Source organism: Rhizobium leguminosarum (assembly GCF_002953715.1).
In the GTDB taxonomy this organism is placed as follows: Bacteria; Pseudomonadota; Alphaproteobacteria; order Rhizobiales; family Rhizobiaceae; genus Rhizobium; species Rhizobium leguminosarum_V.
Map to the genome: position 1 here is coordinate 2,126,350 of NZ_CP025012.1, position 113,941 is coordinate 2,240,290.

The window sequence follows — 113,941 nt, forward strand, 5'->3', positions numbered from 1 at the left end:
CTCGCACACGGCCTGCCAGCGGCTGACGAAAGCATTGTCGATGACCCCCCCTGCGCGGTCGCCATCCTGCATGCATGATGGAGGGAGGAGCACGTCGAGCGCCATCTTGTAGGCGCCCTGGGCGGGAACCTTCCACGTCAATGCGTAGCGATGCGTTGCAACCTCGTCGATCTCGAGGTAGGCCGGTCTCAGCTCATGCGCACGGGCTGCGGAACAGGCGAGAAGAACGAAGCCAATGATGAGGTAGAGGGATCGGGTCATCTGACCCCCGATGTCTTGATTGCCGATGCGGACGTGCCGGTCGGCCAGACCACGCGCACCTCGTAGTGCTTCTTCATGTCATCGTAACGCCGGGCTGCGATCTGCGCACGTCTTCCACTCTCCCAGTCAAGCCGGACAGCCTCTCGCACATCCGCAAGCGGCGGCGTGCCTCCGTCCTTCTTCTCATCGACATAGACGAGATGGCCGCCGAAAGGAGAGTTCAAGGGTCCGACCCACTCGCCTTCGGGGACGAGTTTCAGGGCCGCGACGAAGTCCTTGCCGAAGATGCTGGCGACGACGTCGGCATCCGACAGTTCCATTCGTTCGGGAAGAAGGGTCGGATCGCCAGCGGTTTCCTCTGAAGCCGCTGCTGTTTCGAGGTGCGCCAGGACGATTTTCGCTCTTTCTACGGTGCTCTCGGATGATCCCTTGCCGTCGAAGAAGATCTGGCGGAACGCCAGCCTGTCCTGAGTGCGGAACTTTCCCGCATTTGCAGCGAGATACGCCTCCAGTTCTCCCTCCTTCGGTGTCAGTTCTTCACCGCTCGGCTCGAGCAGGAACTCCATCTTCTGCTGCATGCGGCGCCGCACGAGGGTGTCGTCCTTATCGAGGCCCATCTTCAGTCCCTCACGATAGAAGACCTCCTCCTTGACGCGGCTGTCGACGAGCGTGACGAACTCGGATTCGGTCGGGGGACGCTGCCATGTCCGCGAGAAGCTCTCGAACAACTGGCCGAGCTCGCCCTGTCCCAGCTCGATCACCTGGCCATCCGCTGCCACAGGCGATCGGTTCACGGCCGAATACAGACCGAAGACCGTGACGCCCAGCAGTAGGAAATGCACCAACGGTTCCCTAATGATCGTTTTGAGGATCTTCATTCCAGCCCCCTGGCTGTCCGTAAACTCGGCATGCACACGGCGGTCCTCATGCCGGATTGTACCAGATCGGCGAGGTGTACGCCCGCTCCTGGGTCTTCATCCGCACCTCGGGTCCCATCTCGCTGCCGAAGTACTTGGCGTCGTAGGCGGTCCACCGCGGCGTCGGAATTTCGAGAACGCGACCGTAGTAGAACGCCCTTTGGCTAGGGTCGAACTCGGGGTCCTTCCAGAACGCGATCAGTTCGGAAGAGCCGATGGTGTTCGTGAAGGTGGCGTTGGCGACGTCGACGGTATCGCCGACGGGAGGCAGCTTTCCATCCGCCCCTGGTTTGCGCGCGTCGGACCAGGCGACGTCGTAGACCTTCTCGTGGACTTCGCCCGCCGCATCGAGCCAGCCCTTCACCACCTCGTAGCGGTCGAGGTTGGCACCGATCGGATCCTTCAAAGCGGCGACCAGGAAGGTGGGAACCTTTTCGTTCGGAGCGGGGCCGATGTCGCCGCCCATTGGGACACCCTTCGTATATCCGGCGATTGCCGGGCTACGGCTGGTGGCGTCGGCCTCATCGAAATCGAACCCGCCGAAGAAACGCACCAACATCCGTGGTCCCGTGGTCGCATAGGTCTCCCGCCGTTTCATCGCGTCGAAGATGGATGCGCGGGTGTTGTCTTGCGCCCAGACAGCCGCGTAGCCAGATGCCGTCTGCTCCCAGCCCGTAATGGTTATGCCAAGGCTGGGATTCTTCATGAACGGATGTTTCCAGCGCTCGGCATTCGGCTCATTGCTCGAGATCTTTCCCCAGAAGTTGTCGTCGTCCGCGGTGGAAAGGCCGGTATGAGAATCCGTGCTGCCCACCAAACCGAACTTGTAGGGATTGACCCCGAGTTCCTTTTCGAGCTTCAAGCCGGTCTGAAACGCGGAGCGGGTATACTCGTACTGCAGCATGTCAGGCGTCTTCTTCTGGCTGACATCCAGATTACCCTTGTCCCAGCGCTCAAAATTGGCGAATTCGTCGTTGGGAGAAAGCAACGGATGCGTCTCGCCGTCCCCTTTCATCTGGGTGGTCTCGTAGAGAACTTCCCAGCGTGCGCGCTGCTCCGCATATTCCCGGTCGATGGGTTTGCCCGTGAACGACTCGATGATCGGGAACATGGTCCCGTTGCTGAGATTGCCGTTGTGGGCGATCGCCAGCGCCTGGCCGCCTGTCTTGTCCTCATAGGCTGCAAGCCACTTCCACAGATCGCGGGGATTGTTGCTGCCGAGCGGCGGCTGGGTAGTATAAGGCTCGATCATCGCCGCCTTGTCGCCGTTGTCACGGAAGATGACGTTGCGGTGGAGGTTGTTGCCCGTCGCCAGCGACGTCCATTCGTAGCCAATCAGCGCGGTGAAGCGGCCCGGCTCGTTCGCCTCCTCGGCGGCGTCGATGATGCTCTGCCAGGTAGACCTGTATGCGGCTGTTCCGGGTCGATAAAGGAGATCAGGAGGGAATTTCCCTTGGGAGAACGTGGTGACGATGTCGTAGGCGGCGGCGGCCCCCTGGCCGTTCTGGATCATGTCGAACCAGCTTCGGGCCTGGGCATTTTTCAGGATCTCGGGCTTTCCTGCCATGAAGTCGGCAATGAAGCCGAGATTATCGGAGTGATCGGCGACGACGAGGAAGTCGAGCGGCCTTGAGAGCTTGACGGGCTGGCCGCTCGAGGCGGTGATTTCCTCTCCCCTTGCGAACCTGTAGGCCTCGCGGGGCCCTATCCTGGCTCCTGCCGCGCCCGCGTCGAACGACAGGTTGGTATGCAGGTGGGTGTCGCCGAAGAGCGGCCGCATCGGAAAGTTACGTCCGGCCCATGGGGAGTACGGCCGCTTCTTGGGAAAGATGTCCGCCCCGGTGGTCTTGTCGATGTCACCGATGTCGGTATGGACTGCATCCTGGGACCAGACCGTGTGAGGCATTCCGGCGGACAGAAATCCGGCCAAGGCGATGCCCGTCCACAAGTCGCGTCTGTTACGACTGCTGTTCAAGTACATTCTCGTTCTCCTCTACCGAACACAGTTTCGGCTTCCAGGTCGGAATCTCGAAATCGCAAGTTCCAGGGTTTGATCAGTCCACGTTGACGACGACGTAGCGGCCCCCGGCGGACTGATAGTATGCTCCTCCACATCGCCAGACGACCGCTCCGCCGACGCTCGTCTTCGCACAGCCGGCAGGCAGGGCTGCGACATACATCGAAGTACGACGGATGGTTCTGCGCGTCGTGCGGCGAGCCACGCCTGCCACGCTGCCTGGAGTCACCGGTCTGCCGACGCGTGCTTGTGCTTGCGTGGCGATGAAACCGGGCTGGCCCGACAGGACTGATAGCCAGCCGTCGGTCACGACGAGGGCCGCCACCATGACTGCGGCCGAGATGAATTTGGAAAACGTGCGCTTCGTGCTCATTCCTGTGCCTCCAGTACGAGATCGCCGACGGCGTCCGAATAGACCGCGTCGAGCTTCTTCGCGTCCGCCGGGGGGGTGAAGAAAAACTGCTTGTCGTCGACCTTGTCGGTGTTCCAGTTTCGTAGACGCAGCGTGTACTGCGGCGCGCCCGTCACCCACTTGGTGGTGATCACATATTTCAAGGGCAGCTTGCGGTCGTCGGCGCTGATCCAGATCTGCCAGTCGACGCGATCGTTTCGAAACGCCAGGTGGTCGCACTCGATGCCGCCGACAAAGGAGGTGCCGACCAATGATCCGGAGACCACGCCGTCCATCAGAAGCGGATAGGGATCGGCGGCGAGCAGGTCGGCGCCGACCGCGTCGAGACCGGTCGACATGCGGAATTCGTCCACCGCTTCGTCGATCGACGGGCCGGGGCTGTCGATCTGGGCGTAGACGTTCAAGGCCTTGCCATAGAGCGAGACGACCTTGCCGTCGAAGACGACTTCGGTGTCCGCGTATGGACCGCTGCGCGTGACGCGCAAGCCGCTGGGACGCGATATTGCGATCGTCCCCGAGGCGCTGTACTGGAGCTTCTGGCCCTGCCGGTCGACGATCTCATGATCGGTGTCGTACTCGGCGCTGAAGGAAGCCATGCCCTTTAGCTTGTCAGCCATGGCGTGCAGGATGGCGTCCGCGTCGGGGTCGATGGCACTCTGGCTCAAGGCTGGCGCAGCCGACAGCGCGACGGTGATCGCGGCGGCCGCCAGACCTATGGCTCGGCGCCGCGATCCGGACCGGGCGGCGTCATGGATGTTCTCTCGCTTCATGTCGTTCAATCTCCGTCCTTTGGGGAGTGTCCTAAGACACCCCGGCATCGTTGGGCGGCGGCCTGTCGGTCCTTCGCCTGTTCGGCAGAGATGGCATTAGCTATTTGAACCGGGCGACCATCCCTCGCTCTCCCTCAGTACCTCGCCGATCTCGCAGACGAGGGTTTCGATCATCTCCCGCCATTCCAGCTTTCGCTCCTCGCACAACGCCGGTGGCGCTGTCGGAACGCTTGCCAACGCCCGTTCGGCGTCGGCGAGGTCCGCGCACAGATTGCAGAAGTCTTCGTTCCTATTCATCAGTCTGCGGATCGCGAGTTCGGCCCGCGGGAACCGTAGCGCCGCAGCCGAAAAGGCCAGCTCCTTGCGAGTCAATTCGCCATTCGTCGCCATCCGCCCGCTGCCATAACCTCACCAGGTGCTGGAGCCTAAGATTTGATTTCCGGTTGGGCTAGAGAACTACTGTAGGTTACGTGGTATAACGGGCAGCGATACGCCTGGGCTGGCTGATGAATCGGTGCGGCACTTCTCGGCAGACGGGAGACGCGGGTCAACGACTATCGCGGGCACGCGCGATAGTATATTGATGTCCATATAATATTTAGACTTGAGGTTGAACGAGGACTCTATTCGGTTTTCACGCACGGGGGGGTGTCGTGATGCACAGTGCCGACGTCAAGGAGAAGTCGTTCCGGCATTCGCAGGCCATGTGCCGCGAGCAGCTCGGACGAATTCTGAGCAGCGGCGACTTCGACGCGACCGACCGCGAACGTCGGTTTCTCCATTATGTCGTGGAAGAATGCCTGTCCGGTCGAGACGCGAGGATAAAGGCCTACACTATCGCGGTCGACGTGTTCGGGCGCGTAGACACGTTCGATCCACAGGTCGATCCAATCGTTCGCATCGCCGCGAGCCACCTGCGCAGATCGCTCGAACGATACTATTTGAAAGCCGGTAAATCCGATCCTATCGTCGTCGGCATTCCCACGGGCTCCTACGTTCCGACATTCCTCGGGCGGTCGCCGGCCGACGAAGGCGCCGCGCCGCGCGCCAGTGACCTATCCGCAACGCTGGATCGCCCGCCTCCGGGGCGCGACGACATCCGCGCCCAACTCGAGCGCATGGCACTGAGCGCGGATTTTCCTAATGCCGGGAGGACTAGGGCTTTCCTCAACTATGTCGTCGAGGAAGTGCTTGCGGGGCGGGGCGACCGGATCAAGGGATACTCGATCGCGCTCGAGATATTCAAGCGCAACGAAGGCTTCACCCAGGATGATCCCGTCGTCCGCATCGAGGCGGCCCGGCTCCGACGGGTACTCGAGCGGTACTACCTGGTGGCGGGGCAAAACGATCCGGTCCGCATAGACCTACCCAAAGGTGGCTACATCCCGGTATTCAACTGGAACGCCGTCCCCTCCTCGGAGGGAGACAAGGTTGCCGGGCCCGGCTCGGTCGCGGCGCCCTCCGCTCCCGAGCAACGCTTCCCGCCAAGGCTACGCTTCATTGGAGCGGCGGTCGTGTTCGCTGTGGCGATCGTTGTCGCGTACTGGACGGTCGGACGCTACGCGTCCACTCTACCGGCCGGCCTGTCCTTGAAACCCGACGGCCCGACACTGGTGATCGCACCGTTCGCCAATCTTGGATCCGAGCCGAATTCAGAACTGTATACGAAGGGTCTGACCGAAGAACTGCTGACGGCCCTTCCTCGTTTCAAGGAGATCAAGGTCTTCGGTCGTGAGACATCCACGGCGCTGCAGCCGGATGTGGCTGTCGCCCAGGTACGGGATGAACTCGGCGCGCAATACCTGCTCGCCGGCGGTGTCCGCGCCTCGGGAACGCGCATCCGGGTCACCGCTCGCCTTGTCGACACCTCGGACGGTTCTATCCTTTGGTCGCGGGACTATGACAACGATCTGCAGTCGCGCGATCTGTTCACGATCCAGTCGGATGTCGCGAGCAAGGTGGCGACGGCGATCGCACAGCCATACGGCGTCATCGCCCATGTCGACGTCGTCAACGCCCCTCCCGACGATCTCGGCGCCTATGAGTGCACGCTCGGCTTCTACGCATACCGTGCCGACCTCACCGTCGAACGGCATGCCAAGGTGCGGGAATGCCTTGAGAGAGCGGTGGCGCGATATCCGGGTTATGCGACCGCCTGGGGGATGCTGTCGATCATCTATCTCGACGAGGGCAGATTTCAATTCAACCCGAAGGTAGGCTCGCCCGCACCCTTGCAGAGGTCGCTGCAAGCGGCACGCCGGGCGACCCAGCTCGAACCGGACAACAGCCGCGCACTCCAGGCGCTCATGACGGCCCTGTTCTTCAATCGACAACCAGACGAGGCACTGCGAGTCGGCGAACAGGCGCTCGCCGCCAACCCAAACGACACGGAACTCAAGGGCGAATTCGGTACGCGCCTGGCCATGGGCGGGCAGTGGGAGCGCGGCGCAACGCTTTTGGACGAGGCTCTCTCGCTCAATCCCAGAAATGGCGGATACTATCATGGAACCCGCGCGCTCGCGGCGTATATGCTTCGAGACAATCGAAAGGCGGTAGCAGAGATTAAGCAGGCGGACCTGCAGAAGTTTCCCCTTTTCCACGTGGTGGCGGCGGTGATCTTCGCGGAAGCCGACATGATTGCCGACGCTCAGCTCGAAGGGGAGACGTTCATGCGAATGCGCCCTGATTTCATTGCGAACCTCGAGGAGGAACTCAACGTCAGGAACTTCCGGGTGAGTGATCAGTTGCGGCTGGTCGCTAGCCTCCGCAAGGCAGGACTGCCGGTCGCGGATGGCATGGAGGCTTCCATCTCCCACTCCCTGGTGAAGCCCTAGATGGAGCCGATAATCCCCCAAGCGACCGGCGGGCCGCCACGTAAACTACGGTATGTTACGAGCATTCCGGGCCGTCCTTCCATAGTGTCGACCCGGCTAGAGAATTTGCGCACGTGGTCTGCAGTTCGGCTGACGCGGTGCGCCATCGCTGTGCCGCAGGATGGGTTTCGGGGACACGATCCTCGCCGCGACGACGGATACAGCGGCGGGCAGCGCAGCCGGCCTGATTCTTGTCGAGCCGGTCGCCGTCGTCGATGCGGATACCAGGGACGAGGTCGGAAGCTTTGCAGGAAGCGCCGGGCCAGACAAGGCACCAAAAGCTGCGCCACGTCGACAACCGACAGCGACAGCCGTTGACCATGCAGTTGCCACGAGGGAAAAAAGCTATGAAGACATATCTATCTGCGGCGGTCCTGATGGTCGGTCTGGCATTGCCGACGTTCGGCAAGACCGCCGACCTTGGTCCGCTGGCGCCAGCGCCGCAGGCGTCAGAAAATCTGGACGAATGGACCTTCACGATTGCCCCATATTTCTGGGGCGCCGGCATCTCCGGGGATACGGCCCAGTTCGGAGTGCCCGAAGTTCACATCGACGCCGATCTCGGCGACCTTCTCCAGAATCTGGACTTTGCGTTCATGGCGGCCGGCGAGGCGCGGCATGGCCGTTTCAGCATCTTCGGCGACATCATCTACACCAAGTTCGGAGCGGACGGGGATACCCCGAGCGGAATTTTGGCCGACAGCGTCGACGTGACCTCGACGATGTTCGCCGGCCTCCTTGGCGTCGGTTATTCCGTACTCGAAGATCAGACGGGAAATCTGGACGTAGTCGCCGGGGTGAAGGTCTGGTCGCTCGACACTGAACTCTCCTTTAACGGAGGCATCCTCGACGGGCGGGACGTTGACGACAGCGCGACATGGGTGGACGGCGTCGTCGGCGTCCGAGGCAACTACTTCTTCACCCCGGAAATCTACCTGACCGGATGGGGTCTGGTCGGCGCAGGCGGGGCGGACGTCGACTGGGACGTTGCGCTGGGCCTCGGCTACAAGTTCAACGACACCATATCGGCAATCGCGGGATACCGCGCCCTGGGGGTCGACTATGACAATGACGGGTTCGTCTTCGATGTCGTACAGCAAGGTCCGATCCTCGGAGTGGCCATCCGCTTCTAGCGGCTTTGCCGACAGCGAAGAACAGGAGTCTGTTCTGAAATGGTCGTTAGGCCACGAGATGGAACGGTCTATGCGATCCTATTGGCAGCTCAAACGCTGGCAGTGGGATTTCTGCTGTGGACAGTATTTCCGATCTTTTACTCGGTCGTGACGCATCTCGGCGAACGGCAGGACGTCTCCTGGTCGAGCCTGCTTGGCCTCGCGGCGGGCACGGTGCTGCTCCAGGCTTGCTACTGGGCAAGAATTCGCTGGGTAACTGTCCGAGCGCCCTGCCACTCCCTCTTCGTCGCACACCTGGTCTTCTTTTCCGCTCGCCTGAGCTTCCTGTTCGGAGGCGCATTCTTTTCCGCCATCTTCTTCAGGCATCTGCCCGCACTCGGGTCGGTACCCCCGTTCTGGGAGATCTTCATCAGGGCAATTTCGATCGGGGCGATGCTGTTCGGGCTGTTCTGCTACTCGCTCGAGCTGGAGCGGCTTGGAAGGGCGATCGAGGAACCGACCTTACCAGTGTGAATTCGGGTCGAGCTGGCGGTGATAGAAATCGACCCGACTCTACGCACCGGAAGCAGTCGTCGTTGGGTGCCTGGCATGCGGCGAGGTGGCACGACCTTTCATACTCCTTCGGGGGCCGAGGCTGCTCGCGTGAGCTGGCCGGCTTCATCCATCTTTGCCAGCTCGAAACCATGCGCGAACGAGCAGGACGCCCAAGACGCCATGCAGCAGGGTCGCCGGCAACAGCAGGTTGCCGACAAACGCTCCTTCGACGACGAGTGCGGAGAGATAGATGGCCGCCAGGAGATTGTAGGTCAACACGGCCGCAAGCGCCGGGCTTCTGCCTGATATCTGTCGGCCCACCCAAGCCATGACCGCCAATGACAACAACGCAATACCCGTCAGACGGGCAACCGCCAAACCCGCACCCGGTAGCGCCGCCCCTAACAGCAGTCGCGCGACGGTATCGGGGACGAGAAATAGCGCGATACCGGTCAGACTCTCTATACAAGCGGTTATCCTAAACAATGCTGCCGTCATATCCAATCCTCTCAGGTCTGGAGCCGCCCATTTCACATCCATAGCACAAGCACGCCGTGCGGCATCAGGTTGCAGAAGCGCACGACGGCTCGATGGCATTTCGCATGCCGAGAAGCCGTCGAAGACAGTTCATTGAGAAAGTGTCGGCAGCCACTGCACCGCCTTCGTCGGAAGTTGACGGCGATGCGCTGCAGTGGCGGGCTATTTGGCAGCCTTCCGAAGCTCTTCTATCCACCCCTTCGCAGACCAGTTCCGGGGGTCATATGGACGGGGGCGCCGTCCAAGACAGCGCTCCCGCACCCTCCTTCGAATTAGGCGGCGGCCTGCTTTTCGCCCTCGATCTGCAGAGCGCCCTGTGTTCCGGCGCTGCTGCCGATCGCGATCTTACGGGGCTTCATCGCTTCCGGAATCTCCCGCTTAAGCTCGATGCTGAGAAGGCCGTTCGTAAAAGAGGCGTTCTCCACCTTGACGTGGTCGGCGAGCTCGAAGCGACGCTCGAAGGCGCGGCCGGCGATACCGCGATGTAAATACTCGCCATCCTTCTCGTCGGGCTTCTCACCCTTCACCACCAGCACGTTGCGCTCTTGCGTGATCTCGAGATCGGCGTCGGCGAAGCCGGCGAGCGCCATCTGAATGCGATAGTTGTCCTCGCCAGTCTTGACGATGTCGTAGGGCGGCCAGGTGTCGATGGCCTGCAGGCGCTGCTGCGCGTTGTTCAAGAGGTTAAAGACACGGTCGAAGCCGATGCTGGACCGATAAAGCGGCGCGAAGTCGAAGTCGTTTCTCATACCAAATCCTCCGTAAAGCGAGATGGAATGGAGACGCGGAATCTGGCGTCTCCTGGTTGCTGTCGGCCCCATCGGGCGACCGACGGAAAATCATCTGGTCTCGAGCGTTTTTTGATTCAAGAGGCGCATCAAAAAAATTTTGAGCGTCGCGCTTCGAACCTCTTGAATGCTGTTTTCGTTGAAACAATCTCTTTTTCACCTGGAGATTTTCGCTCCATTAGCTGGAAGTTTTTAGGAGACGCAAGATGAAAACGAAAGGCTCTGACCACACTGATCCCCACAACGCCGTCGACGCGATATCCGCGTCGCACATTCTTCACCCGCACCGACACTTCGACCACCCCGAGGGGGTCGTCTCCGCGCGGCTTTCGAAAGACGAGAAACGAGCAATTCTCGCTTCGTGGGCTTCTGACCTTCACGCGGTCGAATCTTTGCCGGAACTGCGCCATCCGCCGGGTGTCCCCCATCCAGTTCGATACAGGGACATTGTCGACGCACTGAAGAAGCTCGACGAGTGGCGAGACGAGGGCTCGCAGACGCAGCCCGCGCGCCGTCCTGTTTTACCTTGGATAAGCGGAGGCCGAACATGAAAGTCCGACAAACCCAACCTCGGAGTGTCACCACTACCCATGATCCCGTGCCACAGCGGCTCTTGGTGATTTCGCGCTATGTGGAGAACATCCGCCGCCTTGCACGGCTGGCAGACCGCATCGGCCGCAGAGAACTCGGCACGGCAATGATGGAGGTGGCAGGCTGTATGGAAAGGATGTCCAACGACATCGCGGTGAGCGCAACCGGCGCGGTCATCTTGCGGCGGGCCGCGAGGCTTGTTGGTACCGTCGAGGGACTTCTGGAGAGGCAGGCGAAGCTTGCAGTGCTGCATTAGAGCTGTTCCAGTCCAGATAGACTTTTCCGCGAGCCGAGCCTGGGTGCCGAATACCGTGCTCGGGGCCACGCGAACGTCGCACGATGACTTGATCTGGCAAACGCGTTTCGCACGGCCGCCGAACTCCGCCTCGCCGAACATCATCTCATCCTGTGCCATTATGCATTTCGGACCTGGAACCAGATGGGCAGGAAGTCCAATAACCAGCACGGCCACTCCCATGGGCGGCTGAAGCCCCTTCCCCGGCAATACGACGTCGGTGTCGATGGGCAGGGACTTCGTCCCGTCGCTCTCGAACTTCTGTTGAAAAGAGGATCGCGTGCTCGCTACGCCGGACGGCCGGTACATCGTCGTGAGGGGCCGGCTTTGGAGAAGGTCGAACCCTCATTTGCGGGAGGACGAGCGGAAACGCCGGGTGTCTGAGCTGATGTCGGCGCGCCGGGCGGTGAAAGACGCTGCCGGGGACGAGGAGCGGCTGCGCCAGGCGAGGATGCGGTCGACCGCCGCGAAGGTCGGGCTAGGAGAACGAGGGCCGGTCTGGTGGTCTGACGGCGAGCCGGATCTCAATCGCCATATGGCCAAGACGACGACCTATGCAAGATGGCACGGGAAAGCGACCTCTGATGTCCCCAGTCAATCAAGATAATAGAACGTCGAGTCGCCACCGTGGACAAGCGGTTCCTCCCAGGATCCGACCAGCCATCCGGGGCGCTTGCGTTTCGAGACTGCCTTGAACCCCAACTGCTTGTCCGACTGATAGGCGGCAAGCTTCAGGAGCGCCGTGTGGGGAACCTTTGTCGCCGTCCGGGTGGGCCTTGAGAATGACGAGAAGGCCGGATTACCCAGGACGTGCTGCGCTTCCCGCATCAGCCACAAGCCGAGGCCCCGACCTCGCACCGGGTCGCCCCACATGAGGGACTACGTGTTCTCCGACCCCAGGGGATGTGGGTGACGTTCGACTTCCACGTGCCCGCCATGCCGTGGCTAGTTTGGTCCAGTCTGAATCCGGCCAAAGACTGTTCATCGAAACCAGCAACCGAGCTGGGCTTCTGCCGATATCATCTCGACGAACTCGGCGCTGGTCATGATCCTGGTTTCGTGGAAATCAAGTTCCCTGACGAAGGTGACCGCCCAGAGCGCACTGTCGACCTGAACTGCGAAATGAAACGATCTCATAGTTGCCTCCTTCTTTCGAAGAAGACAGCACGGCAATCAGGACGCGTCGACTCGCAAATCTGCGAGCGACCCATCGGCGACCGTCGAGCGATGTTGCTAGGTGTTCTCGTCTAACCCGAAGTCAATAACTCGTATTGGGCAATTGCTTTTTAAGACATTGCTGATGGTATGGCGGCATGACGAAGCCGTCGAAACCAAAGCCGCTTCTGCAGGATGCCGAGAAGCCTGTTCGATCCCGGCCTCGCAAAGCGCGAGATCCAGCGCAGCCGAATCTTCCCTTGGACCCTATGCCAGATCGCATTGAGCCGTGTCTTGCGCTTCTGAAAGCAAGACCGCCGAAGGGCGACGGTTGGGTTTATGAGATCAAATGGGATGGCTATCGCCTGTCGGTTCATGTCGAGCCGACGCGCATTCGCATCCTGACGCGCGGCGGCCATGACTGGACGGATCGTTTCCCGGCAATCAAGCAGGCGGCATTGTGGCTTCCTGTTGGCACGGCAATCCTCGACGGCGAAGCGGTGGTTCTCGACGAGCAGGGAAGGTCGGATTTCGGCCTGCTGCAACAATCGCTGGGTGGGCGGGGCGGCAAGAAGAGCTCAAGCGACGCCGTCTTCATGGCTTTTGATCTGATTTATTTCGACGGCCACGATCTCAGAAACTCCGAACTCGACATGCGCCGGCATCTGCTTGAGGATCTGGTGCCTGCCGGCGAGCAGGGCGATATCCGGCTCTCGGAGGAGATTGAGGCCGATGGCGATCGGTTGCTGGCAAGCGCTTGCGAACACGGGTTGGAAGGCATCATCGCCAAGCGCCGGGACGCGCCCTATCGCAGCGGCCGCCTGGGCGACTGGCTGAAGATAAAGTGCACCCAGAGCGACGGCTTCGCGATCGTCGGATATGAGAAATCATCAGCGTCGTTCGGTGGCATCGGCCGACTGCTCCTCGCGGCGCGCAAAGGAGATGAGTTCGTCTACGTCGGTGGAGTAGGGACCGGCTTTAATCAGCGATCCGCCGCCGAGCTCCGGGAGCAGATGGACAAGCTGGTCATCAGCAAGCCCGCCGTTGATACGGGGAGGAAGCGAAACGCGCTCTTCATCGCTCCCAAACTTGTTGCCGAGATCGAGTATCGGGCATGGACGCATGACGGCAAACTGAGGCATGCGTCTTACAAAGGGCTGCGCGACGCGGCTGACGGGGCGACTGTTTATGAGCTGGCGTAATCGCTCGGGCTGGCTTCGAACCCCCTACAACTTGCCCGAAGTCGGCAAGGAATTGTTCAAGCTCTAGGAGAATTTAGTTGAGCCCGCAGGTTGTCATCCTTCTGCGTCCCACCTACCGTATTGTTCCGTAAACGATTCCGGGGACTATCATGGGCAATGCATTGCGAGCGAGCAACCGGGTGCGCAGACTATCCCGCAACCTGCGCGGGCTGCTGGCGGGCGTCTCGGGCGTGGCGCTGATCGTGATGTCCTCAGGAGCGGCCCACGCCGTTGATTGGCACGGTTTGACGAGCAGTGACTGGACCGACGGGAGCAATTGGGCAGGCGGCGTCGCGCCCGGTGCCGGTACAGCCGTCAACATCAGTACGGCAGGTGCACCGGGGAATACGCCGGTCGCTCTCGGCGTCACAGCGCCGGCCAGCGTTTCGGTAGGGATCGTAACTGTCGGACAGGGGGGAGCCGTTCCCGGTATCCTGACGATCCAGAATGGCAGCACCTTGACCAGCTTCCCCAACTCCCGGCTGGGCGGAGCAGCCAATACCATCGGTATCGCCACCGTTACCGGACCAGGATCGCAGTGGACCACATCCGGAAATTTTCATATCGGCTTTCTCGGTACGGGCATCCTCAACATTGAGAATGGCGGACAATTCAACGCGGGCACCGCTATCCTTGGTAACTTCGCCAGCGCTTCCGGCACGCTCAACATAAGCAGCGGCGGCACGCTACGGGCTCTGGCCTTACGGGGCGGTGTGGGCGCAAGCCAGGCCAATTTTGACGATGGCATTCTGCGCGCGACGGCTGCTAATGCGACCTTCATCAACGGATTTTCCGGCACTGAACTCAACCTGCTCGCCGGCGGGCTGACGATCGATACCGCCGGCTTTGCCGTCGGAACCGACGCAACGTCGGGGTTTTCAGGCGTCGGTGGCCTGACCGTCACCGGTGGCGGTGTCTTCAGCCTTTTGGCAAGCAGCGTCTATACCGGCGAGACGCAGATCGACTTCGGCAGCAGCCTCGCCCTTACCGGCGCTGGCGCCATTGCCAATTCCAGCCGGGTTGTCGCGGATGGTATCTTCAACGTTTCGGCCGCCACGACGCCGACCATCCAGAGCCTGGCCGGCAGCGGCAGCGTGCTGCTCGGCGCCCAAACTCTGACGATCACCAATGCCAACGACATCTTCGGCGGCGTCATCGGCGGCACAGGCGGACTGAACGTCATCGGCGGCAATCAAACGCTCTCCGGCGTCAACACCTATAGCGGCGCGACGACCGTGAGCGGTGGCCGGCTTTCCGTCAATGGTTTGATCACAAGCCCGGTCACGACATCGGGCACCGGCATTCTCGGCGGCACCGGCACGATCTTCGGCGATGTGACCAATGCCGGCGTGGTAGCACCCGGCAATTCGATCGGCACGTTGACCGTTGCGGGCAACTATACCGGCAGTGGTGGGACACTCGAGATCGAAACGGTCCTCGGCGGCGATGCGTCGCCATCCGACCGTCTGGTGGTGACTGGCAATACCGCAGGTACGGACCAATGTCACGGTCACCAACCTCGGTGGTGGCGGCGCGCAGACGGTCGAGGGCATCAAGATCATCGATGTCGGCGGCATATCCGCCGGCAACTTTTCGCTGCTCGGCGACTATGTGTTCGAGGGTGATCAGGCCGTGGTTGGCGGCGCATATGCCTATCGCCTCTACCAGGGCGGCGTCAGCACGCCGGCCGATGGGGACTGGTATCTGCGTTCGGCCTTGCTCGATGCCGCAGGCGCCGCGATCGGGCCGATCTATGCGCCCGGCGTGCCGGTCTACGAGGCCTATGCCGGCGTGCTGCAAAGCCTCAACCAGTTCGGCACGCTGCGCCAGCGCACCGGTGGGTGGATGCTCGACGGTGATCGATCCGCAGACCAGGACGGCAACACCGCCGCCACCGGGATCCAGACCCGCATCGGCGGTAACCGTTCGCACTTCGAGCCGGAAAGCTCGACCACCGGCACCGACTATGAGGTCAGCAGTTGGACGCTGCAGGCGGGTGTCGACGGAATGCTGCGTGAAAGCGAGGCCGGTGCTCTGATCGGCGGGATCAACTTTCATATGAACACCGCTTCGGCCGACATCTCCTCGCGCTTCGGCAAGGGCGACATCGACACCACGGGCTATGGCTTCGACGGCACCTTGACCTGGTACGGCAAGAGCGGCTTCTACGTCGACACGCAGGCTGCCGTCACCTGGTATGACAGCGACCTCAGATCCTCGACACTTCAAACTTCGCTTGCCGACGGCAATGACGGCTTCGGTTATGGCCTCAGCATCGAAGCCGGACAGAAGATCGCTCTGACGAGCCAATGGTCGCTGACGCCGCAGGCGCAGCTCGCCTATTCCTCCGTGCGCTTCGACAGCTTCACCGATGCCTATGGCGCCGATGTATCACTCGATGACGGCGACAGCCTGACCGGCCGCCTCGGCGTTTCGGCCGATTTTGACCGCGAGTGGAAGAACGCCTCCGGACATTCCAGCCGCTCGACGCTCTATGGCATCGCTAATCTCTATTACGACTTCCTCGACGGCTCGAATGTCGACGTCTCGGGGGCCAGCGTCATCAGCGAGAACCAGGCCCTCTGGGGCGGTCTTGGCCTGGGTGGCTCGCTCAGTTGGTCCGACGAGCGTTATGCAGCCCACGGCGAAGCCTTTGCCAGCACCAGCCTCAAGGACTTCGGCGACAGCAACACCATCGGCGCAAAGATCGGTTTCACAGTGAAGTGGTAGGTCCGGGCGGAGCGCCGCGGAGAGCGGCATCAGACCGAACTATGACTACTCCTCGTATTCCAGCTCGGCTATTTCATCGGCCAAGGTGACCACGTGCTCGCTTAGAATCTCAGCGACATTGTCGAGAAGCTGGGCCAATTCGGGGTCGCTCGCGAAAAGCTGCTCCTGCTTCGCTTTCAACTTCCCGATATAGAAATTGTGAATATGCAGAGAGCCGTTCATTTGCGCGAGGCTTGGCATGCTGATGCTCCATCTGAAGATTAGGTGGTTCGCCAACCGCGGGTCGTGCATTACCGATAGGCTTCAGCCGCTGCTCAACCTCATCCTCTGTATACTCAAGGTAACGGGAAAGCGGAAATGTAGTTTCGTGCTCGGACCCCTCATCCACGTTTCAGTCGTCGTCGCGGGAATCGATAATTGGCGCGCCGGATACGTCGACGACGAGTTCCGATCCGGCCTTCGACCGAAGCGCGTACTGGTTGCCTATTGCAAGATCGGTCTCACGACCGAGGATTTCGGATACTGGGTCGACGACGAGTTGGTGAGACTCGTCGATCAGCCTGAAGATGTCTGCAACGGGCCGACCGACGGCCTCCTGTTGAGTCCAGCCCGTGAGCTTTTCGGCGACCAAGTTTTTGAAAGCCCCCGAGCAAAAAAAAGCTCAACGATTTCAATGAAACGGATTCTACGTTTATGTGACGGGTACGTCCCGCATCTCGAACATCACGCGATCAAACCCGTCTGCGCTCTCTGCGGTTCGTCGAAGCCATTCCTGCAGCCACGAAAAATCTTTCGCTAGCTGGGCGTCTCGTTCGGCTTGATCATCACGCTCTGCGGCATTTCCAGGACGGGTTGTTCGGAGGAGACTTCGGTTATGGCATCCTAGACCGTGATGGCATCACGAAGGCCATCGACGGGTCCTTCGTCTTCGAGAGAACAGACGGAAGGCCTCGATCAGCTCTGTCCGGTGCTTCCGCTCGCGAACCTTGCCGATCTGGGCAGGTACCTTTCCGGTGAAAGGCTGCAGGGCGTCAGGGATTATCCGAGAGACGGATCGGTGTTGGGGCTTCGGATCTTCACGCCCACGCCAGAATATTGCTGGCAATGAAGGTGCCGGCCAACAGAGCACCCGATGACGACAAAAACCTTACCGATGCGACTGATGCTGTAGCGCTTATGAAGCTCACGGGAATCAATACCTATGAGAAGATTGTTGAACTCATGGAGCAGCGTTATCCTAATATTCCGGAATCGTGGTTCCAACCGTGTCCCCGCGAATGAGCGCGAAGATCAAGGGTCTGGTAGATGAATATGATGGCGCCAATGCAGCAAGTCCGACCTGGATCGCTGGCCGCGGCCGTCCACTCGCACCTTGCGAGTTTCGCTACCACCTTGCCAGTTTCCTCGACGGTTTTTATCTTGATCCGTCCGGCCGCCGGAGACGAGATAGGCTCGTTGATGCACCCGATTTGACGGGTGATGAGCGCTTCGATGCACTCGTGGGCGCTATTGGCGAGCATCTTTGCCGAAGGTGGAGGTTAGGCCCCGCCCCGCTCTGGACCGACGAACCCGGACGCTTCCTGAGAATGCCATGGTTCCTCGGTCCGGAGCGTATGAAGCCATTCTTTCTCGCCGAAAGCCCCAGCGCTTACAGGCGCCGGTTCATTTTCACCGAAATGGAGCCTCTTCGTCGGGCCCGCACGCCCCGTGACGCGATGTGGTGGCATGCGGAAGAAATCCGCACGGGCATGACCCCACTTCCGGAGGAAGTTGTGTCGACTGAATCCGTCGATGAGACAGAGCAGCCATACGCGATGGCGATGTGAAATCGCAAGTTAGCCTATCTTTCAAGAGCGCTGCTGGTGAACGGGACGATTGTCTAGGCCTGCGCAGCGCCGTATTAGTTGCTCGCACTGACCCCGACGAAGATCTCGAGAAAATTCCTCGATCAATGATCGCAAGCTCGCTGGCCCAGCGTTCCGCAGCCTCTGCTGCGCAATCGGCACCATGAGTCAGCCGAGTCGAAAGAACGCCGCCGCGCATGCGCGAGCCATCAGGTGAGCGAATTCATCTCATGAGCGAGCCGTTCACTTCTCACGCACGGCCCGCGATACACGATCACGGATCGGCTGCCACAAGTACTGGGCAAATGTTCTGCTCGACGTGGTTATGAATATCTCTGCCGGCATCCCAGGGACAAGATGAACGTCGTCGAGCTTATCGATAGCGCCAGGCTCCAGGCGCAGCTCGATTGGGTAGTAGGTCACGTGCGTCGTCGAGTCCTGAGCAAGGTCAGCGCCAACCATTGCGACTTCTGCCTGTAGGTCCGGGTTCGTCGAATGGTTCAACCCGACGATGCGGATGAACGCCTTGTCGGCTGAACGGATCGAATCGATGTCCTGCGGACTTACTCGCCCTTCGACCCTCAGGGGCACGTGCTCGGGCACGATCATCATCAGCACTTCACCGGCACCGATCACTCCGCCGACGGTATGTACCGAGAGCTCGTGAACGAACCCATCTCTCGGAGCCTTGATGTCTGTCCGGGCAAGTGCGTCGACCGCCTGGATTCGCCTTCCTTCAAGTTGACTGATCTTGGGTTCGACATCCGCAAGCAGCCTGCTTGCCTCGGCGACGGCCACCTGATCGATATTGAGAATTTGGAGCTTCGTTTCAGCGATCCTTGCCCGAACCTCGGCGACCGTCGCCTGAATCTCTCCGATTTCCCCGTCGAGCTGCGTGGCGCTACGCTCCAGCGTGTTGACCTGCGAGACGAGAACAAGCTTCTGGTCGAGCAGCCCGTGTAGGCTTAGAAGCTCGCGGCTAGCGATCTCCTTCTGGATGATTTTTGCTTTGGACTGGACCGCCAGTCCATCAATCTGCTTCTCGAGCTGGTTGATACGTTCTGCTAGTCCCTCTTCCTGCCCACGGCGTGCATCCTGGCTGGCCTTCATCATCCTCTTCTCGCGGAGATATAGCTGGTCTTCGAACGCGGACTCATCCGACGGAAGAATGTGTGGTGGGGACGGGAAATCGTCATTGCCGCCTCGTTCTGCATTCAGCCTCGCTGCTGTCATCCTTAAGTCGGCGAGCTGATGCACCACGATTTGGAGATCCGAACGAACCGTCGTTGGATCAAGGCGCATGACGGTCTGGTTCTGGCTTACCCGTTGGCCGTCCTGCACGAGAATTTCGGAAACGACGCCGCCGGCGTTGTGCTGCACCTTCTTTATGCTGCCGTCGACTTCAAAGCGCCCCGATGCCACGACCGCGCCGGAAAGCGGAACGAACGCCGACCACGCTCCGAAAGAGCAGGCGAAAAGCCCAATCAGCGCGAGGCCTCCCAGCCCATAGCGACGCAAGGACGCCCGATGATCTAGATGCTGCCACGTGTCGCTACGCATTGTCGCTGGAGCCTCCCACCGCCCTCAGAGGCGTCGGTTCCGCAGGCCTTGACAAGGCCGCCATGACCTCGTCCCTCGGTCCGAGGAGCTTCAGCGCCCCGTCTTGAAGAAATGCCACCTTGTTGACCGCGGCCAGACCGGAGGGTCGGTGCGTCACGACGACCGCGATCCCGCCCCGCGCCCGCACGCTCGCGATCGCTTCCGTAAGAGCTAAGTCGCCCGTGGCGTCCAAGTTTGAATTGGGTTCGTCCAAAACCACGAGGAACGGATTGTCATATAGAGCCCGCGCCAGGCCGATCCGCTGTCGTTGACCGCCCGACAACAGGATCCCGCCTTCGCCAATCCGAGTCTCATATCCGCGTGGAAGAGCGAGGATCAGATCATGAGCGCCTGCGGCCACTGCGGCGTCGATGACCCGGTCCGAGTTTCCTTCTGCCTGAAACCGCGAAATCACCTCCGCCACGGATCCGTCGATGAATCCGAGATCCTGCGGGAGATAGCCGATATGTCGCCCCAGCCGATCTCGATCCCACTGGTCCAACGCCGCCCGGTCCAGCCGGACGACACCTTTCATGGGCGACAGGACTCCGACGATAGACCTGGCAAGGGAGGACTTGCCGCATCCGCTCGGTCCGATGACGCCTAGCGCGTCGCCTGCCTGCAGCTCGATGTTGACGTCGAGAAGTATAGGACCGCCATCGCTCCGTATGATCGTCAGACCTTCGACGGTCAGGCTTGATCTGGGCGCCCTCAATTCCATCATCTCATTCCCGACGGCGAGCACGAGCGAGGTCTGTAGGCGCCGGTAGGCAGCGCGTGCGGCCACCAGGCCTTTCCAGTTGGCTATCGCCGTCTCGATGGGCGCCAGCGCCCGAGCCGTCATAATGGACGCGGCAATCATGGCGCCGCCTGAAATCTCCTGATCGATGACGAGATATGCACCGGTTCCGAGAATCGCAGATTGCAGAACTGCGCGGAAGACTTTGGCGAGCGCGCCGACGCCGGCGCTCACGTCGCTCGAACGGAGCGTGATGCAAATGTGCTCTCGGTTCAGGATGCGCCAACGGGTTTCAAGGGCTCCGTTCGCGCCCATGGCCTCCACCGTCTCGCAATTTCGTCTGGCGCTTTCCGCGAAGGTCTGTCTTGCAGATGCGGTGCCCCCCAGGAGCCGGACAGGATCCCGCAGTTTCGCGTCGGTGGTGACAGCAAGCAGAACGATGATAAGACCACCGCCAACCGCCAGGAAACCTAACCATTGATGGAGGATGAAGCAGCCGACGACGAAGAGCGGCATGAATGGAAGGTCGAATATCGCCGCGGGGCCGGCTCCGACGAGGAAGCTGCGCACTTGGTCCAGATCGCGGATCGGCTGTGTCGCGCGCTCCGCGGGCCCGCCGCGGAGCGGGATCAGGTTCGATGCGCGAAAGCAGAGGCTGGAGACATCTTCGTCGAACTGGGCGCCAATCCGGCTAAGCATCTTCAGACGGATCGCGTCGAGCGAACCTTGTAGAGCGAAGGCCACGAAGGCGACCAGCGTCAGGGCCACAAGCGTCTCGACGCTCCGGCTTGCCAGCACCCGATCATAGACCTGAAGCATGTAGAAGGAACCGGTGAGCGTCAGCAGGCTTATCATGGCGGAGAAGAGACCGACCAGCTTGAAATCCCGCATGCGAGCGTGCAGCGCCTCGCGCGCCGGATTGCCGCCAGTCGAGACGCCACGTTTGGCATTGGCGCCCTTCGGCATGTGATTCATCTGAAGTTCCCCACTGTCCGCGCGCATGTCGGCGCGCAATCACCCCGCCTCCAAAATTGGTCACACCACGAGGAAGTCAGAAGCGTGCAACGTCAGGCCCGGCTGCAGCGTCGCGAAGTGAACTGGACTCCCGCCTGCAGCACTTCCGTTTTCGTCGTAGGTCAGCCATCCGGTGGTCGGATCGTAGACGATCCTGTCGCTGGCATCCTGCGCCTGTCCGCCATTGGCGACGGCGAATGCCGCGTTCGACAGAGTGCCGTCCTGAAGCTGGGTGAACATTCCTGTCGAATTGCTCAGGACGATCCTATCGTGAACACCGGGATTGGCGGACCTGCTGACGAAGTCGGCGATCGTGTCAACGCCTGCCGTACTCAGAGCAGCATTGAAATGGAACTGGTCGGCTCCCGCCCCTCCGGTGAGGAAGTCGCTTCCCGCACCGCCCATAATAACGTCGTTGCCGCCGCCTCCATTGATATGGTCGCTTCCGCCGCCGCCGCTGATCGTGTTGTTCAGAGCGTTGCCCGTTCCCGTGAAATTGCCGCCGCCGGTGTAGACAAGGTTCTCCACGTTGTCGGAAAGGACGAAGGTCGCAAGCGAAGTTTCGACCGTGTCCCTGCCCTCGTTGGCGTTTTCTTTGACGTTGTCTCCGACGTTGTCGACGATGTAGACGTCGGCGCCTCTGCCGCCGGTCATGACGTCGGCCCCGGTTCCTCCGTCGAGATGGTCGTCACCCGTGCCTCCGGCGAGAACGTCGTTACCTGCCCCGCCGCTGAGAACGTTGTCGCCGCCGTTCCCGTTGATGGTGTTGTCAAGGTCGTTGCCGGTGCCGTTCACGTCGCCTGCTCCCGTCAAGATCAGGTTTTCGACCTGGCCTAGAACGTGCGCCGACGTCAGCAGGCTGAAACTCAGAGAGGTCCTCACTGTGTCCACGCCACCTGCGCCTGCGGTGCTTTCGTCGACCGTGTCGTTGACGCCGTCCACGACATAGACGTCGTTTCCGCCGCCGCCTTGCATCGTGTCCCGGCCTGCACCGCCGTCGAGGACGTTGTCTCCGCCGTTGCCGACGAGCAGGTTGTTCAAGGCGTTTCCTGTCACATCGAGGTCCGCCAGCCCGGTGAGGACGAGGTTCTCAACGGAACCCGTGACGCGTCCGGAGGACAGGTTGAAATCGATCGCCGCCATCACGGTGTCCGTACCGCCGCTGCCGTTCTCGTCCACCTTGTCACCGGCGCTGTCGACGACATAGATGTCGTTGCCAGTACCGCCGCGCATTGTGTCGTTGCCCGATCCGCCGTCGAGGAAGTCGTCTCCGCCATTGCCGACGAGGGTGTCGTTGCCTCCACCGCCGACGAGGTGGTTTGCCCCGCCATTGCCGGTGAGGACGTTGACGAGCCCATTGCCCCTGCCGTCGATGTCGGCCGACCCCGTGAGCGTCAGATTCTCCAGATCGCCTAGGAGCGTCGCCGATGCGGCGAGACTGAAGGTGATCGAGGACTGCACCGTATCGACACCGGTCGAACCCGCGACGGATTCGTCAACGACGTCGCCAACATTGTCTACGATGTAGGTGTCCCCTCCCGCGCCGCCCCGCATTACGTCGGCGCCGGCTCCGCCGTTCAGGACGTCGGCGCCCGTTCCCCCGGTCAGCCGGTCGTTGCCTGCCAGTCCGTTCAGCGTGTCATTTCCGGCCAGACCGTTGATGAGGTCGTCTGCCGCCGTGCCGTTCAGAATGTCGTTGCCCGTCGTGCCTGGGACGGTGGCCCCGCCTTCGGCGACGTCCGTGACCGTGATCGCAACAGCCTCCGACGCGGAGAGCGTGCTGTCGGACGCGGTGACGACGATGTCGTAGACGTTGTTTGCACCCGCATCTCCCGGCGCTTCGAAGTCCGGCGCGGCCTTGAACGTCACGACCCCGGTCGCGCTATCGATGTTGAAACGCACCGCGTCGGCCCCGCCCAGCGAATAGGTTATCGCTGAGAGATTATCGGCGTCCGTTGCGTTGGCATCGTAGGCGGCGCCGCCACCGTTCTCCGGAAAGCTGGCGGTCGTCCCCGAGTTGAACACGGGAGAGTTGTCATTGACGTTGGTCACGGTGACCGCGATGAGCTGGGTGTCGGTCAGGTTACCGTCGGAGACGGAGACAACGACGTCGTAGACATTGTTGCCGTCGGCATCTGTTGGAACCTCGTAATTCGGCGCGGCAACGAAAGAGAGGGAGCCAGTCGTCGGACCGATCGTAAACTTGGTCGCGTCGTCGCCCCCGGCGATCGCAAAGAGTAGGGTCTGCCCACTATCCGGGTCGGTGGCAGTGATCGTCGCTGTCTCGACGGTGTTCTCGGCGAGATTGACCGAAGCGCTGTCGCCGCCCCCGTTGGAGTTGATGACTGGCGCGTGGTTCGTTGCAACAGGCAATATTTCAATCGAGACACTGTCAGATAGGTTCCCTCCAGCGCCGGTGTTCCCGCCGTCGCTGAAGCTAATGGTGGCGGACCGCGGCGCGGCCGTGATCGACTGAAAGAAGTTGTCCAGGATCAACGATTTGAGAAGTGCGTCAACCAGGGACGCCGTCGCATTCGCGTTAAGCGAAAACGACATGTTTGTGGTGCCGAGCCCTGACACGGTGCCGGCATCGACGCCGTCGACCGTGAAATGGAGGATGCCATTGACGTAGCCGACTTGCACGTTGCCGGTCGGCAGGTTGTTCATGATGCTGAAGCGGTCGCCTAGATCTCCTCCCGACAGTGCGATCGTGATCTGCCCCCCGCCGAAGTTGGCTGGATTGTCGGGGTCGACGACGTGGGCGGTTGAAAGCAAGCCCACCGCCGCTCCGGTGTAGGTGAGAGGCGCCGGCGTGTCCGGGGTAAGGTTCGGAGCGTCGTTGCGGGCCGCGATATCGACGGTGACGGCCGCGGAACCGGTATCGTTTCCGCCATTGTTCGCGAACCCGCCATCCTTCAGTGTGAAGGTGAGAGAGCGCGGACCTGCTGCAGGGTTTTCGGAGGTGCTGGAGAACTGGACGTCGCGCAGAAGGGTTTGCACCGCGTCAAAGGTCGGCACCGTAGTGGTCGCAAGGCTGACATGGAGGGAGCTTCCGTCATGTCCGCCACTTAACGTGCCCAATACCGCTCCTTGGTAGGTGACGGTGTTGCCTGAAATGCCGATCTGTCCTGCGCCAGTTCCGATGTTGGCGAGAGTGAGTTGGTCGCCTGAAGACCCGCCTGAGGAAAAGGCGACGTCGAGAGCACCGCCGCTAAACCAGACCGCATCGAGGTCGCTTACCGTTGCGCCGGGAGCCACAAACACCGGCGCCTGGTTTTCTGTATATGCAAGGTTCGAAGGCAGCGTCAGAACCGGGGGATCGTTCACCCCGACCATGTCGACGGTAACGGCGACCGAACTCTGGTCTCCGAACCCATCGGTGAGAACGTATGTAAACGTCCGGTCGATAGTCGAGAAATTGTCCAGCGGGTTCGAAAAATAGATGTCCTTTAATAACGCCTGGACCGCATCGAGGTTCGCGTTCGCATTGGAGAAACTGATGACGAGATCGGCCCCGCCCGTGCCTCCTGCAAACGAGCCGATGATCACGCCTTGGTAGAGTACCGAAGAGCCGCTGAGGCTGATCTGGCCAATGCCCGTCCCTATATTGGCAATCGAAAGCCGGTCGGTTCCAGCCGATGCCGTGTTGGCGATCCGAAGCGAGCCGCCGGCGAAGTTTTCCGCCAGAGTGTCGTAGATCGAGGCGTCCGGGGTCAGGGCGATGGGCGCAGAATTTTCAACAAAGACCGCGGCCCCCGCGGTTCCTCCAGCCGACCCATTTAGGTCGAGCTTGGGGTAATTGAGCTGGAGCACCTGATAGCGGTCGCCGCCCAAGATTTCCTGGCCGAGATACAAATGCCCTGTGACGGGCCCCGAAAGGTTGACCGAGAGGTCCGACGTGCCGTCGCCGTTCAAGTCCATTGCGAGGTGAGAATTAGTACCATCGAAGCTCAGCAGGTAGTTGGAGAGCGTCGCAGGACCGCCAAAGACGTATATCTTCTCGCCATTCTCGTAGTCGGTTATCGTGTCGCCGTTGATGTCTGTCGTTGCAAAGGAAAACGCGTCCCGGCCGGATCCTCCACTCAGGACGTCGACGCCATACTGACCCGCCAGAGCGTCGTCGCCAGACCCGCCAAGAATGGTGTCGTTGCCAGAATTTCCTAGCAGATTGTCGTTTCCCTCGTCGCCGAATATCGTATCGGACCCGGTTCCCCCGTTTATGAGGTCGTTTCCGCCAAGACCGTGAATCACGTCGCCCAGACCCGTGGGGAGTGGTTGTCCGGGTACGGTCTGAGCTGGAGTTATCGTGTCCGCTCCTTCAGTCCCGAAGATCGCGACTCCAACCGGCGCTACGTCGACGATCGTACCCGTCGCCGTCGATCCAGTAGGGTTGATGCTGCCGCCGTTGCTCGTCGACGCCAGGGAAACGACAACGGACTCAGATCCCTCGACAAAAGAGTCGCTGGCTGTCGATATCGTCAGGGTCTTCGAGCTCTCCCCGACGGCAAAACTGATGCTGCCGGAAACCGCGCCGAAGTCTGCGCCGGGCGTCGACGACCCACCCAGGCTGTAGTCCACGGTCTCGTTGGTGGTGGAAGCGGTCCGCAATATCGTGAAGACAAGGTCTCCGCCCTCCGCGATCGACGGCGTTCCGGAGATCGAATACACCGGCGCGATGATCGTGACTGCAAACGGACCGGTCTGTGTCAGCGCATTACCGGCGACGTCGGTCGCCGTCACCTTGAACGAATAGGTCCCATCGGGCAGGACCGGCGTGGGTATGCTGAAGGACCCCCCGGCGTCGGCCAAGACATTTCCAAGGGCGATCACGGCGCCGGCGGAGGGAACGGCAAAAGCTTCCACCCGGACTCCCGCTTGCGTGATGCCGGCAACGCGAAGCGTATTGTCGTTGATCGTTACGCCGCCGCCGGTGTTTCCGCCCACGTCCTTGAGGATCAAGTACGTCGCCGTGGGCGCGGTGGTGTCGACGCTGACTTCTAGTGCGTCGGAACTGTCGCTGACCTGGCCCTGCCCGTCGATCTGGACCGCCCTTAGGTGGTGAGCCCCCTCGGACAAACTGATGTCGAGCGAAAATGCTGCGTTTGCAAACGAGCCTGTCACGCTGATCTCGGATTGATCCAACTGTCCGTCGTTATCGGTGTCGTCGAAAAGCGTGACCGTTGCACCGGGCTGGTGAAGGCCGCTGATCGTTAGATTTTGGGATATGTTGGTGATGTCGTCATTTGAATTCCCGCTATCATCGCTCTCAGCCAGGTCAAGGCCGGTTGGTGCGGAGAGAGCCGCCGTGTCGTTGACGTCCGTCACGGTCACGGCGACGGCCAGACTGCTTGTAAGAGTTCCGTCTGAGGCGGCGACGACGACGTCGTATACGTTATTGCCCCCAGCATCGCCTGGGGCCTCGAAATTCGGGGCCGCCTTGAAGGTGATCTCGCCCGTAGATGCGCTAATGTCAAATAGCCCCGCATCTGTGCCGCCCAAGGAATAATTCACGGGGCTGAGATTGTCCGCGTCGGCGGCGCTGGCGTGATAGGCCACGCCCGTGCCATTCTCCGCGAAGCTGGCGGTCGTACCGGAGGTGAACACCGGTGCGTTGTCGTTGAGATTGGTGACGGTCACGGCGACGTTAAGGATCGAGCTGAACGCCTCGTCTGATGCCGTGACGACGATGTCGTAGATGTTGTCCGCATTCGAATCCGACGGCGCTTCGTAGTTCGGCGCAGCTTTGAAGCTGACTGCCCCGGTTGCGGAGTCGATATCGAAGGCGCCCGAGTCCGCGCCCGACAGCGCATAGTTGATCGCACTGGCGTCCTGTGCATCGGCGTCGTACGCCACGCCGACAGAGTTCTCGGCAACCACCGCCGAGGTGCCGGACGTGAAGATTGGTCCATTCTCATCCACGTCGGTGATCGTCACGGCTACCGACTGAGTATCCACGCCACCGAGTCCGTCCGATACCTGCACGGTGACCTCGTAGACGTTGTCACCATCAGAGTCGGCAGGTGTCTCAAAGTCCGGTGCACTGACGAAGCGGAGGGCGCCGGTCGCGACATCGACTTCGAATTTTGCAGCATCGGATCCTCCGTTGATGGAGAACGCCAGGGCGTCGCCTGCGTCTGGATCGGAAGCGGTGATCGTTGCGACCGTCGTCTGGTTCTCGCCGACGCCCAGTGCGACGGCGTCGCCACCCTCTATCGCCGGCGCGGAATTGGCGGCTCCCGCAACGACGCGGTCGGCAAATTGCAGGAGTTCGATATCCCGAACGACGTCGGTGCCGTCGGGGGCTCCGCCGCGCAGGTCGGCAACCGTAAGGCTGCCGTCTCCATTGTCCGTGATCAGATAATCCGCGCGGTTGCCCCCGTATTTCGCCTTATCGCTGCCGTTACCGCCGTCAAGCGAGTCGTCCTGCGCGCCGCCAAGCAGGATGTCGTCACCGTCCCCGGCAATCAGTGTGTTTGCGTGATTGCCGCCATAGATCACGTCCGCGAACCGAGTTCCAATGACGTTAGGGATTCTGGCGACGACGTCGATGTTGCCAAAGGAATCGCGCGCCGTATCGGCGTCGAGACCCAACTCGGGCCTCGCCGCGTCGCCGAGAAGGTTCACGGTCACGCCTGCGGTTGCTCCGTCGTCCACCTCGTGGCTGTAGTCGACGGTATCACTACCGCTGCCTCCATCCATCGTATCTTTGCCATTGCCGCCCTGCAGGAGATCGTCTCCACCGCCACCCAGCAAAGTGTCATCGCCGTCGCCGCCGATAAGGCTGTTCGCCTCCCCGTTGCCGATGATGTAGTCGGAAAGGCCCGAGCCCGTTACGTTTTCGATGCTGACGAAGGTGTCGATATCTCCGTAGAGATCAATCGCACTACGCGGGCCGACCGTTCCCATCGGCGTCGTGAAGGTCTGCCCTGAGAGGTTGACGAGGGCTCCGTGCGCTGCAGTCCCATCGTCGTCGAGCCGATAGTTGACGGTATCCGACCCCCCGCCACCATCCACCACGTCGTCGCCTGCTCCCAGCTCGAACTGATTGTCGTTGTCGTCTCCATAAATGATGTCGTTAACGGCGGTCGCCCTAACGTTTGCGATGCTGGAAAGACTGTCGGTGTCTCCAAACGCGTCGGTGGCCGTGTGTGCAGCTTGAGTGCCATGGACGGCACCTGAAAGATTAACGGTCACGCCTGCGGTCCCACCAAACAAGGCGTCTTCGCTGTAGTAAGCCCACGTATTTTCGCCTCCACCCGCGAGGGTGTCGTTGCCAGCAAATCCCCAAAGCCCTTGGTATTTTCCGGACGCGGGCTCCGCGATTAGCACGTCGTCAAAGCTGCTGCCTTGCACCTCCTCGATGCTGAGAAGCGTATCGATATCGCCATAGAGACCGATGGCCGTGTGGGCCGCGGCTGTACCAAGAGCCGACGTCGCCGTCGCGTCCGTCAAGTTTACAAACACTCCATGTATGGCCGTTCCATCGTCGTCGTAGGCGTAGTTCACGGCGTCGTCGCCATCCCCGCCATCCGCAAAGTCGTCGCCAGCTCCGAGTTCGAACATGTTACGGCTCTGGTCGCCGTGGATGACGTCGGCGGAGGCGGTTCCCCTTACCCGCTCGACGTGCGTAAGCGTGTCCGTATCGCCGAAACCATCCGTCGCCGTGTGCGCCGACTGCGTGCCTTGCGTGGTGTCCGAAAGGTTGACGGTCACGCCGGCATTCCCACCGAACCTGGCATCCTGGTCGTAGTAGAGCCATGAGTTATCGCCGCCGCCGACGATCGTGTCGTTCCCGCCCAGGCCGTGAAAGCCTTGATACTTGCCCGGCACCGGATCGCCGATCAAAACGTCCGCCAGTTCCGAGCCCAGCACCTCCTCAATGCTTATGAGCGTGTCGATGTCATTGAAGAGTCCCATAGCGCTGTGGGCAGCGACAGTCCCAAGAAAGGAAGCCTGAGCCTGTCCGGAAAGGTTTACGAAGACGCCGTGGAGCGGAGTTCCGGACCGATTGTCGCCACTGTAGTTGACCTCGTCGTCACCGGCGCCGCCATCGACGAAGTCGTTCCCGCCCAGCATCTGGAATCTATTGTTATTACTGTTGCCGTAGAACACGTCGTCATGATCGGTGCCGCGGACGTTATCGACGTTGAGCAAGGTATCGGTGTCGCCGAAGCCATCTGTCGCGGAACGGGCAGCCAGCGCACCCTGCTGTTGATCTGAAAGATTGACAAAGACTCCTGCCGCTCCGCCATAATCTTGGTCGCGGTGATAGTACATCCAGGTATTACGGCCTCCGCCCACTATCGTGTCGTTCCCGGCCAGACCCCAGAAGCCGTTGTAGGTTGCGTCGGTGTCGCTCACGAAGACGTCATTCTCTGCCGTACCACGCGCCTCCTCGATGGAGATTAGAGTGTCCGTTCCGCCGAACGTGTCAGTCGCAGTGTGCGCGGCCTGAGCGCCGTACTGTGTTCCGGACAGATTGACGACCACTCCCTGCCCGCCGTTCTCGCCTGGCGAGGTGTAGGCAACTGAGTCTGTGCCAGATCCTCCGTCAATCTGGTCGTTCCCAGCTCCGCCGACGAGCCAATCGTCGCCCTCATGGCCGAGAATGACGTCGTCGCCGCCAAAACCGTAGATTTCGTCGTCGCCTGGCGTGCCCTCGAGCGTCTGAGGATCGTCGGTGCCGTTGACGACACTGCCGACTTGGGCAATCGCGAGGGTGGCGTCGTCGCCCTCAGAAATAGATTGATTGAGTGCGGGCATTTTTTCCCCTCCCTTTTCGGCCGTCGCGTTGGGCATCGTCGTTCCGCCCCTGACAGCAGGCGCTTCACATCATACCGACGCGCGAAACGAGCCGCATGACCCAAATGGGAGGGAGCCGAAGGCCTAGGCGAGGCTCGCGAGCGTTGCGACAAGGTCGGACTGGCTGTTGACACCGATTTTGGCGAAGATGCTCTTCAAGTGATTGCGACCTGTCTCGTAAGAATAGCCTCCGCTTATTGAAAGCTCGTGCAGCTTGCGGCCCTTCGTCAGAAAATGCGCGAGACGAGCTTCGGTCGGTGTCAACGGGAAAATCTGCTGTAGGAGTTCGGGGGACGGCACCCTCCGGTCCATCGGATCAATGAGAATGACGAACGCTCGACAGCGTGAAAAAATACTCTGCGCGGCGCCTCCGGCGGACGTAACGAACCCGACGATCGGAATGCCACTCCGCCGCGTGATCCTGACGGGAACAGGTATCTCGGAGCCTGCCTCGGAAGTGCAGACAGAGTGGATCGCGGCGTCCAGCGACCTTCTTGCCGTTGCGTCACGACACGTGAGACGCCGGTTGAGAATGTAGACGTCGACGCACACGATCAGGGTCGCGCTGCGGTTCATGAGAACGACCTGCCCGGTCCGGTCCAAAGCAATCACGGCCTTGTTGGAAACGTCGAACGCCTCCAGCGCCGCCTCGGCCCTGGCGAACCCCATTGCACTGCTGAACGCCACCGTCGTTGCAAGTCTGGGCGGTGTTGTTCGGCCGACCTCCCACGTTTCGGCACGGCGAACGGAAACGGCCCACTCCTCAGTTGCTCCTGCCATTTTAACCCCCACGACCATCGCAGACCAACGGCCAAGTTCACTCTGATAGAACTCACGCTGAACAGATGCAGGCGACGTGAAATGTCGAGAGCGACGCGGCGTCGATCGTCCGCGTCAGGGGCATGTCGCCTGATGCGCCAAACTGTTTCGGAAAACGCTGCACAATTGCATCGGGATACAGTCGGTCACAATGATCTCATCGTGCCAACAGTCGGCCCCCCCGGAAGAAGCACATTAGCCAAACGCCACAAGGCATACAACCTACACGAAAGGACTAGACGCGAAAAACAAATCAGTAGTCGATTTCTGCGGTTTATGCCGGCACACGCGGGGCGCTCCCTCTTTTGTAAAAAAGCATCGGGACCGGATCCGACAATGGGTGCCGTGATGCCTGATCGTGCAGAGGGCGCTTGCGTCTCCGCCCGCACGAGCCTGGCGCTCTACGCGATGTGCGCCCTCGTCGAGGGGAGTGCCAGACCGCGACGATGTTGCCCGTCCTTTCGGCCGCCCACTCCTGTCACACCGCCGAACTCGTCTGAGTGCGTGATGAAAGGACTGTCCTGCGCGAGGCCGGCGACACAAGACAAGCGGCCGACATGTCGGCCCGGTAGAGCTTTTTGCACTCCCGAGGCAGTTGCGATTTCCGACAAAACCGTTAGATCGCTCTCTGCATGAGGTACGGAGATTTTTCGACGGGAACCCCTGCGACGATCTTCATCACCAGCGTGGGAGACACGTCGGGTACAGACCTAACTCGTCCGTCCTTGTAGAGCACGTGCAAGACGCAGGTCTCTCCGTCAAACTCAAGTTCGGCGATCGTCTTTGAATGAACCAGAAACTGCATCTTCAGCGGCCTCCCCGCACCGCGGCATGACTAAGATGAGAAATCGCCGACCGCCGATGTCCTGAAGGGACTATGCTAGATCGGTCAAGACAACGCGTTGCCACCCCGACGGCCGGCGTTGTCCGAAACATGATCCCCAAAGTCACCCGCGTTCTGCCAAACCGTTCTGGCGAAATCTCACGCGAGTTTACTAAAGCCCGCCGTCGAATTCACGTGAAATCAGCGTGACACACGCCTTGCGGATCGGTGGAGGACGAATCCACAAGAATAAGATGTGGGCGGCCTTGCTGCAAAGAAGATGGAAACGGCTGCAGACAGCTTGAGGTCCCTCGCGCCGTTCCAACCATCTGCAATGTCGGCCTTGGGAGTGCCGATGCGTTAGCGCTGCGACTTGCAAACTATTCGGGCCGGCCGCGCGCGCCGCTTTAACGGTTTCGGAGCGCGGGATGGCCGCCATCCGACGAAGACCCGCGCCTCGTGTCTTCGTCGTGTGTGGATTGCGTTTCTTCAATAACAGCGGAAAACTCCCGCAGAAACGGAAGGTCCTCGAGGTGCTGTTCGGGCAGGCCCCCGCCGTGGACAGGTCTTCGTCCCCGTCGAGGTCCTGATCTGATGTGCGAGAAAAACAGCATCGCTTGCCTTGCACCTAATGTACGCCAAAGGAGACCGCGACGACTGACGGAGCACCCCCGTCGCGTTCTCCCGCCAGTTCCGCGGCAACACATGAACGCGCACCGCCCCGGACCGCCCTTCCGTAACCGCTCTGCACATTGTCGGAATCGCGACCCCGGAAGGATTCGCGATCGGTACTGGATGAGCGCGGCGATGGATTCGAGCGCGCGGAACAAACAATCATCGGACGGGCGTCAAGGATTCGATCGCTACCGGGCGCTTCCACATTCCAAGGATTCAGTAATGCGCGTTTAACGTGTGCCTATTGTCAACAATTAATGCTTCAACATCAATGGCTTGATTGGTCATAGACCGAGGATCAATCGGAAGGCGTAGTTTACAAATAGGTGTACAGGCCCGATAATCCGGACAAGTTTCAGGGAGGGTCCCGCCTTCCAAAAAACGCAACCGCACGAAGCCCAGACCCGTCCCAGAAGGCTGACGCTCGAATTCCGAAGTGGAGAAAGGACTGATGGATATCCATGAGTACGTCATGATGCGGCCGCCCGATCCGCGTCCTTTCGAACCGCGGCAAACGGACCGTCGTCAGTTCGCCGCCAAGCAGGAATGCGTCCGAGGGCAGGTCTTCTTCACCGCGAGAGTGCGCGAGAAGCAAATCTTGCGGGTCGCCGCCGGCAGATCGAAATCGCTACGGCGGCTCGGGCCGCCGCCGGACCGCCCGGACCTCCACGACGTTCGCGACCGGCGGCCGCTCACATCAAAGGGATCGAGGCGAAGCTTGGACCTTCCGGCGCATCGCCATCCTTCGGGAGCTGTTCGATCGTCGGACTTTGCCGGCATAAGCGTGACGGTACGCCGCTGGTCGTTCAGGGGCCGGCGCGGTCGGACGCAAGCCGGCGATCCGCCTCGGCTTCCGCTAATGAACACGGGCCCCGCCCCTCGTGGACGTGGAAGGCCTGAGACAACGCCCCGACGTCGATCGTCCCGCACCAGCGATAGCATATCCATTTCTCCCGTTGGAGTTCGACCGCGATGGTCGTGCGAGATGCGCGGACGCACCGGCACTGTTCACCGTGGCCGGCGCCTTGCGAACAGTCGGCCGTGCGGCCCGATGACGGACGGGCTCAGTAGATGGCAGAGGTGTCCGGTGATTGAGTGGGAGCGAGCCGACGAAGTCGTCGTTTGACCCGGCGGGAACCGGGAGTGGACGGGACGCGCGCTGCGAAAGACCAACTTCGAGGAGATGACTATGAAACAGCCGCATTACCTAAGGGACGAGTTCGAGCCACACGAGATCGTCTGCTACTGGATCGCTGCTGAGCGGTTGTCGACGAAATGGGATGTGTTTTTCAAACTCCTGCTGCTTTCTGGCCTGCGAACGGACACGTTGATCGGCTCGACCCAGGCAGATGTCGACGAAGGCGGCCGGACATTGAACTTGGGCAGACGAGAGAGACCCAAAGCCTTGTTCGAGCCGTACGGAGAGAAGGGCGAGCTGGCTTTGTCGACCGGGATGGTCGAGTTGCTGGGGCGCCTTGACCGCAAGGAGGCTCCCCATCTGCATATATTTTCATTCGTATCCGGCCAAGACCGGTCACACCTGTATCGCCAGACCCGGATGATCAGGATGCTTATGCGGGCGGTATGCGCGGAACGCTTCCGGGGCCGTACCGTCCAACGTTGGGGATTGAGCAAGATCCGTCGGACCCTCCGCTTCTGGCTGATGCGCAGACGTGGCCTTGAGCCCAACGACCTCAACGTCAAGGCGCTGGCCGCGGCGCTAGGCGAGACCTGGCCGACCGCACAGGATCTCGAGGCCTGGCAGCACGAGATACTGAAACATGTTGGAGGCCCCTGTGACCAAGTCAGATAGTGCCGGTATGCCCGAGCGGAGATCCGTACCGGCACCGGTTCCGATGTCGAAACTAGATCCGGCCGAGGCGACGGAGCGCGAAATGCAGGACATGCTCGATCGCTTCGCTTTGGAACTGGTCGCCAGGGGCCGCAAGGCGATGGTCCTTATCAGCCTCTACGACCGGTTCGAAGGCGACGTCGTCACCCGCCTTCGACAGTTTGCCGTGCTCGATGCGGCACGGGAACGGGTTAGACGATTGCGGGATCGAAGGGCAAAGCGATTTTAAGAAGTTCCTTCCGCTGAAACGCAAGCGAGCCCTTCTTCCCATATTTCGGCCGACTCGACGTGTGCCCCATCAGGAGCATCCGAACCTCCGTATCGATGCCAGCTTCCGTCATTCGATCCTCGAAGCTGTGCCTCAACGAGTAGATCTTATGCTTCTTCGACGGAAACAGGTGGTGCTCTCGAAAGTATTTGTTGAGGGTGTTCGAAAGATGGGTGCCTTTGTCTCGATACCGTGGAAAGCCATCTGGAAATTTCTTCAACGCTTCGAGCGCGACGCCGACGAGGGGAATCTCCCTGATCGATGAGTTTGTTTTGACCTCGCGCGTGCCGTCATCTTCGTCCTCGTCCTCGTCGTGCCCTCGCACATTGATGTGCGGAGTCAAATCCATGAGCCCGACGAAGATCTGCTGGCCATTGAGGTTGGCAATCTCGCTCAGCCGCGCTCCGGTTTCGATCAGGATCAGGACGATCGCACGCGCCTCGTCATTCAGCGTTCGCAGCGCTCCCGGTGCCAGGATCTTTTCCAGGATCCAACCGCGCTCGAAGGGCGGCCGTGTCCTCTTCGTCTTTTCGCTGAAGCCGAGCTTCGCAAACGGGTTCTTAACGTCCTCCTCGCCCATGTACTCGTGATACTTCTGATACAGAAGGCGCATGTTTCCAATGTCGCGGTTGCCGCAGGTGGGGGTGTGTGTGGCGGGTTGCTTTTTCCCATCCACGCTCGGAGGCGCGATTTTCTGCTGCCACCACTTGTAGAACGCCTTGCCGTCCTCGCGGGTGATCAGACCGATCGGCTTGTCGCCGACCACAGCTACGAAATTGTTCAGCGCCCGACGCTTCGTGTTGAGCCAGCCGCGTCTTTGTCCGGGGCTCTTGTTTGCGATCTCGGAGGTGGCGATCTCGTTGACGTACACGTCGAAGACCGCGCGGATGGTGACCTCCGGCCGTTCGACGGTTCCGAGAAGCGCATCCGCTGTCGGTGAGTTCGGCTTGCAGTCCATCAGGGCGCGGACACGGTCGAACAGTTCATCCCTGGTGGCCACCTGCAGGATTTCCATCGTCGTCCGGTACGTGAAGCCCAGCGCCGCAAGCCGCCTGACCGCGGAGAGATAACGCTTCGTCGCCGCCTCCTTGGAATCCGATGCGAGGTACGCGCCCCAGAGATCGTCGTCCGCTCTGGCGTATCCATCTCGCAAAAGGCGGGCCTTCGCCAGGTCGCGCGTCTTGAGCGATATTCTGATGATCGGCCCTCGGTTGTCCTCGTCGGCCACGACGGCCGGAACCCGGCGTTTATAGCAGTAGACGCCGTTTCGCCGAGTGAGGTATCTGTCGTCGGGCATTTCCATGTCGCGTCCTCCCATGTGGTTCAACATGTATGGCGAATTGTGGTCCAGACGGCCTGTACTGTCAAATCAATCGTTCTTAACCTGTAGCTAATGTTGACGTCTTTTCAGGATGTTGAATGAAAGGTCTCAAGCTAGGTATGGCTCCGAAGCCCCGCGCCAGTGACTCGTCTCGACCGCACCATTTCCCTTCAGGGAAACGCTCTCTAAGCGACGATTTCGATTTTACCTCGAAGCTATTGGCGGCTGCTCGGCTTGATTGCCTGGCCTGCCCATGGTTGATGGCGTCATCCTTGCAAGAATCGGCAGCCATGTCAGAGCCCCATCAAAATTCCCTGCAGGGCATGGCCATCATGTCGGGCGCCATGCTCATCCTGCCGACCATGGATGCGATCGCCAAATACATGGCGACCTTCGAGGCGATGTCGCCGGGTCAGGTGACCTTCTACCGATTCTTCTTCCAGATCGCCTGCACTCTGCCGATTCTTTTCGGCCTCTTCGGCCTGAAGGCGCTCTCGGCCAAACGGCCATGGATGAACCTGCTGCGCGGTGTGCTGCATGGTGCTGCAAGCCTGCTTTTCTTCGTTGCCGTCAAATACATGCCGCTCGCCGATGTCTTCGCCATCTATTTCGTCGAGCCCTTCATGCTGACCGCCCTGTCGGCGCTGTTTCTCGGTGACAAAGTCGGCTGGCGGCGCTGGACGGCGATCGTCGTCGGGTTCGGCGGCGCGATGATCGTCATTCAGCCGAGCTACGAAATCTTCGGGCTGAAGGCGCTGCTGCCGGTCGCCTGCGCCTTTCTGTTCTCGCTCTATCTTTTCCTCAACCGCGCCATCGGCGAGGCCGATTCGCCACTGACCATGCAGACGATGGCCGGCATCGGCGGAACGGTCTTCATGGCGGCCGCCCTTCTCGTCGGCAGCAGCTCCGGCAATGCCGATTTTTCCGTCTCCCTGCCCTCCTCCGGCCTCGGCCTTATCCTGCTTCTCGCCCTCGGCTCGATATCGGGATATGCGCATATGCTCGTGGTCCGGGCTTTTCGTCTCGCGCCCTTGTCGCTGCTTGCGCCGTTCCAGTACTTCGAGATCATCTCGGCGACCGTTCTCGGCTATGCGTTGTTCAACGATTTCCCGAGCTTTTCCAAATGGATCGGCATCTTCATCATCGTTGCTTCAGGCCTCTTCATCATCTGGCGCGAGCGGCTGCAGGCGCAATCGTTAAAATCTTCCTGACCCCGGGAATATCGGGTTAACTCCTCTTCTTGAGGGATCGTCAATTCGCAGGCGCTAAAACTGTCTCCGGTTTCATGATGAAGCCTGGAGTTAAAACATGAGCGAATTTCGTCTCGCTTTTCCGGCCTGTGTGGTGGCCGGGAAGCATCGGCTGACGGCCGAAGATATAGTACTGCTGCGCAAACATAGTTTTCCGGAGGGTATCCGGACATCCGACGACGTCGTGGCGATGTTGGCGCTCAATAATTCCTGCCCTGAAAAATGTGCCGACTGGAACGCTTTCTTCGTGGAGCAGCTCGCCGGTTTCATTGTCCGCTACACCTATCCGCAGGGCTCGCTGGACGACATCAACGTCGCCTGGATCATGCGCATGTTCACGACCGATGGTGTCGTCAACTCGGCGCTCGAGCTCGAGCTCATTCTCCACGTCATGGAGATTTCGGCCGATGTCCCAGTTGAGTTGAGAGCGCTTGCCCTCGATCAGCTTCGTCTGGCGATCACCGAGAATATCGGTGGCTACAAGCTGTCGCGCGCCATCGATCGCCGGGGCATCACCCGCCAGGACGTCGACTACGCGATGCGCATATTCAGAAGCGTCGCCGAAGGCGGCATCATCCCCGTCTCGTCGGTCGAATACGGTGTTCTCCAGCAGATCGAGCAGGCAACGCTGTCCGGCGCCAATCATCCGCACTGGGCGGGGATTATGGCGGCCGTCGAGCTGCGCGATTATGCCGAGCCGCGTCGCAGCCGCTGGCTGCGCATCGTCGACGAAGAACCTGTCTCCGAAGCTGCCGTCGCCTGACGCTCCGCAAGCCTGATTGTGCGTTCCGGTGTTTTGTGCGTAAAACTCCGGGATGCATTTCTGGGTGGAGTCTCGATGTTCAAGAAAATCCTGATCGCGAATCGCGGCGAAATCGCCTGCCGCGTGATCAAGACTGCGCGCCGCATGGGCATTCTGACCGTCGCGGTCTATTCGGATGCGGATCGGGACGCGCTGCATGTCGAGATGGCCGACGAGGCCGTGCATATCGGCCCGGCTGCGGCGTCCGAGAGTTATCTCGTCGCCGAAAAGATCATCGCCGCCTGCAAGGCTACCGGTGCCGAGGCCGTCCACCCCGGTTACGGCTTCCTCTCCGAGCGCGCCTCCTTCTGCGCTGACCTGGAAAAACAGGGCATCGTCTTCATCGGCCCGAAGCCGAAGGCCATCATGGCGATGGGCGACAAGATCGAATCGAAGAAATTCGCCAATGCCGCCGGCGTCTCCACAGTGCCTGGCCATCTCGGCATCATCGAGGATGCCGCCCATGCGGAAGTGATCGCTGGCGAGATCGGCTATCCCGTCATGATCAAGGCGTCGGCCGGTGGCGGCGGCAAGGGCATGCGCATCGCCTGGAACAAGGCTGATGTGCGCGACGGCTTCGAGCGCGCCCGCTCGGAGGCAAAAAGCTCCTTCGGCGACGACCGCGTCTTCATCGAGAAGTTCGTCGTGGAACCCCGCCATATCGAGATCCAGGTCCTGGCCGATGCGCATGGAAACGTCGTCTATCTCGGCGAACGCGAATGCTCGATACAGCGGCGGAACCAGAAGGTGGCGGAAGAGGCGCCCTCGCCCTTCCTCGATGAGAAGACCCGCAAGGCCATGGGCGAACAATCGGTGGCGCTGGCGAAGGCCGTCGATTACCAGAGCGCCGGCACCGTCGAATTCATCGTCGACCGCGACCGCAATTTCTATTTCCTCGAAATGAACACCCGCCTGCAGGTCGAGCATCCCGTGACCGAACTCGTCACCGGCATTGATCTCGTCGAGCAGATGATCCGGGTCGCAGCCGGAGAGCCCCTTCCCTTTGCTCAGGAGGACATGAGGCTCGATGGCTGGGCGATCGAGAGCCGGCTCTATGCCGAAGATCCCTACCGCAACTTCCTGCCCTCGATCGGCCGCCTGACGCGTTACCGCCCGCCGGCGGAAGGCAGGACCGGCAATGTCGTCGTCCGCAACGATACCGGCGTCTTCGAGGGTGCCGAGATCTCGATGTATTACGATCCGATGATCGCCAAGCTCTGCACCTGGGCGCCGACGCGGCTCGAGGCGATCGACGCCATGGGCCGGGCGCTCGACGGCTTCGTCGTCGATGGTATCGAGCACAATGTGCCTTTCCTGTCGGCGCTGATGAAACATCCGCGCTGGCGCGAGGGCCGGCTGTCCACAGGCTTCATCGCCGAGGAATATCCTGACGGCTTCGCGCCGATGAAACCGGACCCGGCGGAAGAAGCTGTGCTTGCCGGCATCGCCCTCTCCGCCTCGCTGATCGAGGCAAACCGCCGCGAACGTTTCGCCGATCGTCTGCGCGCCGCATCGGGCGCGCTGCGCGAGGACTGGATGGTCAGGATCGGCGACAACCACGTCGCTGCAAGATTGCTCGACGGCCTCGTCACCATCCCCTTCGATATGGACATTGCGATCGAGGGGGCGATAGCGGGCGAGAGCAAGAGTGTTGTCACCGATTGGAGACCGGGTGATCCTGTCTGGAGCGGCAAGGTCGGCGGTCGCGACATCACCGCGCAGATTCGCCCCGTTCTGAACGGGTTGCGTATCGACTGGCAGGGGCTTTCGGTGATTACCAAGGTCTTTTCGCCGCGTCATGCTGAGCTCGACCGGCTGATGCCGGTGAAGCTACCGCCCGATACCTCCAAGCTCCTGCTCTGCCCGATGCCCGGCCTTGTCGTCGCCATCGCGGTTGCAGAGGGCCAGGAGGTCAAGGCCGGTGAGACGCTTGCGATCGTCGAAGCGATGAAGATGGAAAACGTGCTGCGCGCCGACCGTGATCTCGTCATCTCGAAGATCAATGCCGCGGCCGGCGAAAGCCTGGCCGTCGATGCCGTGATCATGGAATTCGCCTGAGAGGAGAAGACCGGGCGACCGGCCATTTTCGCTTGAGCCGAGTTCGCCGACCATGCCAAACTCAGCCCGATAAATCAGCTGGGAACCAACAAAAACCGACAGGGAGATGTGAAGATGGACGTTCGCGCCGCCGTTGCCGTTCAGGCAGGAAAACCGCTCGAAGTGATGACCGTGCAGCTGGAGGGGCCGCGGGCCGGCGAAGTGCTGGTGGAGGTCAAGGCGACGGGCATCTGCCACACCGACGATTTCACTTTGTCGGGTGCCGATCCTGAAGGCCTCTTCCCCGCTATCCTCGGCCATGAGGGCGCCGGCATCGTCGTCGATGTCGGCCCCGGCGTCACCTCGGTGAAGAAGGGCGACCATGTCATTCCGCTCTACACCCCGGAATGCCGCGAGTGTTATTCCTGCCTTTCCCGCAAGACCAATCTCTGCACCTCGATTCGATCAACCCAAGGCCAGGGGCTGATGCCGGATGGAACGAGCCGCTTCTCGATCGGCAAGGACAAGATCCACCACTATATGGGGTGCTCGACTTTTTCGAACTTCACCGTGCTGCCGGAGATCGCCCTTGCCAAGGTCAACCCGGACGCGCCGTTCGACAAGATCTGCTACATCGGCTGCGGCGTCACCACCGGCATCGGCGCGGTCATCAACACTGCCAAGGTGGAGATCGGCGCCACGGCAATCGTCTTCGGTCTCGGCGGCATCGGTCTCAACGTGCTTCAGGGTCTGAAGCTTGCCGGTGCCGACATGATCATCGGCGTCGATATCAACCCTGATCGCAAGGCCTGGGGCGAAAAGTTCGGCATGACCCACTTCGTCAATCCGAAGGAGGTCGGTGACGACATCGTGCCTTACCTCGTCAATCTCACCAAACGCAACGGCGACCTGATCGGCGGCGCCGACTACACCTTCGACTGCACCGGCAACACCAAGGTGATGCGTCAGGCGCTGGAAGCCAGCCACCGCGGCTGGGGCAAGTCGGTTATCATCGGCGTTGCCGGTGCCGGCCAGGAAATCTCCACCCGTCCGTTCCAGCTGGTCACCGGCCGCAACTGGATAGGCACCGCTTTCGGCGGCGCGCGCGGCCGCACCGATGTGCCAAAGATCGTCGAATGGTACATGCAGGGCAAGATCCAGATCGATCCGATGATCACCCACACCATGCCGCTCGAAGACATCAACAAGGGCTTCGAGCTGATGCATTCGGGCAAAAGCATCCGCGGCGTGGTGGTGTACTGATGCATGTCGCCCAAAAGTGCGCAGCGGTTTTGGGATAACGACATGCATAAATCAAAGACTTAAAGCGCATCGCATGAATCCAGATTGACGCGATGCGCGTTAACGCATGACACTAAGACTGCGGGCTTGAAGTAAAACCGCTCGATACCCCAAAAATAACGGGCCGGATCTGCAAAGGGCTTCACCAAGTGTGAAGCCCTTTCATGTTACCGCTTCGGTGCTTGGCAATCATGCTTCGCCAAAAAGGGGGACCCTATGATTTTTCGGACTATTATTTCGGCTTGCGCATTTGTGTTACTGCCCGCCATTGCATTTGCGGACCCCACAGGTTCCTACAAGGTCGCTGGCACCAGCGAGGACGGCAGCAAATATCAGGGCACCGTCAAGGTGCTTCGCAACGGCGAGACCTATATCGTCGACTGGATGATCGGCAAGAACGAGTCGATCGGCACCGGCCTCGGCGCAAAATTCAGCGGCGATCGTTTCGAAATGGGTCCGGCAAGCGACGAGGACACGGCGATCTCCGTCGGCTACGTCTCCAAGGAGAATTTCGGCATCGCCATGTATTTCGAGCAGCCGGACGGCAGCTGGCAGGGTGTCTGGACCTATGGCGGCTCGGAAAAGGTTGCGAGCGAAATCTGGACTCGCGAGTAATCCGCGCGTATCAGGCGTCGGCATTGAATGAGGTAAACAGCCTTTGATCTATGTCGACGCCGATGCCTGCCCGGTGAAGCCGGAAATCCTGAAGGTGGCCGAACGTCTCGGCCTCGAAGTCACCTTCGTTGCCAATTCAGGCCTGCGCCCCTCGCGCGATCCGATGATCCACAACGTCATCGTCTCCAACGCCTTTGACGCCGCCGACAACTGGATCGCCGAACGCGCCGGCGCGGGCGATGTCGTTGTCACCGCCGATGTGCCGCTTGCCGTGCGCTGTGTCGCCACCGGCGCCTTCGTCAGCGGACCCACAGGGCGCGTCTTCGACCAGACCAATATCGGCATGGCCAGCGCCATGCGCGATCTCGGTGCGCACTTGCGCGAAACCGGCGAGAGCAAGGGCTACAACGCCGCCTTCAGCCCGAAAGACCGCTCACGCTTCCTCGAAACCTTCGATCGCCTCTGCCGCCGCGCCAAGAGCCTTGCCCGGGAAGCTGGCGGGCAGCCGTGATGCAGCAACTAAAGGTGCTACAGCGTCTTTTACACGTCTAAAAGACGCGCGGCGCTGTAGGCCGCAAGACACGGGTGGCATGGCAGCCGTGCCGATTCCTACCTTGAAGTCGGCCGTTTCCTCACGCATATAGGCGTTATCGCAGACGACTGCGGCATCCTCCAGGATGCAACTGTCGCGAGGACGGCCTCGCTCTTGAACAAGGAGAGTCGGATGGCCTGGTTTCTGCTTTTTCTCGCCGGTCTTTTTGAATGTGGCTGGGCGATCGGCCTTAAATATACCGAGGGTTTCACACGGCCGCTGCCGACGGCGCTGACCGTCATATCCATGGTGGTGAGCATCGTGCTGCTCGGCCTGGCGGTGAAGCACCTGCCGATCGGCACCGCCTATGCGGTCTGGACCGGCATCGGCACGGTCGGCACCGTATTTCTCGGCATCTGGCTGCTTGGCGATGAGGCAAGTGTCTCCCGTCTTGCCTGCATCACGCTGATCATCGCCGGCATTGCCGGTCTCAAGCTTACCGCCTGATGTGAAGGTTGAGGGGCGTCGCGACGCCCCTCAGTCTATCGTTCAGGCTGCCTTGCGGTTATCGACGGCAAAAGCGCCGGGACCGGAGAAGAACAGGTAGAGGAAGACGAAGCAGAACAGGATCGCGGCGTCGCCCTGGTTGACAGCCGGGAAGAAGCTGCTCGGGGCATGCGCCATGAAATAGGCAACGGCCATTTCGCCGGCAAGGAGGAAGGCGACAGGGCGCGTCAGCAGGCCGACGAGAATGAGGATACCGCCGACAAGCTCAAGAAGGGCGGCGAAGAGCATTAGCGGCGGCAGCGGACCGGCCATCTGCGCAGCCGGGAAAGCGAAAAGCTTCATCGTGCCGTGTTCGATGAACAGCAGCGCGGTGATGATTCTGAGAGCGGCCAGCCCATAGGGGCGATAGGCGGAAAGACGCTCGAAAGTTGACATTAAACCTCTCCTTTAAAACAATAAGAGCCGAGCGTTAGCCTGTCCTTGGCAAGGATTGAACACACGGATCGCTGACGGCCGTTCACTTTTTCGACAGCGGCTAAACACCTGACCGGACAGTTTTAATCGCCGGCAGCCGTCAGAGCGGGATGTTGTCGTGTTTCTTCCACGGATTGGCGAGATCCTTGTTGCGCAGCATCTTCAGCCCGCGCGCCAGCCGCCGCCGGGTGGAATGCGGCATGATCACTTCGTCGACATAACCACGCTCGGCGGCAACGAAGGGTGAGAGAAACCGGTCCTCGTACATTTTCGTATGGGCGGCGATCTTCTCCGGATCGGCGATATCCTTGCGGAAGATGATCTCGACGGCGCCCTTGGCGCCCATCACGGCGATCTGCGCCGTCGGCCAGGCATAGTTGAGATCACCGCGCAGATGTTTCGACGCCATCACGTCATAGGCGCCGCCGAAGGCCTTGCGGGTGATGACGGTGAGCTTCGGCACCGTCGCCTCGGCATAGGCGAAGAGCAGCTTGGCGCCGTGCTTGATGAGGCCACCATATTCCTGCGCCGTACCCGGCAGGAAGCCCGGCACGTCGACGAAGGTGACGATCGGAATATTGAAGCAGTCGCAGAAGCGCACGAAACGGGCCGCCTTGCGTGAGGCGTCGCTGTCGAGAACGCCGGCCAGCACCATCGGCTGGTTGGCGACAAAACCGACGGTGGAGCCTTCGACGCGGCCGAAGCCGCAGACGATGTTTTTGGCAAAGCTCGTCTGGATCTCGAAGAAATCCCCCTCGTCGGCCACCTTCCGGATCAGTTCCTTGATGTCGTAAGGCTTGTTGGAACTCGCCGGCACCAGCGTGTCGAGCGAGGTGTCGATCTCAGTCACCGACTGGTAACATTCGATCTCCGGCAGCGGCGCGGTATTCGAAAGCGGCAGGAAATCGATCAGCCGGCGAACCTGCAAGAGCGTTTCGACATCATTGTCATAGGCGCCATCGGCGATCGACGAGCGCACCGTATGCACCACGGCGCCGCCGAGTTCTTCGGCCGTCACCGTCTCGTTGGTCACGGTTTTCACCACATCGGGACCGGTGACGAACATATAGGAGGTATCGCGCACCATGAAAATGAAATCGGTCATCGCAGGCGAATAGACGTCACCGCCGGCGCAGGGACCCATGATCACCGAGATCTGCGGTATGACGCCGGAGGCGAGCACATTGCGCTGGAATACTTCGGCATAACCGCCGAGGGCCGCCACGCCCTCCTGGATGCGGGCGCCGCCGGCATCATAGATGCCGACGATCGGCGCGCGGTTCTTCAGCGCCATGTCCTGCACCTTCATGATCTTCTCGGCATGCGCTTCCGATAGCGAGCCGCCGAAGACGGTGAAGTCCTTGGCGAAGACGAACACCGTACGACCATTGACCGTGCCCCAGCCGGTGACGACGCCGTCGCCGGCAATCCGGCTCTTATCCATGCCGAAATCGGTAGAGCGGTGTTCGACGAACATGTCGAACTCCTCGAAGGAGCCTTCGTCGAGGAAGAGGTCGATGCGCTCGCGCGCCGTCAGCTTGCCGCGTTTGTGCTGGGCGTCGATGCGCGCCTCGCCGCCACCGAGGCGGGCGATGCCGCGACGCCGTTCCAGTTCCTCGAGAATTTCCTTCATGCGATCTCCCTCGCCGCTGCGGGCGGCCGGCGGTTAGATTATGTGCTAGAGCATGATGCCGAAAAGTGTGCGCGGTTTTCGGTCAACATCATGCTCTAACTATTTAGCGCCCGCGCCCGCTGAGTGAGAAAACCGAGCGTATCCTTGCTGCGGCGTCCTCGGCCAGGATCTCATCGGCAAGCTTGGGATCGGCAGCGATGCTGGTGACGTCGAAGGCGCTGACGGCGATGACCGAGCCGTCCTCGACCGAGGCCGCGTCGATGCTGATCTTGGCGACGTTGCGGTCCTTCTGGAAGCCGAGACCCTTTTGGATAGAAACCACGCGGATCGTCAGCACCACCCGCGGCAGCACGGTGTCGCGCACGGTGGCGTTGATCGCCGCGTTGACGCGGTCGTTGATGCCGGAAAGCAGCTCGGCCGGCATGTTCGGACCGGAGAGAACGACGGCGCTGCGCACATCATAGACCGGCGCCTCCGGCTTGGTGGCCGAGAGGCTGACGCAGGCCGTGAGCGCGATACAGACAAGTGCGGCCCGGCAAAAACACGACCTCAGCCAATTCATTGCAAAATCCCGCACCACCCCGTTGGAGTCGCAGACTTCGTCATAATGCATTGGAAGGCAATATGTTTCAGGCGCTTAGGGCGAAAAAAACATCCGCTGCGGCTTTGAACTCGGCAAAGCGCTTGGCCCGCCGCTGCTCGGCTTCCTCGTCGCTGCCCCAATGCTCGATCGTCCAGTCCTCGTCGAGATGGGCAAGCGACCAGGCCTCCTCCACCGTCACCCGGCCCTCGGCGAAGGCAAGCGCCAGGATCGCCGAGCCGGTCAGCGTGGTGACTGTGTGGAGGGCGGCCAGCGCCATCGGGCTATCATATCTCGCGAGCGTAACGGCGAAGGCGGCCGTCGCCTCGCGCGGCTGCTCCTGCGGCATCACCCCTTCGACGAGGATGAAGCGGGCGCCGAGATCGGTCGCTGCCCAGTCGATCACCGGATCCCAGTGCTCGGCCTGGCGTTCGACCAACAGTTCCGGCTCCTCGGCGCGGTAGCAGATGAGGTCGCTGGATGAAAAGCGCAATATATCCTCGAAGATCGCCTGCGCGTTGGCGGCAACGCCGTCGATTGCGGTGTTGACGAGCCGGGTCACCGGCATGCTCACCGGGTTGATCTCTTCGCCCTGCACCTGCCATTCGGCGGCGACAAGCCGCGCGAGTGCCTCGGTCGGCACGGCGAGAACCTGGCGCGCCGGCGTGCGCACCATCTTGCCGTCGAGCGTGATCGCAAAACCAGCCTCGTGCTCGGCAACGGAGACGCCGGTATAGAAGCGCTTCGGCAGCGGCTTCTTCATCTGGATCTGCGCGCGGCGGATGGGATCGGGATGGCTCAGGCCTTCGGAAAGGTCGTTCAGCAGATCGCGCATGGGCTCACCTCAGGAAAAATGACGCAATATCTCGTTTGGATGGTAGGCGATCGCATCAGCGCCGTTGGCGATCAGCTCACCCACACTGGCATAGCCCCAGGCAACGCCGATCGCCTTGGCGCCGGCAGCCTTTGCCATCTGCATATCGTAAACCGCATCGCCGATGACAATGGTGTCGGCAGCATTCATGCCGGTTTCATCGCAGCATTCCGTCACCATGGCCGGATGCGGTTTGGAGGGGCAATCGTCGGCGGTGCGTGCGACGATGAAATGCTTGTCGAAGCCATGCGTCTCCATCACGAGCTTGAGCCCGCGCCTGGATTTGCCCGTCACCACGCCGATCAGCAGGTCATCGCGTCCACTGATCGCGTCGATCATCTCGCGGATGCCGGGAAACAGCGGCTCCTTGTAATCGAGATCCTGACGCACGATCGAGAACAGCGATTTGTAATGCGCCGTCATGTCGATGTCTTCCTGCTCCACATGCTGCCTGCCCTGCATGCGGGCAATCGCAATATCGAGGGACAGGCCGATAATGGCCTTGGTGTCTTCAAAGCGCGGTTCCGGCTTGCCGAACTTATCGAAGGTCCTGCGCATGGTTTCGTGGATCAGGCCGGCGCTATCGACCAGGGTGCCATCGCAATCAAAAAGCGCCAGTTTCATTCGGCGTCCCTTTCGGCGCTGGCGAGATCGAGGCCGAGAAGGTTCCAGGTTTGCACCATATGCGACGGCAGCGGCGCGCTGATCCGCAGGCGCCCGCCGGAGGGGTGCGGAATGTCGATGTGACGCGCGTGCAGATGCAGCTTCTTCTGGACGCCGCCAGGAAAATCCCAATTCGGATCGTCGTCGAAATATTTCGGATCGCCGATGATCGGATGGCCGATATGCAGCGCGTGCACACGCAGCTGATGGGTCCGTCCGGTATAGGGTTCCATCTCCAGCCAGGCGAGGTTCTGGGCGGCGGTTTCGAGCACACGATAGAAGGAAACGGCGTGATCTGCTCCGTCCTCGCCGTGCTTGGCGATGCGCATGCGGTCGCCGTCGGCCGTCGGCTCCTTGACGAGCCAGGTCGAGATCTTGTCCTCGTGTTTGCGCGGCACACCCTTGACCAGCGCCCAGTAGGTCTTCTTGGTGTCGCGCTCGCGGAAGGCCGCCGTCAGCTTCTGCGCGGCGCCGCGCGTGCGGGCGATGACGAGAACGCCCGAGGTGTCGCGGTCGAGACGGTGAACGAGCCGCGGCTTCTCGCCCTTCGGGCTGGTCCAGGCTTCGAGCATCTGGTCGATATGTCTGGCGACGCCGGAGCCACCCTGCACGGCAAGACCGGGTGGCTTGTTGAGCACGATCACCTTGTCGTCCTCGTGCAGCACCATGCGCGACAGGAGTTCGAAATCGGTCGAATGCTTGAGATCCTTGCCGGCGATCGGTCCGGATTTCAGCTTGGCATCGACATCGAGCGGCGGCACGCGCACCGTCTGGCCGGGCTGCACGCGCGCATCCGATTTGACACGTCCGCCGTCGACGCGCACCTGGCCGGAGCGCAGCAGCTTCTGCAGCGGGCCGAAACCGAGCCCCGGAAAGTGCACCTTGAACCAGCGATCGAGCCGCATGCCGGCTTCGTCGGGTTCAACCTTGATATGTTCTATGCCAGCCATAAGAAATCTTTCGGAAATTGCTGCGCGGGCCAAGCCGGCGTTCTTGCCGCAGCCTTTAGAGCATTTTCACACAAAACGGAAACCGGAAAAGAGATCAGGCCAAAGCGCGCATGACAGCAAGGCCTGCGATGACGGCCGCCATCGAAAATCCGACGCTCGCAGCGATATAAATGCCGCCGGCGACAGCCTCGCCGCGTTCGAACAGCGAGATGGCATCCAGCGAGAAGGCCGAAAAAGTGGTGAAGCCACCGAGGAAACCGGTGATCAGCAAAAGGCGCAGTTCCGTTGAGGCGTTGAACTTCCGCGCGATGAGCTCGGCGAAGACGCCGATGACGAAGCAGCCGACGACATTGACGGCGAGCGTGCCCCAGGGGAATGCCGGGCCCATCAGCCTCAGCGCCCACTGGCCGACATAATACCTGAGAACGGAACCGATAGCGCCGCCGAAGGCGACAAGGAGAGCCTGGATCATGAGCCGGATTTACCGCCTTGCGAAAGTGATTCCAATCGAGCTCATATGAATTCTTACCATTTTGTAAAATGCCAATGATTTTCTTATGATGGCGCCAAGATCATGCCGATACGGTGATTGGCATGACCCAGCTCCTGTCCATATCGGCCAACACCGCCGCTGTTGCTTTCGAGTCACTCCGAATCCCGCAGCGTGTCGCGACGAGCACTGCGGCGCGCGACGCACGGCGCGTTGCCGACCGGCAGTTGCAGGCCGAAGGCACCGAGGAAATAGACGAGCCCTCCAGCATCATCCAGTCGACCGAAGTTGCACTCGACTTGATGGCGAAGGGCAATCGCCAGCCGCAGGCCGGCCTGAAACAGGCGCTGCGATCCTACGAAGACGTCTGAGGCGATCGCCTCCCAAACGAAAGCCCGCGACTGCGAAGACAGTCGCGGGCTTTTTGTTTTAACTACAGCGCCGCGCATCTTTTCAGACGCGCAAAGGACGCTGTAGCACTTTGAATCGCTGCTCTCACTTGCCCTGGGCTGAGAGCACCTGCAGGACCAGATCGACCTTGCCGGCCTTTTCGAAGGTCAGCGTCACCGGCACCGTGTCGCCCTGCTTGAACGGCGACTTCACCTTCTGGAACATCAGATGCAGGTTGCCGGGCTCAAGCTTGACCGTCTCGCCAGCGGCGATGGCGATGCCGTCCTTCAGCTGACGCATCCGCATGACGTTATCCTTGGTCTCCATCTCGTGGATCTGAACCTCGCCTGATACAGGCGACGTCACGGACAGCAAGCGATCGTCCGTCTTACCGTTGTTCTTCACCGTGAAAAAGCCGCCGCCGACCGGCTGGCCGGGCAGCATTGCCTTGGCGAATCCGCCGGAAATTTCGAGATCGCCGGCCTTGACCGTTTCTCCAGCCGGTGCGGCAGCGCCCATGCCGGACATGTTCATGCCGGCCATATCGTCATGGTCGTGGCCATGGTCTTCGCCGGCGACGACCTTCAACAGCGGCGCCGGGCTTTTCAGTCCATGCGCGTCGCCGCCTTCCGCCGCCACCTGATCCCAAGCCGTCACCGTCTCGCCGCACATCTGCGTCACCGGAAAGGCGAGCGAGGTGCCGGCCTCGACGCCTGATACCTTACCCTGGATGACGAAGGTATCGTAGAAATCGTCGGAGAGATTGCCGTTCTTCCAGCGCACTTCGATCACGCCCGTCTTCACCTTGTCGCCGTGATTGTCGTAGGTCTTCTGGTAGTCGCCCTTGACCACCTCAAGCTCCCAGCCGGCCTTCGGCTGCGGTTTGGCGAAGACGAAGCCTTCCGGCAGCTTGACCCGCACTTCCGTTGTCGCCTTGCCGTCGCAGCCGTGCGGCACCTGCAGCGTGGCAAGAATGGTGCTGTCCTGCTTCGCCTCTCTGTCGAGGAAGCTCACATGCGCCTCGGCGCCGGCAAAGGCGGTCGCGTAAAGAAGGGCGGCAAGCCCGAATGTCTTGCCATATGTCTTGATAGTTTTCATCTCGGATATCTCCTCGCCGGCCACGAACCTCTCTCGGGCGGACCGGCATGCTGCGTCATGGGTTGCGGAAGCAGATCAGGCGAGGATGGGAGGTGCGCGGGAATTCGGCCGGCTGACAGCGCTTGCGCCGGTAATGGCTGATATTTCGATCGGCGCGTTGATCAGCGCGGCGAGCTTGCGCTCGAGCCAGGAGTCCACATTCGGCGCCGGCAGGATGACGGAGGCCGACAGCCGGCAGGCTTCGCAATTCGGCTTGAAGGCGACCGTCTTGCCGTCGGTGTCCTTCACGGTGATGCAGAGCGAGGCGAAGGTACCGTCGGGCAGCACATAGGCCGCTGCATCGTAGCCTTCGGAGGCGACAGCCTGAGGTGCCTGGTGGGCAAGGCCAAGCAAAAGCAGGCTCAATGCGCAAAGCATGCGCAGGAAGAGCGTCGCTTTCAGTCCGGTCTGCCGCATGAGATCCCCTTCAACAGCATGTCGCGATAGCCGGTTTCCCCACGGAATGCAAAAACAGATTTGCCGCAGATCGGGGCTTGGCCGGGATATGGCGACAAAAAATTGTCCGGTCACGACATTTGGCCTTGCCAAGCGCTGCACCCGCCGGATAATTGCGCCAACCTTGTTGGGAGAAGCCGGTGCTTTCGCCACCGGTGCCGAAGGAGCAACCGCCCCGGAAACTCTCAGGCAAAAGGACCAGCAAGGGGCAGACGGAACTCTGGAGAGAAGCGTTCTCGAAACGCTCGCCGAAGGGATAACAATCTCAGGCAAAGGGACAGAGGGGGCTCAGGAGAGAAGTGCGCAGCCGCGCCTTCAGATTTGAGCCCGCGCCTTCGCGAGAAGGCGCAAACCCCGGAGGCGTCTTTTGGACGATACTGCTGCCCTGAAGAAAACCCCGCTGCATGCCCTGCATCTTTCGCTCGGCGCCCGCATGGTGCCGTTCGCGGGTTACGACATGCCGGTGCAATACCCCGCAGGCGTCATGAAGGAGCATGTTCATACCCGCGCCGAAGCCGGCCTCTTCGATGTCTCCCACATGGGCCAGGTCATCGTGAAGGCGAAATCGGGCAGGTACGAGGATGCAGCGCTGGCGCTCGAAAGCCTGGTGCCGGTCGATATCCTTGGCCTTGCCGAAGGCCGCCAGCGTTATGGCTTCTTCACCGATGATACCGGCTGCATTCTCGACGATCTGATGATCACTCATCTCGACGATCACCTTTTCATCGTCGTCAACGCTTCCTGCAAGGAGGCCGATCTCGCTCATCTGCAGGCCCATATCGGCGATCAGTGCGACATCACCCTTCTCAACCGTGCTTTGATCGCGCTGCAGGGACCGCGCGCGGTCGAGGTTCTCGCCGAACTCTGGGCCGACGTCGCGGCGATGAAATTCATGGACGTGCGCCACTGCCGCCTGCACGATGTTTCCTGTCTTGTTTCCCGCTCCGGCTATAGCGGCGAGGACGGCTTCGAGATCTCGATTCCATCAGACAAGGCCGTGGATGTCACCATGCGGTTACTCGAACATCCCGATGTCCAGGCGATCGGCCTTGGCGCCCGCGATTCGCTGCGCCTGGAAGCCGGCCTCTGCCTCTACGGCAACGATATCGACACGACCACCTCGCCGGTCGAGGCGGCGCTGGAATGGGCCATGCAGAAGGCAAGGCGCGGCAACGGCGCGCGCGCCGGCGGCTTCCCGGGCTCTGGCCGCATCCTGTCCGAACTCGAAAACGGCGCCGCGCGCCGCCGCGTCGGCCTGAAGCCGGAAGGCAAGGCGCCGGTGCGCGGCCATGCCAAGCTCTATGCCGATGCCGAGGGCAAGGTCGAAATCGGCGAAGTCACCTCGGGCGGCTTTGGCCCCAGCGTCGAAGGCCCCGTCGCCATGGGCTACGTGCCGCTCTCCCATGCCGCGGCAGGCACACTCGTCTACGCCGAGGTGCGCGGCAAATATCTGCCGACCGCCGTCAGCGCCCTGCCCTTCGTCACACCGACCTACAAACGCTAAACCTTTTCCAGAGAGGACGAACAATGCTGAAATTTACCGAAGAACACGAATGGCTGAAGATCGAAGGCGGCGTTGCGACGGTCGGAATCACCACCTATGCCGTCGATCAGCTCGGCGACCTGGTTTTCGTCGAACTGCCGGAAGTTGGCGCGACCTTCTCCAAGAACGGCAATGCCGCGACCGTTGAATCCGTCAAGGCTGCTTCAGACGTCTATTGTCCGCTTGACGGCGAGATCACCGAGGTCAATCCGGCCATCGTTGCAGATCCGTCGCTGGTCAATTCCGATCCTCAGGGCGCCGGCTGGTTCTTCAAGCTCAAGCTTGCAAATGCTGCGGACGCCGATGGCCTGCTCGACGAGGCGGCCTACAAGGAGCTCACTGCGTAATGACGACGCCGACAGAATTCCAGTTCACCGACTATCAGCCCTACGATTTCGCCAATCGCCGCCATATCGGCCCCTCGCCGGCCGAGATGACCGACATGCTGAAGGTGATCGGTTACAACAGCCTCGACGGCCTGATCGACGCGACGCTGCCGCCCTCGATCCGCCAGAAGGCGCCGCTCGTCTGGGGCGCGCCGATGACCGAGCGCGAGGCGCTCGACAAGCTGCGCGAGACCGCCAACAAGAACAAGGTGCTGGTCTCGCTGATCGGCCAGGGTTATTACGGCACGATCACGCCGCCGGTCATCCAGCGCAACATCCTGGAAAACCCGGCCTGGTACACCGCCTATACGCCTTACCAGCCGGAGATCAGCCAGGGCCGCCTGGAAGCGCTCCTGAACTACCAGACGATGGTCTGCGACCTCACCGGCCTCGACGTCGCCAACGCCTCTCTGCTCGACGAGGCGACTGCTGCCGCCGAAGGCATGGCGATTGCCGAGCGCGTCGCCAAGTCGAAGGCAAAAGCCTTCTTCGTCGATGCCGACTGCCATCCGCAGACCATCGCCCTCATCCGCACCCGCGCCGAGCCGCTCGGCTGGAGCGTCATCGTCGGCAATCCCTTCACCGATCTCGATCCTGTCGACGTCTTCGGCGCGATCTTCCAGTATCCCGGCACGCACGGTCACGTGCATGATTTTACCGGCCTGATCTCGCGCCTGCACCAGACTGGCGCCATCGCGATCGTCGCCGCCGATATCCTGGCGCTGACGCTGCTGAAATCGCCCGGCGAAATGGGCGCCGATATTGCCGTCGGATCCTCGCAGCGCTTCGGTGTCCCGGTCGGTTACGGCGGTCCGCATGCAGCCTACATGTCGGTCAAGGATGCCATCAAGCGCTCGATGCCCGGCCGCCTCGTCGGCGTTTCCGTCGACGCCCGCGGCAACCGCGCCTATCGCCTGTCGCTGCAGACCCGTGAGCAACACATCCGCCGCGAGAAGGCGACGTCGAACATCTGCACCGCCCAGGTGCTGCTGGCCGTCATGGCCTCGATGTACGCCGTCTTCCACGGCCCGAAGGGCATCAAGGCGATCGCCCAGCAGGTGCACCAGAAAGCCGTGCTGATGGCCAAGGGGCTGGAAAATCTCGGTTACAAGGTCGAACCCGACACTTTCTTCGACACGATCACCGTCGATGTCGGCCACATGCAGGGCCTCATCCTGCGTGCCGCCGTCGCCGAAGGCGTCAATCTGCGCAAGGTCGGCGAAACCAAAATCGGCATGAGCCTCGACGAACGCACCCGGCCGGCGACGCTCGAAGCCGTCTGGCGCGCCTTCGGCGGCAATTTCACCATTGCCGATTTCGAGCCTTCCTACCGCCTGCCGAAGGGCCTGCTTCGGACCAGCGATTACCTCACCCATCCGATCTTCCACATGAACCGCGCCGAAAGCGAGATGACGCGTTACATCCGCCGGCTTTCCGATCGCGATCTGGCGCTCGACCGCTCCATGATCCCGCTCGGCTCCTGCACGATGAAGCTCAACGCGACGGCGGAAATGCTGCCGATCACCTGGCCGGAATTTTCCGACATCCATCCCTTCGTGCCACCCGACCAAGCGCTCGGCTACCGCGAGATGATCGACGACCTGATCGAAAAGCTCTGCGCCATCACCGGCTACGACGCCTTCTCCATGCAGCCGAATTCCGGCGCACAGGGCGAATATGCCGGGCTGCTGACGATCCGCAACTATCATATCGCCAATGGCGATACCCATCGCGACGTCTGCCTGATCCCGACCTCTGCGCATGGCACCAACCCGGCTTCTGCCCAGATGGTCGGCATGAAGGTGGTCGTCGTCAAGGTGCGTGAAAACGGCGATATCGATCTCGACGATTTCCGCGCCAAGGCGGAGCAGCATGCGGCAAACCTAGCCTGCTGCATGATTACCTACCCTTCGACGCACGGCGTCTTCGAGGAGACCGTCAAGGAAATCTGCGATCTGGTGCATGAGCATGGCGGCCAGGTCTATCTCGACGGCGCCAACATGAATGCCATGGTCGGCCTGTCCCGCCCCGGTGACATCGGCTCCGACGTTTCGCACTTGAACCTTCACAAGACCTTCTGCATTCCGCATGGCGGCGGCGGACCCGGCATGGGCCCGATCGGCGTCAAGGCGCATCTGGCCCCCTATCTGCCCGGCCATCCCGAAACCGACGGCCGTTCGGGTGCGGTTTCAGCCGCCGCCTTCGGCTCCGCCTCGATCCTGCCGATCTCCTGGAGCTATTGCCTGATGATGGGCGGCGAAGGCCTGACGCAGGCGACCAAGGTGGCGATCCTCAACGCCAACTATATCGCCACCCGGCTGAAGGGCGCCTATGACGTGCTCTACAAGTCGGAGACCGGCCGCGTCGCGCATGAATGCATCATCGACACCCGCCCGCTGGTCGACAGCTCAGGCGTCACGGTCGACGACGTCGCCAAGCGGCTGATCGACTGCGGCTTCCATGCGCCGACCATGAGCTGGCCAGTCGCCGGCACGCTGATGATCGAGCCGACGGAAAGCGAGACCAAGGCCGAACTCGACCGTTTCTGCGAGGCGATGCTGGCGATCCGCGAGGAAGCCCGTGCCATCGAGGATGGCCGCATGGACAAGGTGAACAACCCGCTGAAGAACGCGCCGCACACGGTGGAAGACCTCGTCGGCGAATGGGATCGTCCCTATTCGCGCGAACAGGCCTGCTTCCCGCCCGGCGCCTTCCGCGTCGACAAATACTGGTCACCGGTCAACCGCGTCGACAATGTCTATGGCGACCGCAACCTGATCTGCACTTGCCCGCCGGTGGAAAGCTACGCAGAGGCCGCCGAATAGCGGTCAAGCCTGACGCTGTAGCGACGGGCCGAGCAATCCAAGCCCCTTCCATCATGGGAGGGGCTTTCCTAATTCCGATAGAAATGCGCAGCTAACCTTGCTCTCTAACCGTCAATCGAAGCTCCGTTCGCCTGCGAACGTCATTTCTGGCATAACACGCTACGCCCCGCGTAGCTCAACGTAAGAGCAGCTGTCTGGTTAGCAGCCGATCCAGGTTCAATTCCTCGGCAGAGGCACCAGTTTCCCAGTTCCCCTGCTCTCTATCAGCGTCGAAGCGTGCCGGTTTACGGCCTAGAACAGGATGATTTTAGGCCCGCTCGGCCTAAAATCTGAATCCTGTTCTACATTATATAATTAGAGCATGATGTCGTCCGAAAACCGCTTACACTTTTCGGCATCATGCTCTAGAAGCGCTCGCCGACCATATCCTCGCTTTTGGCCCACAATGCCCTGGCTGTCTCGGGATCGAGCGCGTAGGGGCGCACGCCTTCGGAAATCGGGCTGATCTCCGCATCCGTCACTTCGGAGACGTGGCAGTTCTCGCAATATCTGCCGCCGACCGCGTCTGCCGGGGCGACGAAACCTGCCCAGACGGAGGTAGCCGCACCCTGCGGGATCGTCTTCCACTGGAAGGGCGGCTTGCCCTCGGCGGCGAGTGCTGCGTTGATCTGCGCTATCAGGCCTTCAATCATGTCAGGGTCGAGATGACGGTCGAGCTCGGTCTGGATGCCGCCGGGATGCAGTGCCGTTGCACGGATGCCGCGCTCCTTGAGGCGCCGGTCAAGTTCCACGGCGAACAGGATATTTGCGGTTTTCGACTGGGCATAAGCCGCCCAGGGCTCATAGGTCTTGCTCTCGAAATTGAGATCGTCGAGGCTGAAAGGTGCCATGCGATGGCCCGAGGATGCGACGATCACCACTCGGCCGCCCGATTTGACGAGCGGTGCGATGCGGTTGACCAGCACGAAATGACCGAGATGGTTGGTGCCGAACTGCGTTTCGAAGCCATCGGCGGTGCGGCCGAAGGGAGCGGCCATCACGCCGGCATTGGCAATGACGACATCGAAAGGGCGGCCATCCGAAATGAGCGCATCGGCACAGGCGCGCACGCTTGCCAGGGAGGCAAGATCAAGCTCGACGATAACAAGGCTGCCGCCATTGGCCGCACCGGCGCGCACGATTTCCGTTGCCGCCCTCGCCTTTGCAAGGTCGCGTGCCGTACCCACCACCTGCGCTCCATGGGTTGCCAGCACGCGCGCGGTTTCCACGCCGAGGCCGGCCGAAACACCCGTCACCAGAACACGCTTGCCCTTGAGATCGACGCCGGCGAGCAGCTCATCGGTAGTCGATATCGCGCCAAAAGGTCCACTCATGATTATCTCCTTGACTATGGACGCACCGCTCCAGGCTGGTGGACCATTGCCCGCCGGCCTCAAATGAAATAAAAGGAGGATGCCTCCAGATAAATATGGAGGGCGCCTCCGCTTATCAAGGGGACTTTTCGGAAATGGCCGAAAAAAGTGACGAGCCCACCATCCGAAAGCCGCGTGCGGATGCCGAACGCAATCGTCTTCTGCTGATGGAAACGGCAAAGACCGTCTTTGCCGACAAGGGTTCCAGCGCCAGCCTGGAGGAAATCGCCCGCATCGCCGGCGTCGGAATCGGCACGCTCTATCGCCATTTCCCGACGCGCGATGCACTGGTTTCCGCCATCTACCGCAACGAGACGGCGCAGCTTGCCGCTGCCGCCAAAAGCCTTGCCGAGACGCATCCGCCTGTCGAAGCGCTTCGCCTGTGGCTCGCGCAGTTCGTGGATTATGTCGTGACGAAACACGGCATGTCCGAGGTGCTGGATTCTTTGGTCGGCGGCACCTCCGAGCTCTATGCCGATTCTGCCGATTTGATCATAGGTGCGGTCAATCTGCTGGTGGATCGCGCAGTCGCCGCCGATGAAATCCGTCTGGCGATGGACCCGCTCGATATCCTGCGCGCCCTGGCGGGCGGCGCGAGCATCAGCTGTGGCCCCGCCTGGCGGGATGCGGCAAGGCAACTCATCGATATTCTAATAGCGGGCATGAGAGCCAGTCGCTGAGGCTGTCGTACCACTCCGGCACGGCCGTCTCAGATCCGGCTTCCTGCCCGGCGCCTTCCGCGTCGACAAATACTGGTCGCCGGTCAACCGCGTCGACAACGTCTACGATGACCGCAACCTGATCTGCACCTGCCCGCTGGTGGAAAGCTACGCCGAGGCGGCCGAGTAGCAGCGTCAGGCAAAGCCCCTTCCACAGGTTGGGAGGGGCTGCATGCTTTGGCGCTCAAGGATCAAATTTAACCTTTCTTAGCAAGTCTCTGTTAGCAATTCATAAAGGCGGCTTCCATCAACATGGATCACCGTCGATCCCTTGTTTTGCGTGCAGGTTCTTATGCGTCCATCGGCTGTGCCAGCAATCCTCCTCGCCGCCCTGATCCTCTCGGGATGCGCCGCCAGTTCTGGCGCCGAAGATGTGCTCACCCCTGTACCGTCGCGGGAAACGACCAACGCCATCACCCAGCCGAGCGGCCCGATACCGGCTGCCGCCGTGGGCGATCCTGCGCCGCAGGCAAGCCCGCCGCAGCAGGCGTTGAGCTGGACAGGAGAGGTTCCAGAGCCGCAGGCGCTGGTGCCCGCAGACAGGCCGGTCGGCATGCCGATGCCGACGGAAAAGCCGGTCGCCCTGCTGATGCCGACCAACCCTGCCGGCAATGCGATGCCCGATATCGGCACGAGGTCGCCGACACGCGGCCAAATTTACGGCCACCACTTCCGCGATGCCAAGCCGATCAACTTCGGCTCCACCTCGCCGAGAAAGCTTGCCGTGCACGGCGTCGACGTGTCGCGCTGGCAGGGCGAGATCGATTGGGAGACGTTGCGGCGGCAAGGCGCGAACTTCGTCTACATCAAGGCGACCGACGGCGGCGATCACCTCGATCCGATGTTCAAGAAGAACTGGCGCCGGGCCAAGGAAGCCGGCCTGAAACACGGCGCCTATCACTTCTTCTATTGGTGCCGGACAGCCGGCGAGCAGGCCGACTGGTTCATCCGCAACGTGCCAAGGGAAGCCAACGCTCTTCCGCCCGTCATCGACGTTGAATGGAATGGCGAATCGAGCTGCAAGAGGCGCATCTCGCCTACACGTGTCCGGGAAAAGATGCAGGTCTTCATGGACAAGCTGGAGCGCTATTACGGCCAGCGCCCGATCATCTACACGGCGCCGGACTTCTACCGCGACAACTTGAAGGGCCAACTGCTCGACTACCCCTTCTGGCTGCGCTCCGTGGCCGCTCACCCCTCCAAGGTCTATCCGGGCCGCAAGTGGCTCTTCTGGCAATATTCCGGCTCCGGCCTTTCCGATGGCGTTGACGGCAAGATCGACCTCAACGTGTTCAACGGCAATGAAAGCGATTGGCACGACTGGGTGGCGTCGCGATAGCCGAAGCCCGCTTGCCCCGTCCTCACGCGGACTTCTGCACCTTCACCGGCACGCCTTTGTAGGCAGGCGTTCCCGATTTCCGGTCGTAATCGCCAAGCGCGATGACCCTGTTCATCTCGGGATAATATCCGGCGATGGAGCCAACCGGGATGTCGTAGGCCACGGCGGTAAAGCCTCTAACCGCCCTGCTGCTGGTTTCAGCGACCGACTCGATATCAACCTTATCGCCATCGGCGAGGCCGCGTGCGGAGAGATCCCCGCTGTTCATGAAGATCACGTCACGGCGGCCGAAGACACCTCGATAGCGGTCGTCAAGGCTGTAGATTGTCGTGTTGTACTGGTCGTGACTGCGCAGCGTTGTCAGAACCAGTGTGTCTGCGTCTGCAAGGCGCGGATCTTCCTCCAGGCCAGGCGCGATGAGGAACTGTGCTTTTCCTGAGGGCGTGCGCCATTGCCGGTCGGAGGCCGCCACCGTCAGCCGGAAACCACCCGGTTTCCTGACACGGCTGTTGAAATCTTGGAAATCGGGAAAGACCACTTCGATCTTTTCCCGAACGCGGTTGTAGTCAGCGACCATCCCGTCCCAGTCGATATCGTATTTAGCGCCAAGCGTTGCCTTGGCGATGCCGGCAATAATGGCCGGTTCGGACCTCAACTGGTCGCCGGGCGGCTTCAGGAAGCCGCGCGAGGCGTGCACCATCGACATGGAATCCTCGACGGTCACCGATTGTGGTCCCGTCTCCTGAATGTCTTGGTCGGTGCGGCCGAGGACAGGAAGGATGATGGAGGTTCGGGCGATCAGCAGGTGCGAGCGGTTGGGTTTTGTCGCCAGATGGACCGCAAGGTCGAGCTTGCGCATGCCTTCGAACGTCACCTCCGGATCGGATATGGCGACGGCGAGATTGCCGCCGAGGCAGACCAGCGCCTTCGACCGGCCTTCGATGATCGCCTCGATGGCCTCGACGGCGTTATGGCCCTTCTCCTCCGGCGGGCGAAAGCCAAAGGCCTTCTCCATGCCGTCGAGAAGCGCCGTGTTGGGGATCTCGGTAATTCCGACGGTCCGGTCGCCCTGAACGTTCGAATGCCCCCGCAGCGGGCAGATACCGGCGCCCCGGCGGCCGATATTTCCCCGCAACATCAGGAAATTGGCAAGCTGCTGAACATTGGCGGTGCCGTGGCTGTGCTGGGTGATGCCCATGCCATAGCAGAGGATGACGTTGCGGGCGTTGAGATAGACATCAACGGCGCTGTCGAGCGCTTCGAGCGTCAATCCTGATCTCTTCAGAATCGACGCCCACTCCGTCTTTGCAATATCGGCCTTGAGCGCCTCCAGTCCGATCGTGTGGGCTTCGATGAATTCCCGGTCGAGAAAGCCTTTGCCGCCTGCCGCGATATCGGCCTCGTCGCGCTCGAATATCCGCTTCATCAGGCCCTTGAGGGCAGCGAGATCCCCGCCGGTGCGCAGCTGATGATAAGCCGATGCGATCGGCGTCGAAGACATAGTCGCCATTTCCACCGGGTTCTGCGGTGCCGCAAATTTCTCGAGCGCGCGTTCTTTCAGGGGATTGAAGACCACGATCGGGACGCCGCGCCTCGCGGCATCATGCAGAGTGGTCATCATCCGCGGGTGGTTGGTGCCGGGATTGTGGCCGAAGCTGAAGATCGCATCGGCATGATCGAAATCTTCGAGGGTTACCGTGCCCTTCCCGACCCCGATTGACTGTGGCAGGCCGACGCTGGTCGCCTCATGGCACATGTTCGAGCAGTCGGGAAAATTGTTGGTGCCGTAGGCCCTGACGAAAAGCTGGAACAGGAAGGCTGCCTCGTTCGAGGCGCGTCCCGATGTGTAGAATTCGGCCATGTCAGGATCGGGCAGTTTGCGCAGTTCGGCGCCGATCAGCGTAAAGGCTTCCTCCCAGCCGATCGGCAGGTAACGGTCGCTGGCATGATCATAGACCAGCGGGTGCGTCAGGCGGCCCTGGTCTTCCAGCTGATGGTCGTTCCATTGCCACAGTTCGGCGACCATATGCGCCGCGAAAAAGTCAGGCCCGGCACGTTTCGCCGTGGATTCCCAGGTGATCGCCTTGGCGCCGTTTTCACAGAACTCGAACGAACTCGTATGTTTGGGATCGGGCCAAGCGCAGCCCGGACAATCGAAGCCCTCGGGCTGATTGGCTTTCAGCAGCGTCGCAGCCCCCTGCGCAATGACCTGCTGGCGCGCAAGGGTTTCGGCAACGGCTTTGAGTGCACCCCAACCGCCGGCGGGGGCCGTGTATTTCTCGATGCCTTTCGGCCGCTTCTTGGTCATCACCTGCTCCACAAATCCGCCGAGGGTCAGCGCCTATTATCAATGCAAAAGGATGCCATGCGATAGATGGCGCGGACATCCTCTTAAAAAAGATCGGACCGCTCCGAGGGGGCGGAGCGGTCCTGGCGGATCATTGGGATCCACGAGACTCGGCGCGGGAGGGGACATGCCGATGTCTATCGGCACATTCGCGGTGCCGGTCTCCACATGGAAGTCACTTCCGAGAGAGAGACAGCCAGACCTTACGTCCCGGCAGCAGGCCACGAAACTATACATAGGTATGGGGGATCTTGTTGATATCATATGCCCACGCTCGTGGCGCCCGCTGAGACCTAAACAGAAGGATAGGTCCGGCTACACCAGCATTGAATGTCCTGCTTTCCAAACCTGCTCTACGGTTCTTTCAAGGCCAGCGAAGCAGGAACGCCAAATTGACGGCCGCGCAGCCAGATTGCTCATTCCCGAAATCCCCAGCCAGGGAGAACAGCCATGGACCGTATCGAACTCGAAAACCGTCGCAAGGCGTCGCTTGCCACTCCGTCCGACCTTGCCTCCAACGCGACCGCCGACATCTCGGGCGCGCTGGCAGCGCTGCTTGCCGATACCTTTGCCCTCTATCTCAAGACCAAGAACTTCCATTGGCATATGAGCGGCCCGCATTTTCGCGATTATCACCTCCTGCTCGACGAACAAGGCGACCAGATTTTCGCGATGACCGATGCGATCGCCGAGCGCGCCCGCAAGATCGGCGGCATGACGATTCGCTCGATCGGTCATATCGGCCGGCTGCAGCGCCTTCTCGACAATGATGCCGATTTCGTCACGCCGCGCGACATGCTCGCCGAACTGAAAGACGACAACCAGCAGCTCATCTCGTTCATGCAGCAGGCGCACGAGGTTTGCGCCGAGCATAACGACGTCGCCACATCCAGCCTGCTCGAAGTCTGGATCGACGAGACGGAACGCCGCGCCTGGTTCCTGTTCGAAACAACCCGGAACGCCGAATAGCCGGCTCGCCGCCGGCTGGAAAGGGTAATGTCATGACCACTATCCGGACACTTGAGGATCCCCAACTCGGAAGATTTGGTCTTCTGGCGAAGGCCGCCGCCAACGGATCAGCTTTCGTCGACACTTGTTATGAAGCGCTCTGTCACGGACCCGAATGGCCTCCGTTGCGGTCGTTCGGGAACCCGGTCAATCGACGCCGGCTGATCATCGGCCAGTTGCTCATCCTGGCTGCGGCGCTTGCATTTGCAGCCGCCGCATCGCCCATGTCGACCCTGGTGGCGGCGTCTCTTATCGCCGCCGCAGGCTCCACTGCCGCTTATCCTGGATACAGTGCCGTACCAATCCTGAACAGACGCGACGACACAAGGCCCTGACCTAAGGCTTTTACTAACGCAAAGCCTTCAGCATTCCCTAAGCCCTTGCGCATACAAGGCTACCATCCAGTTCTGGGGAAACGGCTGATGAGCCTATCGGGTATTGCGAGCACTGCTCTTTCGGGAATGCGGGCACAGACGATGCGGGTCGGCGCAATTGCGAACAACATCGCAAACAGCAGCACGCCGGGCTATGCTAGGCTGAACACCAGCCTCACCTCCGTTGTGTCAGGCGGCGTGCAGGCCGTCGTCAGCCCGACGACGTCAGATGTCGATCCGGCCACGGAACTCACCGACCTGATCGAAGCCGAGCAGAGCTACAAGGCAAATGCCGTGGTCTTCGAGACCGGCGCCGACATGTGGGAAATGCTGATGAGCATCAAGCGCGACTGAGCACGCCCGGATTTCATCGAGAATTGGCTGGCTGAGAATTTCCCGCCAGCCTGAATGGCGCGGCTATCAGGAATGCGCCGGCTCGCCCTGGCGCTGGGCGGCAAGGGCTGCGAGATCGGCGGGCTTCAGCTCGACGGATTCGCCGCAGCCGCAGGCCGATGTCTGGTTCGGATTGGTGAAGGTGAAGCCGGAGCGGAGCGTCGTCGTCTCGAAGCCCATTTCTGTGCCGAGCAGATAGAGGGCTGCCGACGGCTCGACCCAGACTTTTGCACCATCGCGCTCGATCAAATCGTCCTTGGCATTGGGCTCGGTCACCAGGTCAATGGTATATTCCATCCCGGCGCAGCCGCCCTTTTTGATGCCGACGCGCACGCCCTTGGCATCAGCACCCGAATTCTCGACGATCGCTTTGACGCGGGCCGCAGCACCGTCCGTCATGCTCATGATTGCAAAGCCCATCGGCTCATTCTCCTTCCGCAACCGGGGTCAAGATCCGGCGCATCGTGACTCAAATGTAGTACCCTGAAGTAAACGGATCAATACCGCGGGATGTCAGTACCAGCCGACGGCGACTTGCGCCTCTTCGGACATACGATCCGGCGTCCACGGCGGATCGAAGGTCATGGCCACCTCGACGCCCGATACGCCTTCGACGGCGCCGACGGCGTTTTCGACCCAGCCGGGCATCTCGCCGGCAACCGGGCAACCGGGGGCGGTCAGCGTCATCATGATTTTCACCATCCGGTCGTCTTCGATGTCGATCTTGTAGATCAGACCAAGTTCGAAGATGTCGGCGGGAATCTCCGGATCGTAGACGGTCTTCAGCGCGCTGATGACATCGTCGCTCAGCCGAGCCAGCTCATCGGCCGGAATGCTGGAATGCACGATGCCTTCGCGCACGTCGATCTTCTGTTCGCTTTCGTCCAGGCTCATCACGGACACTCCTCAAGCAAAGAACTTGCGCGCATATTCAAGCGCATCGGCCAGGGCATCGACCTCGGCGCGGGTATTGTACATGCCGAAGGATGCACGGCATGTGGATGTGACGCCGAAGCGTTTCAAGAGCGGCATGGCGCAATGTGTGCCGGCCCGCACCGCAACACCCTGCCGGTCGATCACCATCGAGACGTCATGGGCATGGATACCGGCAAGCTCGAAGGAAAAGATGCTTCCCTTGTCGGGCGCCGTCCCAAAGACACGCAGCGAATTGACGGATTTCAGCCGCTCGACCGCATAGGCGGCAAGATCGGCCTCATGGCGGGCGATCGCCTCGCGGCCAATCTTCTCCATGTAGTCGAGCGCATAACCGAGCCCGATCGCCTGCACGATCGGCGGCGTGCCGGCCTCGAAGCGATGCGGCGGGTCGTTATAAGTGACCATATCCTCGGCGACCTCGAATATCATCTCTCCGCCGCCCTGGAACGGCCGCATCTCGAAAAGCCGCTCTTTCTTGCCGTAGAGCACGCCGATGCCCGACGGGCCGTAGAGCTTGTGACCGGTCATGACGTACCAATCGCAATCGATATCCTGCACGTCGACAGGCAGATGCACGGCGCCCTGGCTGCCGTCGATCAGCACCGGGATGCCGCGTTCGTGCGCGATCCGGCAGACTTCCTTGACGGGAACGATCGTGCCGAGCGCATTCGACATATGGGTGATGGCGACGAGCTTGGTGCGCTCCGTCAGGCTTTTCTCGAAATCTTCGATATGGAAGGCGCCTTCGTCATCCACCGGCACCCAGACAAGCTTGGCGCCCTGCCGCTCGCGGATGAAGTGCCAGGGCACGATGTTGGAGTGGTGCTCCATGATCGTCAGGACGATCTCGTCGCCTTCACCGATCTTCGGCATGCCCCAGCCGTAGGCGACAGTGTTAATCGCTTCCGTCGAATTCTTGGTGAAGACGATGTCGTTGACCGAGGGGGCGTTGAGGAAGCGGCGCACCTTCTCGCGCGCTGCCTCATAGGCGTCCGTGGCCGCATTCGAGAGATAGTGCAGGCCGCGATGCACATTGGCGTATTCATGCGAATAGGCATGCGAGATGGCATCGATCACCACCTGCGGCTTCTGCGCCGATGCGCCGTTATCGAGATAGACCAGCGGCTTGCCGTGCACCTTCTCCGCCAGGATCGGAAAATCCCGACGGATGGCTTCGACGTCGTATTGCGTGGCCGGCACTATCTTGTCCATTGATATATCCGATCAGGCGTGCTTTTCGAGCCAGGCCGAAATCACGCCTTCCAGCGCCTCGACCAGGGCCTCGTCTTCCAGTTCCTCGACGATCTCCGCGACGAAGGCGTTGACGAGCATGGCCCGCGCCTTGTTCTCCGGAATACCGCGCGCCATCATGTAATAAAGATGATTGGCGTCGATATCGGTCACCGTCGCGCCATGGCCGCACTGCACGTCGTCGGCGAAGATTTCGAGCTCGGGCTTGACCGAGAATTCGGCATCGTCGGACATCAGCAGCGTGTTGCAGGCCATCTTGGCGTCGGTCTTCTGCGCATCGGGCGCGACCCGGATCATGCCTTGGAACACCCCCTTGGCGCGGTCGAAGACGACATTGCGGATCACTTCGGTCGAGCCGGTATTCGGCACGTCGTGGCCGAGCACCATCGTCACGTCGGTATGGCTGTCGCCGCCGAGCAGGTTGATGCCGCGCAGCGTCAGGTCGGCGCCCTCGCCCGTCACCTTGATGTTAAGCTCCTGGCGCACCAGCTTGCCGCCGGCATTGATGACGAAAAGCCGGAGCTTGGCGTCAGCGCCGAGATCGATGCGGATCTGGCCGAGATGCGTATCGTCGGCTCCCTGCTGCTGCAGGATGATCCAGGTCAGTTCCGTGCCTTCGCCCACCGTGATGTCACTGACGTGGGACACGAGGGCCGCATCGCCGGTCACCGTGAGGTGACGCTCGATGACCGTCGCCTTGGCACCGGCGCCAAAGGCCACAGGAAGGCGCGTATGTGTCTGCCCGCCCGCATGGATGAACTGGATTTCAAGCGGGTTTTCAAGCTCGGTATCGGCAGGCACGTCGATGACATAGCCGTCGCGCACAAAGCTTCCATTGATGCGGCCGACCGCATCGTCGCTGCCGAGCGCATCGAGCCCGCCTGCGGCTGAGCCGTCAAGCAGACGTTCGGAATAGGCCGAAACGCCAAGACCATCGGCGGCAGCCTTCTGGTTGGAATGGCCCTGGATCACCGCCAGCACCGTGGCCTCGGCAACGAGCGGCTCCAAAGCCTCCGAGCCGGCATCGCCCGCCTGCGGCGGAACGGTGCGCAGCAGGTTCTTGAGGTCGGTATAATGCCAGTCTTCGATCCGGCGCGTCGGCAGGCCGGCCTTCTTCAGGTCGTCGAGAAGCCGGTCGCGCAGCGCTGTTACCGCGCCATTGCCCGGCAGCTCGCCGATCTGCTGGTTGAAGGCCTCGATCAGCGCCGTCTCGGCCGCGGTCAGGCGGCTCGTCGTCTGCATGTTCATGGACGTCGTCCTTTCCACCCGAACTCAGGCCGCCGTGCCGATGATATCGGCATAGCCGTTGGCTTCCAGCTCATGTGCCAGCGTCTTGTCGCCCGACTTGATCACCTGGCCCTTGTAGAGCACGTGGACGGTATCGGGCACGATATAGTCGAGCAGGCGCTGGTAATGGGTGATGACCACGACGGCGCGGTCCGGCGAACGCAGCGCGTTGACGCCGTCGGCGACGATCTTCAGCGCGTCGATGTCGAGGCCGGAATCGGTTTCATCAAGCACGCAGAGCTTCGGTTCGAGCAGCGCCATCTGCAGGATTTCGGCACGCTTCTTCTCGCCGCCGGAGAAGCCGACATTCAGCGGGCGCTTCAGCATCTCGGTATTGATCTGCAGCTTGCCGGCGGCATCCTTGACCCGGCGCATGAAATCCGGCGTCGTCAGCTCGTCCTCGCCGCGCGCTTTGCGCTGCTCATTCATCGCCACCTTCAGGAACTGCATGGTGGCAACACCCGGAATTTCGACCGGGTACTGGAAAGCGAGGAAGATGCCCTTGGCCGCACGCTCGGCCGGATCGAGCTCGAGAATGCTTTCGCCATTGTAGAGAATGTCACCCTCGGTGACTTCGTAGTCGCTGCGGCCTGACAGCACATAGGAGAGCGTCGACTTGCCGGAGCCGTTCGGCCCCATGATCGCGGCAACTTCGCCGGCCTTCACCGTCAGGTTCAGGCCACGGATGATCTCGGTGCCGTCTTCGGCGATACGGGCATGAAGGTTCTTAATTTCAAGCATCTTTGGTTCCTGCGTTTTTCTCTGCGCAGCTCACTAAGAGCCTCGCGTAATTTTTAAGGGACATCGACATGTTGCGCTCGGCGCTATCGTGCAAAAAAACGGACGACGCGGAAAACCGCGACCGTAACGAGCCCAACCCATTCGAAAAAATCCGAGATCCCCTGAATGATCTTTCCCGGTTTTTCCATGCGCTGCCGGAGAAACACATAAGGCTGCTCCGGCGGCGTTTCGGTCTCGTTTCTTAGCTCGCGGGGGCGAATTTTCGCCAATATCTCCCCGCGCATATTCGTCAGACGTTCAAGAATGCGCTTCTTGTCCGCTTCGCTCATGTCAACCCACCGAGCCCTCGAGCGAGATGCTGATCAGCTTCTGCGCCTCGACGGCGAATTCCATCGGCAATTCCTGCAGCACTTCCTTGACGAAACCATTGACGATCAGCGCGATCGCCGCTTCGGTCGGGATGCCGCGCTGCAGGCAGTAGAACAGCTGGTCCTCGGAGATCTTTGAGGTTGTCGCCTCATGCTCGAACTGCGCCGTCGAATTCTTCGCCTCGATGTAGGGCACGGTATGGGCGCCGCACTTGTCGCCGATCAACAGCGAATCGCACTGGGTGAAGTTGCGCGCATTCGACGCCTTGCGGTGAGCCGAGACCTGGCCGCGATAGGTGTTGTTGGAAACGCCGGCCGCGATGCCCTTGGAGACGATGCGGCTCGACGTGTTCTTGCCGAGATGGATCATCTTGGTGCCGCTGTCGATCTGCTGATGGCCATTCGAAACGGCGATCGAGTAGAATTCGCCGCGGCTGTCGTCGCCGCGCAGGATGCAGGACGGATATTTCCAGGTGATCGCCGAACCGGTTTCGACCTGCGTCCAGGAAATCTTCGAGCGGTCGCCACGGCAATCGCCGCGCTTGGTGACGAAGTTGTAAATGCCGCCCTTGCCGTTCTTGTCGCCGGGATACCAGTTCTGCACCGTCGAATATTTGATCTCGGCATCGTCGAGCGCAACCAGCTCGACCACGGCGGCATGCAACTGGTTTTCATCGCGCTGCGGCGCCGTGCAGCCTTCGAGATAGGAGACGTAGGCGCCCTCTTCCGCAATGATCAGCGTGCGCTCGAACTGGCCGGTGCCCTTCTCATTGATGCGAAAATAGGTGGACAGCTCCATCGGGCAACGAACGCCCTTCGGCACGAAGACGAAGGAACCGTCGGTGAAGACAGCCGTATTCAGCGTCGCATAATAATTGTCCGAGGTCGGCACGACCGAGCCGAGATATTTCCGGACGAGATCGGGATATTCGCGGATGGCTTCCGAGATCGACATGAAGATCACGCCGGCCTTCTTCAGCTCTGCCTTGAAGGTGGTGACGACCGAGACGCTGTCGAAAACGGCGTCGACGGCGATCTTCGGCTTCTCGACGCCGGCAAGAATCTCCTGCTCACGCAGCGGAATGCCGAGTTTCTCATAGACCTTCAACAGCTCCGGATCGACCTCATCGAGCGACTTCGGACCCGGCGTGCTTTTCGGCGCGGCGTAATAATAGATGTCGTTGAAATCGATCTTGGGATAGTCGACGCGCGCCCAGGTCGGCTCTTCCAGCGTCAGCCAGCGACGATAGGCCTCGAGACGCCATTCCAGCATCCACTCAGGCTCCTGCTTCTTCGCCGAAATGAAACGAATGATGTCCTCGGACAGGCCTTTCGGCGCCTTGTCCATCTCGATGACGGTCTCGAAACCGTATTTGTACTGGTCCACATCGATCAGGCGGACCTGGTCGATTGTTTCCTGCACGGCAGCCATCTCATTCTCCAATCTCGCCGGATACAAGGTCCGGCAGCTTGTAGTGTTTGGGCAATTCTCTTGCCCTTTATGTAAGAGGCCAAAAGGGACTTTTCAGCCCGATTGGCAAGCAGAAATTTGCGTTTCCGCAAGTTTTGACACGGGGCAAGCCGCCTCCCCAGCCGACCTGCGCCGGTTGGCGATCTTTGCGAAAGCCCCAATCGCCCTGTCGATATCCTCTTCCGTCGTCGAAAAGCCGAGCGAGATGCGCAGTGCTCCGAGCTTGGCGTCACGGCCCATCGCCGTCAGCACATGGCTTTCGCCGAGCCGGCCGGACGAGCAGGCAGAGCCTGCAGAAAGGGCAACGCCTTCGAGATCGAAGGCGATCTGCCCGGTCTCAGCCTTCAGCCCCGGCAGGGTGAAGAAGATCGTATTGGCGACGCGCTCGCCGCCCTCGCCGTGGATCATCACGTCGGCAGCCGCCTCACGCATGCCGGCTTCCAGCCGCTCGCGCAGCGTGCCGATCGTCGCATTGCGCGCCTCGAGTTCGTCGGACGCGGCTTCTGCCGCCGCGCCGAAGCCGATCAGCGCCAGAGAATTCTGTGTTCCCGAGCGGTGACCCCGCTCCTGCCCGCCACCCTGGATCAGCGGCCTGGGCATCAGCGCCTCGCCGCGTGAGATGAGCGCGCCGGCCCCCTTCGGTCCGCCGATCTTGTGCGAGGAGACGATCATGAAATCGGCGTCGATCTTTTCGATATCGAGGGCGATGCGACCGGCAGCCTGCACGGCGTCGACGACGAAGAGCCCGCCATGGGCGTGGACGATCTTTGCCGCCGCCTCGATCGGCTGCACGATGCCCGTCTCGTTGTTGACGAGCATGATAGCGACCATCGGCAGGCCGGCGGCCTTGTCATGAGCATCAAGCAGGAGGCCCAGCGCATCGAGATCGACGATGCCGGCTTCCGTCACCGGGATCTCCGTCATACTCTCCCTGGCGAAGCGGCCGCCTTCGCGCACGGCCGGATGCTCGATCGCCGAAAAATAAAGATGGCCGAGCCGAAGCGGCGTCCGGCCCATGCGGAAATCCGGTGTCAGCACCAGGTTGGCGGCTTCAGTCGCACCGCTGGTAAACACCACATTGCCAGGACCGGTGCCGGCAAGTGCCGCCACCTTGCGTCGTGCGCCTTCGATGGCGGCGCGCGCAGCGCGGCCCTCTCCGTGCACGCTGTTCGGATTGCCAAACACATCGATGGCGCGCATGATCGCCGCGCGTGCTGCGGGGTGCAGCGGCGCTGTGGCATTCCAGTCGAGATAAAGGCGTGGCGGCGCCATGATCTTCAGTCCTGCGCTTGACGAGCTTGCTTCAGCGGCCGCGGTTCATTTTTCTTGAAATTTCCGCCGGGCTTGCCTTATGACACGTTCCACGATGCGTGGATCGCCATGCAAGTTTCGAATTGTTCTAAACTGCGTTTTAGAAAAGCTGACAACACTAGTCAAGTCATGTTGTCATCCAGCGCAGCGCGAACGCGAAATAAAACCCGGAGTACCAATGCCCGAAGTTATTTTCAACGGCCCAGCCGGCCGTCTTGAAGGCCGCTACCAGCCCTCCAAGGAAAAAAGCGCGCCCATCGCCCTGATTCTGCATCCGCATCCGCAGTTCGGCGGCACGATGAACAATCAGATCGTCTATCAGCTCTTCTACATGTTCCAGAAGCGCGGGTTCACGACGCTGCGCTTCAATTTCCGGGGCATCGGCCGCAGCCAGGGTGAATTCGACCACGGCGCCGGCGAACTCTCGGATGCCGCCTCGGCGCTCGACTGGGTGCAGAGCCTGCATCCCGATTCCAAGACCTGTTGGGTCGCCGGCTATTCCTTCGGCTCCTGGATCGGTATGCAGCTCCTGATGCGCCGGCCGGAGATCGAAGGCTTCATGTCGATCGCGCCGCAGCCGAACACTTACGACTTTTCCTTCCTGGCGCCCTGCCCCTCTTCCGGCCTGATCATCAACGGCGAGGCCGACAAGGTGGCGCCGGAAAAGGATGTCAACGGCCTTGTGGAGAAACTGAAGACCCAGAAGGGCATCCTCATCACCCACCGCACCGTTGCCAACGCCAACCACTTCTTCAATGGCCAGGTGGAAACGCTGATGGGCGAATGCGAGGATTACCTCGACCGTCGCCTCAACGGCGAACTGGTGCCGGAACCGGCCGCCAAGCGGATTCGCTGACACCACAAAATCTCGGCCTCATTGACGCCGTGACGGTCCGGAACACCACCGGGCCGGATGTGTCAGAACAGATCACCTATCGTGTTGCAATGTATGTTGCAGTGCGGTAGGGTCCTCGCGATCCTAACAAAAGCGAGGTCCGCAATGACCAAGTCGTTCGGGGAAGTCCTGGATAAGTATAGGGGAATTGGTCCGGGGTTCGATTTTCTTCGAATAGGGCTCGCCTTTTCCATCGTATTGACCCATTCCTTTTTGTTAACCGAGAACAATGACTTCATTAGGGGGTCGGTATTCTGGTTTACTGAATACGCTCTTGTTCCGATGTTCTTCGCTTTGAGCGGATTTCTGATCGCCGGCAGCGCCCAGCGCCTGAGCCTCCGGAATTTCCTGATCAACCGAGGCTTGCGCATCGTACCGGCCCTTGCGGTCGATATCGTCGTCTGTTCGTTGATTATCGGGCCGATCATAACGGTCGTTTATCACTCCGAATATTTTACCGATCAGCGGTTTTTCAAATACTTCCTGAATATCGTCGGCTGGATCCATTACGAGCTTCCGGGCGTTTTCCAGGATAACCCGAGCCAGCGGGTCAATGGCGCTCTCTGGACGGTTCCCTGGGAGATCTTCTGCTACATCATCATGTCGTTCCTGATGATCACCGCCATCGTCAAGACGCGCTACAAGCTGCTTGCGGTGACTATCGCCTACATCGTCATCGGCCTTATCGTGCAGAAGATGCCCTACCTGCTGCCAGGCTCGATCAAGCCGATCGCTCGCTTCCTGTTCATGAGCCGAGGCTCCCAGCTGATAACGGCCTTCATGATGGGCATCGTCGTCTTTCAGTTCAAAGCGGTTATTCCACATTCCCGCTGGCTGTTCGCCGCCGCCTGCCTGGTTTGCATCATCGCCATTCTGACCCTGGACAGCCAGGCGACGGAGTCGGTGATGAACCGGCCCCTGGTCATCACCTCTCTCGTTTACATCACCGTCTTCGTCGGCCTGTCCGAGGTGCCCATTCCGGCCTTTTTCAGGAAGGGCGACTATTCCTACGGCGTCTATCTCTATCACGACCCGTTTTTGCAGATCTGGATCAGCTCGTTCCCGTCGGTGTTTCTCTACCCGAAATATGGCGCGCTGGCGCTCTATCTCGTCGGCCTGCCGTCGGCTCTCGCCGTCGCGGTGCTGTCCTGGCATTTCATCGAGAAGCCGATCCTCGGCCTTCGCAAGAAGTTCTCGTTCATTGCTCAGGTCAGGGGCGTCGAGGATGGCAACCAGGCCGGTCGCGAATCCAATGTTCGGCCGGTCGCCGTAAAGAGTTAGGACTTTACCGGCTGCATATTGGCGGTGAGCTCGAAAGCCGTGTCCAGCACTCCATCGATCAGGATCGGCGCGCGTTCGCGCATGCCGATCTTTCTGAGGACACACTGCGAGGCGATGTTTTCGGGATGCGTGAAGGCGATGAAGCCTTGCGCAAACTGCCTTTCGAAGAACCAGTCGACCAACGCGGCTGCCGCCTCGGTTGCCAGGCCCTTGCCCCACGCCTCCTCGCGCAGGGAATAACCGAGTTCGAATTGCTCGCTCCTGAACTTCGAAATGCCCGCGCGACCGACGAAGCTGCCGTCCTCGGCGAGGAGCTTGTATTTGGTCGTGCCGTCGCGCGCCTGCTCCTCGAACCAGCCCCGCAGCCGCTGCTCAGCCTTCTCAAGGCTCCACGGCGCATTGCCGGACAAATATCGGGTCGTCGCCATCGTCGAATGCAGTTGCTGCACCAGGGGTGCATCGCCTTCGTCCCACATGACGAAGCTGAGCCGTGGCGTCTTCAATATGACGCTCTGCTCTCTCATGGCGTTGCCAGCACCCCGCCGCTGACGGGGGCGTCGACCCCCGTCGTGCCGGGAAATGTCAACGGCAGCCCGTCCAGCGACCGGACGGCGAGATAGGCCCAGGCCTCGGCTTCCATCGCATCACCGTCGAAGCCTGCCTCCTCGGCGCTCAGTACCTTCGAGCCGAACCTTTCGGCCATGACCGAAAATTCCGCCATCAGAGTACCGTTCAGCCGCCCGCCGCCGCAAACGATATAGATCGCTGGGGTCTCGGGCAGGAAACCGGCGGATTTGATGATCGAGGCGGCGGCGACATGCGCCAGCGTCCGGGCGCCGTCTTCAAGGCTCGCCTCCTCGGGCCGAAGCGGCGCGAAATCGCCGCGGTCGAGCGAACGGCGAACATTGCCGCGGAAGAACGGATTGTCCAGGTAGCGCTCCGCGAGGTTGGCCACGACCTTGCCGCGCCCACCGATCTCGCCGCCGGGATCATAGGTTCTGCCGGTCTGCATCTCCACCCACTGGTCGATCAGCGTGTTGCCCGGACCGCTGTCGAAGGCCGATATCCGGCCATCCGTGCCGATAAAGGTGAGGTTGGAGATGCCACCGATATTGACGAAGCACACCGCCTGTCCCTGCTGTTGGAATTTTCCCGCAAGTGCGGCGTGATAGGCCGGCACCAGTGGTGCTCCCTGCCCGCCATGAACCATGTCGTTGGCACGCATGTCGTAGACCACCGGTATGCCGGTCCGGCGCGCAAGCTCCGGGCCGTCGCCTATCTGGATCGTCAATCCCTCATCAGGGCGATGAAGCACCGTCTGGCCATGGAAGCCGAGGACATCGACGCCATCGGCAGAAAGCTCGAAGCGCTCCATGAATGCCGTAACGGCAATTGCATGCCGCAAGGTAAGTTCAAGCTCGATATCGCGAAGCTCAGCGGGTCGTTCGCTCCTGTCGCTCAGTCGACGCGACAGTTCTAGCGCCCGTTTAAGCAGCCCGCGAAAATCGGCGTCATAGGGCACGCCCATGAATGGCCCGCGCTCGATGAAGCCGCGACCGTCGGTCCTGATCAGCGCGACGTCGATTCCATCCATCGACGTGCCGCTCATCAGCCCGATCGCGGTCCTGATGACATCCATGAGGCTTGCCTCCCATGCGATTCCCGGATGCACTTTTATAAAAACAGTGCTAAACGCGCCGCGACAGATCAACAACAACGAACTTGCGTGAGGCCCACATGGGGTAAGCGCAGACACCAAGAGACGAAACCTATGTCAGAGTTCAAGTCCGATTTCCTCCGCACGCTGAAAGAGCGCGGCTTCATTCATCAGGTTTCCGATGAAAGCGGCCTCGATGACCTGTTCGCCAAGGAAACCGTGACGGCCTATATCGGCTTCGATCCGACGGCGCCCAGCCTGCACGCCGGCTCGCTGATCCAGATCATGATGCTGCACTGGATGCAGAAGACCGGTCATCGCGCCATCTCGCTGATGGGCGGCGGCACCGGCATGGTCGGCGATCCCTCCTTCAAGGAAGAAGCGCGCCAGCTCATGACCGTGGATACGATCGAAGGCAATATCGCCTCGATCAAGCGCGTCTTCTCCAATTACCTGAACTACGGCGACGGTCCGAAGGACGCGCTGATGATCAACAATGCCGAATGGCTGCGCTCGCTGAACTATCTCGAATTCCTGCGCGATGTCGGCAAGCACTTCTCGGTCAACCGCATGCTGTCCTTCGACAGCGTCAAGACGCGTCTCGACCGCGAACAGTCCCTGTCCTTCCTGGAATTCAACTACATGATCCTCCAGGCCTATGATTTCGTCGAGCTTGCCAAGCGCTACGATTGCCGCCTGCAGATGGGCGGTTCGGACCAATGGGGCAATATCGTCAACGGTATCGATCTCGGTCACCGCATGGGGACACCGCAGCTCTATGCGCTGACATCGCCGCTGCTGACGACGTCATCCGGCGCCAAGATGGGCAAGTCGGCGACCGGCGCTGTCTGGCTGAACGCCGACATGCTCTCAGCCTATGATTTCTGGCAATACTGGCGCAACACCGAAGATGCCGACGTCTCGCGCTTCCTGAAGCTCTACACCACGCTGCCGATGGATGAAATCGCCCGTCTCTCGGCACTCGGCGGTTCGGAGATCAACGAAGTCAAGAAGATCCTTGCGACTGAGGTAACGGCGATCCTGCACGGCCGCCAGGCCGCTGAACAGGCTGCCGAAACGGCGCGCAAGACCTTCGAGGAAGGCGGCCTCTCGGAAAACCTCCCGTCGGTGGACGTGCCCGCCTCCGAGCTCGACGCTGGCATCGGCCTGCTGTCGCTGATCGTTCGTGCCGGCCTTGCCTCATCGAATGGCGAAGCTCGCCGTCACGTCCAGGGCGGCGCCGTCCGCATCAACGACGAGGCAGTCAGCGACGAACGCAAGATGATCGGCAGCGGCGAAATCACCGCCGACGGCATCATCAAGCTCTCACTCGGCAAGAAGAAACACATCCTGATCCGCCGCGCGGCGTAAGCGGCTTTACATCAAAACAGATACCAAAGCCGGCGCCCGCGCCGGCTTTTTTCTTTGCCTCACTATTCGGGTCGGCGAGCAAGATCATTCAGCTCCCCGCCGGTATTCCGCGTCACCTCGTTTGGTCTCTCGGAGAAGATAGCCGGCGGATCGATGCTTGAAGCGGGCGTCACGCGCGACCACCAACTGATCGAGAAGATCGGCGGCGTCATCATCGCGTCGAGGGGAACCATGAGGACGTGGTCGGAACGGATGATCGCCTCTTGCGATTTCAGCCGCACGACCTTTTCCGCGGCAAGCGAAGCGTCGGTAATTGTCACAGCCATCATGGCGGCCGATGCGAAAGAAACTGTCCGGGCGCACTGCATCGCATCCTCCGACATTGCACCGGCCGTTGCTTCCTCGCCGGGACAATATAGTACATCAGATTTCCCTAAAATAGACAAAGAATCAATGTTGGACTTCTCAGGATAGGTCGGAATTGGCCTTGCCGAGAACGAACCTGCGCATTTCTCTGCTGCGACCCGGCGACAAGTCACACACCGGACGCTTTGTCGGAACCTTTTGCACCTGCCGGGATTTGCGACCTCCCGGCTTCACCTGCCTCACTGGAACTCAAAGATCTGCCGGAAAACACCCGGCGCGATGATCGACAGCGGGTTGATCTGCAGGTTCGGCTGGTCGAACTTGCCCGTCAGCTTGAAGGTGATGCCGATCAGGCCGCGGTCGCTGCCATTGCCGAGAATGACGCCGATCAGCGGCAGTTCGGCAAAAAGGCGGTTGAGGCCGTAGGCCGGCATGAAGGTGCCGGTCATGTCCATGTTGCCCTTGCGATCGCGCACAATGCCTTGGAAGGTTGCGCCGATCTGGTCGCCGCGCAACACGCCGTTCTCGATGCCGACCATGCCATTGCGCGAGACAACACGGGCAAAGCCGCGCTGGAAGCGCTGCGACGAGGTATCGATATCGCGCTTGACGGCCTCGTTGAGGCTGCGCTGCTCACTTCCAACAGGCGTCGAGACGATCGACCGCAGGCGTTGTTCGTTGACGATCGCGAAGCGGCGCACGTCGAGCGAGCCGTCCCAGCCGCCCTCCGCCCCCAGCCGGATCGCCAGATTAAGCAGCCCGCCCTGCATGTGCTGATAGAGATCGGCGAAACGCGATATCGCCCCGGCATCGCCGCTGGTGATGTTGATGACGCCGCCGTCCTTCATCTGGCTGACCACGGCCTCGCCGCTGTCGGTAACGGCGGAAAAATTGAGCGCCTGCAGCTTGTCCCCGCGCAGTGATATTTGCGCCTGGAAATTGCTGACCTTCTCGTCGTTGAAGCCGATGACGTTTTTCAGCTTGGCGCGCACCGATACTGCGGTATCGCCGGCATCTCCGTTACCATCGCCGTCCGAGCCCGATTTCAACCGCGCGATGACGGGCCGCGCATCGGCGCTGTCGCCGGAGACCAAGACGTCGAAATTGCCCTTGTTGCGCTTCACCGACAGGGCGAAATCGTCGAGCGAGGAGAGCTTGACGCTATCGAAATCGGCCGAGATCAGCCCGCCCTTGCCGATATCAAGCGACCCGTTGGCGCCGAAACCGTCGCCCTTCAGTCGGAAGTTCCTGATCTGTGTACTGTCGGCCGGGCCGGATGTTTCGAATTCGGCCGTAGCGGCGATGCCGCTGCCTTTCGCCCAGCCAATCCAAGGCAGTTCGAGCAGCGACTTGGTGAGGTCGAGCTGGACGTCCTGCCGGTCGTCATCGATCCGCGTCAGCACCATCCTCACGCTGCCGCCGACGATGCCGGAAAGCCCGGGTATCAGCTTGTTGCGCTGGTCCTCAGAGAGCGTCGCGGTGATGACGCGCTGCCGCTCCACGCCTGAGGATGCCTCGACCGGCTCGGTAAGATCGATATCGGCCGGGACGCCGTCGATCTGCGCCTTGGCGTCGAGCGTGATCCGTTTCGGATTGCCGTTCAGCGTGCCGTCGACATTGCTGATCATCCGGCCGGAATACGGCTTGGCAAGATCGACGTCGGTGAGCTTCATCGCCGCCGTCCATTCAGCCGGCGGCGGGTTCTGCGAGGAGAGCAGGCCGAAATGCGCCTTCACATTCGCTTCGACCCGCCCCTTGAGATCGTCGGGCGTAAAGCCGGCGCGCTGCAGCACCCGGATCGGCCTGTAGGTCAGAAGCTCGCCGACGGCGTCCGCCGCACCCGAGACCGTAAGGTCGATATCGGCCATCAGCGGCTTGTCGTAGGTGGCGGGCAGGACGAACGTCCCCTGCCCGAGATTGACGGATCGGCCGGAAGGGAAATAGGAGGTGCCGCTCTTGAATGCGATCGTGGCAACAGGCCCCATCAGGTCGAAATGCGCCGCCGTGTCGCGGATCGGCGGAATGTCGCCGGCGACGTTCATCCGCGCGCCCGTGACGTCGAAGGCGATGCGGATCTGGTTGGCGTCGAGCTTCAACCCCTTGCCGCCGGCCGCCTCGTCCAACCTGCCAGAGGGAATGAAAACGGAAATGGCGGCGTCGGTGACGGTGCCGCCGAAGAGATTGCCGTGCACCCAATTGCGCACCTTGGGCGCCATCCAGAACGGCCAGAGCTGCTTGATCGCCGTCGTCTCTAGCTTCGCCGACTGGCCGGCGAAGCTGAACTCCGGCGATTTGTTGCCGAGCTTGACATCAAGCGATCCGTAAAGCGCGCCGAGCGGGCTGGAGACGGTCATGTTGGGAAACCGGAATTCCCGCTCAGTGACCATATAACGCCCGGTCGCCTGGATATCGAAGGAAAGCGGCTGCTCGCCGGAGCCGCCGGGTGCTGCCGTGGCGCCGCTGACAAGCAGGTCGATGCCGAAGCCTTTGCCTGCCTGCGGGTCGAGCTTGTCGAGATCGATCAGCGCGCCGTTGATGGGAAGCGTGGTCGCGCCGAATCGGGCGTTTGACCTGGCGATCTCGAGCGTCTGCTTGGAGAAATCATAGACGAGATTGATTTGCCCGCCCGACAGCTCCTGCGGATCGCCATCCGCATAGATCTGGCCGGGATCGATGTCGATCGTCGCCGCAAGCGCCGGCGGCACCCCATCGCGCGCTCTGGTGGCCGACACTGTCAGGTCGGCAAAGGCGCTGAGCCCCTGCCGGATCACGCCCTGATCGTTGCGTTTCAGCGCAAAGGGCGTGAGGTCGGCATGCTTGAGCGCCGCCACGACCTTCGATATGTGGCCGTCTTCCTTCTCGGCCAGCACGTCGAGCTCCGCCACCTCGCCGTTGAGCGCGACTTCGCCGGTCAATTGCAGCGAGGACGGGCCGGCATGGGCAAAGACGAGATTGTCGATGACAAGCGACAGCGGACCGTTGGCGGTATCGGCAAGCTTGATGTCGATGCCGGAGATGCGCACCGAATTGGTCGAGCCCCGCGTCACGATGCTGTCGAACATGTCGAACTGCGAGAAGATCTTCTCCATCGCCCCCGGTACGGCGTCGATGCGCAGATCGTCGAGCTTGACGGGATTGCCGGAGGGCAGAAGCGCGGTATCGAGCGCGATATCCTCCGCTTCGATGTCCGCGACGGCAATGCGGCCGCGGAAAAGCTGCAGCGGATCGAGCCCCAGGCGCACCGAACCCGTCGTCGACAGGTGCTGGCCGCTCTCCTGGTCGATCATGTTGACGTTGCGCGCTTCAAGCGCCAGCCGAAAGTCCGAAGTGAAGCGGATGACGGTGGAGCCGACCTCGGCGCGGTAGCGCGGTCCGGCCACGCCATTCAGCGCCGCCTGAGCCTGCTGCGACAGCGGCTTGTCGAACATGCCGCTCTCGACGGTGAAAACGATGCCAGCGAGAATAAGGAGAATCAGTCCCAGGAATCCACAGGTCAGCTTCGCCGTGCGGCGCATCGGCGAACGCGGCGGCGGGCAATGAACGATGATCGGATCCTCGGCCTGGGCGGACGGCAAGCGGTCCAGCGCAACGATGTCCTTCTTGCGAAACGTGACCTTTTCGCCGCGGATGGCTGACATGCGCCCTCGGGCTCTCCCTTTAAGTGAAGAATTGAACCCGGCCATGCTGGACGGGTATCCGTCCACTATATAATTCGGGGAGAGAAAGTGTCATCCACAAACCCGGCAAAAGAAAGGTTTTCCCAATGGCGGTTCCCGGCATCGGCGTCTCGGCCCCCGATTTCAACCTTCCCCGCGACGGCGGCGGCCGCGTCTCGCTGGCCGAATTCCACGGCAGACCGCTCGTGCTGTTCTTTTATCCCAAGGACGATACGACGGGCTGCACCGCCGAATCATTGGCTTTCACCGCGTTAGCAAGCGAGTTCGAGGCAGCCGGTGCTGCCGTCATCGGCATGTCGCCCGATTCGGCCGCCTGCCATGACAAGTTCATCAAGAAGCACCGTCTTTCGGTGGCGCTCGCCTCGGACGAGGAAAAGACGACGCTGCAGGCCTATGGCGTCTGGAAGGAAAAGAGCATGTACGGCCGCAACTTCATGGGCGTCGAGCGTACCACCTTCCTCATCCGCCAGGACGGCACCATCGCCACGATCTGGCAGAAGGTGAAGGTGCAGGGCCATGCCGAAACCGTGCTCGAGGCCGTGAGGAACCTGGCCGCGTGACCGGGCATCTGGCGATAAGCTCGCTGCGCGGCGGCGCCATCGATGCGATCTCTTCCGCCGATCTCGACCGCAAGACGGCACTTGCGCAGGAAAGCGCCACCCGCTGGTTCGCCCGCCGGGTGTCGCTGCGCTCGCCGCTCGATGCGGCGCTGCCCGACAGGCCCGGCCGTCCTGACAAACCGGTGCTGACGCCGCCGACCCAGGTGGAGAAGCGCTCGCTGCATACGCTCAAAGGACGGATCGCTTTGCTCCACGCCATCGCCCATATCGAGCTCAACGCCGTCGATCTGGCCCTCGATATCGTTGCGCGATTCGCGACCGAGCAGGTGCCGAATTCCTTTTTCGACGGCTGGATGCAGGTCGCCTTCGAGGAGGCGAAGCATTTCCGCATGGTCCGCGCCAGGCTCAACGATCTCGGTGCTGATTATGGTGATCTACCCGCGCATGACGGGCTCTGGCAGGCCGCCCATTCGACGCGCAACGATCTGACGGCAAGGCTCGCCGTTGTGCCGCTGATTCTGGAAGCCCGCGGCCTCGACGTTACGCCGTCGCTGCAGGCGAAGATGCGCCGGACCGGCGATCTCGAAAGTGCCGATGTCCTCGACGTCATCTACAACGACGAGAAAGGCCATGTCGCCGTCGGTGCCAAATGGTTCCGCTTCCTCTGCGCCCGCGAGAAGCGCGACCCTGCAAAAGCCTTCCAGGAGCTGGTGCGGGCCAATTTCCGCGGACCACTGAAGCCGCCCTTCAACGACCTTGCCCGCGCCGAAGCCGGGCTGACGCCGTCCTTCTACCGATCGCTGGCATCGATCAGCCACGCTTGAAATGTCCCGGGATGCTATGCATGCCCGCCATTTATGATGCGACAGCGACAATGAAAGCATTCATTAACCATAACAGTGTCTAATTTTCCGAAAGAGGCGTAGAGCATCAATCGGGAGAGCCTGCGTGAACAGCGGACATCAGCACCGGGTATTCGGCAGGCGGGCACAGGAACATATCCTCATCCTCGCAAGCGGCGACAAGGTCCGCCATATGACGGTCCGGCCCTGGATGGCAGCGCTTGCCTTCTGCTTCGTCGGCGTCTTCTCGATCGGCTACCTCTTGGCCACGTCCTATCTCGTGCTGCGCGACGACCTGATCGGCGCCACCATGGCCCGCCAGGCCCGCATGCAGCACGATTATGAAGACCGCATCGCCGCGCTTCGCGCCCAGGTCGACCGCATCACCTCCCGCCAGCTTCTCGACCAGCAGGTGGTTGAAGACAAGGTCGACAAGCTGATGGAGCAGCAGATGGCGCTCACCTCGCGCCATGGCAAGCTCGACAATCTGCTCGACCGGGCCGAAAGCTCCGGCCTGACGGAAAAGGATGGCGCCCTGCCTTCGCCGTCTTCGCCCGTTCAGTCCTATGGCCCCGATATCAAGGACAAGCGTGCGTCACTCACCGGTAGCGGCATCGAGGCGATCGAGAAACAGCTGGCGAGCGGCACGCCCGCCGATGCGACGCCCGATAATTCGACGCTTGCCTATGTGCCGGCCACCGACACGGTCGGCGACCGTGCCGACCGCATCTTCTCCAAGGTGACGCTGTCGCTGAAAGATGTCGAACAGGATCAGCGCAGCCGTGTCGAACAGCTGACGAGCGACGCCGGCAATGCCGCCAATGCCATCGAGACCGTGCTGACCCGCTTCAAGATTCCGATGCCCGAGACCGCTGCCAGGAAAGACGATGACGATGCAGTCGGCGGCCCTTATGTCGAGCCCGAAAGCAACGACGACTTCAACAATTCTCTGGTCGCGCTTGACGGCGCGCTGACCCGCCTCGAAGAGGTGCGCAGTACCGCCGAATCCCTGCCTTTCCGCAATCCCGCTATCGGCAAGGATGTGACCAGCCCGTTCGGCAATCGACGTGACCCTTTCCTCGGACGTCTCGCGCTCCATTCCGGCATCGACTTCCGCTTTTCGCCGGGCGAAAGGATCCGCCCGACGGCCCCCGGCAAGGTGATTTCGGCCGGCTGGACCGGCGGCTACGGCAACATGGTCGAGATCGATCACGGCAACGGCATCTCGACGCGCTACGGGCATATGTCCCAGGTCCTGGTCAAGGTCGGCGACACAGTCGATCGCAATGACGTCATCGGCCTTGCCGGCAGCACCGGCCGCTCGACGGGCACGCACCTGCATTATGAAGTGCGCCAGGACGGCCACGCGGTCGATCCAGTATATTTCATGAATGCCGGCCTTAAACTCGCCACCTATATCAAGTAACTCCTGCCCGGTAACCAACGCTTCACTCTGCAATGGGCGCGGCGTCTCTATTTCTTGACTTGCCGGCCATTCGGGGCTATGTCGCGCTGCATTGCGGCATGCAATCCCGCCGACTCGTTCAGAGCTCGGCCGAACGGAATGGAAACAGTTTTCCCTTTGACGACATTTGCTGACCTTGGCTTAAGCCAAAAAGTGCTATCCGCTGTTACGGACGCGGGCTACACGATCCCAACGCCTATTCAGGCGGGCGCTATCCCGTTTGCGCTCGAGCGCCGCGATATTTGCGGTATCGCGCAGACCGGCACTGGCAAGACGGCATCCTTCGTTCTGCCGATGCTGTCGCTTCTGGAGAAGGGCCGTGCGCGTGCGCGCATGCCCCGCACGCTGATCCTCGAGCCGACGCGCGAACTCGCCGCCCAGGTCGCCGAGAATTTCGAGAAATACGGCAAGAACCACCGCCTGAACGTCGCCCTTCTGATCGGCGGCGTTTCTTTCGAGGACCAGGACCGCAAGCTCGAGCGCGGCGCCGATGTGCTGATCTGCACGCCCGGTCGCCTGCTCGACCATTTCGAGCGCGGCAAGCTGCTGATGAGCGGCGTCGAGATCCTCGTCATCGACGAGGCCGACCGGATGCTCGACATGGGGTTCATCCCCGATATCGAACGCATCGCCAAGATGATCCCGTTCACCCGCCAGACGCTGTTCTTCTCGGCAACCATGCCGTCGGAGATTCAGAAGCTCGCCGACCGCTTCCTGCAGAATCCCGAGCGCATCGAGGTCGCAAAGCCGGCCTCGGCTGCCGCGACGGTGACCCAGCGCTTCGTTGCTTCGCACGGTAAGGATTACGAGAAGCGAGCGGTGCTGCGCGAACTCGTCCGCGCCCAGACCGAGCTCAAGAACGCTATCGTCTTCTGCAACCGCAAGAAGGATGTAGCCGATCTCTTCCGCTCGCTTGAACGCCACGGCTTCTCCGTCGGCGCCCTGCATGGCGATATGGACCAGCGTTCCCGCACGATGACGCTGCAGAGCTTCCGCGACGGCAACCTCCAGCTTCTGGTGGCCTCCGACGTCGCCGCCCGCGGCCTCGACATTCCCGATGTCAGCCACGTCTTCAATTTCGACGTGCCGATCCATTCCGAGGATTACGTCCACCGTATCGGCCGCACCGGCCGTGCCGGCCGCTCGGGTGCCGCCTTCACCTTGGTCACCAAGCGCGATACCAAATTTGTCGACGCCATCGAGAAGCTGATCGGCGAAAAGGTCGAATGGCTGAGCGGCGACCTGAATTCCCTGCCGCCGGCAGAAGAAAGCAGGGAAACTGAACGACCGCGCCGCAACAGCCGCGAGCGTGGCGCCAGAGATGGCGCAACCCGAGATCGCGCGCCGAGAGAGAGCGGCGACAGGGATCATGGCCGCGGGCGCGGCAGTCGCAGCGCTGCGAGTCATAAATCTGACAACGACGTACAGGATAATGGCGTCAACGTGATCGAAGCAGCACCAGTAAAGGCCGACATCGTGAAGAACGAGCGCAAAGCAGAGCAGAAGCCGCAGAACAATGCGCGTAACAATCGGCCTTACCCGGCAAATGATGACAGCCGCGACCGCCGCCGTCATCGCGATCACGACGACGGCCCTACTCCGATCGGCTTCGGCGACGATATCCCCGCCTTCATGCTGATCGCCGGCAGCGCCAAGGTCTGAACTTCCAGTGGGCAGGCCCGGCATTGATTTTCCGGGTTTCGGCGTCGGTCTGGTGATTCTGCGCGACGCCAGGATCCTTCTCTACAAACGCATGCGTCCACCTGAAGCCGGCTATTGGAACATCGTCGGCGGCAAGGTCGATCATATGGAGCCGGCTGAAGAAGCTGCGCGCCGCGAGGCCGAAGAGGAAACCGGCCTGACAATCGGCCGCATCGAGCGCCTCTGCATGAGCGAGCAGATCATCGAGGCCGATCGCCAACACTGGATTTCGATCCTCTATCTCGCCCGCGACGTCGAGGGCGAGCCCCAATTGACCGAACCGGACAAGCTTTCGGATTTCGGCTGGTTTCCCCTGACCGATCTGCCCGAACCGCTGTCGGCCTTCACCAAGGCTGCCATAGCAGCCTTGCCGACTGCCGAACGCGGCTAGTCATTCGGCGCGAAGCGACGCCTCATAGGCAAGCCGCACCCATTTCGCCATCAGATCGGGATCGTCGTAGGCCTCGTCGGGAATCGACCAATAGGGCATTTTTACCGGCTTGCCTTTCTTGCCCTCATAGGTCCACTGCGTGGCGCCGGCAGCGGCAAATTCCGGGGCGCTTGTCTCGTCGGCCTTAAGCAGCATCTCGTCACGCACTTCAAGCGCGATGATGCGCCCGAGATGATAGATGCCTTTGCCACCGAACATGCGCTTGACCGTAACGGGGCCGAGCCCCTGAAACATTTCCTCGATCCCGGCATTGTCCATTCTCTATTCCCTCGAAATCTCGGCCACCCCAGCGCGATGCGTAGTTTCAAAGTGTGAGAGCGTCCTTGGTGCATCCGAAAGGACGCACGGCGCTCTCATCACAGCGCGTGATAATCCCGGTTCATATAGATGAGCGCCGGGTGTTTTTCGCTGAAGCGGACGGCAGCGACCTCGCCGAAGATGACATTGTGCGTCGGCATTTCCTTGATATCGATCACCCGGCAATCGAAAGCTGCAAGCGCGTCGGCGAGCACGGGCGCACCGGTGGCAAGCATATCGAAACGGGCGCTGCCGAAACGGTCGTCATTGGCAAGCGACGTGCGCCCGGAAAAGGCATCGGCAACGCCCTGATGATGGGCGCCGAGCGTGTTCAGCGCGAAAATGCCGCTGCGAAAGAAGATCTCGTTCTTCGGATTGGTGTTGTTGAGGCAGATCAGCACCGAGGCCGGATTGTCCGAAACCGAGCAGGCGGCCGTGATGGTGACGCCGCGGCGCAGCTCGCCCATCGCCGTCGTCACGAGCTGCACATGGCCGGCATAACGGCTCATGGCATCGCGATAAAGGCCGGGGTCGATATGCTGCCTGTTCAACACCTGCTTCTCCGTGCGCGCGCTTTATGCCTGGATTGTCTTTCCATCGCGCCAATATGGCGAGCATCGGTTACCTTTTCTACAATAGGACCGGTGAAAAGCGCTGTGTTGCGCTTGTTTTTCTTTGACGATCGCGGCCTTGCGGATAAAAGGGCATGGACGATGGCTAGGGATCTCCGCCTTTCATGATCAACCTGCGTGGCATAGCAGCTTTTCTGGCGCTGCTGGGAGCGGCGGCGCAAGGCCATGCGGCCGGCGTGACAATCGGCGTCGTCGCCCCTCAGAACGGCCCGCTTGCCCTGCTCGGCGCCCAGATTACCGCCGGTGCCGGCTTCGAGATTCAGCAGTCAGGAAATACTCTGGTCGCCATCAACGAGACCTGCGAGGACAATAGCGGTGCTGCGGTCGCCGATGCGCTTGTCAATGCCAAGGTGCAGGTCGCGATCGGCTTTCTCTGCAGCGAAACGCTGGAAGGCGCGCTGCCGAAGCTGAAGGATGCCAGCATTCCCGCGATCACCGTCTCGGTGCGCTCCCGCATCCTCATGGAGGATGCGTTGAAGAACGGCTGGCCGCTCTTCCGGGCAGCACCCGCCGACGGTGCCGAGGCGGCAAAGATCATCGAGGCGATCTTGAAGGACTGGGCCGCCGATCCGATCGCCCTGATCGAAGACGGCACCATTCATGGCCGCGAACTGACGGAAGCGGTGCGCAATGCGCTGGAGCAGAACGGCCTGAAGCCGGTCTTTACCGATACCTACCGGCCGGGACAGGAGCAGCAGATTGCCCTCGTTCGCCGCCTGAAACGGGCGGGTGCCACCCGGGTCTTCATCGGCGGCGACCGCAACGACGTTGCCGCCATCGCCCGCGACGCCAAGGCGGAGAATATCCCGCTGTCCATCCTCGGCGGCGATGCCATGCGCGCTGCCGACCAGCCGCTGCCGCTTAATTCAGGCGTGCGCGCTGTCGCCCTGCCCGAATATGCCGTTCTACCGGAAGGCACAGCTGCGGCCGAGGCGCTGCGCGCCAAAGGCATCGAGCCGGAAGGTTATGTCCTGCCGTCGCTGGCTGCGGCACTTATTGCCGGCCAGGCGGGACAAGCCGCCGCTGCGGCGGGCAAGCCACTGCAGGAGGCACTTCTCGGTACGACATTCCAGACGCCGGTCGGCGCCATCGCCTTCACCGATGCGCATGAACTTTCGCAAAACCCCTACCGCCTGCTTGAATGGCGGGGCAACGGCTTTTTTCCACCTGCCGCGCCGACGCAATGAACGGTGAGGCTGCCTTGAATTCGGGCGCCGCGGTCAAATGGCGGCCCATACGGAGTAAGATTTGATGACGCTGCCCATTCGCATTGCCCCCTCGATCCTCGCGGCGGATTTCGCCAGGCTCGGCGAGGAGGTGCGCGACGTGACGGCCGCTGGCGCCGACTGGATCCATCTCGACGTCATGGACGGACATTTCGTGCCGAACATCTCCTTCGGCCCCGATGTCATCAAGTCGCTGCGCTCCTATACTTCAGCCACCTTCGACTGCCACCTGATGATCTCTCCGGTCGACGACTATCTCGAAGCCTTCGCCAAGGCCGGCTGCGACCGCATTACCGTCCATGCCGAAGCCGGACCGCATCTGCACCGCTCGCTGCAGACCATCCGCAATCTCGGCAAGAAGGTCGGCGTGACGATCAATCCGGCGACGCCGCTCAGCGCTATCGAAAACGTGCTCGACGATGTCGATCTCATCCTGATCATGTCGGTCAATCCCGGTTTCGGCGGGCAGAAATTCATTCCGGCGATGGCGAAGAAGATCGCGGCGGCGAAGTCACTGATCGGTGATCGGCCGATCGAACTCGAGGTCGACGGCGGCGTCACGGTGGAAACGGCGCCTGATATCGCCCGGGCGGGCGGCAACGTTCTCGTCGCCGGCTCGGCAATTTTCAAGGGCGATACGGTCGAGGATTATCGCCGGACCGTCGCCGATCTGCGTCAGGCAGCCGAAGGGGCACGAGCATGAAGAAACGTCTGATCATCGGTGGCATGCTTGCTGTCGCATTTGCCGGATTGCCTAGTCTGTCACTTGCCGGCGACATCGCAAACATCCAGCCGATCGGCTTTTCCGCCGACGGTAAGGTCTTCGGATTTCAGGAATTCGGCATCGAGGAGAGCGGCAACCTTCCCTACTCCAACACCTATTTTGTTGATACCGAAGACGGCCACTATCTCGAGGGCACGCCCTTCCATACCGAGCTGACCGACAAGGACGCCAATCTCTCCAAGGCGCGGCGGCAGAACCTGACGGCGGCCCGCAGCCAGATGGACAAATATGATCTGCTGACCAATCCCGGCTTGATCGCTGCCTTCAATCCGCCGACCGAACTCGGCTCGCCGTCGAAGACGATCCGCTACACGACGCTTGCGACCGACGGCCCGCCGAAAGCGCCGTATACGCTCTCACTCGGTGAGATGCCGGTGCCGACGCCGAAGGATTGCGTTGCGGTCGACAAGCGGGTCATCGGTTTCAGCCTGCAGATGATCGAAAAGGAAGGCGCTCCGAACCGACAGGCAGCGCGCCAGGCCACCGCGGTTCCGGCCGAGCGCGCATGTTCGGTCGAATACCGGATCGGCGGCGCCGTGGTCTACCAGCCGGAAGCCGGAAACCAGGTCCATATCGCACTCGTCCTGGCCTTCGATGCAGACAGGAACGGACGCTGGATCGCCGTTCCGGTTCATCCCTGAGCATGGATCGCCCGAGGACGGATCGCCCCCGGATGGATCGTCTAAGAGCTGCACGGCCGCCCTACCCCGATCTGATTGCCGGCGCGTTGCTTTGGGGCATGCAGATGCTCGCCGCCGCCATGCTCGGCCTTTTCCTGCGCAACGGCCTGCAGACGAGCCGACTGGCCGAGATCGCCGCTCTCTATTTCGCCGGCGGCCTGTTTGCCTGGCCGTTCGCCATGCCGGTCGCCCGCTTCCTCGCCTTTGACAGGCCGCTGGAAACGCGTTTTGCCGCGTTTTTCGTGACGCTGACGGCGGCCACTATCCTGATGACCGCCTTCCTTTTCGCCATGGAATACCGGATGTTCTATTCGCGTTGGCATGCACCCTTCGGCAGTATCGTCTGGGCTTTCCAGTTCGTCTTCACCAGTATCAGCGCCGTCTACCAGTTCCTGGTGATCGGCCTGCGCCTCTTCTTGCCGCTCGGCCTCGTCTGTCTTGTCGCAAGCAGCTATCATCTTGCCAAACGCATGCGTTGAGATTGCCGCCCGTCTTTGCTACAGGGGCGCTAAAGCAATTCCAGCAAAAGTGTGCAGCGGTTTTGCGTCCGGAATTGCGTCTTAAACGCTCAACCTCTTGAAGTGAAGGCAGCCGCCCATGATCCCGCGTTATTCCCGGCCCGAAATGGTCGCCATCTGGTCTCCCGAAACCAAATTCCGCATCTGGTTCGAGATCGAGGCGCATGCTTGCGACGCGCTGGCCGAACTCGGCGTCATCCCGAAATCGGCGGCAAAGACGATCTGGGAGAAAGGCGGCGCCGCCACCTTCGACGTCGACCGCATCGATGAGATCGAAGCCGTCACCAAGCATGACGTCATCGCCTTCCTCACCCATCTCGCCGAGATCGTCGGCCCGGATGCGCGCTTCGTCCACCAGGGCATGACTTCGTCCGACGTGCTCGACACCTGCTTCAATGTCCAGTTGGTCCGCGCCACCGATATCCTGCTTGCCGATATCGACCGGCTGCTCGAGGCGCTGAAAAACCGCGCCTTCGAACACAAGGACACCGTCACCATCGGCCGATCGCATGGCATCCATGCCGAGCCCACCACCTTCGGCGTCAAGCTGGCGCTCGCCTATGCCGAATTCGAGCGCTGCCGCCAGCGCCTCGTCGCCGCACGCGAGGAAGTCGCGACCTGCGCCATATCGGGCGCCGTCGGCACCTTCGCCAATATCGATCCGCGCGTCGAGGAACATGTCGCCGAGGCGCTTGGCCTGAAGGCCGAGCCGGTCTCGACACAGGTCATCCCGCGCGACCGCCATGCCATGTATTTCGCCACGCTCGGTGTCGTCGCCTCGTCGATCGAGCGACTGGCGACCGAAATCCGCCACTTGCAGCGCACCGAGGTGCTCGAAGCCGAGGAATATTTCTCGCCTGGCCAGAAGGGCTCCTCGGCCATGCCGCACAAGCGCAACCCGGTACTGACCGAAAACCTCACCGGCCTCGCCCGCATGGTCCGCTCCTATGCGATGCCGGCGATGGAAAACGTCGCCCTCTGGCACGAGCGCGATATCTCCCATTCCTCGGTCGAGCGCATGATCGGGCCCGATGCGACCGTGACCCTGGACTTCGCCCTCTCCCGTCTCGCCGGCGTCATCGAAAAGCTGCTGGTCTACCCTGAGAACATGGAGAAGAACCTCAACAAGTTCCGCGGCCTCGTCCATTCGCAGCGCGTCCTGCTGGCGCTGACCCAGGCCGGCACCTCCCGCGAGGATGCTTACCGCCTCGTCCAGCGCAACGCCATGAAGGTCTGGGAACAGGGCAAGGATTTTCTGGAGGAGCTGCTTGCTGATGCGGAGGTACGCGCGGCGCTTTCCGAGGAGGATATTCGGGAGAAGTTCGACCTTGGCTATCATACCAAGCATGTCGATACGATCTTCCGGCGCGTCTTCGGCAACGCCTGAGCGATCTGCAATCAACGATATAGCGGCGCCCTTGCGGGCGCCGTTTTTCTGCCGGCATACCTCTCCGTCGAGAATCTATCAAACGGCTTTTCCCCTCAGTCGCAGCCTGATCATAACTGTGAAGTAGATGCATGCGACAAGGACAGAAGGCAGAGAAATAATTAGGAAAAAAGCTAACAAGGTCAGCCTCTGAATACTTCCACCTGACAACAACAAGAAAGCCGCCACAATCAGCAAAAAAATTACTATAAAAAAGATAGACGACCAAAGAAATGGCCGCGAATTTATTTCAATGTATTTAACGCGATAAAAAATAAACAATACAAAAACGATTGGTAGCGAAACAATAAACTTTGGCATAAACGCGATAAAGCCGATTTCTTCGAAGAAAAATGGCAAATGACCTAACGTCAATCCTATGAAATAAGCCTGAAAGAACAGCTCAACCTGCGGCTCTCGAAGAAAGGAGTCGTTCATTTTTCCCTGCGGAGTTGGATTTAATGAACTGAATATGGTGCCGATTGTATTTCATAGTCTAGCTTTTCTCAAGCGGCCGTTGTTTTTGCTTCGGTGCTTTGGCAACCACAGGACGCTTGCGTGCCTCCGTCTTTTTCGACGGTTCCGCATTCGCTGCCTCTGATGTCCTGCAAGCCTCGCTCTCGCCCCGGCCTTTGGCGGCCTTGGCGACCAGTTCGTCGAGACGTTTCAGTTCTTCCTCGTCGAGATTCTCGATACCGATGAAACGGTTCTCGGCATGGCTGGTCAGGATAATTTCATTGAGCTTGGCCTGGATCGCCCGCGTGTCGCGTGCCTGGGCGTTCTGCAGCACGAAAACCATCAGGAAGGTGATGATCGTCGTGCCGGTATTGATGACCAGCTGCCAAGTTTCCGAATAATCGAAGAAGGGGCCGAGTGCCGCCCAGATGACGACGGCGATCAGTGCCAGGATGAAGATGACGGGTTTGCCCGCCCATTCCGATACCTTGGTTGCGAAGTGGGCAAACAGATGCTTCATCGTCACCTCAAAGATCCTCCCTCGAAGTCTCCAGAGCATGACGTCGACGACATCATGCTCTGGCTAAACAAACTCCGAGGCAGGTTGGAGGTTCCCGCAGGGATCCGAGATTCTCCGCGGGCAAGGCCGGCCGTGGTTACGCTGTGGCTTCCCGCGCAATCAGCTTGCGATAGAGATGCCAGGTCGCATGGCCGAGGATCGGGATAACTAGCGCAAGCCCGGCAAAGATCGGGATCGTGCCGATGAGAAGTAGCGCAGCGACGATAAGGCCCCAGAGCAGCACCGGCACCGGATTGACGAGCAGCGCGCGGATCGAGGCGCTCACGGCTGCCACCGCCCCGACATCGCGGTCGAGCAGCAGCGGAAAGGTGATGACGGTCATCGCCAGCACGACGAGCGCAAAGACGAAGCCGATGAGATTGCCCCAGATGATCAGCTGCATGCCCTCTGACGTGCCGAAGACCTGGCGGAAGAAATCCGCCATGCTGCGCGGAAAGACCTCGCCGAGCAAATTGCTGTAGAGCGTCTGTGCCGTCACCAGCCAGACGACGAAGAGGCCGCAGAGCATCAGCCCGACCGCCACAATCGACGGCAGCGCCGGCGAATGGCGCACATCGAGCGCATGCGTCCAGGATGTATCGAGGCCGGCCTCGCGCCGGCGGCTAATTTCATAGAGGCCAATCGCAGCGATCGGGCCGATCAGCACGAAACCCGCCATCAGCGGGAAGACCATCGGCAAAAGGTTGGCGCCCGAGGTCCATAGCGTCAGGAAGACGCCGGCGATCGGATACATCAGGCACAGGAACACATAGTGGGACGGCTTCTCCATAAAATCCTCGTATCCGCGCTTCAGCGCGTCGAAGACGTCAGCGATACCGATGCGATTGACAACGGGCCGCGCCAAGCTTTCGCTGGCACCCGTCATGACATGAAATGCCGCCATGGTTTTCTCCTCCTCAGCCGAGACCTGATCGGCGGCGGAAAGCATCGGCGGGCAAGCCGACACGAATTCCGCAACCGGCACTGGAGCAATATAGCAACTTTCAACGCCCGTGTCGCTCTCTCCCTTGACACCCCTCTTGACATCTTGGACCAGCTTTCTCACATCGGCGGCACTATGAAAGCCTCAGACGCAGATATCCTCATCATCCCCGGTTACACCAATTCCGGCCCGAGCCACTGGCAAAGCCGCTGGGAGGCAAAACTCAGCACGGCGCGGCGCGTCGAGCAGGCCGAATGGACGAAGCCGGTCCGCGAGGATTGGATCGCCCGCATCGCCGAGGAGGTGAACGCCTCGACCCGTCCGGTCGTCCTCGTCGCCCATTCGCTGGGCGTGCCCTCGGTGATCCACGCCATCCCGCATTTCCGCAACCGCGTGGCGGGCGCTTTCCTCGTTGCCCCGCCCGATGTGGCCAATCCCGACATCCGCCCGAAGCACCTGATGACTTTCGGCCCCTATCCGCGCGATCCGCTGCCCTTCCCGTCGATCACTGTCGCCAGCCGCAACGATCCGTTCGGCAGCTACGAGCATGCCGACGAGATTGCCAGCAGTTGGGGCTCCTTCCTCGTCGATGCCGGCGAGTCCGGTCATATCAATGCCGATTCCGGTCACGGTCCCTGGCCCGAAGGCACCATGGTCTTTGCCCAGTTCCTCGGCCGGCTCTCCCCCTGATCGAGGAAAAGGCGCTATCCCGCTTGTTGAGCAAGTGCTTTCTAAGTCTTTCTTAATGGAATGACCGCAGACTGCACCAAGGTGAGATAAGCGAGAATGCCCGTGAAGAAAGCCCATTCAGAGGCCGGTGATCCGCATGGCGATGTCGCAGCGGCTGAGGCAGGTATCGGCAATGGGGCGACCGACGATTCCGAACTGGCAGAGCGGGAGAGCCGCTGGAACCATGCGCTCGTCGGCTCGGGCCTTGGCGTATGGGATCACAACTACCGTCTCGACCGGAAATACTACTCGCAGACGTGGAAAACCATCCGCGGCATGGCGCCCGACGAGGAAGCAGCCGGCGATTACGACGCCTGGCTGCAGCTGGTCCATCCCGATGATCGCGATTTCGTCGTCCATGCGATCGACCGGCAGAACGCCGGCGATCCCAATTACCAGATCTTCGAATATCGCGAGCGCCATAAGGATGGCCAGTGGGTCTGGATCGAGTGTCGCGGCGCCTGTGTGGAATGGGATGAGAATGGCGTGCCGACGCGCATCGTCGGCACGGATACCGATATCACCGCCCGCAAGCAGGCCGAGGAGACGCTGTCGCGTTTGTCGCGCCGACTCGATCTGGCGCTGGAGATTTCCCGCATCGGCGTCTTCGAGGCCGATATCGAGCATGATACCGTCGAATGGGACGACCGCCTCATTGCCATTTACGGGCTGCAGGGCGCCTCACGCCAGATCGCCAGCGACGCCTGGGCGAAAAGCCTGCATCCCGACGACCGCGAGCGCGTCCTTGGCTTGTCCGACCGTAGCGTCGAAAGCGGCAGTGATTTCCAGCAGGAATACCGCATCATTCGCGGCGACGGCGTCGAACGTGTCATCCGCGCCCGCTCGGCCTTCTTCATCGACGGCAACGGCCACCGCAAGCTGATCGGCGCCAACTGGGACGTCACCGAGGAAGTCGCGCTCCGCAACGAGCTGCGGCGCGCCAAGGATCTAGCCGAAGCGCGCAACCGCGAGCTCGAAGCCGCCAAAGAGAGCATCGAGCACCTGGCGCTGCACGACTATCTCACCGGCCTGCCGAACCGCCGCTATCTCGACAAGATGCTGGACGAGCGTGCGGCCGAATGCCGGGCCAAGGGCATGGCGATGGCGATCCTGCATATCGATCTCGACCGCTTCAAGCAGATCAACGACACGCTCGGCCACCGGGCCGGCGACGCCATGCTGCAGCATGTCGCAAGCGTGCTGAGAAATTCCGTCCGCGCCGCCGATTTCGTCGCCCGCATTGGCGGCGATGAATTCGTCATACTCTGCGCCGTCGATCCCGCGTCGAAGAAGATCGCCGGCCTTGCCGAACGTGTCATCCGCGAATTGCGCAAACCCGTCAGATATGAGGGGCACGATTGCCGTTTCGGCGCCAGCATCGGCATCGCCATCGATAGCGGATCGACGCTCGACGCCAAGCAGATGCTGCTCGACGCCGATATCGCGCTTTATCGGGCCAAGGGCCTGGGCCGCAACCGCTTCGAATTCTTCTCGGCCTCTGCCCGCCGCGACATCATCTCCGCCAAGCACCTCGCCGACGAGATCCTGATCGGCCTCGAGCGCAATGAATTCGTGCCTTTCTATCAGCTGCAGTTCGATGCACGCACGCTCGATGTCGCAGGCATTGAAACGCTTGCCCGCTGGCAGCACCCGGTGCACGGGCTGCTGACGCCCGACCGCTTCCTCGATATCGCCGAGGATCTCGACGTCGTCTCGACCATCGACGCCTTGATCCTGGAGCGAGCGCTGGCCGACCGCAGCGTCTGGATCAAGGACGGGCTGTCGATCCCGAAGATATCGGTCAACGTCTCCGCCAGGCGGCTCGCCGACCCCGATCTCGGCAAGAAGCTCCGGGCCTTGAAGATCGAGCCCGGCACCATCTCCTTCGAGTTGCTGGAATCGATCTCGCTCGACGATTGCGACGAGGCGGTGGCCGCCAACCTGAAAAAGCTGCGCAAGCTCGGCATCGACATCCAGATCGACGATTTCGGCACCGGCCATGCTTCGATCGTCAGCCTGCTGCGATTGAGCCCGAAAACGTTGAAGATCGACCGCGAACTGATCCGCATGCTGCCGCAATCGTCCGAGCAGCGCAAACTGGTCGGCTCGATCATCGATATCGGCCGCTCGCTGAACATCCTCGTCATCGCCGAGGGCGTCGAGACGGTGGATCATATCCGCATTCTCGAAGAACTCGACTGTGACACACTGCAGGGCTTCGCGCTCGCCCGGCCGATGCCGGCCATGCAGATCCCCTCCTTTATCCGCGCCGGAAGCTGGCGCCACGGGGAAATCGCCGCTCGCGCCTTGCAGACGCAGCTTCGTCGCGCGCTGCGAAGCAGAGCCGCCAAATAAAAACCTGCATAAGCGGCTCGCCATTTCGCCTTCATTCCACCGTAGAGGAAAAGGCGCTAGACTTGTCTTGCGAATTCATTCGATTCTCTTGGCGGTATTCCGTAAAATTGGAAACCAGGGCCGTGAAATCCGGAAACCAGGGAAGGAGCGACAGGCGGATTGTGAAACCCTCTCTTTTCCTTTAAGGGGACGCCACGAGATCGATCCACTCGCGCTATCCCAAGAGCGCCAACAACAGAGAATGACCACGATGAACCGTCGCCGCCGTATCTACGAGGGCAAGGCAAAGATTCTGTATGAGGGCCCGGAACCGGGCACTTTGATCCAGTTCTTCAAGGACGATGCCACTGCCTTCAACAAGAAGAAACACGAAGTCATCGATGGCAAGGGCGTCCTCAACAACCGCATTTCCGAGTATATTTTCAGCCATCTGAACAAGATCGGCATCCCCACTCATTTCATCCGCCGGCTCAACATGCGCGAGCAGTTGATCAAGGAAGTGGAGATGATCCCGCTGGAGATCGTCGTGCGCAATGTCGCGGCCGGTTCTCTCGCCAAGCGCCTCGGCATCGACGAAGGCGTCGTGCTGCCGCGCTCGATCATCGAATTCTATTACAAGTCCGACGCGCTCGACGATCCGATGGTCTCCGAAGAGCACATCACCGCCTTCGGCTGGGCAAACCCCGCCGAACTCGATGACATCATGGCGCTTGCCATCCGCGTCAACGACTTCATGACCGGCCTCTTCCTCGGCGTCGGCATCCAGCTCGTCGATTTCAAGATCGAATGCGGCCGCCTCTTCGAAGGCGATATGATGCGCATCATCCTCGCCGACGAAATCTCGCCGGATAGCTGCCGGCTCTGGGATATCGAAACCCACGAGAAGATGGACAAGGACCGCTTCCGCCGCGACCTCGGCGGGTTGCTCGAAGCCTATTCCGAAGTTGCACGCCGTCTCGGCATCATCAATGAAAACGAGCCCGTGCGCGGCACCGGCCCGGTTCTCGTCAAGTAAGGCAGGAAAGACAAAGTGATCAAGGCTCGTGTCACCGTCACGCTGAAAAACGGCGTTCTCGATCCGCAGGGCAAGGCTATCGAGGGTGCGCTTGGCGCCCTCGGCTTCTCGGGCGTCGGCCATATAAGACAGGGCAAGGTCTTCGACCTGGAGCTGGAAGGCGCCGACAAGGGCAAGGCCGAGGCCGACCTCAAGGCCATGTGCGAAAAACTCCTCGCCAACACGGTGATCGAGAACTACGCAATCGCGATCGACTGATGATCACAGACCCGTCGTCTGGCGGACTTTGAGGATTTGGCGTCATGATGAAAGCAAAGCTGGAGACGGAAGTCTCGAAATATATGAGCTATGTTTTGCGTCATGCGCCGGAATCTGCGGGCTTGACGCTTGATAGCGAGGGTTGGGTGTCGTTCGACGAACTCGAAAAAGCGTTGTCGTCGAAATACGACGTTTCCCGCGCCGAGATCATCGAGATTGTCGAAAACAATCCAAAGAAGCGCTTCACGCTCGCCGATAACAGAATTCGCGCAAACCAAGGTCATAGCGTCGAGGTCGATCTCGCATTGAACCAGGTCGAACCGCCCGCCGCTCTTTTTCACGGCACGTCTCTGACGAACTGGCAGTCGATCGAGCGCGAAGGCTTGAAGAAGATGCAACGGCACCACGTTCATCTGTCGGCAGATGTCGAAACGGCGAAAATCGTCGCAGTGCGCCGCAAGGGTGAACATCTCATCCTGCGTGTGGATGCGGCCCGCATGTTTTCGGAGGGTCATTCTTTCTTTGTCTCCGACAATGGAGTATGGCTCGCCGAAAGCGTTCCAGTTCAATATCTTTCGCGAAACGCAGGGACCCCATGAAATCAGCCGTCGTTCAACTTCCGGGCCTCAACCGCGACCGCGACATGATCGCCGCCTTGACCAAGATCTCCGGCCAACCACCGGTGACGATCTGGCAGACGGAAACTGAGATCCCCGATGTCGATCTGATCGTCATTCCCGGCGGCTTTTCCTATGGCGACTATCTGCGCTGCGGTGCGATCGCCGCCCGCATGCCGGTCATGCAGGCGATTATCGACAAGGCTGCAAAAGGTGTGAAGGTGCTCGGCGTCTGCAACGGCTTCCAGATCCTCGTCGAGGCCGGCCTGCTGCCCGGCGCGCTGATGCGCAATTCCTCGCTGAAATTCGTCTGCCGCGAGATCAAGCTCGAAGTCGTCAATGCCGAGACGGATTTCACCCGCGCTTATGCGCAGGGTCAGGTCATCCGCTGCCCGGTCGCCCATCACGACGGCAATTATTTCGCCGACGAAGCGACGCTGGCTGCAATCGAAGGCAATGGCCAGGTGGTGTTCCGTTATGCCGAGGGCACCAATCCGAATGGCTCGATCAACGATATCGCCGCCGTCATGAATGAAAAGGGCAATGTGCTCGGCATGATGCCGCATCCCGAGAACCTGATCGAGGCCGCCCATGGCGGTTCGGACGGCCGTGGCCTGTTTGCCTCCGCGCTCGACGTCATCGCCGCCTGACCTCAGCACTCAAAATCCTCTCATCCGGATCTGGAGCAAGATCGATGCGCCCTCGCCTCGCAAACGCCGCCCTGTTGACCGCTCTTGCAGCCATGGTCGCAGCCTGCCAGACGCCGGCGCCGGCGACAGGCCCGAACCGCGCCGCACTGCCGACGATGGAACGCGTGGCGCTCGGCGCCAATGCCTGCTGGTTCAAATCGGGCGATCCGGCTTTTGCTGCTTACAAGCTCGCGCCGGAACTCAATTCCTTCTCCGGCCGGCCGCGCATCTTGCTTGTCCACAAGGGCAGCCCGGAAAGCCGGCCACTGCTCGTCGTTCAGGCCGAGGGAAGCCCGTCGCGCCTTCAGGCCTTCGGTCCGATGATGCAGGAACCGGTCGCCGGCCGCATCGCCGCCGACGTCAATCGTTGGTCGACAGGCAACAAAGCCTGCAGCTGATCGACCCGGTCAGTTCCGAAGGCACGTTTCAGTCCCAAAAGAACGACTTGCTGACTTCGCGCGCCGCGTCGGACTGTGACACTCCGATATCCTTGAGCTCGGTCGCCGTCAGGCCCCTCAGCGCGCGCCGGCCTTCCCGCTTCTGATGCCAAAGAAGAACCGCGGCCCAGATTTGCTCCAAACGCGTCGTCTCCTCGGCGGCCGCGACGGGGAGGATGATCTGCCTCCTGTCCTCGTAAGAGACAATCGGTACAATCGGCATTTTGATCTCGGGTAAGGCAGACATTCCAGGAATCCTCTCGGCTTGCCATTGGAATTGACTCATACGCTTGACCGATACAATGTGCCAATATATACAATTGTCACCATGACAAATTGGCTTCCTGATATTTCCCGCGGTTCCGGGCCGGTCTATCTCCGGCTCGCCGACAGCATCGAATCCGCCATATCAAGCGGCGCCCTGCCCGCCGGCAGCAAGCTGCCGCCGCAGCGCAACCTTGCCTACGATATCGGCGTGACGATCGGCACGATCGGCCGCGCCTATGCGCTGGTGCATGAGCGCGGTCTGGTCGCCGGCGAAGTGGGGCGCGGCACCTATGTGCTGAACCGCTCGGAGACGCCGCCCGGCGAGCAGATCGATCCGCTGACCGTGTCGCTCGGCGGCACCCGCGTCCAGGATGCGCCGGCGGACAAGATCCGCTTCGACACGACAGCCGCGCCCGATCTCGGCCAGGGCAAGATCATCGCAGGCATCCTCGCCGAGATCGGCGAGCAGCATCTTTCCGAAATCTCCTCCTATTCCCGCAGTTTCCCGCGCAACTGGTTCGAGGCCGGTCGCCTCTGGCTTGCTCGCAGCGGCTGGACGCCGGAGGTCGAAAACATCGTACCGACGCTCGGCGCTCATGCGGCGGCAATCGCCGTTATCGCCGCCGTTTCGGCGCCGGGCGACAAGATCGTCTTCGAGGATCTCACCTATACCCAGGTCAGCCGCAGCGCCCGCCTTCTCGGACGCCGCACGCTGACGGTCGATTCCGATGAGCTCGGCGTGATCCCCGAGGATTTCGAGCGGCTCTGCCAGCAGCAGCATCCAAAGATCGCCTTCCTGATGCCGACCGTTCACAATCCGACGCTGGCGATCATGCCCTATGAGCGGCGCGTGGCCATCGCCGCAATCGCCAGGAAACACAGTGTCTGGCTGATCGAGGACGACCTCTACGGCGGCATGGCCGACGACGATACACCGCTGCTAGCCTCGATTGCGCCCGATCGCACCTTCCTCGTCAACGGCCTGTCGAAATCGGTCGCCGCCGGCGTGCGCGGCGGCTGGGTCGCCTGCCCGCCGCATTTTGCCCAGCGCATCAAGGTGACGCACAGGATGATCACCGGCGGCCTGCCCTTCATCCTGGCAGAAACCTGTGCGCGCCTCGTCGAAAGCGGCGCCGCGCACGAGATCCGCAGGGCAAGTGTTGAGGAACTCTCCCGGCGCGTCCGTCTCGCCCGCGAGCAGCTGCAGGGCTTCGATTTCCAATCGCACATACACGCGCCCTTCCTCTGGCTGAAACTGCCGGAGCCCTGGATGTCCGGCACCTTCAAGAATGCCGCCTTCCGCGACGGCGTGCTCGTCGACGACGAGGACGAGTTCAAGGCGGCGCGCGGGGAAAGACCCTATCATCGCGTTCGCATCGGTTTTTCCTCGCCGAAGACAGGGCAGGAGCTGGTCTCCGGTCTGATGATCCTGCGCCGGCTATTGGAAAACGGCGGTTCCGCCTATGACGGTGAAATATGACCTGTTGCAAATACACGTCATAAATCGAAAAAAATGCCTGGGCCTGCCCCCGAATACGTCGCGAATCGGACCTTTGTGTTAGCTCTTTGTCATTCCGCCGGGTGATACGGAATCATAAGGACAGCAGATGAGGATCGACTTCGGAAGGGTCGCTCTGCGCTTGTTGGGTATTGCGTCAGTGGCAGTGGTGGTCGGCATGCCGACAATGGCCGGCTCGGCAACTGCCGGCGAACAGATATTCGATGAATTGCGCTTCGGCGTCTCGACCTCGGTACAATCGGGCCATTCCAGAGAAGACGGCGTCTTTCCGGAGATTACCGCTCTCTTCGATCCCTTCGGCTACGATACGGCGGTCGGCTGGCAGCAACAGCTGCTGCATCCCCGTGTGCATCTCGGTACCTCGATCGGCACGTCAGGCGAGGCCAGCCAGTTCTTCACCGGCTTCACCTGGACGGTGGATTTCAACGAGAAGCTTTTTGCCGAAGCCGGCTTCGGCGGCGTCATTCACACCGGCGATCTCGAGGGCGATGATGACGGCCCGGAACTCGGCTGTCGCGTCCTCTTCCACGAATATCTGGGCGCCGGCTATCGTTTCAACGCCCACTGGAACGTCATGGCCCAGATCGCCCACTCCTCGCATGCCAATCTCTGCGACGGGCCGAACGACGGCATGACGCGCGCCGGTCTGCAGATCGGCTACAAATTCTAGCAGCGACCACTTTTCATCGTAAGGAAGAAGTTGCCTGCCCGCTGTTGACGGCGGGCATTTTCCTGTCGCGCGCCGTCCCTACATAGGCTAAAGAGCGGAAAACGCGCAACGGCAGGGACTTTCGAGAGCTCATGACCATTCCAAACACCATCCCGGTCACGCCGGAACTCATTGCAAGCCATGGCCTGAAGCCGGACGAGTACCAGCGTATTCTGGATCTGATCGGCCGCGAACCGACCTTCACCGAGCTCGGCATCTTCTCGGCCATGTGGAACGAGCACTGCTCCTACAAATCCTCGAAGAAATGGTTGCGCACGTTGCCGACCAAGGGGCCGCGCGTCATCCAGGGCCCAGGTGAAAATGCCGGCGTGGTCGACATCGATGACGGCGATTGCGTCGTCTTCAAGATGGAGAGCCACAACCACCCCTCCTATATCGAACCCTATCAGGGGGCTGCGACCGGCGTCGGCGGCATCCTGCGCGACGTCTTCACCATGGGTGCGCGCCCGATTGCCGCGATGAACGCCCTGCGCTTCGGCGAGCCGGATCATCCGAAGACCCGCCATCTCGTCTCCGGCGTCGTCTCCGGCGTCGGCGGCTACGGCAATTCCTTCGGCGTGCCGACGGTCGGCGGCGAAGTCGAGTTCGACGCCCGCTACAACGGCAACATCCTCGTCAACGCCTTTGCCGCCGGTATCGCGAAATCCAACGCCATCTTCCTGTCCGAAGCCAAGGGCGTCGGTCTTCCGGTCGTCTATCTCGGCGCCAAGACCGGCCGCGACGGCGTCGGCGGTGCGACGATGGCATCGGCCGAATTCGACGAATCGATCGAGGAGAAGCGCCCGACCGTTCAGGTCGGCGACCCCTTCACCGAGAAGTGCCTGCTGGAAGCCTGCCTCGAGCTGATGAAGACCGGCGCCGTCATCGCCATCCAGGATATGGGTGCAGCCGGCCTCACCTGCTCGGCCGTCGAAATGGGCGCCAAGGGCGATCTCGGCATCCTGCTCGAGCTCGACAAGGTGCCGGTGCGCGAAGAGAGAATGACGGCCTACGAAATGATGTTGTCGGAAAGCCAGGAGCGCATGCTCATGGTGCTGCAGCCGGAGAAGGAAGAGGAAGCCAAGGCAATCTTCGTCAAGTGGGGCCTCGATTTCGCCATCGTCGGCAAGACGACCGACGATCTGCGCTTCCGCGTCATGCATCAGGGCGAGGAAGTCGCCAACCTGCCGATCAAGGATCTCGGCGACCAGGCGCCGGAATATGACCGCCCCTGGCGCGAATCCGGCAAGCATGGCCCCCTGCCCGCAAACCTCGTCGCCGCACCGAAGGATTACGGCCAGGCGCTGCTGCAACTCGTCGGCTCCGCCAACCAGTCGAGCCGCCGCTGGGTCTATGAGCAATACGACACACTGATCCAGGGCAATTCACTGCAGCTTCCGGGCGGCGATGCCGGCGTCGTGCGCGTCGACGGCCATCCCTCCAAGGCGCTCGCCTTCTCTTCCGACGTCACCCCGCGTTATGTCGAGGCAGATCCGTTCGAAGGCGGCAAGCAGGCGGTCGCCGAATGCTGGCGCAACATCACAGCGACAGGCGCCGAACCGCTCGCCGCCACCGACAACCTCAACTTCGGCAATCCCGAAAAGCCCGAGATCATGGGCCAGTTCGTTCAGGCGGTGAAGGGCATCGGCGAGGCATGCCGCGCGCTCGACTTCCCGATCGTCTCCGGCAACGTCTCGCTCTACAATGAGACCAATGGCGTCGCCATCCTGCCAACCCCGACGATCGCAGGCGTCGGCCTGCTGCCGGACTGGCGCAAGATGGCCCGCATCGGCGCTGCCAACGATGGCGATAAGGTCATCATGATCGGCGTCGACGGCAGCCATCTCGGCCAGTCCGTCTATCTCCGCGACGTGCTTTCCAGCCGCGAAGGTCCGGCGCCGGAGGTGGATCTTTTTGCCGAGCGCCGCAACGGCGATTTCGTTCGCTCCGTCATCCGCAACGGCCAGGCGACCGCCTGCCATGACATCTCCTCTGGCGGCCTTGCCGTGGCGCTCGCCGAAATGGCGATGGCCTCCGGCAAAGGCCTGACGATTGATCTGAGCGAAGGCAAGGGTGCGCCGCATGCGCTGCTCTTCGGCGAGGATCAGGCGCGCTACGTCCTGACGTTGCCTGCCGATGTCGCCGATTTCGTCTGCGTCAATGCAGAAGGTGGCGGCGTTCCCTTCCGCCGCCTCGGCACAGTCGGGGGAACGGTGCTGATCGTCGGCGATCTCATCTCGCTGCCGATTCAGCAATTGCGCGATGCCCATGAATCGTGGTTCCCTGATTTCATGGAAGGCCGCGGCGAACTTGCTGCGGAATGATGCGCAAGGAGTAACGATCATGGCCATGAAACCCGGCGATATCGAAGACATGATCAAGGCTGGGATTCCCGGTGCCAAGGTGACGATCCGCGATCTGGCGGGCGACGGCGATCACTACGCCGCCGAAGTCGTCGCCGAAGCCTTCCGCGGCAAGAGCCGCGTGCAGCAGCACCAGATGGTCTACGAGGCGCTGAAGGGCAATATGGGCGGCATACTGCACGCGCTGGCGTTGCAGACCTCCGCGCCGGAATAGAGCCCGACGTAATCCCGATGACGATGCCCGGCCCTCAGCCGGGCATTCTCTTTTCGTCGGGATTGGCAAAGACCGAGGCCGGCATCGGCCCCGCGGTCATCAGCGTGAAATCAAACGACGCCTTTAGATCAGGGCCAAGCACATATTGCCGGTGGACGCGAAGCTGGTCTTTGCGGATCTTGCGGTAGTGCTCGCGCGTCAGCATTTGCTTGACGCGGATCAGGATCATCTTCGCCTCGGGCGCATCCGTATGGCCGGAGACGGCAACGACTGGCACCTTGTAGAAATTGATCGAATCCGTCAGGCACTGCACGTCGAGCCAGGAAATCTCTGGACAGCGGGCGATCAGCCCGACACGGGCGCGAAGCAGTGTTGCCGATGACATGAGCGCGCATTGCAGGATGGCGCTGCCGAGTGTGGCAAACACCACACGCTTGCCCTTGAAGATCTCCGGCTCCCTTTCCAGCAATATGCCGATGACATGGGCGGCAACGCTCGATCCCATGCTGTGCGAGGAGATCACATATTCATCCGCCTCTTCGTCAAGCGCCTTGCGCACGGCAGCGGCCCGGTCTTTCAGCCAGTCGTTGAAATCTGTCCGGTCCATGCGGCCGAGCGCCACCGCCATTGCCCAATCGGCGAAGAGGTGCAGCGTGTGGAAGCGTTCGGAAAACGGCAGGAAGGCGAAGATGAAGAAACAGAGCGCCAGCGGCCCGCTCCAGAGCATGTGCCACGGCGAAAAGCCAAGAGCAAAGGGCATGATGGCGATCTGCGCCGTCAGCGCGATCGCCAGCGCCGTCAGCAGGAACGGGAAGAGGAAGAACAGGCCGAAGCGCCAGGCGTGGCGGAAATATCCCCGCATGCCGCCTTCGAGCATGATCTCGGCGCAGCTTCGGAAGCCTGCCATGATCTGGCTCAGCGTGTTGCCGCCGCGCAGCCTGCTTACCAGCGCATCATGATCGACCATGTGGATCCGGCTCTTCGTCTGCCAGCCCGGTGAACCGGTCCCTTCCCCGGCCGCCGCTTTGTCGGCGTCCCGTTCGCCCGTCGTGACCACGAAACTGAGGGGATCACGTCCCGCCTCCGGCGCCCCCGTTTCAACCGAATAGCCCCAGACGGCGGCACTCTGCCTGGCCGAACGCTCGTAGCGTGCCCTGTGGGCAACGCCGTCGAGCGGCTCGAAGCCCGTGAAATGCAGGACGACCCGCTTCTCGATCAGTTTCATTCCACTCTTCCGGCCGGACGAATGACCGGCATGTTGGTGCGATCCGGCTGCTGCGCCGCTGATAGGGGCAAAAAGCAGCGATGGTCTCGAAGCCGTCTTGCTAACCGAACTCTTCCGGAATTCAATAGCACCCATGTCGTTTCCATCACGAACGGAGGGGTTTTGTGGCCGACCTAGTCAAAGAATTGATATCAGGCGTCGTCGACAGCGTGTTGAAGGAGATCCTGAAAAAAACCACCGGCCGCGCCACGACGAAGCGCAGGAGGCGCAAGACACGCCCCGCCGCGACGACGAAGGTTGCGCGCAAGACGACCTCGGCCAAGCCTAAGCCCGCCCGCAAACAGGTCAGCAAGCGCCGCACCGCCGCTGGCCGCAGCCGCCAGCGACGCAGCTAAGGCACGATCAAATGTGAGCGGTTTCGGACGAATTCTGCGGCGCTCATGAGGGCATGAACCGATGATGCGCATTTTGAAAATCATTCTCGCGGCCATCGTCGCGATCTGTCTCATCGCCGTTGCCGGCGTCTACGCCCTGTCGGAGATGCGCCTTTCCAGGACCTACGACGTTGCTCTTGCCGATTTCACCGTCAAGACAACGCTGTCTGCCGAAGAAGCCGAACGTCGCGCCCGCACGCTGATGTGCAGCGGCTGTCATCACGATGCCGGCAACGTGCTCATCGACGAGCCGGGCGTCGGCCGCATCGTCGCGCCGAACCTGACCCGCTTCGTGCCCATGTACAGCGATGCTGAACTCGTGCGCCTCATCCGCCATGGCGTCAAGAAGGACGGCACCGGCGCCTTCATCATGCCGGCAAGCAACTTCGCCAATATTGCCGATGACGATATGGCGGCGATCATTGCGTGGATGCGCAGTTTGAAGCAGCTTCCCGATGCGGTGGCCGGAACGACGCAATGGGGACCGCTCGGGCGAATCGGGCTGGCGCTCGACAAGATCCCCTTCGAGGCCGATCTGGTGCCTGCCATCATCACCCCTGCCGCAGCGCGTCCGGCCGATATCGGCGAATACGCCTTCAGGACCGATTGCAGCCACTGTCATAATCTCGATACGGCAAAGCAGTCGGAAGGCTTTCTGGCGCCGGCGCTTAAGCCTCTGGCGCAATCCTATTCGGCTGCCGATTTCAAGACGTTGCTGCGCACTGGCAAGGGTGTCGGCGGCCGCGATCTCGGCGTGATGACACAGGTTTCACAATGGAATTTCAGCCATTTCACCGATGTCGAAATCGAACAGATTCAGACCTATCTCGCCATTCGACCGTAACGCGACGGCAACAACCCCGGCAACGGCTTGCGCGAACTGGTCTTTTTTTGGTTCGGGCAGCTGGAATTCCTGCCGTCGCATGCTATCTAAAGGCAACGATTGAAACGGTGGGCCTTTAACCCGCCTGTTGAAAGGATTAGGTCCCATGAGCGGCATTCACGAATTCATCGGCAACGAAATCAAGACCAACGACGTCGTCCTCTTCATGAAGGGCACGCCGCAGTTTCCGCAGTGCGGTTTCTCCGGCCAGGTCGTGCAAATTCTTGATTACATCGGCGTCGAGTACAAGAGCGTCAACGTGCTCGCCGATTCGGAAATCCGCCAGGGCATCAAGGAATATTCCAACTGGCCGACAATCCCGCAGCTTTACATAAAGGGTGAGTTCGTCGGCGGTTGCGACATCGTCCGGGAAATGTTCCAGGCTGGTGAACTGCAGCAGCATCTCCAGGAAAATGGCATCGCGGTGCGCGCCGCCTCCTGACCGGTCACCGGACGTCCGCCCGGTTTCCAAATCTGTTTCTTGAGTTCGAGGCGCTGCGGCCAGCAGCGCCTTGACCTGTTTATGGGAATTTCATTGTGACAGATTCATCACAAGCCGTGTCCGCGGGCCGCCTGCCCATGGGCAAGCGAGAATTCATCGCGCTTGCCGCCTTCCTGATGGCCGTCAACTCGCTGGCGATCGACATCATGCTTCCTGCCTTGCAGCAGATCGGCGCGAGCCTCGGCGTCGAGAGCGAGAATCACCGGCAGTTCGTCGTCTCCACCTATCTGCTCGGCTTCGGCTGTGCCCAGCTGTTCTACGGCCCGCTCTCCGACCGTTTCGGCCGCCGCACGCCGCTTCTGATCGGTCTCGTCATCTATATCGTTTCCGCCATCGGCATCGTCTTCGTCCCCTCCTTCGCCGGCTTGCTGGTGCTGCGTTTCATCCAGGGCGTCGGCTCAGCCGCAACCCGCGTCATCACTGTGTCCATCGTTCGCGATATCTATGGCGGCCGGCAGATGGCCGAAGTCATGTCGCTGATCATGATGGTCTTCATGATCGTACCGGTCATCGCGCCCGGTACTGGCCAGATCGTCATGTTTTTCGGCAACTGGCACCTGATCTTCCTTTTTATCGCCACCATGGCGACTGCTATCGCCGTCTGGGCCTATCTCCGTCTGCCGGAAACCCTGCATCCGCAGAATGTCCGCCCATTTACCGCCCGCTCGATCTTCGGCGCCTTCAAGCTGGTGCTGACCAATCGCGTCGCGCTCTGCTACACCATTGCCAGCACCTTCATCTTCGGCGCGCTGTTCGGCTTCATCAATTCGGCCCAGCAGGTCTATGTCGGCATCTACGATCTCGGCGTCTATTTCCCCTTCGCCTTCGCCGGCGTGGCGATCTTCATGTCGCTGTCGTCCTTCTTCAATTCACGCTTCGTCGGCAAGCTCGGCATGCGCCGGCTGTCGCACGGCTCGCTCATCGGCTTCATCGCCATCAACACCGTCTGGTTGATCGTCCAGATGGCGAGCACCGAGCCGATGCCCTTCGCTCTGTTCATCTCCTTCTTCGGCCTTGCCATGTTCCAGTTCGGTTGGATCGGCTCGAACTTCAATTCGCTCGCCATGGAGCCGCTCGGCCACGTCGCCGGCACTGCCTCTTCCGTCCTCGGCTTCATGAGCACAGTCGGCGGCGCCATCATCGGCGCCGGCATCGGCCAGGCCTTCGACGGCACGGCGCTGCCGATGGTCGCCGGTTATTTCACCGTGTCGATCATCGGGCTCGTCTTCGTGCTGATCGCCGAGAAGGGCCGCCTCTTCCAATCGCAGAACCCTGCCGTCTGAACGGCCGGCCTCATTCGCATCCAGGATTCACCACATGACGCCGCCGCATAAACTGCACCAGGAGAACCAGGGCTCTCGCCGCATCGGCATGGGCTTTGGCGAATTCATCATCACCATCGCCATCATGACCGCCAGCATCGCCATGGCGATCGACAGCATGCTGCCGGCATTGCCCAATATCGGCCATTCCCTCGGCGTCACCAATACCAACGACGCCCAGCTCATCATCGGCGTGTTCTTCCTAGGCTTCGGCGTCTCGCAGATCTTCTTCGGCAGCCTTTCGGATACGTTCGGCCGCCGCAACATCCTGCTCGGCGGCATGGCCTGCTACATTGTCGGAATGTTTGCCGCGGCAGCAACCGGCAGCTTCGAAATGCTGCTGGTCATGCGTTTCGTTCAGGGTGTGGGCGGCGCGGCGGTGCGCATCACCACCATGGCCATCGTCCGCGACTGCTTCGGCGGCCGAGAAATGGCCCGCGTGATGTCCTATGTCATGATCGTCTTCATGATCGTGCCGATCGTTGCGCCCTCCGTCGGCCAACTCATCATCCTCTATGCCAACTGGCATTGGATCTTCATCCTGCTCGGCATCATTGCCACCATCCTGTTCGTCTGGGCTCTTCTGCGGTTGAAGGAATCACTGCCGCCGGAAGAGCGGCTGCCGCTTTCGTTCGGCTCTGTCGTGGACGGTTTCAAGACTGTGCTCACCAACCGCATCACCTGCGGCTACATGATCGGCCTCACCATGTTCACCGGCGTCATCAGCGCCTATGTGATCTCGGTGCAGCAGGTCTTCGGCGAGGTCTACGGCCTTGGCGACTGGCTGCCAATCGCCTTTGCGGCGACTGCCGGCGGCATCGCCGTCGCCAATTTCGCCAACGGTTTCTTCGTGCGCAAATTCGGCATGCGCCGCATCTCGCACGCCGCCCTGCTGATCTTCACGGCGCTGTCGGCCGCCGGCTTTTTCTATTCGCTGGCCGGCAAGCCGGATTTCGCCATCGCCTACGGCATCTTCACTATCGTGTTGATGATGTTTGCCGTGATCGCCACCAATTTCACCGCCATCAGCCTCGAACCGATGGGCAATCTCGCCGGCACGGCGACCGCCATAACCGGCTTCGTCTCGACGACGGCCGGGGCCATCCTCGGTGGCCTGGTCGGCCAGATGTTTAACGGCACGGTGCAACCGCTCTTCGGCGGATTCGCCCTCTTCGGCGCGGTGACGATCGCAGCCACCCTCTGGGCTGAGAACGGCAAGCTCTTCACTCATCCCGGAGACAGCCCGCAGCTCGATCCGGGTGCTGCCCACTTCTGAAATGGGAAATCTGCCGGAGCGGTTGATCCGCGGCGGCATTGCATTAGATGGCAACTCGGCACGTTCCTAAATCTGGATGCCCCTGGAAGAAGGAGCCTGGTTTTGGATGCAGAATATCAACGTCTCCCCCCGCCATTGCAGGGCGAGATGTTTCAGGTCAAACCGGATGCCAGCACCGGCGTCGTAGTGCTCGGCGGCTCCAGTGGCCGGGTGGATGTGGCCCGTGCCAGGCTGTTCGCGAGCCAGGGAGCAACAGTCATAGCGCTTCGCTGGTTCGGCGGCGAAGGCCAGGTGCCAGGCATTTGCGAGGTGCCGCTGGAAACGTTTTTCTCTGCCACGGACTACCTGGTGGGGCTTGCCTGTAAACGCATCGTCCTGGTGGGGACATCGAAAGGCGCCGAAGCTGCACTGCTCACGGCCGTATACGATCCGCGCATCAGCGCGGTCGTCGCGATGAGCCCCTCGTCAGTCGTCTGGGGAAATATTGGTCCAGGGCTTGATGGCATCAGCTGGCCGGAACGCTCGTCGTGGACATTGCGAGGCACACCGCTTCCTTTTGTTTCGTCGGACCCAGAATGGGTGCAGGAATACAGAGACGAGCTGGTCGCCTATCGGGCCCTGTTCGAACGATGCCTTCACGTGCACGAGTCTGAGATCGACGCAGCGGCTATCCCTTTGGAGAGAACGAATGCCGAAATTCTGCTCGTAGCAGGATGCGATGACGCGCTCTGGCCATCAGACAAATTTGCCGCTTCACTTGTTCGGAGGCGCGCAGGTTTTGGTTTGTCCACCCAGCTTGTGTTGGGAGAAGATGCGGGCCATCGCATTCTGCTGCCGGGCGAAACGACTTCCCGATCATCGCTGCGCGCTCATGGTGGAAGTGACGAGGCCGACGCCAAATTGGGACGACTCGCGTGGGGACATATTCTTGAGATGCTATAGCGTGAGCGCTGCAGTGATTTGATCGCTCACGGAAAAGCTCTACGCTTAAACGCGAGTGTTCAGACCGTGAACACCTCACGCCGCAGCACCTCCCAGGAGGCCTTGTCGGGGGTAATCAGCAGCCCGCCATCGAGGTGATGCGGCAGGTAGGGCGAGCCGTCGAAGCGCGCTGCATAGGCGCCTGCCTCCTGCGAGATCAGCGTGCCGGCAAGGTGATCCCAGGGCATCAGCTTGTTGTACATGAGGTAATGCACATGGCCGCCGGCAAAGGTGCGGTATTCGTGGGCCGCACAGCGGTAATTGGTGAGGAAGCGCACCTTGGCAAGATTGCCGAGCACTTCGGCGCGCTTCTCCTTCGGCAGGTAGCCGGTCGAGGCCATGCCGACCATATGCTCCAGCCCCACGGGCGCTGCGACCGAGAGCCGCTCGGCGCCGCCGTCCGGCCGCCGCAGCCAGGCGCCGCCGCCCTTTTCCGCCATCACCCAGTCGTCGCCCATCGGATCGTAGATGATACCGGCAACCGTCTCGCCGCCTGATATGACAGAGGCCATGACGCCGAAGGCCGGGATGCCGGCGGCAAAATTGAACGTGCCGTCGACCGGATCGACGACGATCGCAAGATCGGCATGTTCGAGGCTGCCGAGCAAATCAGGATCGGCCGCGACCGATTCTTCGCCAAGGAACAGCGCGCTCGGCCAGAGCCGCTGAGCTTCCGCCTTGATCATCCGCTCGGCCTGCTCATCGGCCTCGGTGACGAGATCGGTAGCCTCGCTCTTGGCGCGCACGTCGTCCTGACCAAGCCGGCGGAAGCGCGGCAGGATCTCTGCCTTCGCCGCGCGGCGCAGCAGATCGGCCAGAACGGTCACGTCAACAGTCGAAGTCATGTCAAATCCTCACGCTTAGGTCTCTCGGGAGAACCTTGAATCAGATGCCGACGATCTCGCGCCGGATGAGCTGCCAGCTCTCCCGGTCGGGCGCGGAAATGATGCCACCCGTCGTCTCGCCGGGGCGATAGGGCGTGCCGTCGAATTTCGCCGTATGGCCGCCGGCCTCCTGATGCGCCAGCACGCCGGCCAGGTGATCCCAGGGCATCAGCTTCGCATGGCCGATGAAATGCATCTTGCCGGAGGCGACCATCCAATATTCGTAGGCCGAGCAGTTGAAGGCAAAGGTCATCCGGATCTTCGCCATGTTGGCGCAGATACGCGCGCGATCCGGTTCGTCCATGTGGCTCCATGACAGGCCGCCGACCATCTGGTTCAGGCTAGCAGGCTCAGCAACCTTCAGCTTTGTCGACTGCCCGTCCCGACGTGTCAGAAAGGCGCCTGCCCCCCTGATCGCGGTCACTGTGTCGCCGAGAACGGGATCGTGAATGATGCCGGCGACCGTCTCGCCCTTGATCGTCACTGCCAGCATCGTCCCGAAGACGGGAAGCCCGGCGGCGAAATTGAACGTCCCGTCGACAGGGTCAATGACGAAGGCGAGCTCAGCATCGGCAAGTGCCGGCACGACGGACCGGTCGGCGTCATAAGCCTCCTCGCCGACGACGAGTGCTGCAGGAAAGCGCTCTCTCAGCGCCGCGGTGATCCGGTGTTCGGCAAGTACGTCCGCCTGCGTCACCAGATCGATTGCCGAAGTCTTCTCCGAAACATCGGCAGCGCCGAGATTGCGGAAACGCGGCATGATCTCGGCGCGCGCCGCCTCCCTGACGCAATCGCCGAGAAAGAGAATATCCTGGTCTGAAATAATCATGCGAAATCCTGCCTTCATTCAATAGCCCGCCTCCATAGCCGGCCTTTCATGAAGGATCGGTGACACCAAGGGTGGAAAAGTCGAAGAGTTTCGGGTCGAGCAGATGCGACGGGTTCACATGCGAAAGCGCCCGCAGCATCGTATCCTTGCGGCCCGGCATGCGCCGCTCGATATCGGCGAGCATGTCCTTCATCGCATTGCGCTGCAGCCCGTCCTGCGAGCCGCAGAGATCACAGGGAATGATCGGAAACTGCATGGCGGCGGCGAATTTCGCGAGATCGTCCTCAGCGGCATAGGCGAGCGGCCGGAGCACCATCAGATCACCCTCGTCGTTCAGAAGCTTCGCCGGCATCGAGGCAAGCCGCCCGCCATGGAAGAAATTCATGAAGAAGGTTTCAAGAATGTCCTCGCGGTGGTGGCCGAGCACCAGCGCATCGCAACCCTCTTCGCGCGCCACTCGATAGAGATTGCCGCGGCGCAGCCGCGAACAGAGCGAACAATAGGTCGCCCCCTCCGGCACCTTCTCCTTCACGATCGAATAGGTGTCGCGATATTCGATCCGGTGCTGAACGCCGATTTTGGTGAGATAATCCGGCAGCACGTGCTTCGGGAAGTTCGGCTGGCCCTGGTCGAGATTGCAGGCGATCAGTTCGACCGGCAGCAGGCCGCGCCATTTGAGATCGAGCAGCAGCGCCAGCAGCCCGTAAGAATCCTTGCCGCCGGAAAGGCCGACTAGCCAGCGCTTTTGGCCCTTCAGCATGTCGAAATCGTCGAAGGCCTGACGCACCTGCCGCAGCAGGCGCTTGCGCAGCTTGTTGAAGGAGACGGAAAGCGGCGCATCGGCAAACAGCGCATGGCCGCTGCTATCGGCCTCGCCACTCTCCAACTCGTCGGCGATATTGGCTGCGATATTCATTGCTTCGTCCTACAGAAATTCCACACTTGCTCTAGCAGAAAGCCGCTTGGCAACACAGCGTCAATCGCCGAAAACCGACCAGCCGGTGCGCGCTGCGAGCATTTCCAGCGCCGCGGCGCCGAGCTGCGAATTGCCGACCTTGTTCAGCCCCGGCGACCACACCGCGATCGAGGCAATACCAGGTGCCACGGCGAAGATGCCGCCGCCGACACCGCTCTTGCCGGGCAGGCCGACATGATAGGCAAAATCGCCCGAACCGTCGTAATGGCCGCAGGTCAGCATCAGCGCATTGATGCGCCGTGCCCGCTTCGGCGAAACCACCGAATGGCCGGTTGTCGGATTGCTCCCGCGCGCCGCCAGGAACAGCCCGGCGCGGGCCAACTGCTCGCAGCTCATCGACAAGGCGCATTGATGGAAATAAACGCCGAGCACGTGGTCGACGGGATGGTCGAGATTGCGGTAGGCGCGCATGAAATTGGCAAGCGCGAAATTGCGGTATCCTGTCTGGGTTTCCGAACGCGCCACCTTGTCGTCGATGGTGATCGACTCGTCGTCGGCCAGATAACGCACGAAGCGCAGCAGTTCGCCGATTGCCTCGCGCGGCGCATGGCCGGCCATGACGACGTCGCTGACGGCGATCGCGCCGGCATTGATGAAGGGGTTGCGGGGGATGCCGCCCTCATGCTCGAGCTGGACGATCGAGTTGAAAGCCGATCCGGAGGGTTCGCGCCCGACGCGCTTCCACAGCCCCTCGCCGACCTTGCCGAGCGCCAGCGTCAGCATGAAGACCTTCGATATGCTCTGGATCGAGAAGGCGATATCCGCATCGCCGACACGGTAGACCCTGCCGTCGACGGTGACGATCGCCATGCCGAACTGCTTCGGGTCGACCTTGGCGAGTTCGGGAATATAATCCGCGACCTTGCCCTCGCCGATCCGCGGCTGGATATCGGCGTAGATGCTATCGAGGGTCGCCTGCAAATCTGCCATTGCTTCACTCCAGATCGCAAAAAAGCCGCTCGAAAGAGCGGCTTTCCGTATATCGACGCATTCTGTTGTCTCGCAATCGGTTTCGACTGCGAGACGAAGGCATCAACGCGAATAGAATTCGACGACCAGATGCGGTTCCATGACGACCGGGAACGGAACGTCGCTAAGTGTCGGAACGCGGCCGAAGGTTGCGACCATCTTGTTGTGATCGACTTCGATGTAATCGGGAACGTCGCGCTCGGCGAGGCTGACGGCTTCCAGAACGATCACCAGCTGCTTCGACTTTTCGCGAACTTCGATGACGTCGCCGGCCTTGCAGCGGTAGGA

General features: G+C 61.2%; 108 protein-coding genes, 3 pseudogenes and 1 riboswitch (2 of these 112 running past the window's edge). Of the genes and pseudogenes, 59 read left to right on the forward strand and 52 right to left on the reverse strand.

What is annotated here, in order from left to right; all coding sequences use genetic code 11:
* The 6 genes from CUJ84_RS10805 to CUJ84_RS10830 all read right to left on the reverse strand — a co-directional run.
* On the reverse strand, positions 1-261 hold the start of the coding sequence (locus CUJ84_RS10805; RefSeq protein WP_105006198.1) for a HupE/UreJ family protein. 726 nt of this gene lie to the left of the window's left edge; only the first 261 of its 987 coding nucleotides appear in the window; it begins with the start codon at positions 259-261; its stop codon lies off the left edge, out of view.
* Positions 258-1,139 carry a peptidyl-prolyl cis-trans isomerase gene (locus tag CUJ84_RS10810; RefSeq protein ID WP_105006199.1) on the reverse strand — a complete coding sequence of 294 codons (882 nt, stop codon included), beginning with the start codon at positions 1,137-1,139 and terminating at the stop codon, positions 258-260. The genes CUJ84_RS10805 and CUJ84_RS10810 overlap by 4 nt, the downstream gene beginning before the upstream one ends.
* Before the next feature lie 46 nt (positions 1,140-1,185).
* Entirely contained in the window at positions 1,186-3,084 is a 1,899-nt protein-coding gene (locus CUJ84_RS10815; RefSeq protein WP_105008153.1) for a DUF3604 domain-containing protein, read from the reverse strand.
* Positions 3,085-3,232: 148 nt separating this feature from the next.
* Positions 3,233-3,568 carry a hypothetical protein gene (locus tag CUJ84_RS10820; RefSeq protein ID WP_105006200.1) on the reverse strand — a complete coding sequence of 112 codons (336 nt, stop codon included), beginning with the start codon at positions 3,566-3,568 and terminating at the stop codon, positions 3,233-3,235.
* Positions 3,565-4,377, reverse strand: a complete 813-nt coding sequence (locus CUJ84_RS10825; RefSeq protein WP_105006201.1) for a DUF2092 domain-containing protein — start codon at positions 4,375-4,377, stop codon at positions 3,565-3,567. The genes CUJ84_RS10820 and CUJ84_RS10825 overlap by 4 nt, the downstream gene beginning before the upstream one ends.
* 96 nt (positions 4,378-4,473) lie before the next feature.
* The gene (locus tag CUJ84_RS10830; RefSeq protein ID WP_105006202.1) at positions 4,474-4,767 is read right to left on the reverse strand and encodes a hypothetical protein; all 294 of its coding nucleotides are present in this window, start codon (positions 4,765-4,767) and stop codon (positions 4,474-4,476) included.
* A 263-nt stretch (positions 4,768-5,030) separates the two neighbouring features.
* On the opposite strand from CUJ84_RS10830, the gene CUJ84_RS10835 reads away from it, so the two are divergent.
* The 4 genes and pseudogenes from CUJ84_RS10835 (at position 5,031) to CUJ84_RS10845 (ending at position 8,896) form a co-directional block, all read left to right on the forward strand.
* Positions 5,031-7,211 carry an adenylate cyclase gene (locus tag CUJ84_RS10835; protein WP_105006203.1) on the forward strand — a complete coding sequence of 727 codons (2,181 nt, stop codon included), beginning with the start codon at positions 5,031-5,033 and terminating at the stop codon, positions 7,209-7,211.
* Positions 7,212-7,368: 157 nt separating this feature from the next.
* A pseudogene (locus CUJ84_RS39360) lies at positions 7,369-7,536 on the forward strand (esterase); the annotation flags it as partial.
* A gap of 61 nt (positions 7,537-7,597) precedes the next feature.
* On the forward strand, positions 7,598-8,383 hold the full coding sequence (locus tag CUJ84_RS10840; protein ID WP_105006204.1) for a hypothetical protein: 786 nt from the start codon (positions 7,598-7,600) through the stop codon (positions 8,381-8,383).
* Between the two features lie 39 nt (positions 8,384-8,422).
* Complete coding sequence (locus CUJ84_RS10845; protein ID WP_105006205.1) at positions 8,423-8,896, forward strand: hypothetical protein; 474 nt, start codon at positions 8,423-8,425, stop codon at positions 8,894-8,896.
* 144 nt (positions 8,897-9,040) lie between these two features.
* On the opposite strand, the gene CUJ84_RS10850 is transcribed toward CUJ84_RS10845, so the two are convergent.
* Together CUJ84_RS10850 and CUJ84_RS10855 are read right to left on the reverse strand one after the other, a co-directional pair.
* Complete coding sequence (locus CUJ84_RS10850) at positions 9,041-9,415, reverse strand: hypothetical protein (RefSeq protein ID WP_105006206.1); 375 nt, start codon at positions 9,413-9,415, stop codon at positions 9,041-9,043.
* Between the two features lie 311 nt (positions 9,416-9,726).
* A complete protein-coding gene (locus CUJ84_RS10855) occupies positions 9,727-10,203 on the reverse strand; it encodes an Hsp20 family protein (RefSeq protein WP_105006207.1) in 477 nt (158 codons plus the stop codon).
* Positions 10,204-10,448: 245 nt separating this feature from the next.
* On the opposite strand from CUJ84_RS10855, the gene CUJ84_RS39270 reads away from it, so the two are divergent.
* The 4 genes and pseudogenes from CUJ84_RS39270 to CUJ84_RS10875 all read left to right on the forward strand — a co-directional run bounded on the left by CUJ84_RS39270 (position 10,449) and on the right by CUJ84_RS10875 (position 11,735).
* The gene (locus CUJ84_RS39270; protein WP_105006208.1) at positions 10,449-10,793 is read left to right on the forward strand and encodes a hypothetical protein; all 345 of its coding nucleotides are present in this window, start codon (positions 10,449-10,451) and stop codon (positions 10,791-10,793) included.
* Entirely contained in the window at positions 10,790-11,089 is a 300-nt protein-coding gene (locus CUJ84_RS10865; RefSeq protein WP_105006209.1) for a hypothetical protein, read from the forward strand. Before CUJ84_RS39270 ends, CUJ84_RS10865 begins: the two co-directional genes overlap by 4 nt.
* Positions 11,090-11,206: 117 nt before the next feature.
* Positions 11,207-11,401 (forward strand): annotated as a pseudogene (locus tag CUJ84_RS39365) (hydrolase); the annotation flags it as partial.
* Between the two features lie 7 nt (positions 11,402-11,408).
* The gene (locus tag CUJ84_RS10875) at positions 11,409-11,735 is read left to right on the forward strand and encodes a hypothetical protein (protein ID WP_105006210.1); all 327 of its coding nucleotides are present in this window, start codon (positions 11,409-11,411) and stop codon (positions 11,733-11,735) included.
* A 374-nt stretch (positions 11,736-12,109) separates the two neighbouring features.
* Here the strand turns inward: CUJ84_RS10875 and CUJ84_RS38300 are convergent, their stop codons facing one another.
* Complete coding sequence (locus tag CUJ84_RS38300; protein ID WP_199788804.1) at positions 12,110-12,265, reverse strand: hypothetical protein; 156 nt, start codon at positions 12,263-12,265, stop codon at positions 12,110-12,112.
* A 176-nt stretch (positions 12,266-12,441) separates the two neighbouring features.
* Between CUJ84_RS38300 and ligD the strand changes: the two genes are divergently transcribed.
* A complete protein-coding gene (gene ligD / locus CUJ84_RS10885) occupies positions 12,442-13,485 on the forward strand; it encodes a non-homologous end-joining DNA ligase (protein WP_105006212.1) in 1,044 nt (347 codons plus the stop codon).
* A 149-nt stretch (positions 13,486-13,634) separates the two neighbouring features.
* Positions 13,635-16,254 (forward strand): annotated as a pseudogene (locus CUJ84_RS10890) (autotransporter outer membrane beta-barrel domain-containing protein).
* A 45-nt stretch (positions 16,255-16,299) separates the two neighbouring features.
* Here the strand turns inward: CUJ84_RS10890 and CUJ84_RS10895 are convergent.
* Positions 16,300-16,494 carry a hypothetical protein gene (locus CUJ84_RS10895; protein WP_105006213.1) on the reverse strand — a complete coding sequence of 65 codons (195 nt, stop codon included), beginning with the start codon at positions 16,492-16,494 and terminating at the stop codon, positions 16,300-16,302.
* Positions 16,495-16,645: 151 nt separating this feature from the next.
* Entirely contained in the window at positions 16,646-16,885 is a 240-nt protein-coding gene (locus tag CUJ84_RS10900) for a PAS domain S-box protein (RefSeq protein ID WP_245457550.1), read from the reverse strand.
* 473 nt (positions 16,886-17,358) lie between these two features.
* Between CUJ84_RS10900 and CUJ84_RS37925 the strand changes: the two genes are divergently transcribed.
* Both CUJ84_RS37925 and CUJ84_RS10905 read left to right on the forward strand, forming a co-directional pair.
* The gene (locus CUJ84_RS37925) at positions 17,359-17,535 is read left to right on the forward strand and encodes a hypothetical protein (protein ID WP_158686924.1); all 177 of its coding nucleotides are present in this window, start codon (positions 17,359-17,361) and stop codon (positions 17,533-17,535) included.
* Positions 17,532-18,080 carry a hypothetical protein gene (locus CUJ84_RS10905; protein ID WP_105006214.1) on the forward strand — a complete coding sequence of 183 codons (549 nt, stop codon included), beginning with the start codon at positions 17,532-17,534 and terminating at the stop codon, positions 18,078-18,080. The genes CUJ84_RS37925 and CUJ84_RS10905 overlap by 4 nt, the downstream gene beginning before the upstream one ends.
* A gap of 261 nt (positions 18,081-18,341) precedes the next feature.
* Here CUJ84_RS10905 and CUJ84_RS10910 read toward each other — a convergent pair whose 3' ends face one another.
* The 5 genes from CUJ84_RS10910 to CUJ84_RS10930 all read right to left on the reverse strand — a co-directional run bounded on the left by CUJ84_RS10910 (position 18,342) and on the right by CUJ84_RS10930 (position 31,876).
* Positions 18,342-19,658 (reverse strand): HlyD family type I secretion periplasmic adaptor subunit, encoded by a 1,317-nt coding sequence (locus CUJ84_RS10910; protein ID WP_105006215.1) that lies wholly within the window; start codon positions 19,656-19,658, stop codon positions 18,342-18,344.
* Complete coding sequence (locus CUJ84_RS10915) at positions 19,651-21,411, reverse strand: type I secretion system permease/ATPase (RefSeq protein WP_158686925.1); 1,761 nt, start codon at positions 21,409-21,411, stop codon at positions 19,651-19,653. Before CUJ84_RS10915 ends, CUJ84_RS10910 begins: the two co-directional genes overlap by 8 nt.
* A 60-nt stretch (positions 21,412-21,471) precedes the next feature.
* A complete protein-coding gene (locus CUJ84_RS10920) occupies positions 21,472-30,249 on the reverse strand; it encodes an Ig-like domain-containing protein (protein ID WP_105006217.1) in 8,778 nt (2,925 codons plus the stop codon).
* A gap of 87 nt (positions 30,250-30,336) precedes the next feature.
* Positions 30,337-31,032 (reverse strand): helix-turn-helix transcriptional regulator, encoded by a 696-nt coding sequence (locus CUJ84_RS10925; protein WP_158686926.1) that lies wholly within the window; start codon positions 31,030-31,032, stop codon positions 30,337-30,339.
* A gap of 655 nt (positions 31,033-31,687) precedes the next feature.
* The gene (locus CUJ84_RS10930) at positions 31,688-31,876 is read right to left on the reverse strand and encodes a hypothetical protein (RefSeq protein ID WP_105006219.1); all 189 of its coding nucleotides are present in this window, start codon (positions 31,874-31,876) and stop codon (positions 31,688-31,690) included.
* Between the two features lie 1,882 nt (positions 31,877-33,758).
* Here CUJ84_RS10930 and CUJ84_RS10935 point away from each other — a divergent pair.
* Positions 33,759-34,382 carry a hypothetical protein gene (locus tag CUJ84_RS10935; RefSeq protein ID WP_105006220.1) on the forward strand — a complete coding sequence of 208 codons (624 nt, stop codon included), beginning with the start codon at positions 33,759-33,761 and terminating at the stop codon, positions 34,380-34,382.
* Positions 34,366-34,650, forward strand: a complete 285-nt coding sequence (locus CUJ84_RS10940; protein WP_158686927.1) for a hypothetical protein — start codon at positions 34,366-34,368, stop codon at positions 34,648-34,650. Before CUJ84_RS10935 ends, CUJ84_RS10940 begins: the two co-directional genes overlap by 17 nt.
* Here the strand turns inward: CUJ84_RS10940 and CUJ84_RS10945 are convergent.
* The gene (locus tag CUJ84_RS10945) at positions 34,613-35,992 is read right to left on the reverse strand and encodes a DUF6538 domain-containing protein (RefSeq protein WP_245457551.1); all 1,380 of its coding nucleotides are present in this window, start codon (positions 35,990-35,992) and stop codon (positions 34,613-34,615) included. The two genes, CUJ84_RS10940 and CUJ84_RS10945, sit on opposite strands and share 38 nt — an antisense overlap.
* Before the next feature lie 278 nt (positions 35,993-36,270).
* On the opposite strand from CUJ84_RS10945, the gene CUJ84_RS10950 reads away from it, so the two are divergent.
* The 7 genes from CUJ84_RS10950 to sugE all read left to right on the forward strand — a co-directional run bounded on the left by CUJ84_RS10950 (position 36,271) and on the right by sugE (position 43,055).
* Entirely contained in the window at positions 36,271-37,221 is a 951-nt protein-coding gene (locus CUJ84_RS10950; RefSeq protein WP_199788805.1) for a DMT family transporter, read from the forward strand.
* A 97-nt stretch (positions 37,222-37,318) separates the two neighbouring features.
* Complete coding sequence (locus CUJ84_RS10955) at positions 37,319-38,023, forward strand: hypothetical protein (RefSeq protein WP_105006224.1); 705 nt, start codon at positions 37,319-37,321, stop codon at positions 38,021-38,023.
* Between the two features lie 75 nt (positions 38,024-38,098).
* Positions 38,099-40,120 (forward strand): acetyl-CoA carboxylase biotin carboxylase subunit, encoded by a 2,022-nt coding sequence (locus CUJ84_RS10960; RefSeq protein ID WP_105006225.1) that lies wholly within the window; start codon positions 38,099-38,101, stop codon positions 40,118-40,120.
* A gap of 114 nt (positions 40,121-40,234) precedes the next feature.
* On the forward strand, positions 40,235-41,362 hold the full coding sequence (locus CUJ84_RS10965) for an S-(hydroxymethyl)glutathione dehydrogenase/class III alcohol dehydrogenase (protein ID WP_105006226.1): 1,128 nt from the start codon (positions 40,235-40,237) through the stop codon (positions 41,360-41,362).
* A 291-nt stretch (positions 41,363-41,653) separates the two neighbouring features.
* Positions 41,654-42,016, forward strand: a complete 363-nt coding sequence (locus CUJ84_RS10970; protein ID WP_226532158.1) for a hypothetical protein — start codon at positions 41,654-41,656, stop codon at positions 42,014-42,016.
* A gap of 43 nt (positions 42,017-42,059) precedes the next feature.
* Positions 42,060-42,527 (forward strand): YaiI/YqxD family protein, encoded by a 468-nt coding sequence (locus CUJ84_RS10975; protein ID WP_105006227.1) that lies wholly within the window; start codon positions 42,060-42,062, stop codon positions 42,525-42,527.
* A 213-nt stretch (positions 42,528-42,740) separates the two neighbouring features.
* A complete protein-coding gene (gene sugE / locus CUJ84_RS10980; protein ID WP_105006228.1) occupies positions 42,741-43,055 on the forward strand; it encodes a quaternary ammonium compound efflux SMR transporter SugE in 315 nt (104 codons plus the stop codon).
* 42 nt (positions 43,056-43,097) lie between these two features.
* On the opposite strand, the gene CUJ84_RS10985 is transcribed toward sugE, so the two are convergent.
* The 7 genes from CUJ84_RS10985 to crcB all read right to left on the reverse strand — a co-directional run bounded on the left by CUJ84_RS10985 (position 43,098) and on the right by crcB (position 48,701).
* Positions 43,098-43,490, reverse strand: a complete 393-nt coding sequence (locus CUJ84_RS10985) for a DoxX family protein (RefSeq protein WP_105006229.1) — start codon at positions 43,488-43,490, stop codon at positions 43,098-43,100.
* A 139-nt stretch (positions 43,491-43,629) separates the two neighbouring features.
* Positions 43,630-45,162, reverse strand: a complete 1,533-nt coding sequence (locus CUJ84_RS10990) for an acyl-CoA carboxylase subunit beta (protein WP_105006230.1) — start codon at positions 45,160-45,162, stop codon at positions 43,630-43,632.
* Positions 45,163-45,265: 103 nt separating this feature from the next.
* Positions 45,266-45,724, reverse strand: coding sequence for a hypothetical protein (locus CUJ84_RS10995; protein WP_105008154.1), 459 nt, complete (start codon positions 45,722-45,724; stop codon positions 45,266-45,268).
* Between the two features lie 67 nt (positions 45,725-45,791).
* The gene (locus CUJ84_RS11000; RefSeq protein WP_105006231.1) at positions 45,792-46,577 is read right to left on the reverse strand and encodes an ATP12 family chaperone protein; all 786 of its coding nucleotides are present in this window, start codon (positions 46,575-46,577) and stop codon (positions 45,792-45,794) included.
* Positions 46,578-46,586: 9 nt separating this feature from the next.
* Positions 46,587-47,240, reverse strand: a complete 654-nt coding sequence (locus CUJ84_RS11005) for an HAD-IA family hydrolase (protein WP_105006232.1) — start codon at positions 47,238-47,240, stop codon at positions 46,587-46,589.
* The gene (locus CUJ84_RS11010) at positions 47,237-48,229 is read right to left on the reverse strand and encodes an RluA family pseudouridine synthase (RefSeq protein WP_105006233.1); all 993 of its coding nucleotides are present in this window, start codon (positions 48,227-48,229) and stop codon (positions 47,237-47,239) included. Before CUJ84_RS11010 ends, CUJ84_RS11005 begins: the two co-directional genes overlap by 4 nt.
* 94 nt (positions 48,230-48,323) lie before the next feature.
* Positions 48,324-48,701, reverse strand: a complete 378-nt coding sequence (gene crcB, locus CUJ84_RS11015; protein ID WP_105006234.1) for a fluoride efflux transporter CrcB — start codon at positions 48,699-48,701, stop codon at positions 48,324-48,326.
* A gap of 122 nt (positions 48,702-48,823) precedes the next feature.
* On the opposite strand from crcB, the gene CUJ84_RS11020 reads away from it, so the two are divergent.
* Complete coding sequence (locus tag CUJ84_RS11020) at positions 48,824-49,090, forward strand: hypothetical protein (RefSeq protein ID WP_027684578.1); 267 nt, start codon at positions 48,824-48,826, stop codon at positions 49,088-49,090.
* A 124-nt stretch (positions 49,091-49,214) separates the two neighbouring features.
* On the opposite strand, the gene CUJ84_RS11025 is transcribed toward CUJ84_RS11020, so the two are convergent.
* Positions 49,215-50,207, reverse strand: a complete 993-nt coding sequence (locus tag CUJ84_RS11025) for a DUF1775 domain-containing protein (protein WP_105006235.1) — start codon at positions 50,205-50,207, stop codon at positions 49,215-49,217.
* Positions 50,208-50,282: 75 nt separating this feature from the next.
* Positions 50,283-50,663: a hypothetical protein gene (locus tag CUJ84_RS11030; protein WP_105006236.1), complete on the reverse strand. Its 381-nt coding sequence runs from the start codon at positions 50,661-50,663 to the stop codon at positions 50,283-50,285.
* Positions 50,664-50,820: 157 nt separating this feature from the next.
* A riboswitch (glycine riboswitch) is annotated at positions 50,821-50,913 on the forward strand.
* A gap of 156 nt (positions 50,914-51,069) precedes the next feature.
* Between CUJ84_RS11030 and gcvT the strand changes: the two genes are divergently transcribed.
* From gcvT to gcvP, 3 genes are read left to right on the forward strand one after another with little or no spacing between them, the layout of a single operon-like run.
* On the forward strand, positions 51,070-52,206 hold the full coding sequence (gene gcvT, locus CUJ84_RS11035) for a glycine cleavage system aminomethyltransferase GcvT (protein ID WP_105006237.1): 1,137 nt from the start codon (positions 51,070-51,072) through the stop codon (positions 52,204-52,206).
* A 23-nt stretch (positions 52,207-52,229) separates the two neighbouring features.
* Positions 52,230-52,592, forward strand: a complete 363-nt coding sequence (gene gcvH, locus CUJ84_RS11040) for a glycine cleavage system protein GcvH (protein ID WP_017994172.1) — start codon at positions 52,230-52,232, stop codon at positions 52,590-52,592.
* Positions 52,592-55,456, forward strand: coding sequence for an aminomethyl-transferring glycine dehydrogenase (gcvP, locus tag CUJ84_RS11045; protein WP_105006238.1), 2,865 nt, complete (start codon positions 52,592-52,594; stop codon positions 55,454-55,456). The genes gcvH and gcvP overlap by 1 nt, the downstream gene beginning before the upstream one ends.
* Before the next feature lie 404 nt (positions 55,457-55,860).
* Here gcvP and CUJ84_RS11055 read toward each other — a convergent pair whose 3' ends face one another.
* Positions 55,861-56,829: an SDR family NAD(P)-dependent oxidoreductase gene (locus CUJ84_RS11055; RefSeq protein ID WP_199788806.1), complete on the reverse strand. Its 969-nt coding sequence runs from the start codon at positions 56,827-56,829 to the stop codon at positions 55,861-55,863.
* A 95-nt stretch (positions 56,830-56,924) separates the two neighbouring features.
* Here CUJ84_RS11055 and CUJ84_RS11060 point away from each other — a divergent pair, with 95 nt between their 5' ends.
* Together CUJ84_RS11060 and CUJ84_RS11065 are read left to right on the forward strand one after the other, a co-directional pair.
* Positions 56,925-57,548, forward strand: a complete 624-nt coding sequence (locus tag CUJ84_RS11060) for a TetR/AcrR family transcriptional regulator (protein ID WP_105006239.1) — start codon at positions 56,925-56,927, stop codon at positions 57,546-57,548.
* A 331-nt stretch (positions 57,549-57,879) separates the two neighbouring features.
* On the forward strand, positions 57,880-58,926 hold the full coding sequence (locus CUJ84_RS11065; RefSeq protein WP_105006240.1) for a glycoside hydrolase family 25 protein: 1,047 nt from the start codon (positions 57,880-57,882) through the stop codon (positions 58,924-58,926).
* A gap of 22 nt (positions 58,927-58,948) precedes the next feature.
* On the opposite strand, the gene CUJ84_RS11070 is transcribed toward CUJ84_RS11065, so the two are convergent.
* On the reverse strand, positions 58,949-61,234 hold the full coding sequence (locus tag CUJ84_RS11070; protein ID WP_105006241.1) for an FdhF/YdeP family oxidoreductase: 2,286 nt from the start codon (positions 61,232-61,234) through the stop codon (positions 58,949-58,951).
* Between the two features lie 489 nt (positions 61,235-61,723).
* Between CUJ84_RS11070 and CUJ84_RS11075 the strand changes: the two genes are divergently transcribed.
* Both CUJ84_RS11075 and CUJ84_RS11085 read left to right on the forward strand, forming a co-directional pair.
* On the forward strand, positions 61,724-62,242 hold the full coding sequence (locus CUJ84_RS11075; protein ID WP_105006242.1) for a Dps family protein: 519 nt from the start codon (positions 61,724-61,726) through the stop codon (positions 62,240-62,242).
* Between the two features lie 461 nt (positions 62,243-62,703).
* The gene (locus CUJ84_RS11085) at positions 62,704-63,009 is read left to right on the forward strand and encodes a flagellar basal body rod protein FlgC (RefSeq protein ID WP_105006244.1); all 306 of its coding nucleotides are present in this window, start codon (positions 62,704-62,706) and stop codon (positions 63,007-63,009) included.
* Between the two features lie 66 nt (positions 63,010-63,075).
* Here CUJ84_RS11085 and sufA read toward each other — a convergent pair whose 3' ends face one another.
* From sufA to CUJ84_RS11125, 8 genes are all read right to left on the reverse strand, one after another.
* Entirely contained in the window at positions 63,076-63,468 is a 393-nt protein-coding gene (sufA, locus tag CUJ84_RS11090; RefSeq protein ID WP_027684565.1) for a Fe-S cluster assembly scaffold SufA, read from the reverse strand.
* 93 nt (positions 63,469-63,561) lie between these two features.
* A complete protein-coding gene (locus tag CUJ84_RS11095; RefSeq protein WP_003559708.1) occupies positions 63,562-63,942 on the reverse strand; it encodes an SUF system Fe-S cluster assembly protein in 381 nt (126 codons plus the stop codon).
* Positions 63,943-63,954: 12 nt separating this feature from the next.
* A complete protein-coding gene (locus CUJ84_RS11100) occupies positions 63,955-65,196 on the reverse strand; it encodes a cysteine desulfurase (RefSeq protein WP_105006245.1) in 1,242 nt (413 codons plus the stop codon).
* 12 nt (positions 65,197-65,208) lie between these two features.
* Positions 65,209-66,483 carry a Fe-S cluster assembly protein SufD gene (gene sufD / locus CUJ84_RS11105; RefSeq protein ID WP_105006246.1) on the reverse strand — a complete coding sequence of 425 codons (1,275 nt, stop codon included), beginning with the start codon at positions 66,481-66,483 and terminating at the stop codon, positions 65,209-65,211.
* Positions 66,484-66,507: 24 nt separating this feature from the next.
* Complete coding sequence (gene sufC, locus CUJ84_RS11110) at positions 66,508-67,263, reverse strand: Fe-S cluster assembly ATPase SufC (protein ID WP_003539985.1); 756 nt, start codon at positions 67,261-67,263, stop codon at positions 66,508-66,510.
* 83 nt (positions 67,264-67,346) lie between these two features.
* Positions 67,347-67,592: a hypothetical protein gene (locus CUJ84_RS11115; RefSeq protein WP_105006247.1), complete on the reverse strand. Its 246-nt coding sequence runs from the start codon at positions 67,590-67,592 to the stop codon at positions 67,347-67,349.
* A gap of 1 nt (position 67,593) precedes the next feature.
* The gene (gene sufB / locus CUJ84_RS11120; RefSeq protein ID WP_105006248.1) at positions 67,594-69,063 is read right to left on the reverse strand and encodes a Fe-S cluster assembly protein SufB; all 1,470 of its coding nucleotides are present in this window, start codon (positions 69,061-69,063) and stop codon (positions 67,594-67,596) included.
* 93 nt (positions 69,064-69,156) lie between these two features.
* Positions 69,157-70,374, reverse strand: coding sequence for a cysteine desulfurase family protein (locus tag CUJ84_RS11125; protein ID WP_105006249.1), 1,218 nt, complete (start codon positions 70,372-70,374; stop codon positions 69,157-69,159).
* Positions 70,375-70,591: 217 nt separating this feature from the next.
* On the opposite strand from CUJ84_RS11125, the gene CUJ84_RS11130 reads away from it, so the two are divergent.
* Complete coding sequence (locus CUJ84_RS11130; protein WP_003559715.1) at positions 70,592-71,269, forward strand: alpha/beta hydrolase; 678 nt, start codon at positions 70,592-70,594, stop codon at positions 71,267-71,269.
* 144 nt (positions 71,270-71,413) lie between these two features.
* Positions 71,414-72,589 carry an acyltransferase family protein gene (locus tag CUJ84_RS11135; protein ID WP_105006250.1) on the forward strand — a complete coding sequence of 392 codons (1,176 nt, stop codon included), beginning with the start codon at positions 71,414-71,416 and terminating at the stop codon, positions 72,587-72,589.
* Here CUJ84_RS11135 and CUJ84_RS11140 read toward each other — a convergent pair.
* Both CUJ84_RS11140 and CUJ84_RS11145 read right to left on the reverse strand, forming a co-directional pair.
* Positions 72,586-73,113 carry a GNAT family N-acetyltransferase gene (locus tag CUJ84_RS11140; RefSeq protein ID WP_105006251.1) on the reverse strand — a complete coding sequence of 176 codons (528 nt, stop codon included), beginning with the start codon at positions 73,111-73,113 and terminating at the stop codon, positions 72,586-72,588. The two genes, CUJ84_RS11135 and CUJ84_RS11140, sit on opposite strands and share 4 nt — an antisense overlap.
* A complete protein-coding gene (locus CUJ84_RS11145; RefSeq protein ID WP_105006252.1) occupies positions 73,110-74,228 on the reverse strand; it encodes an anhydro-N-acetylmuramic acid kinase in 1,119 nt (372 codons plus the stop codon). Before CUJ84_RS11145 ends, CUJ84_RS11140 begins: the two co-directional genes overlap by 4 nt.
* Positions 74,229-74,360: 132 nt before the next feature.
* On the opposite strand from CUJ84_RS11145, the gene tyrS reads away from it, so the two are divergent.
* Positions 74,361-75,617 carry a tyrosine--tRNA ligase gene (gene tyrS, locus CUJ84_RS11150; protein ID WP_027684556.1) on the forward strand — a complete coding sequence of 419 codons (1,257 nt, stop codon included), beginning with the start codon at positions 74,361-74,363 and terminating at the stop codon, positions 75,615-75,617.
* Positions 75,618-75,679: 62 nt separating this feature from the next.
* On the opposite strand, the gene CUJ84_RS11155 is transcribed toward tyrS, so the two are convergent.
* Both CUJ84_RS11155 and CUJ84_RS11160 read right to left on the reverse strand, forming a co-directional pair.
* Positions 75,680-76,000 carry a hypothetical protein gene (locus tag CUJ84_RS11155; RefSeq protein WP_105006253.1) on the reverse strand — a complete coding sequence of 107 codons (321 nt, stop codon included), beginning with the start codon at positions 75,998-76,000 and terminating at the stop codon, positions 75,680-75,682.
* 222 nt (positions 76,001-76,222) lie between these two features.
* Positions 76,223-79,621: a DUF3971 domain-containing protein gene (locus tag CUJ84_RS11160; RefSeq protein WP_105006254.1), complete on the reverse strand. Its 3,399-nt coding sequence runs from the start codon at positions 79,619-79,621 to the stop codon at positions 76,223-76,225.
* Positions 79,622-79,746: 125 nt separating this feature from the next.
* Between CUJ84_RS11160 and CUJ84_RS11165 the strand changes: the two genes are divergently transcribed.
* The 5 genes from CUJ84_RS11165 (at position 79,747) to CUJ84_RS11185 (ending at position 84,619) form a co-directional block, all read left to right on the forward strand.
* Positions 79,747-80,220: a peroxiredoxin gene (locus tag CUJ84_RS11165; RefSeq protein ID WP_018072241.1), complete on the forward strand. Its 474-nt coding sequence runs from the start codon at positions 79,747-79,749 to the stop codon at positions 80,218-80,220.
* Entirely contained in the window at positions 80,217-81,044 is an 828-nt protein-coding gene (locus CUJ84_RS11170; RefSeq protein WP_105006255.1) for a ferritin-like domain-containing protein, read from the forward strand. Before CUJ84_RS11165 ends, CUJ84_RS11170 begins: the two co-directional genes overlap by 4 nt.
* A gap of 124 nt (positions 81,045-81,168) precedes the next feature.
* The gene (locus tag CUJ84_RS11175; protein ID WP_105006256.1) at positions 81,169-82,488 is read left to right on the forward strand and encodes a peptidoglycan DD-metalloendopeptidase family protein; all 1,320 of its coding nucleotides are present in this window, start codon (positions 81,169-81,171) and stop codon (positions 82,486-82,488) included.
* 138 nt (positions 82,489-82,626) lie between these two features.
* Positions 82,627-84,189 carry a DEAD/DEAH box helicase gene (locus tag CUJ84_RS11180; protein WP_105006257.1) on the forward strand — a complete coding sequence of 521 codons (1,563 nt, stop codon included), beginning with the start codon at positions 82,627-82,629 and terminating at the stop codon, positions 84,187-84,189.
* A 7-nt stretch (positions 84,190-84,196) separates the two neighbouring features.
* Complete coding sequence (locus CUJ84_RS11185; RefSeq protein ID WP_105006258.1) at positions 84,197-84,619, forward strand: NUDIX domain-containing protein; 423 nt, start codon at positions 84,197-84,199, stop codon at positions 84,617-84,619.
* On the opposite strand, the gene CUJ84_RS11190 is transcribed toward CUJ84_RS11185, so the two are convergent.
* The gene (locus CUJ84_RS11190) at positions 84,620-84,937 is read right to left on the reverse strand and encodes a TfoX/Sxy family protein (RefSeq protein ID WP_003540033.1); all 318 of its coding nucleotides are present in this window, start codon (positions 84,935-84,937) and stop codon (positions 84,620-84,622) included. It lies immediately after the preceding gene.
* A gap of 98 nt (positions 84,938-85,035) precedes the next feature.
* Positions 85,036-85,530 (reverse strand): flavin reductase, encoded by a 495-nt coding sequence (locus tag CUJ84_RS11195; protein ID WP_105006259.1) that lies wholly within the window; start codon positions 85,528-85,530, stop codon positions 85,036-85,038.
* A 182-nt stretch (positions 85,531-85,712) separates the two neighbouring features.
* Here CUJ84_RS11195 and CUJ84_RS11200 point away from each other — a divergent pair, with 182 nt between their 5' ends.
* The 5 genes from CUJ84_RS11200 (at position 85,713) to purB (ending at position 90,203) form a co-directional block, all read left to right on the forward strand.
* Positions 85,713-86,795 (forward strand): branched-chain amino acid ABC transporter substrate-binding protein, encoded by a 1,083-nt coding sequence (locus CUJ84_RS11200; RefSeq protein WP_105006260.1) that lies wholly within the window; start codon positions 85,713-85,715, stop codon positions 86,793-86,795.
* Between the two features lie 64 nt (positions 86,796-86,859).
* Positions 86,860-87,537 (forward strand): ribulose-phosphate 3-epimerase, encoded by a 678-nt coding sequence (gene rpe / locus CUJ84_RS11205; protein WP_003559730.1) that lies wholly within the window; start codon positions 86,860-86,862, stop codon positions 87,535-87,537.
* Positions 87,534-88,259, forward strand: coding sequence for a DUF2259 domain-containing protein (locus tag CUJ84_RS11210; RefSeq protein ID WP_105006261.1), 726 nt, complete (start codon positions 87,534-87,536; stop codon positions 88,257-88,259). Before rpe ends, CUJ84_RS11210 begins: the two co-directional genes overlap by 4 nt.
* 32 nt (positions 88,260-88,291) lie before the next feature.
* Positions 88,292-88,777, forward strand: coding sequence for a hypothetical protein (locus tag CUJ84_RS11215; protein ID WP_105006262.1), 486 nt, complete (start codon positions 88,292-88,294; stop codon positions 88,775-88,777).
* A 118-nt stretch (positions 88,778-88,895) separates the two neighbouring features.
* Complete coding sequence (purB, locus tag CUJ84_RS11220; protein WP_017960628.1) at positions 88,896-90,203, forward strand: adenylosuccinate lyase; 1,308 nt, start codon at positions 88,896-88,898, stop codon at positions 90,201-90,203.
* Between the two features lie 78 nt (positions 90,204-90,281).
* Here purB and CUJ84_RS11225 read toward each other — a convergent pair whose 3' ends face one another.
* The 3 genes from CUJ84_RS11225 to CUJ84_RS11235 form a co-directional block, all read right to left on the reverse strand.
* Entirely contained in the window at positions 90,282-90,680 is a 399-nt protein-coding gene (locus CUJ84_RS11225) for a hypothetical protein (RefSeq protein WP_105006263.1), read from the reverse strand.
* Between the two features lie 58 nt (positions 90,681-90,738).
* Positions 90,739-91,218 carry a low affinity iron permease family protein gene (locus CUJ84_RS11230; RefSeq protein WP_105006264.1) on the reverse strand — a complete coding sequence of 160 codons (480 nt, stop codon included), beginning with the start codon at positions 91,216-91,218 and terminating at the stop codon, positions 90,739-90,741.
* 136 nt (positions 91,219-91,354) lie between these two features.
* Positions 91,355-92,161: a DUF2189 domain-containing protein gene (locus CUJ84_RS11235; protein WP_105008156.1), complete on the reverse strand. Its 807-nt coding sequence runs from the start codon at positions 92,159-92,161 to the stop codon at positions 91,355-91,357.
* Positions 92,162-92,335: 174 nt separating this feature from the next.
* On the opposite strand from CUJ84_RS11235, the gene CUJ84_RS11240 reads away from it, so the two are divergent.
* The 7 genes from CUJ84_RS11240 (at position 92,336) to CUJ84_RS11270 (ending at position 98,261) form a co-directional block, all read left to right on the forward strand.
* Entirely contained in the window at positions 92,336-92,890 is a 555-nt protein-coding gene (locus tag CUJ84_RS11240) for an RBBP9/YdeN family alpha/beta hydrolase (RefSeq protein ID WP_003559738.1), read from the forward strand.
* Between the two features lie 96 nt (positions 92,891-92,986).
* Positions 92,987-95,284 (forward strand): bifunctional diguanylate cyclase/phosphodiesterase, encoded by a 2,298-nt coding sequence (locus CUJ84_RS11245; protein WP_105006265.1) that lies wholly within the window; start codon positions 92,987-92,989, stop codon positions 95,282-95,284.
* Positions 95,285-95,534: 250 nt separating this feature from the next.
* A complete protein-coding gene (gene purC / locus CUJ84_RS11250; protein WP_018242191.1) occupies positions 95,535-96,299 on the forward strand; it encodes a phosphoribosylaminoimidazolesuccinocarboxamide synthase in 765 nt (254 codons plus the stop codon).
* A 15-nt stretch (positions 96,300-96,314) separates the two neighbouring features.
* Positions 96,315-96,557 (forward strand): phosphoribosylformylglycinamidine synthase subunit PurS, encoded by a 243-nt coding sequence (gene purS, locus CUJ84_RS11255; RefSeq protein WP_018072257.1) that lies wholly within the window; start codon positions 96,315-96,317, stop codon positions 96,555-96,557.
* A gap of 44 nt (positions 96,558-96,601) precedes the next feature.
* Positions 96,602-97,156 (forward strand): RNA 2'-phosphotransferase, encoded by a 555-nt coding sequence (locus CUJ84_RS11260; protein WP_105006266.1) that lies wholly within the window; start codon positions 96,602-96,604, stop codon positions 97,154-97,156.
* Positions 97,153-97,824: a phosphoribosylformylglycinamidine synthase subunit PurQ gene (gene purQ, locus CUJ84_RS11265; protein WP_105006267.1), complete on the forward strand. Its 672-nt coding sequence runs from the start codon at positions 97,153-97,155 to the stop codon at positions 97,822-97,824. Before CUJ84_RS11260 ends, purQ begins: the two co-directional genes overlap by 4 nt.
* Before the next feature lie 44 nt (positions 97,825-97,868).
* Complete coding sequence (locus CUJ84_RS11270; protein WP_105006268.1) at positions 97,869-98,261, forward strand: hypothetical protein; 393 nt, start codon at positions 97,869-97,871, stop codon at positions 98,259-98,261.
* A 28-nt stretch (positions 98,262-98,289) separates the two neighbouring features.
* Here CUJ84_RS11270 and CUJ84_RS11275 read toward each other — a convergent pair whose 3' ends face one another.
* On the reverse strand, positions 98,290-98,547 hold the full coding sequence (locus CUJ84_RS11275) for a DUF1127 domain-containing protein (protein WP_105006269.1): 258 nt from the start codon (positions 98,545-98,547) through the stop codon (positions 98,290-98,292).
* 81 nt (positions 98,548-98,628) lie between these two features.
* On the opposite strand from CUJ84_RS11275, the gene CUJ84_RS11280 reads away from it, so the two are divergent.
* The 4 genes from CUJ84_RS11280 to CUJ84_RS11295 all read left to right on the forward strand — a co-directional run bounded on the left by CUJ84_RS11280 (position 98,629) and on the right by CUJ84_RS11295 (position 103,372).
* Complete coding sequence (locus CUJ84_RS11280; RefSeq protein WP_105006270.1) at positions 98,629-100,047, forward strand: PLP-dependent aminotransferase family protein; 1,419 nt, start codon at positions 98,629-98,631, stop codon at positions 100,045-100,047.
* A gap of 127 nt (positions 100,048-100,174) precedes the next feature.
* On the forward strand, positions 100,175-100,756 hold the full coding sequence (locus tag CUJ84_RS11285) for an acyloxyacyl hydrolase (RefSeq protein WP_027684534.1): 582 nt from the start codon (positions 100,175-100,177) through the stop codon (positions 100,754-100,756).
* 131 nt (positions 100,757-100,887) lie between these two features.
* The gene (gene purL / locus CUJ84_RS11290) at positions 100,888-103,119 is read left to right on the forward strand and encodes a phosphoribosylformylglycinamidine synthase subunit PurL (RefSeq protein ID WP_105006271.1); all 2,232 of its coding nucleotides are present in this window, start codon (positions 100,888-100,890) and stop codon (positions 103,117-103,119) included.
* A 19-nt stretch (positions 103,120-103,138) separates the two neighbouring features.
* Positions 103,139-103,372, forward strand: a complete 234-nt coding sequence (locus CUJ84_RS11295) for a BolA/IbaG family iron-sulfur metabolism protein (RefSeq protein ID WP_003579540.1) — start codon at positions 103,139-103,141, stop codon at positions 103,370-103,372.
* A 34-nt stretch (positions 103,373-103,406) separates the two neighbouring features.
* Here CUJ84_RS11295 and CUJ84_RS11300 read toward each other — a convergent pair whose 3' ends face one another.
* The gene (locus CUJ84_RS11300) at positions 103,407-104,597 is read right to left on the reverse strand and encodes a hypothetical protein (RefSeq protein WP_105006272.1); all 1,191 of its coding nucleotides are present in this window, start codon (positions 104,595-104,597) and stop codon (positions 103,407-103,409) included.
* A gap of 164 nt (positions 104,598-104,761) precedes the next feature.
* Here CUJ84_RS11300 and CUJ84_RS11305 point away from each other — a divergent pair, with 164 nt between their 5' ends.
* The 6 genes from CUJ84_RS11305 (at position 104,762) to CUJ84_RS11330 (ending at position 109,956) form a co-directional block, all read left to right on the forward strand.
* A complete protein-coding gene (locus CUJ84_RS11305) occupies positions 104,762-104,992 on the forward strand; it encodes a hypothetical protein (protein WP_027684531.1) in 231 nt (76 codons plus the stop codon).
* A 61-nt stretch (positions 104,993-105,053) separates the two neighbouring features.
* Positions 105,054-105,875, forward strand: coding sequence for a c-type cytochrome (locus tag CUJ84_RS11310; RefSeq protein WP_105006273.1), 822 nt, complete (start codon positions 105,054-105,056; stop codon positions 105,873-105,875).
* Between the two features lie 145 nt (positions 105,876-106,020).
* Complete coding sequence (gene grxD, locus CUJ84_RS11315) at positions 106,021-106,356, forward strand: Grx4 family monothiol glutaredoxin (RefSeq protein ID WP_105006274.1); 336 nt, start codon at positions 106,021-106,023, stop codon at positions 106,354-106,356.
* Positions 106,357-106,493: 137 nt separating this feature from the next.
* Positions 106,494-107,699 carry a multidrug effflux MFS transporter gene (locus CUJ84_RS11320; protein ID WP_042954305.1) on the forward strand — a complete coding sequence of 402 codons (1,206 nt, stop codon included), beginning with the start codon at positions 106,494-106,496 and terminating at the stop codon, positions 107,697-107,699.
* 34 nt (positions 107,700-107,733) lie between these two features.
* Positions 107,734-109,014, forward strand: a complete 1,281-nt coding sequence (locus tag CUJ84_RS11325; protein ID WP_105006275.1) for a multidrug effflux MFS transporter — start codon at positions 107,734-107,736, stop codon at positions 109,012-109,014.
* Between the two features lie 102 nt (positions 109,015-109,116).
* Entirely contained in the window at positions 109,117-109,956 is an 840-nt protein-coding gene (locus CUJ84_RS11330; RefSeq protein ID WP_105006276.1) for an acyl-CoA thioester hydrolase/BAAT C-terminal domain-containing protein, read from the forward strand.
* Between the two features lie 59 nt (positions 109,957-110,015).
* Here CUJ84_RS11330 and CUJ84_RS11335 read toward each other — a convergent pair whose 3' ends face one another.
* The 5 genes from CUJ84_RS11335 to rpsD form a co-directional block, all read right to left on the reverse strand.
* Complete coding sequence (locus CUJ84_RS11335; protein WP_105006277.1) at positions 110,016-110,840, reverse strand: inositol monophosphatase family protein; 825 nt, start codon at positions 110,838-110,840, stop codon at positions 110,016-110,018.
* Between the two features lie 40 nt (positions 110,841-110,880).
* On the reverse strand, positions 110,881-111,708 hold the full coding sequence (locus tag CUJ84_RS11340) for an inositol monophosphatase family protein (protein WP_105008157.1): 828 nt from the start codon (positions 111,706-111,708) through the stop codon (positions 110,881-110,883).
* 46 nt (positions 111,709-111,754) lie between these two features.
* Positions 111,755-112,624, reverse strand: coding sequence for a tRNA 2-thiocytidine(32) synthetase TtcA (ttcA, locus tag CUJ84_RS11345; protein WP_105006278.1), 870 nt, complete (start codon positions 112,622-112,624; stop codon positions 111,755-111,757).
* 60 nt (positions 112,625-112,684) lie between these two features.
* Positions 112,685-113,614, reverse strand: coding sequence for a glutaminase (locus CUJ84_RS11350; protein ID WP_105006279.1), 930 nt, complete (start codon positions 113,612-113,614; stop codon positions 112,685-112,687).
* A 102-nt stretch (positions 113,615-113,716) separates the two neighbouring features.
* Positions 113,717-113,941, reverse strand: partial view of a 30S ribosomal protein S4 gene (gene rpsD / locus CUJ84_RS11355; RefSeq protein ID WP_003540107.1) — the 3' end only. It continues 393 nt past the right edge of the window; 225 of the gene's 618 nt are visible here — the last part of the coding sequence; its start codon lies off the right edge, out of view — the gene reads right to left on this strand; the stop codon is at positions 113,717-113,719.

Coding starts and splice junctions, on each gene's coding strand:
- CUJ84_RS11095 (WP_003559708.1), bottom strand. CDS start 63,942: ATGAGCCTGGACGAAAGCGAACAGAAGATCGACGTGCGCGAAGGCATC.
- CUJ84_RS10965 (WP_105006226.1), top strand. CDS start 40,235: ATGGACGTTCGCGCCGCCGTTGCCGTTCAGGCAGGAAAACCGCTCGAA.
- CUJ84_RS11060 (WP_105006239.1), top strand. CDS start 56,925: ATGGAGGGCGCCTCCGCTTATCAAGGGGACTTTTCGGAAATGGCCGAA.
- tyrS (WP_027684556.1), top strand. CDS start 74,361: ATGTCAGAGTTCAAGTCCGATTTCCTCCGCACGCTGAAAGAGCGCGGC.
- CUJ84_RS11115 (WP_105006247.1), bottom strand. CDS start 67,592: ATGAGCGAAGCGGACAAGAAGCGCATTCTTGAACGTCTGACGAATATG.
- CUJ84_RS10865 (WP_105006209.1), top strand. CDS start 10,790: ATGAAAGTCCGACAAACCCAACCTCGGAGTGTCACCACTACCCATGAT.
- gcvH (WP_017994172.1), top strand. CDS start 52,230: ATGCTGAAATTTACCGAAGAACACGAATGGCTGAAGATCGAAGGCGGC.
- CUJ84_RS10845 (WP_105006205.1), top strand. CDS start 8,423: ATGGTCGTTAGGCCACGAGATGGAACGGTCTATGCGATCCTATTGGCA.
- purQ (WP_105006267.1), top strand. CDS start 97,153: ATGAAATCAGCCGTCGTTCAACTTCCGGGCCTCAACCGCGACCGCGAC.
- ligD (WP_105006212.1), top strand. CDS start 12,442: ATGACGAAGCCGTCGAAACCAAAGCCGCTTCTGCAGGATGCCGAGAAG.
- CUJ84_RS39270 (WP_105006208.1), top strand. CDS start 10,449: ATGAAAACGAAAGGCTCTGACCACACTGATCCCCACAACGCCGTCGAC.
- CUJ84_RS10915 (WP_158686925.1), bottom strand. CDS start 21,411: ATGAATCACATGCCGAAGGGCGCCAATGCCAAACGTGGCGTCTCGACT.
- CUJ84_RS11005 (WP_105006232.1), bottom strand. CDS start 47,240: ATGAAACTGGCGCTTTTTGATTGCGATGGCACCCTGGTCGATAGCGCC.
- CUJ84_RS10990 (WP_105006230.1), bottom strand. CDS start 45,162: ATGAAGGAAATTCTCGAGGAACTGGAACGGCGTCGCGGCATCGCCCGC.
- CUJ84_RS10830 (WP_105006202.1), bottom strand. CDS start 4,767: ATGGCGACGAATGGCGAATTGACTCGCAAGGAGCTGGCCTTTTCGGCT.
- CUJ84_RS10930 (WP_105006219.1), bottom strand. CDS start 31,876: ATGCAGTTTCTGGTTCATTCAAAGACGATCGCCGAACTTGAGTTTGAC.
- CUJ84_RS11335 (WP_105006277.1), bottom strand. CDS start 110,840: ATGACTTCGACTGTTGACGTGACCGTTCTGGCCGATCTGCTGCGCCGC.
- CUJ84_RS11100 (WP_105006245.1), bottom strand. CDS start 65,196: ATGGACAAGATAGTGCCGGCCACGCAATACGACGTCGAAGCCATCCGT.
- crcB (WP_105006234.1), bottom strand. CDS start 48,701: ATGATCCAGGCTCTCCTTGTCGCCTTCGGCGGCGCTATCGGTTCCGTT.
- sufB (WP_105006248.1), bottom strand. CDS start 69,063: ATGGCTGCCGTGCAGGAAACAATCGACCAGGTCCGCCTGATCGATGTG.
- CUJ84_RS10950 (WP_199788805.1), top strand. CDS start 36,271: ATGGCGTCATCCTTGCAAGAATCGGCAGCCATGTCAGAGCCCCATCAA.
- CUJ84_RS10985 (WP_105006229.1), bottom strand. CDS start 43,490: ATGTCAACTTTCGAGCGTCTTTCCGCCTATCGCCCCTATGGGCTGGCC.
- sufC (WP_003539985.1), bottom strand. CDS start 67,263: ATGCTTGAAATTAAGAACCTTCATGCCCGTATCGCCGAAGACGGCACC.
- CUJ84_RS11025 (WP_105006235.1), bottom strand. CDS start 50,207: ATGAAAACTATCAAGACATATGGCAAGACATTCGGGCTTGCCGCCCTT.
- purB (WP_017960628.1), top strand. CDS start 88,896: ATGATCCCGCGTTATTCCCGGCCCGAAATGGTCGCCATCTGGTCTCCC.
- CUJ84_RS11125 (WP_105006249.1), bottom strand. CDS start 70,374: ATGGCGCCGCCACGCCTTTATCTCGACTGGAATGCCACAGCGCCGCTG.
- CUJ84_RS10895 (WP_105006213.1), bottom strand. CDS start 16,494: ATGCCAAGCCTCGCGCAAATGAACGGCTCTCTGCATATTCACAATTTC.
- CUJ84_RS11180 (WP_105006257.1), top strand. CDS start 82,627: ATGGAAACAGTTTTCCCTTTGACGACATTTGCTGACCTTGGCTTAAGC.
- sufD (WP_105006246.1), bottom strand. CDS start 66,483: ATGAACATGCAGACGACGAGCCGCCTGACCGCGGCCGAGACGGCGCTG.
- CUJ84_RS10820 (WP_105006200.1), bottom strand. CDS start 3,568: ATGAGCACGAAGCGCACGTTTTCCAAATTCATCTCGGCCGCAGTCATG.
- CUJ84_RS11320 (WP_042954305.1), top strand. CDS start 106,494: ATGGGCAAGCGAGAATTCATCGCGCTTGCCGCCTTCCTGATGGCCGTC.
- CUJ84_RS11300 (WP_105006272.1), bottom strand. CDS start 104,597: ATGAAACTGATCGAGAAGCGGGTCGTCCTGCATTTCACGGGCTTCGAG.
- CUJ84_RS11210 (WP_105006261.1), top strand. CDS start 87,534: ATGAAGAAACGTCTGATCATCGGTGGCATGCTTGCTGTCGCATTTGCC.
- CUJ84_RS10920 (WP_105006217.1), bottom strand. CDS start 30,249: ATGCCCAACGCGACGGCCGAAAAGGGAGGGGAAAAAATGCCCGCACTC.
- CUJ84_RS11070 (WP_105006241.1), bottom strand. CDS start 61,234: ATGACCAAGAAGCGGCCGAAAGGCATCGAGAAATACACGGCCCCCGCC.
- CUJ84_RS10810 (WP_105006199.1), bottom strand. CDS start 1,139: ATGAAGATCCTCAAAACGATCATTAGGGAACCGTTGGTGCATTTCCTA.
- sufA (WP_027684565.1), bottom strand. CDS start 63,468: ATGGGCTTTGCAATCATGAGCATGACGGACGGTGCTGCGGCCCGCGTC.
- CUJ84_RS10815 (WP_105008153.1), bottom strand. CDS start 3,084: ATGCCTCACACGGTCTGGTCCCAGGATGCAGTCCATACCGACATCGGT.
- CUJ84_RS11160 (WP_105006254.1), bottom strand. CDS start 79,621: ATGTCAGCCATCCGCGGCGAAAAGGTCACGTTTCGCAAGAAGGACATC.
- purC (WP_018242191.1), top strand. CDS start 95,535: ATGAACCGTCGCCGCCGTATCTACGAGGGCAAGGCAAAGATTCTGTAT.
- CUJ84_RS11065 (WP_105006240.1), top strand. CDS start 57,880: ATGCGTCCATCGGCTGTGCCAGCAATCCTCCTCGCCGCCCTGATCCTC.
- CUJ84_RS11270 (WP_105006268.1), top strand. CDS start 97,869: ATGCGCCCTCGCCTCGCAAACGCCGCCCTGTTGACCGCTCTTGCAGCC.
- CUJ84_RS11245 (WP_105006265.1), top strand. CDS start 92,987: ATGCCCGTGAAGAAAGCCCATTCAGAGGCCGGTGATCCGCATGGCGAT.
- CUJ84_RS11225 (WP_105006263.1), bottom strand. CDS start 90,680: ATGAACGACTCCTTTCTTCGAGAGCCGCAGGTTGAGCTGTTCTTTCAG.
- CUJ84_RS11190 (WP_003540033.1), bottom strand. CDS start 84,937: ATGGACAATGCCGGGATCGAGGAAATGTTTCAGGGGCTCGGCCCCGTT.
- CUJ84_RS11295 (WP_003579540.1), top strand. CDS start 103,139: ATGGCCATGAAACCCGGCGATATCGAAGACATGATCAAGGCTGGGATT.
- ttcA (WP_105006278.1), bottom strand. CDS start 112,624: ATGAATATCGCAGCCAATATCGCCGACGAGTTGGAGAGTGGCGAGGCC.
- CUJ84_RS11200 (WP_105006260.1), top strand. CDS start 85,713: ATGATCAACCTGCGTGGCATAGCAGCTTTTCTGGCGCTGCTGGGAGCG.
- rpe (WP_003559730.1), top strand. CDS start 86,860: ATGACGCTGCCCATTCGCATTGCCCCCTCGATCCTCGCGGCGGATTTC.
- CUJ84_RS10840 (WP_105006204.1), top strand. CDS start 7,598: ATGAAGACATATCTATCTGCGGCGGTCCTGATGGTCGGTCTGGCATTG.
- CUJ84_RS11285 (WP_027684534.1), top strand. CDS start 100,175: ATGAGGATCGACTTCGGAAGGGTCGCTCTGCGCTTGTTGGGTATTGCG.
- CUJ84_RS10825 (WP_105006201.1), bottom strand. CDS start 4,377: ATGAAGCGAGAGAACATCCATGACGCCGCCCGGTCCGGATCGCGGCGC.
- CUJ84_RS11030 (WP_105006236.1), bottom strand. CDS start 50,663: ATGCGGCAGACCGGACTGAAAGCGACGCTCTTCCTGCGCATGCTTTGC.
- CUJ84_RS11310 (WP_105006273.1), top strand. CDS start 105,054: ATGATGCGCATTTTGAAAATCATTCTCGCGGCCATCGTCGCGATCTGT.
- CUJ84_RS11240 (WP_003559738.1), top strand. CDS start 92,336: ATGAAAGCCTCAGACGCAGATATCCTCATCATCCCCGGTTACACCAAT.
- sugE (WP_105006228.1), top strand. CDS start 42,741: ATGGCCTGGTTTCTGCTTTTTCTCGCCGGTCTTTTTGAATGTGGCTGG.
- CUJ84_RS38300 (WP_199788804.1), bottom strand. CDS start 12,265: ATGAGATCGTTTCATTTCGCAGTTCAGGTCGACAGTGCGCTCTGGGCG.
- CUJ84_RS10855 (WP_105006207.1), bottom strand. CDS start 10,203: ATGAGAAACGACTTCGACTTCGCGCCGCTTTATCGGTCCAGCATCGGC.
- CUJ84_RS11075 (WP_105006242.1), top strand. CDS start 61,724: ATGGACCGTATCGAACTCGAAAACCGTCGCAAGGCGTCGCTTGCCACT.
- CUJ84_RS10910 (WP_105006215.1), bottom strand. CDS start 19,658: ATGCGTAGCGACACGTGGCAGCATCTAGATCATCGGGCGTCCTTGCGT.
- CUJ84_RS11155 (WP_105006253.1), bottom strand. CDS start 76,000: ATGTCGGAGGATGCGATGCAGTGCGCCCGGACAGTTTCTTTCGCATCG.
- grxD (WP_105006274.1), top strand. CDS start 106,021: ATGAGCGGCATTCACGAATTCATCGGCAACGAAATCAAGACCAACGAC.
- CUJ84_RS37925 (WP_158686924.1), top strand. CDS start 17,359: ATGAAGGTGCCGGCCAACAGAGCACCCGATGACGACAAAAACCTTACC.
- CUJ84_RS11215 (WP_105006262.1), top strand. CDS start 88,292: ATGGATCGTCTAAGAGCTGCACGGCCGCCCTACCCCGATCTGATTGCC.
- CUJ84_RS11275 (WP_105006269.1), bottom strand. CDS start 98,547: ATGTCTGCCTTACCCGAGATCAAAATGCCGATTGTACCGATTGTCTCT.
- CUJ84_RS11235 (WP_105008156.1), bottom strand. CDS start 92,161: ATGGCGGCATTTCATGTCATGACGGGTGCCAGCGAAAGCTTGGCGCGG.
- CUJ84_RS10935 (WP_105006220.1), top strand. CDS start 33,759: ATGAAACAGCCGCATTACCTAAGGGACGAGTTCGAGCCACACGAGATC.
- CUJ84_RS10945 (WP_245457551.1), bottom strand. CDS start 35,992: ATGGAAATGCCCGACGACAGATACCTCACTCGGCGAAACGGCGTCTAC.
- CUJ84_RS10850 (WP_105006206.1), bottom strand. CDS start 9,415: ATGACGGCAGCATTGTTTAGGATAACCGCTTGTATAGAGAGTCTGACC.
- CUJ84_RS11055 (WP_199788806.1), bottom strand. CDS start 56,829: ATGAGTGGACCTTTTGGCGCGATATCGACTACCGATGAGCTGCTCGCC.
- CUJ84_RS11020 (WP_027684578.1), top strand. CDS start 48,824: ATGACCCAGCTCCTGTCCATATCGGCCAACACCGCCGCTGTTGCTTTC.
- CUJ84_RS11085 (WP_105006244.1), top strand. CDS start 62,704: ATGAGCCTATCGGGTATTGCGAGCACTGCTCTTTCGGGAATGCGGGCA.
- CUJ84_RS10960 (WP_105006225.1), top strand. CDS start 38,099: ATGTTCAAGAAAATCCTGATCGCGAATCGCGGCGAAATCGCCTGCCGC.
- CUJ84_RS11340 (WP_105008157.1), bottom strand. CDS start 111,708: ATGATTATTTCAGACCAGGATATTCTCTTTCTCGGCGATTGCGTCAGG.
- purL (WP_105006271.1), top strand. CDS start 100,888: ATGACCATTCCAAACACCATCCCGGTCACGCCGGAACTCATTGCAAGC.
- CUJ84_RS11230 (WP_105006264.1), bottom strand. CDS start 91,218: ATGAAGCATCTGTTTGCCCACTTCGCAACCAAGGTATCGGAATGGGCG.
- CUJ84_RS11145 (WP_105006252.1), bottom strand. CDS start 74,228: ATGGATGTCATCAGGACCGCGATCGGGCTGATGAGCGGCACGTCGATG.
- CUJ84_RS11350 (WP_105006279.1), bottom strand. CDS start 113,614: ATGGCAGATTTGCAGGCGACCCTCGATAGCATCTACGCCGATATCCAG.
- CUJ84_RS11000 (WP_105006231.1), bottom strand. CDS start 46,577: ATGCGCGATCTGCTGAACGACCTTTCCGAAGGCCTGAGCCATCCCGAT.
- CUJ84_RS10905 (WP_105006214.1), top strand. CDS start 17,532: ATGAGCGCGAAGATCAAGGGTCTGGTAGATGAATATGATGGCGCCAAT.
- gcvP (WP_105006238.1), top strand. CDS start 52,592: ATGACGACGCCGACAGAATTCCAGTTCACCGACTATCAGCCCTACGAT.
- CUJ84_RS10925 (WP_158686926.1), bottom strand. CDS start 31,032: ATGGCAGGAGCAACTGAGGAGTGGGCCGTTTCCGTTCGCCGTGCCGAA.
- CUJ84_RS11260 (WP_105006266.1), top strand. CDS start 96,602: ATGATGAAAGCAAAGCTGGAGACGGAAGTCTCGAAATATATGAGCTAT.
- CUJ84_RS11010 (WP_105006233.1), bottom strand. CDS start 48,229: ATGGCTGGCATAGAACATATCAAGGTTGAACCCGACGAAGCCGGCATG.
- CUJ84_RS11130 (WP_003559715.1), top strand. CDS start 70,592: ATGCCCGAAGTTATTTTCAACGGCCCAGCCGGCCGTCTTGAAGGCCGC.
- CUJ84_RS11280 (WP_105006270.1), top strand. CDS start 98,629: ATGACAAATTGGCTTCCTGATATTTCCCGCGGTTCCGGGCCGGTCTAT.
- CUJ84_RS11135 (WP_105006250.1), top strand. CDS start 71,414: ATGACCAAGTCGTTCGGGGAAGTCCTGGATAAGTATAGGGGAATTGGT.
- CUJ84_RS11140 (WP_105006251.1), bottom strand. CDS start 73,113: ATGAGAGAGCAGAGCGTCATATTGAAGACGCCACGGCTCAGCTTCGTC.
- CUJ84_RS10995 (WP_105008154.1), bottom strand. CDS start 45,724: ATGAATTGGCTGAGGTCGTGTTTTTGCCGGGCCGCACTTGTCTGTATC.
- CUJ84_RS11325 (WP_105006275.1), top strand. CDS start 107,734: ATGACGCCGCCGCATAAACTGCACCAGGAGAACCAGGGCTCTCGCCGC.
- CUJ84_RS11165 (WP_018072241.1), top strand. CDS start 79,747: ATGGCGGTTCCCGGCATCGGCGTCTCGGCCCCCGATTTCAACCTTCCC.
- CUJ84_RS10955 (WP_105006224.1), top strand. CDS start 37,319: ATGAGCGAATTTCGTCTCGCTTTTCCGGCCTGTGTGGTGGCCGGGAAG.